Annotated in this window: 105 protein-coding genes and 1 pseudogene (2 of these 106 running past the window's edge); 69 read left to right on the plus strand and 37 right to left on the minus strand. The window is 65.9% G+C overall.

Annotated elements, in window-relative coordinates; all coding sequences use genetic code 11:
* The 3 genes from S58_RS12645 to S58_RS12655 form a co-directional block, all read left to right on the plus strand.
* Window positions 1–1,258: the 3' portion of a sensor histidine kinase gene (locus S58_RS12645; RefSeq protein ID WP_015665708.1), read on the plus strand. It extends 176 nt beyond the left edge of the window; the window shows 1,258 of its 1,434 coding nt (coding positions 177–1,434); its start codon lies beyond the left edge, outside the window; it ends in the stop codon at window positions 1,256–1,258.
* A gap of 110 nt (window positions 1,259–1,368) precedes the next feature.
* Complete coding sequence (locus tag S58_RS12650) at window positions 1,369–1,917, plus strand: cytochrome b (RefSeq protein ID WP_015665709.1); 549 nt, start codon at window positions 1,369–1,371, stop codon at window positions 1,915–1,917.
* Between the two features lie 60 nt (window positions 1,918–1,977).
* Complete coding sequence (locus S58_RS12655; protein ID WP_015665710.1) at window positions 1,978–2,673, plus strand: VIT1/CCC1 transporter family protein; 696 nt, start codon at window positions 1,978–1,980, stop codon at window positions 2,671–2,673.
* 901 nt (window positions 2,674–3,574) lie between these two features.
* On the opposite strand, the gene S58_RS37500 is transcribed toward S58_RS12655, so the two are convergent.
* Both S58_RS37500 and S58_RS37505 read right to left on the minus strand, forming a co-directional pair.
* Complete coding sequence (locus tag S58_RS37500) at window positions 3,575–3,913, minus strand: hypothetical protein (RefSeq protein ID WP_015665711.1); 339 nt, start codon at window positions 3,911–3,913, stop codon at window positions 3,575–3,577.
* Window positions 3,910–4,821 carry a hypothetical protein gene (locus S58_RS37505; RefSeq protein ID WP_144058305.1) on the minus strand — a complete coding sequence of 304 codons (912 nt, stop codon included), beginning with the start codon at window positions 4,819–4,821 and terminating at the stop codon, window positions 3,910–3,912. Before S58_RS37505 ends, S58_RS37500 begins: the two co-directional genes overlap by 4 nt.
* 497 nt (window positions 4,822–5,318) lie before the next feature.
* Between S58_RS37505 and S58_RS12660 the strand changes: the two genes are divergently transcribed.
* The 5 genes from S58_RS12660 to glgX all read left to right on the plus strand — a co-directional run bounded on the left by S58_RS12660 (window position 5,319) and on the right by glgX (window position 9,668).
* Window positions 5,319–5,531 (plus strand): hypothetical protein, encoded by a 213-nt coding sequence (locus tag S58_RS12660; protein WP_015665714.1) that lies wholly within the window; start codon window positions 5,319–5,321, stop codon window positions 5,529–5,531.
* 192 nt (window positions 5,532–5,723) lie between these two features.
* Entirely contained in the window at window positions 5,724–6,083 is a 360-nt protein-coding gene (locus S58_RS37510) for a hypothetical protein (RefSeq protein ID WP_144058306.1), read from the plus strand.
* Between the two features lie 108 nt (window positions 6,084–6,191).
* On the plus strand, window positions 6,192–6,440 hold the full coding sequence (locus S58_RS36380; protein WP_083938804.1) for a DUF3551 domain-containing protein: 249 nt from the start codon (window positions 6,192–6,194) through the stop codon (window positions 6,438–6,440).
* A gap of 656 nt (window positions 6,441–7,096) precedes the next feature.
* Window positions 7,097–7,372 (plus strand): DUF3606 domain-containing protein, encoded by a 276-nt coding sequence (locus S58_RS12665; protein WP_015665715.1) that lies wholly within the window; start codon window positions 7,097–7,099, stop codon window positions 7,370–7,372.
* A 61-nt stretch (window positions 7,373–7,433) separates the two neighbouring features.
* The gene (gene glgX, locus S58_RS12670) at window positions 7,434–9,668 is read left to right on the plus strand and encodes a glycogen debranching protein GlgX (RefSeq protein WP_015665716.1); all 2,235 of its coding nucleotides are present in this window, start codon (window positions 7,434–7,436) and stop codon (window positions 9,666–9,668) included.
* A 20-nt stretch (window positions 9,669–9,688) separates the two neighbouring features.
* On the opposite strand, the gene S58_RS12675 is transcribed toward glgX, so the two are convergent.
* Window positions 9,689–10,606, minus strand: coding sequence for a LysR family transcriptional regulator (locus S58_RS12675; protein WP_015665717.1), 918 nt, complete (start codon window positions 10,604–10,606; stop codon window positions 9,689–9,691).
* Between the two features lie 129 nt (window positions 10,607–10,735).
* Between S58_RS12675 and S58_RS12680 the strand changes: the two genes are divergently transcribed.
* The 5 genes from S58_RS12680 to S58_RS12700 all read left to right on the plus strand — a co-directional run bounded on the left by S58_RS12680 (window position 10,736) and on the right by S58_RS12700 (window position 16,755).
* The gene (locus tag S58_RS12680; RefSeq protein ID WP_015665718.1) at window positions 10,736–12,034 is read left to right on the plus strand and encodes an MFS transporter; all 1,299 of its coding nucleotides are present in this window, start codon (window positions 10,736–10,738) and stop codon (window positions 12,032–12,034) included.
* A gap of 22 nt (window positions 12,035–12,056) precedes the next feature.
* Window positions 12,057–13,130, plus strand: coding sequence for a tartrate dehydrogenase (locus S58_RS12685; RefSeq protein WP_015665719.1), 1,074 nt, complete (start codon window positions 12,057–12,059; stop codon window positions 13,128–13,130).
* Window positions 13,131–13,285: 155 nt separating this feature from the next.
* Window positions 13,286–14,704, plus strand: a complete 1,419-nt coding sequence (gene pyk / locus S58_RS12690; RefSeq protein ID WP_015665720.1) for a pyruvate kinase — start codon at window positions 13,286–13,288, stop codon at window positions 14,702–14,704.
* Between the two features lie 192 nt (window positions 14,705–14,896).
* The gene (locus S58_RS12695; RefSeq protein WP_042339337.1) at window positions 14,897–15,709 is read left to right on the plus strand and encodes a UDP-2,3-diacylglucosamine diphosphatase; all 813 of its coding nucleotides are present in this window, start codon (window positions 14,897–14,899) and stop codon (window positions 15,707–15,709) included.
* A 56-nt stretch (window positions 15,710–15,765) separates the two neighbouring features.
* Window positions 15,766–16,755: a threonine ammonia-lyase gene (locus tag S58_RS12700; protein WP_015665722.1), complete on the plus strand. Its 990-nt coding sequence runs from the start codon at window positions 15,766–15,768 to the stop codon at window positions 16,753–16,755.
* 10 nt (window positions 16,756–16,765) lie between these two features.
* Here the strand turns inward: S58_RS12700 and S58_RS12705 are convergent, their stop codons facing one another.
* Both S58_RS12705 and S58_RS12710 read right to left on the minus strand, forming a co-directional pair.
* Complete coding sequence (locus S58_RS12705; protein WP_015665723.1) at window positions 16,766–18,478, minus strand: caspase family protein; 1,713 nt, start codon at window positions 18,476–18,478, stop codon at window positions 16,766–16,768.
* 154 nt (window positions 18,479–18,632) lie between these two features.
* Window positions 18,633–20,213: a hypothetical protein gene (locus S58_RS12710; protein ID WP_042340716.1), complete on the minus strand. Its 1,581-nt coding sequence runs from the start codon at window positions 20,211–20,213 to the stop codon at window positions 18,633–18,635.
* Between the two features lie 75 nt (window positions 20,214–20,288).
* On the opposite strand from S58_RS12710, the gene S58_RS12715 reads away from it, so the two are divergent.
* A complete protein-coding gene (locus S58_RS12715; RefSeq protein WP_042339341.1) occupies window positions 20,289–21,476 on the plus strand; it encodes an MFS transporter in 1,188 nt (395 codons plus the stop codon).
* On the opposite strand, the gene dgcA is transcribed toward S58_RS12715, so the two are convergent.
* On the minus strand, window positions 21,458–22,453 hold the full coding sequence (dgcA, locus tag S58_RS12720) for an N-acetyl-D-Glu racemase DgcA (protein ID WP_015665726.1): 996 nt from the start codon (window positions 22,451–22,453) through the stop codon (window positions 21,458–21,460). The two genes, S58_RS12715 and dgcA, sit on opposite strands and share 19 nt — an antisense overlap.
* Window positions 22,454–22,611: 158 nt before the next feature.
* Between dgcA and S58_RS12725 the strand changes: the two genes are divergently transcribed.
* From S58_RS12725 to S58_RS12735, 3 genes are all read left to right on the plus strand, one after another.
* Window positions 22,612–23,745 (plus strand): MlaE family ABC transporter permease, encoded by a 1,134-nt coding sequence (locus S58_RS12725; protein WP_042340717.1) that lies wholly within the window; start codon window positions 22,612–22,614, stop codon window positions 23,743–23,745.
* Between the two features lie 6 nt (window positions 23,746–23,751).
* The gene (locus S58_RS12730; RefSeq protein ID WP_015665728.1) at window positions 23,752–24,522 is read left to right on the plus strand and encodes an ABC transporter ATP-binding protein; all 771 of its coding nucleotides are present in this window, start codon (window positions 23,752–23,754) and stop codon (window positions 24,520–24,522) included.
* A gap of 156 nt (window positions 24,523–24,678) precedes the next feature.
* Window positions 24,679–25,551, plus strand: coding sequence for an MlaD family protein (locus S58_RS12735; protein ID WP_015665729.1), 873 nt, complete (start codon window positions 24,679–24,681; stop codon window positions 25,549–25,551).
* Between the two features lie 349 nt (window positions 25,552–25,900).
* Here the strand turns inward: S58_RS12735 and S58_RS12740 are convergent, their stop codons facing one another.
* Window positions 25,901–31,519 carry an apolipoprotein A-IV repeat region-like domain-containing protein gene (locus S58_RS12740; protein ID WP_015665730.1) on the minus strand — a complete coding sequence of 1,873 codons (5,619 nt, stop codon included), beginning with the start codon at window positions 31,517–31,519 and terminating at the stop codon, window positions 25,901–25,903.
* Window positions 31,520–31,905: 386 nt separating this feature from the next.
* Between S58_RS12740 and S58_RS12745 the strand changes: the two genes are divergently transcribed.
* On the plus strand, window positions 31,906–32,280 hold the full coding sequence (locus tag S58_RS12745) for an Hpt domain-containing protein (protein WP_015665731.1): 375 nt from the start codon (window positions 31,906–31,908) through the stop codon (window positions 32,278–32,280).
* A gap of 86 nt (window positions 32,281–32,366) precedes the next feature.
* A complete protein-coding gene (locus S58_RS12750; protein ID WP_015665732.1) occupies window positions 32,367–32,687 on the plus strand; it encodes a 2Fe-2S iron-sulfur cluster-binding protein in 321 nt (106 codons plus the stop codon).
* A 53-nt stretch (window positions 32,688–32,740) separates the two neighbouring features.
* Here S58_RS12750 and S58_RS12755 read toward each other — a convergent pair whose 3' ends face one another.
* Window positions 32,741–33,205, minus strand: a complete 465-nt coding sequence (locus S58_RS12755) for an acyl-CoA thioesterase (RefSeq protein WP_015665733.1) — start codon at window positions 33,203–33,205, stop codon at window positions 32,741–32,743.
* A gap of 172 nt (window positions 33,206–33,377) precedes the next feature.
* On the opposite strand from S58_RS12755, the gene S58_RS12760 reads away from it, so the two are divergent.
* Together S58_RS12760 and S58_RS12765 are read left to right on the plus strand one after the other, a co-directional pair.
* Complete coding sequence (locus S58_RS12760) at window positions 33,378–34,406, plus strand: NAD(P)/FAD-dependent oxidoreductase (RefSeq protein ID WP_015665734.1); 1,029 nt, start codon at window positions 33,378–33,380, stop codon at window positions 34,404–34,406.
* Window positions 34,407–34,577: 171 nt separating this feature from the next.
* On the plus strand, window positions 34,578–35,192 hold the full coding sequence (locus S58_RS12765) for a DUF2147 domain-containing protein (RefSeq protein WP_015665735.1): 615 nt from the start codon (window positions 34,578–34,580) through the stop codon (window positions 35,190–35,192).
* 680 nt (window positions 35,193–35,872) lie between these two features.
* Here the strand turns inward: S58_RS12765 and S58_RS12770 are convergent.
* Window positions 35,873–37,819: an SGNH/GDSL hydrolase family protein gene (locus tag S58_RS12770; protein WP_015665736.1), complete on the minus strand. Its 1,947-nt coding sequence runs from the start codon at window positions 37,817–37,819 to the stop codon at window positions 35,873–35,875.
* A 103-nt stretch (window positions 37,820–37,922) separates the two neighbouring features.
* Window positions 37,923–39,014, minus strand: coding sequence for a lysylphosphatidylglycerol synthase transmembrane domain-containing protein (locus S58_RS12775; protein ID WP_015665737.1), 1,092 nt, complete (start codon window positions 39,012–39,014; stop codon window positions 37,923–37,925).
* Window positions 39,015–39,403: 389 nt separating this feature from the next.
* Between S58_RS12775 and S58_RS12780 the strand changes: the two genes are divergently transcribed.
* Together S58_RS12780 and S58_RS12785 are read left to right on the plus strand one after the other, a co-directional pair.
* Window positions 39,404–39,910 (plus strand): YciE/YciF ferroxidase family protein, encoded by a 507-nt coding sequence (locus S58_RS12780; protein WP_015665738.1) that lies wholly within the window; start codon window positions 39,404–39,406, stop codon window positions 39,908–39,910.
* A 163-nt stretch (window positions 39,911–40,073) separates the two neighbouring features.
* Window positions 40,074–41,489 carry an MFS transporter gene (locus tag S58_RS12785; RefSeq protein WP_042339348.1) on the plus strand — a complete coding sequence of 472 codons (1,416 nt, stop codon included), beginning with the start codon at window positions 40,074–40,076 and terminating at the stop codon, window positions 41,487–41,489.
* 4 nt (window positions 41,490–41,493) lie between these two features.
* Here S58_RS12785 and S58_RS12790 read toward each other — a convergent pair whose 3' ends face one another.
* Entirely contained in the window at window positions 41,494–41,928 is a 435-nt protein-coding gene (locus S58_RS12790; protein ID WP_015665740.1) for a hypothetical protein, read from the minus strand.
* An 81-nt stretch (window positions 41,929–42,009) separates the two neighbouring features.
* Between S58_RS12790 and S58_RS12795 the strand changes: the two genes are divergently transcribed.
* The 3 genes from S58_RS12795 (at window position 42,010) to S58_RS12805 (ending at window position 43,984) form a co-directional block, all read left to right on the plus strand.
* Entirely contained in the window at window positions 42,010–42,567 is a 558-nt protein-coding gene (locus S58_RS12795) for a hypothetical protein (RefSeq protein ID WP_015665741.1), read from the plus strand.
* Between the two features lie 88 nt (window positions 42,568–42,655).
* The gene (locus S58_RS12800) at window positions 42,656–43,243 is read left to right on the plus strand and encodes a YdcF family protein (RefSeq protein ID WP_015665742.1); all 588 of its coding nucleotides are present in this window, start codon (window positions 42,656–42,658) and stop codon (window positions 43,241–43,243) included.
* Window positions 43,244–43,360: 117 nt separating this feature from the next.
* The gene (locus S58_RS12805) at window positions 43,361–43,984 is read left to right on the plus strand and encodes a class I SAM-dependent DNA methyltransferase (protein ID WP_015665743.1); all 624 of its coding nucleotides are present in this window, start codon (window positions 43,361–43,363) and stop codon (window positions 43,982–43,984) included.
* 51 nt (window positions 43,985–44,035) lie between these two features.
* Here the strand turns inward: S58_RS12805 and S58_RS12810 are convergent, their stop codons facing one another.
* Both S58_RS12810 and S58_RS12815 read right to left on the minus strand, forming a co-directional pair.
* Window positions 44,036–44,461 (minus strand): universal stress protein, encoded by a 426-nt coding sequence (locus S58_RS12810; protein ID WP_015665744.1) that lies wholly within the window; start codon window positions 44,459–44,461, stop codon window positions 44,036–44,038.
* A 66-nt stretch (window positions 44,462–44,527) separates the two neighbouring features.
* Window positions 44,528–45,067 (minus strand): SixA phosphatase family protein, encoded by a 540-nt coding sequence (locus S58_RS12815; protein WP_173424424.1) that lies wholly within the window; start codon window positions 45,065–45,067, stop codon window positions 44,528–44,530.
* A gap of 105 nt (window positions 45,068–45,172) precedes the next feature.
* On the opposite strand from S58_RS12815, the gene S58_RS12820 reads away from it, so the two are divergent.
* From S58_RS12820 to S58_RS12865, 10 genes are all read left to right on the plus strand, one after another.
* Window positions 45,173–46,603 carry an NAD(P)/FAD-dependent oxidoreductase gene (locus S58_RS12820; protein WP_015665746.1) on the plus strand — a complete coding sequence of 477 codons (1,431 nt, stop codon included), beginning with the start codon at window positions 45,173–45,175 and terminating at the stop codon, window positions 46,601–46,603.
* 97 nt (window positions 46,604–46,700) lie between these two features.
* On the plus strand, window positions 46,701–47,204 hold the full coding sequence (gene msrB / locus S58_RS12825) for a peptide-methionine (R)-S-oxide reductase MsrB (RefSeq protein ID WP_015665747.1): 504 nt from the start codon (window positions 46,701–46,703) through the stop codon (window positions 47,202–47,204).
* A gap of 294 nt (window positions 47,205–47,498) precedes the next feature.
* Window positions 47,499–49,301: a flagellar hook-basal body complex protein gene (locus S58_RS12830; RefSeq protein ID WP_015665748.1), complete on the plus strand. Its 1,803-nt coding sequence runs from the start codon at window positions 47,499–47,501 to the stop codon at window positions 49,299–49,301.
* A 44-nt stretch (window positions 49,302–49,345) separates the two neighbouring features.
* The gene (gene flgK, locus S58_RS12835; RefSeq protein ID WP_015665749.1) at window positions 49,346–51,208 is read left to right on the plus strand and encodes a flagellar hook-associated protein FlgK; all 1,863 of its coding nucleotides are present in this window, start codon (window positions 49,346–49,348) and stop codon (window positions 51,206–51,208) included.
* Window positions 51,209–51,223: 15 nt separating this feature from the next.
* A complete protein-coding gene (locus tag S58_RS12840) occupies window positions 51,224–53,095 on the plus strand; it encodes a hypothetical protein (protein ID WP_015665750.1) in 1,872 nt (623 codons plus the stop codon).
* 92 nt (window positions 53,096–53,187) lie between these two features.
* Window positions 53,188–53,991 carry a hypothetical protein gene (locus S58_RS12845; protein ID WP_015665751.1) on the plus strand — a complete coding sequence of 268 codons (804 nt, stop codon included), beginning with the start codon at window positions 53,188–53,190 and terminating at the stop codon, window positions 53,989–53,991.
* Between the two features lie 10 nt (window positions 53,992–54,001).
* A complete protein-coding gene (locus tag S58_RS12850) occupies window positions 54,002–55,627 on the plus strand; it encodes a hypothetical protein (RefSeq protein ID WP_042339352.1) in 1,626 nt (541 codons plus the stop codon).
* 52 nt (window positions 55,628–55,679) lie between these two features.
* On the plus strand, window positions 55,680–56,870 hold the full coding sequence (locus S58_RS12855; RefSeq protein ID WP_042340719.1) for an ATP-grasp domain-containing protein: 1,191 nt from the start codon (window positions 55,680–55,682) through the stop codon (window positions 56,868–56,870).
* Window positions 56,867–58,375 (plus strand): pyridoxal phosphate-dependent decarboxylase family protein, encoded by a 1,509-nt coding sequence (locus S58_RS12860; RefSeq protein WP_015665754.1) that lies wholly within the window; start codon window positions 56,867–56,869, stop codon window positions 58,373–58,375. The genes S58_RS12855 and S58_RS12860 overlap by 4 nt, the downstream gene beginning before the upstream one ends.
* Window positions 58,376–58,713: 338 nt before the next feature.
* On the plus strand, window positions 58,714–60,258 hold the full coding sequence (locus S58_RS12865) for a flagellin N-terminal helical domain-containing protein (RefSeq protein ID WP_015665755.1): 1,545 nt from the start codon (window positions 58,714–58,716) through the stop codon (window positions 60,256–60,258).
* 140 nt (window positions 60,259–60,398) lie between these two features.
* Here S58_RS12865 and flbT read toward each other — a convergent pair whose 3' ends face one another.
* A complete protein-coding gene (gene flbT / locus S58_RS12870; protein ID WP_015665756.1) occupies window positions 60,399–60,824 on the minus strand; it encodes a flagellar biosynthesis repressor FlbT in 426 nt (141 codons plus the stop codon).
* A 387-nt stretch (window positions 60,825–61,211) separates the two neighbouring features.
* Here flbT and S58_RS12875 point away from each other — a divergent pair, with 387 nt between their 5' ends.
* The 4 genes from S58_RS12875 (at window position 61,212) to S58_RS12890 (ending at window position 65,717) form a co-directional block, all read left to right on the plus strand.
* Window positions 61,212–62,756: a flagellin N-terminal helical domain-containing protein gene (locus S58_RS12875; protein ID WP_015665757.1), complete on the plus strand. Its 1,545-nt coding sequence runs from the start codon at window positions 61,212–61,214 to the stop codon at window positions 62,754–62,756.
* A 230-nt stretch (window positions 62,757–62,986) separates the two neighbouring features.
* Window positions 62,987–64,558: a flagellin N-terminal helical domain-containing protein gene (locus tag S58_RS12880; protein ID WP_015665758.1), complete on the plus strand. Its 1,572-nt coding sequence runs from the start codon at window positions 62,987–62,989 to the stop codon at window positions 64,556–64,558.
* A gap of 386 nt (window positions 64,559–64,944) precedes the next feature.
* Window positions 64,945–65,310: a flagellar biosynthesis regulator FlaF gene (gene flaF, locus S58_RS12885; protein ID WP_015665759.1), complete on the plus strand. Its 366-nt coding sequence runs from the start codon at window positions 64,945–64,947 to the stop codon at window positions 65,308–65,310.
* A gap of 38 nt (window positions 65,311–65,348) precedes the next feature.
* Window positions 65,349–65,717 (plus strand): hypothetical protein, encoded by a 369-nt coding sequence (locus S58_RS12890; RefSeq protein ID WP_042340720.1) that lies wholly within the window; start codon window positions 65,349–65,351, stop codon window positions 65,715–65,717.
* Window positions 65,718–65,836: 119 nt separating this feature from the next.
* Here the strand turns inward: S58_RS12890 and S58_RS12895 are convergent, their stop codons facing one another.
* The 4 genes from S58_RS12895 to S58_RS12910 form a co-directional block, all read right to left on the minus strand.
* Complete coding sequence (locus S58_RS12895) at window positions 65,837–66,223, minus strand: hypothetical protein (RefSeq protein ID WP_042339357.1); 387 nt, start codon at window positions 66,221–66,223, stop codon at window positions 65,837–65,839.
* Window positions 66,224–66,439: 216 nt separating this feature from the next.
* A complete protein-coding gene (locus tag S58_RS12900; protein ID WP_015665762.1) occupies window positions 66,440–66,925 on the minus strand; it encodes a hypothetical protein in 486 nt (161 codons plus the stop codon).
* 55 nt (window positions 66,926–66,980) lie between these two features.
* Window positions 66,981–67,421 (minus strand): flagellar assembly peptidoglycan hydrolase FlgJ, encoded by a 441-nt coding sequence (gene flgJ / locus S58_RS12905; protein WP_015665763.1) that lies wholly within the window; start codon window positions 67,419–67,421, stop codon window positions 66,981–66,983.
* Window positions 67,421–68,545 (minus strand): flagellar basal body P-ring protein FlgI, encoded by a 1,125-nt coding sequence (locus S58_RS12910; RefSeq protein WP_015665764.1) that lies wholly within the window; start codon window positions 68,543–68,545, stop codon window positions 67,421–67,423. Before S58_RS12910 ends, flgJ begins: the two co-directional genes overlap by 1 nt.
* A gap of 270 nt (window positions 68,546–68,815) precedes the next feature.
* Here S58_RS12910 and S58_RS12915 point away from each other — a divergent pair, with 270 nt between their 5' ends.
* Window positions 68,816–69,229: a flagellar assembly protein FliX gene (locus S58_RS12915; RefSeq protein ID WP_015665765.1), complete on the plus strand. Its 414-nt coding sequence runs from the start codon at window positions 68,816–68,818 to the stop codon at window positions 69,227–69,229.
* 34 nt (window positions 69,230–69,263) lie between these two features.
* Here the strand turns inward: S58_RS12915 and S58_RS12920 are convergent, their stop codons facing one another.
* The gene (locus tag S58_RS12920) at window positions 69,264–69,638 is read right to left on the minus strand and encodes a winged helix-turn-helix transcriptional regulator (RefSeq protein ID WP_015665766.1); all 375 of its coding nucleotides are present in this window, start codon (window positions 69,636–69,638) and stop codon (window positions 69,264–69,266) included.
* A gap of 161 nt (window positions 69,639–69,799) precedes the next feature.
* On the opposite strand from S58_RS12920, the gene S58_RS12925 reads away from it, so the two are divergent.
* From S58_RS12925 to S58_RS12950, 6 genes are all read left to right on the plus strand, one after another.
* A complete protein-coding gene (locus S58_RS12925; protein WP_015665767.1) occupies window positions 69,800–70,411 on the plus strand; it encodes an NAD(P)-dependent oxidoreductase in 612 nt (203 codons plus the stop codon).
* Window positions 70,412–70,631: 220 nt separating this feature from the next.
* Window positions 70,632–70,997 (plus strand): RNA polymerase-binding protein DksA, encoded by a 366-nt coding sequence (gene dksA, locus S58_RS12930; protein ID WP_015665768.1) that lies wholly within the window; start codon window positions 70,632–70,634, stop codon window positions 70,995–70,997.
* A gap of 285 nt (window positions 70,998–71,282) precedes the next feature.
* On the plus strand, window positions 71,283–73,352 hold the full coding sequence (locus S58_RS12935; protein ID WP_244440756.1) for a sensor histidine kinase: 2,070 nt from the start codon (window positions 71,283–71,285) through the stop codon (window positions 73,350–73,352).
* A gap of 106 nt (window positions 73,353–73,458) precedes the next feature.
* Window positions 73,459–74,496: an SDR family oxidoreductase gene (locus S58_RS12940; protein ID WP_015665770.1), complete on the plus strand. Its 1,038-nt coding sequence runs from the start codon at window positions 73,459–73,461 to the stop codon at window positions 74,494–74,496.
* Window positions 74,497–74,637: 141 nt separating this feature from the next.
* Window positions 74,638–75,429: a 2-keto-4-pentenoate hydratase gene (locus S58_RS12945; protein ID WP_015665771.1), complete on the plus strand. Its 792-nt coding sequence runs from the start codon at window positions 74,638–74,640 to the stop codon at window positions 75,427–75,429.
* 166 nt (window positions 75,430–75,595) lie between these two features.
* A complete protein-coding gene (locus S58_RS12950; RefSeq protein WP_015665772.1) occupies window positions 75,596–75,856 on the plus strand; it encodes a hypothetical protein in 261 nt (86 codons plus the stop codon).
* 712 nt (window positions 75,857–76,568) lie between these two features.
* Here the strand turns inward: S58_RS12950 and flgH are convergent.
* The 4 genes from flgH to flgF are packed head-to-tail and all read right to left on the minus strand — an operon-like array spanning window position 76,569 to window position 80,019.
* Complete coding sequence (flgH, locus tag S58_RS12955) at window positions 76,569–77,348, minus strand: flagellar basal body L-ring protein FlgH (protein ID WP_015665774.1); 780 nt, start codon at window positions 77,346–77,348, stop codon at window positions 76,569–76,571.
* Between the two features lie 5 nt (window positions 77,349–77,353).
* Window positions 77,354–78,418: a flagellar basal body P-ring formation chaperone FlgA gene (gene flgA / locus S58_RS12960; protein WP_015665775.1), complete on the minus strand. Its 1,065-nt coding sequence runs from the start codon at window positions 78,416–78,418 to the stop codon at window positions 77,354–77,356.
* A gap of 20 nt (window positions 78,419–78,438) precedes the next feature.
* Entirely contained in the window at window positions 78,439–79,227 is a 789-nt protein-coding gene (gene flgG, locus S58_RS12965) for a flagellar basal-body rod protein FlgG (RefSeq protein WP_015665776.1), read from the minus strand.
* A gap of 27 nt (window positions 79,228–79,254) precedes the next feature.
* Complete coding sequence (flgF, locus tag S58_RS12970) at window positions 79,255–80,019, minus strand: flagellar basal-body rod protein FlgF (RefSeq protein ID WP_015665777.1); 765 nt, start codon at window positions 80,017–80,019, stop codon at window positions 79,255–79,257.
* A gap of 386 nt (window positions 80,020–80,405) precedes the next feature.
* Here flgF and fliL point away from each other — a divergent pair, with 386 nt between their 5' ends.
* The 6 genes from fliL to S58_RS13000 all read left to right on the plus strand — a co-directional run bounded on the left by fliL (window position 80,406) and on the right by S58_RS13000 (window position 87,644).
* Window positions 80,406–80,900 (plus strand): flagellar basal body-associated protein FliL, encoded by a 495-nt coding sequence (gene fliL, locus S58_RS12975; RefSeq protein WP_015665778.1) that lies wholly within the window; start codon window positions 80,406–80,408, stop codon window positions 80,898–80,900.
* A 20-nt stretch (window positions 80,901–80,920) separates the two neighbouring features.
* The gene (gene fliM, locus S58_RS12980; protein WP_015665779.1) at window positions 80,921–82,123 is read left to right on the plus strand and encodes a flagellar motor switch protein FliM; all 1,203 of its coding nucleotides are present in this window, start codon (window positions 80,921–80,923) and stop codon (window positions 82,121–82,123) included.
* On the plus strand, window positions 82,120–82,599 hold the full coding sequence (locus S58_RS12985; RefSeq protein WP_015665780.1) for a DUF6468 domain-containing protein: 480 nt from the start codon (window positions 82,120–82,122) through the stop codon (window positions 82,597–82,599). The genes fliM and S58_RS12985 overlap by 4 nt, the downstream gene beginning before the upstream one ends.
* Window positions 82,596–83,366, plus strand: coding sequence for a MotE family protein (locus S58_RS12990; protein ID WP_015665781.1), 771 nt, complete (start codon window positions 82,596–82,598; stop codon window positions 83,364–83,366). The genes S58_RS12985 and S58_RS12990 overlap by 4 nt, the downstream gene beginning before the upstream one ends.
* Window positions 83,367–83,470: 104 nt before the next feature.
* On the plus strand, window positions 83,471–87,238 hold the full coding sequence (locus S58_RS38125) for a hypothetical protein (RefSeq protein ID WP_015665782.1): 3,768 nt from the start codon (window positions 83,471–83,473) through the stop codon (window positions 87,236–87,238).
* Window positions 87,239–87,407: 169 nt separating this feature from the next.
* A complete protein-coding gene (locus S58_RS13000; protein WP_015665783.1) occupies window positions 87,408–87,644 on the plus strand; it encodes a hypothetical protein in 237 nt (78 codons plus the stop codon).
* 50 nt (window positions 87,645–87,694) lie between these two features.
* Here S58_RS13000 and S58_RS13005 read toward each other — a convergent pair whose 3' ends face one another.
* Window positions 87,695–88,102 carry a MerR family transcriptional regulator gene (locus S58_RS13005; RefSeq protein WP_015665784.1) on the minus strand — a complete coding sequence of 136 codons (408 nt, stop codon included), beginning with the start codon at window positions 88,100–88,102 and terminating at the stop codon, window positions 87,695–87,697.
* Between the two features lie 66 nt (window positions 88,103–88,168).
* On the opposite strand from S58_RS13005, the gene S58_RS13010 reads away from it, so the two are divergent.
* On the plus strand, window positions 88,169–88,831 hold the full coding sequence (locus S58_RS13010) for a cation transporter (RefSeq protein WP_015665785.1): 663 nt from the start codon (window positions 88,169–88,171) through the stop codon (window positions 88,829–88,831).
* Between the two features lie 65 nt (window positions 88,832–88,896).
* Here S58_RS13010 and fliP read toward each other — a convergent pair whose 3' ends face one another.
* Both fliP and S58_RS13020 read right to left on the minus strand, forming a co-directional pair.
* Window positions 88,897–89,649 carry a flagellar type III secretion system pore protein FliP gene (gene fliP / locus S58_RS13015; protein ID WP_015665786.1) on the minus strand — a complete coding sequence of 251 codons (753 nt, stop codon included), beginning with the start codon at window positions 89,647–89,649 and terminating at the stop codon, window positions 88,897–88,899.
* Window positions 89,646–90,710 carry a flagellar biosynthetic protein FliO gene (locus S58_RS13020; RefSeq protein WP_042339368.1) on the minus strand — a complete coding sequence of 355 codons (1,065 nt, stop codon included), beginning with the start codon at window positions 90,708–90,710 and terminating at the stop codon, window positions 89,646–89,648. Before S58_RS13020 ends, fliP begins: the two co-directional genes overlap by 4 nt.
* Window positions 90,711–91,067: 357 nt before the next feature.
* Here S58_RS13020 and flgB point away from each other — a divergent pair, with 357 nt between their 5' ends.
* The 10 genes from flgB to S58_RS13075 all read left to right on the plus strand — a co-directional run bounded on the left by flgB (window position 91,068) and on the right by S58_RS13075 (window position 100,227).
* Window positions 91,068–91,475 carry a flagellar basal body rod protein FlgB gene (flgB, locus tag S58_RS13025; RefSeq protein ID WP_015665788.1) on the plus strand — a complete coding sequence of 136 codons (408 nt, stop codon included), beginning with the start codon at window positions 91,068–91,070 and terminating at the stop codon, window positions 91,473–91,475.
* A gap of 25 nt (window positions 91,476–91,500) precedes the next feature.
* Entirely contained in the window at window positions 91,501–91,926 is a 426-nt protein-coding gene (gene flgC / locus S58_RS13030; RefSeq protein WP_015665789.1) for a flagellar basal body rod protein FlgC, read from the plus strand.
* Window positions 91,927–91,942: 16 nt separating this feature from the next.
* Window positions 91,943–92,299: a flagellar hook-basal body complex protein FliE gene (gene fliE, locus S58_RS13035; protein WP_015665790.1), complete on the plus strand. Its 357-nt coding sequence runs from the start codon at window positions 91,943–91,945 to the stop codon at window positions 92,297–92,299.
* A gap of 134 nt (window positions 92,300–92,433) precedes the next feature.
* Complete coding sequence (gene fliQ, locus S58_RS13040; protein WP_042340722.1) at window positions 92,434–92,697, plus strand: flagellar biosynthesis protein FliQ; 264 nt, start codon at window positions 92,434–92,436, stop codon at window positions 92,695–92,697.
* Window positions 92,698–92,915: 218 nt separating this feature from the next.
* Entirely contained in the window at window positions 92,916–93,683 is a 768-nt protein-coding gene (gene fliR / locus S58_RS13045) for a flagellar biosynthetic protein FliR (RefSeq protein WP_015665792.1), read from the plus strand.
* 12 nt (window positions 93,684–93,695) lie between these two features.
* Complete coding sequence (flhB, locus tag S58_RS13050; protein ID WP_015665793.1) at window positions 93,696–94,775, plus strand: flagellar biosynthesis protein FlhB; 1,080 nt, start codon at window positions 93,696–93,698, stop codon at window positions 94,773–94,775.
* 155 nt (window positions 94,776–94,930) lie between these two features.
* Entirely contained in the window at window positions 94,931–97,495 is a 2,565-nt protein-coding gene (cckA, locus tag S58_RS13055; RefSeq protein ID WP_015665794.1) for a cell cycle histidine kinase CckA, read from the plus strand.
* A gap of 155 nt (window positions 97,496–97,650) precedes the next feature.
* A complete protein-coding gene (locus S58_RS13060; protein WP_042340723.1) occupies window positions 97,651–98,607 on the plus strand; it encodes a Tim44 domain-containing protein in 957 nt (318 codons plus the stop codon).
* 174 nt (window positions 98,608–98,781) lie between these two features.
* The gene (locus tag S58_RS13070) at window positions 98,782–99,465 is read left to right on the plus strand and encodes a hypothetical protein (RefSeq protein WP_015665796.1); all 684 of its coding nucleotides are present in this window, start codon (window positions 98,782–98,784) and stop codon (window positions 99,463–99,465) included.
* A 57-nt stretch (window positions 99,466–99,522) separates the two neighbouring features.
* Window positions 99,523–100,227 (plus strand): glutathione S-transferase, encoded by a 705-nt coding sequence (locus S58_RS13075; RefSeq protein ID WP_015665797.1) that lies wholly within the window; start codon window positions 99,523–99,525, stop codon window positions 100,225–100,227.
* Between the two features lie 368 nt (window positions 100,228–100,595).
* Here the strand turns inward: S58_RS13075 and S58_RS13080 are convergent, their stop codons facing one another.
* The 4 genes from S58_RS13080 to S58_RS13095 form a co-directional block, all read right to left on the minus strand.
* Complete coding sequence (locus S58_RS13080; protein ID WP_015665798.1) at window positions 100,596–100,838, minus strand: hypothetical protein; 243 nt, start codon at window positions 100,836–100,838, stop codon at window positions 100,596–100,598.
* 143 nt (window positions 100,839–100,981) lie between these two features.
* Window positions 100,982–101,461 (minus strand): hypothetical protein, encoded by a 480-nt coding sequence (locus S58_RS13085; RefSeq protein WP_015665799.1) that lies wholly within the window; start codon window positions 101,459–101,461, stop codon window positions 100,982–100,984.
* 138 nt (window positions 101,462–101,599) lie between these two features.
* Entirely contained in the window at window positions 101,600–101,920 is a 321-nt protein-coding gene (locus S58_RS13090; protein WP_015665800.1) for a Kazal-type serine protease inhibitor family protein, read from the minus strand.
* A 99-nt stretch (window positions 101,921–102,019) separates the two neighbouring features.
* Window positions 102,020–102,697 (minus strand): alpha/beta fold hydrolase, encoded by a 678-nt coding sequence (locus tag S58_RS13095; RefSeq protein WP_015665801.1) that lies wholly within the window; start codon window positions 102,695–102,697, stop codon window positions 102,020–102,022.
* 229 nt (window positions 102,698–102,926) lie between these two features.
* On the opposite strand from S58_RS13095, the gene S58_RS13100 reads away from it, so the two are divergent.
* The 3 genes from S58_RS13100 to S58_RS13110 are packed head-to-tail and all read left to right on the plus strand — an operon-like array spanning window position 102,927 to window position 105,771.
* Window positions 102,927–104,582 (plus strand): fumarate hydratase, encoded by a 1,656-nt coding sequence (locus S58_RS13100; protein ID WP_015665802.1) that lies wholly within the window; start codon window positions 102,927–102,929, stop codon window positions 104,580–104,582.
* Between the two features lie 40 nt (window positions 104,583–104,622).
* Entirely contained in the window at window positions 104,623–105,066 is a 444-nt protein-coding gene (locus tag S58_RS13105) for a MaoC family dehydratase (RefSeq protein WP_015665803.1), read from the plus strand.
* A gap of 36 nt (window positions 105,067–105,102) precedes the next feature.
* Window positions 105,103–105,771 carry a DUF429 domain-containing protein gene (locus S58_RS13110; RefSeq protein ID WP_015665804.1) on the plus strand — a complete coding sequence of 223 codons (669 nt, stop codon included), beginning with the start codon at window positions 105,103–105,105 and terminating at the stop codon, window positions 105,769–105,771.
* 885 nt (window positions 105,772–106,656) lie between these two features.
* On the opposite strand, the gene S58_RS13115 is transcribed toward S58_RS13110, so the two are convergent.
* The 4 genes and pseudogenes from S58_RS13115 to S58_RS13130 all read right to left on the minus strand — a co-directional run bounded on the left by S58_RS13115 (window position 106,657) and on the right by S58_RS13130 (window position 109,790).
* Window positions 106,657–106,953 (minus strand): hypothetical protein, encoded by a 297-nt coding sequence (locus S58_RS13115; RefSeq protein WP_015665805.1) that lies wholly within the window; start codon window positions 106,951–106,953, stop codon window positions 106,657–106,659.
* 105 nt (window positions 106,954–107,058) lie between these two features.
* On the minus strand, window positions 107,059–107,610 hold the full coding sequence (locus S58_RS13120; protein ID WP_042340725.1) for a septation protein IspZ: 552 nt from the start codon (window positions 107,608–107,610) through the stop codon (window positions 107,059–107,061).
* A 27-nt stretch (window positions 107,611–107,637) separates the two neighbouring features.
* Window positions 107,638–108,219: pseudogene (locus S58_RS13125) on the minus strand (hypothetical protein); the annotation flags it as partial.
* A gap of 155 nt (window positions 108,220–108,374) precedes the next feature.
* On the minus strand, window positions 108,375–109,790 hold the full coding sequence (locus S58_RS13130) for a carotenoid oxygenase family protein (protein ID WP_015665807.1): 1,416 nt from the start codon (window positions 109,788–109,790) through the stop codon (window positions 108,375–108,377).
* A gap of 109 nt (window positions 109,791–109,899) precedes the next feature.
* Here S58_RS13130 and S58_RS13135 point away from each other — a divergent pair, with 109 nt between their 5' ends.
* Window positions 109,900–110,625: a TetR/AcrR family transcriptional regulator gene (locus S58_RS13135; RefSeq protein WP_015665808.1), complete on the plus strand. Its 726-nt coding sequence runs from the start codon at window positions 109,900–109,902 to the stop codon at window positions 110,623–110,625.
* A 152-nt stretch (window positions 110,626–110,777) separates the two neighbouring features.
* Complete coding sequence (locus S58_RS13140) at window positions 110,778–111,419, plus strand: SET domain-containing protein (RefSeq protein WP_015665809.1); 642 nt, start codon at window positions 110,778–110,780, stop codon at window positions 111,417–111,419.
* A gap of 26 nt (window positions 111,420–111,445) precedes the next feature.
* Here the strand turns inward: S58_RS13140 and S58_RS13145 are convergent, their stop codons facing one another.
* The 3 genes from S58_RS13145 to S58_RS13155 form a co-directional block, all read right to left on the minus strand.
* The gene (locus S58_RS13145) at window positions 111,446–112,063 is read right to left on the minus strand and encodes a class I SAM-dependent methyltransferase (protein ID WP_015665810.1); all 618 of its coding nucleotides are present in this window, start codon (window positions 112,061–112,063) and stop codon (window positions 111,446–111,448) included.
* A 124-nt stretch (window positions 112,064–112,187) separates the two neighbouring features.
* Window positions 112,188–112,586 (minus strand): hypothetical protein, encoded by a 399-nt coding sequence (locus tag S58_RS13150; protein WP_015665811.1) that lies wholly within the window; start codon window positions 112,584–112,586, stop codon window positions 112,188–112,190.
* A gap of 36 nt (window positions 112,587–112,622) precedes the next feature.
* Window positions 112,623–112,831, minus strand: the 3' portion of a protein-coding gene (locus S58_RS13155; RefSeq protein WP_015665812.1) for a hypothetical protein. 16 nt of this gene lie beyond the right edge of the window; the window shows 209 of its 225 coding nt (coding positions 17–225); its start codon lies beyond the right edge, outside the window; the stop codon is at window positions 112,623–112,625.

The following is a 112,831-nucleotide window of genomic DNA, read 5'->3' on the forward strand; positions in this document are numbered from 1 at the left end:
CGCCGAGGGACGCATCGTCGTGTCGCGGCCGCCGGCCGATCCGCGCTTCGTGGTGCCGCTGTCGGGGCTGTACTGGCAGATCTCGGACGATCACGGCCTGCTGCTGCGATCACGCTCGCTGTGGGACACGATCCTGCCGCTGCCGATCGACGAGCCCGGGCCGAGCGACGTGCATCAGCATGAGCTGGCCGGGCCGGACGGCGCGCACGTGCTGGTCGCGGAGCGCGGCATCGTGATGAATCCGGAAAGCCAGATCAAGGTGCGCGCGGCCGTGGCCTACGATCTCGACGGCGCCGCCATCGCGGTGCGCAACTTCGCCAAGGATCTGTCGATCGCGCTCGCTGTGCTCGCCTTCATCCTCGCGGTCGGCACCTCCGTTCAGGTCAGTCTCGGCCTGCGTCCGCTGGCCGTGCTGCGCCGTGGCGTCGCCGAGATCCGCAGCGGCCGGCGCCAGCATCTTCCGGTGGACGTGCCGACCGAGGTGGCGCCGCTGGTCGAGGAGGTCAACGCGCTGCTCGATGCGCAGAGCCGCGAGATCATGCGCTCGCGCAGCCGTGCCGCCGATCTCGCGCACGGCTTCAAGACGCCGCTGGCTGCGCTCACCGCCGACGCCGCGCGGCTGAAGGAGCTCGGCCAGCTCGAGCTGGCGCGCAATGTCGAGGACGTCGCCGAGGCGATGAGCCGGCAGGTCGATCGCGAGCTGGCGCTGGCGCGGCTGCGCGGCAAGGCGCGCGGCGGGCCGGAGGCCGCGACCGAGCTGGCGCCGCTGGTGGATGCGCTGCTTGGAACGCTCGGCCGCACGCCGGCGGCCGCCCATGTCAGTTTCGATGGCGAGGTGCCGTCAGGCCTGCGCGTCGCCATGGATCGCACGGATCTCGCCGAGGTGCTCGGCAATCTCCTGGAGAATGCCGCGCGTCACGCGGCGAGCACCGTTCGCATCGTCGCCAGCGCGGCCCCGCTGATCGTCTCTGTGGAGGATGACGGCCCCGGCATCCCGGAGGCGAAGATCGGCCGCGTGCTCGAGCGCGGCGGCCGCCTCGACGAGCAGGGGCCCGGCAGCGGTCTGGGGCTCGCGATCGTGCAGGACGTGCTCGAGGCCTATGGCTGGCGCCTGCAGATCGGTCGCTCCGAGCTCGGCGGCGCCCGGATCACGATCGCGCCGGCCATCGTCCCGGCGCTTCGCGGGCCGCAGCCCGTGGCCTCCAACGTGACCTCCAAGGCGGCGAGCCCGCTCCCGTCCATTCTGACAGCAGGCTGACATCGCCCGTCAGCGGCGCGACGCCCCCGATCGCGTATTGCCTCCGGCCATGTCACCCCGCGTTCCGGCTTGCCCGCAGCGAGGTGCCCAATGGCCTAAGGAAGCTGATCATGCGTATTCGAAACTCCGCCAAGACGTATGGCTCCGTCGCGATCGCACTGCACTGGATCGTCGCCGTGCTGGTGCCGGCGGCGTGGATTTCAGGTCACCTCGGCGACATGCTGCCGCGCCCCTCTCATGACGTCGGCCTGTTTATGCACGTCTCGCTCGGGCTGTCGATGCTCGGCTTCGCGCTCGCGCGCCTCGCCTGGCGTCTGGCCGATCCGCCGCCGGCCCCTGAAGCGACCAAATTCGGTACGTGGACCGTTCATGCCGGCGAGATCGCGCATCTGCTGATCTACGGCATCATGTTCGCCATCCCGATCCTCGGCATCCTCACCCAGTTCGCCCGCGGCTACGGCTTGCCGGTGTTCGGCCTGTTCGAGATCGCCTCCCCGTGGGTCGGCGACCGCGGCTTCGCCCACGACATGAAGGAGATGCACGAGGCGCTGGCCAACGGCCTGATGATCCTGATCGGCCTGCATGCGGGCGCCGCGCTGCTGCATCATTATTGGCTGCACGATCGCACCTTGCGGCGGATGGTGCCGGGACTGCGGTGATCGCGGCTGTCATCCCGGCCTGCTAAAAGGCCTCCGTCGATCACGCCAACGGAGGCCGCCATGCCGGCAACGCCGCACATCGAAAAGCACTTCACCGCGTCGGAGGTCGTCCGCGACGTCGTCATCGGCATGGCCGACGGCCTCACCGTTCCATTTGCGCTCGCCGCCGGTCTTTCGGCGGCGGTCGCCAAGACCGACGTGATCGTGACGGCCGGTCTCGCCGAGGTCGTCGCCGGCGCGATCGCGATGGGGCTCGGCGGCTATCTCGCCGCCCGCTCCGACGCCGAGCACTATGCCGCCGAGGAGAAGCGGGAGCACGACGAGATCGAGCAGCTGCGCGGCCGCGAGGTCGAGGAGGTCGCGGCGATCTTCCGCGGCTACGGCCTCGAAGGCCAGGCGCTGACGACCGTGGTCGACGCCATCGCGTCGGATCGCAAGCGCTGGGTCGACTTCATGATGCGTTTCGAGCTCGGCCTCGAACGTCCGGATCCCAAGCGCGCGCCGGTCAGCGCCGTGACCATCGGCGGCTCCTACGTGATCGGCGGCCTGATCCCGCTGATCCCCTACATGCTAGCGGCGGATATCTCATCGGCGCTCCGCATCTCGGTGGTCGCAACCGGCATCGCGCTCTTGATCTTCGGCGCCATCAAGGGCCACTTCACCGGCGTCAACAAGATCAAGTCGGCGCTGCAGACCGCCCTCGTCGGCGGCCTCGCCGCCGGCGCCGCCTTCTGGCTGGCGCATCTGTTCGGGTGAGGCGGGACGAGCGCGGCAGAGATGCGCACGATGCGTCGTTCCGTCGCGATATCTCCCCGTCATTCCGGGGCATTTGCGCGCAAAATGGCGAAAGTCATTTTGCGCGCAAATGAGCCCGGAATCCATAGCCACAGGCCGCAATCAGACGCGAGACGCTAGTGGCGTGTACCTCGGACTCACGCTGGCGTCATGGGTATGGATTCCGGGCTCATCGCTTCGCGATGCCCCGGAATGACGACGGGTGAGAGCCGTGGTGCACTGATATCTGCGGCGAAAGCCGAGTCCCGAACGTCGTTAGGTGCCGTAGGGTGGGCAAAGAGGCGCACGCGGCAACGCCGCGTCACATCGTGCCCACCGCGTTTCGGGCGGTGGGGATGGTGGGCACGCGCCGCCTTTGGCGTCGCTTTGCCCACCCTCCGGCAGCGTCGTCTGCGGCGAAGGCTCCAAGCTCGCCGAGTTCGAAACCGTTGGTGCTCTGCGGATCTGGAGACATCCTGCCGATGGCGTTGGGTTGACACCATTTGTCAGCCTTGAACTGGCGTAGCTCAGCTTTAGGCCAGACAGCCGATCGTTATGGTAGGGATGCGGCGGCTTTGGGCCAGGCTGTGTGAAAACGCTCTGTTTAAAGTGACTCGCGCGATAAAACGGGCAGAGACCCTCGACAGGCAGCTCGACCAGATCAGGTCGGACGGCAAATCGTGTCGGGGTGCGCGTCTGTTCCAACTCTGGGCACAAACAATCCCTTTCCCAACATCAGACGTGCCAACCCTGCACAAGCAACAAAGAGTCCCGCAGCTCCTCAGAGCTGGCGAGACGCAGCGCAGCGTCGCTTCTAGCTACAATTTCGCTCAGATCGCGATTCACTGCTCGAGGCCCCTTCAGCGGCGCACGTTGCCGAAGTCTAATCACGACTCAGGGACGGCACCAGAATGTCCAAACTCTTCTGCACGCATTGCGAGTACCCTTCTGGATTGGCTAATGCCGCGATCCCACTCCATTGTTCTTTTTTCAGTTCGGCCTTTGCATCACCGCCCCCTTCAAGCAGACCCTTTATAACTACAATTGTTCCTTTGGCGGTCGCCTCAACAGCTATCTTTGAAGACCTACCTTCAATCGTTCCGCCACGGCACATTTCAATTATCGCGCTCCGCAATTTGAACAACTCAGTCGAAGTCAAAGTAGACGCTTCCGCGGAATTCACAAACCCCACGATCGCAAAAAGACTGATCCATCCCTTCATGGCTTCACTCCTGGCGAGTACACTCTAATATCAATGCTGTGGTCTCCGACACGATAGGATGTTGCGTCAAGTTGCACCTCAATATTTTTCGTTTCCCCCCAAAAGCTCTCCTGATGCTCAAATCGCCACCATAGAATCCCTGAGGGAAGCACATGGTGCCAGGTTCTTGGATATCCCACTTTGTCGCCTATGAGCTTACTCTTGAAACACTCGTCTAACGATTTCGCGATTCGATCGACGATTAGGCCAGTGTCGGCGTCTACAGAAAAGTTCGCCGTAGATACGATCTGTTCAATAAAAACTAAACGCTCTTCATCATGACTATTGATGGTGATTATCCGGGCAGTCTTCGACCTTCCACTTTGAGTCATATTCAGTACCTCAGGATTTGCCATCAAATACGGGCCAATTCTTTGCGAGTGCCGCCACTCATTGAAATAGCGCGGGGCTTGAGAAATCACATGTCCCAATCGTTCGCAAAATTCGGCCGAATCTATATAGGCTAGTCTTGCATTGACATCTCTATCGAAGTCCCGCTTAATTTTAAGTGCAGGAATTAGTAGGTTCAGGGTGTACTGAACGCATTCAGAATATTCGCTCGGCTGAGTAGTCAGTGCTCGTATCCCGTTCCATTCGGTCGAGTTCAAGTGAATGACAACCTGATCACTGCTATCCCGTGAAAGCCCTTTAATGATCACATCATTCGTACGACCTGTCACTTCGACACCGACCGAAGAGCCGGTTAGCGTCCCCCCACGACACATCTCTATTACAGCGGAACGAAGGGACTGAAGATCGCCTTCTGACAATGAAATTTCTGCATTCGACGCAGATCCCGTGAGACACGTCATTGCCGCAGCCGTGCCTAACCCGGCGAGGCAAGCCTTTGTTGTCGAGGCGGTGATCATGATAACCGTGCTCGCTATGGCAGATAGCGTCGAAGAAGTCATAACTAGCTACCCAGAGGGATTCGTATTGATCGAGATCAAGGAGCCTATCGAGAAAATTTAAGGACGCTCGTAATGCCGCCGCGGACAGATCACTTAGCTCATACGGAAATCTCAGCGATAATGCACGCAAGTCGAAGACCTGCTGCATTCACGAGCAAACGGCGGTCAATGGTCGGCTGGTGAATGCCATGGGCCGTCGGCGGCTGGACATGAAAGACGTTCCTGAAAGGACAAGGATGCTGGCCGATGTGGCGGCGGTGGCCGCGGGCGATCCGTTTGGAGCGCTTTGCGTTCTTCTCGTCTTCGGACGATTCTGGAAGGTCGGCTGATCCTGTTGGCCCTGGTCGCGGTCGTGATGATGACGGCGGGATTCCTGACCTTCTGGAAGGCTTCCTGGTCCAAAAGGCAGGTTTGCTGCTATTGCAAGGCAAGCCCTGTTCCCGCGAGATTGTTCTATGGACGCAAAATCAGCCGCACGATTTAAACTGCACGTAGAGCGGGTCATTGAGGAGTTATCCCTGGCGCTCACGCTCGCCAAAGAAGCCTCTCCAGCAGATGAGTTTCTGAGATTGAGGACATCGGTGGGCGATATCATCGCTCGGATAGACACTGTGCTTCAGGACAACGTCTATAAAGATCATCCCGGTCTGGATGGCGTGAAAGACTGACCGTTACGTCGGCTTTGGGTCAAAGCTGCGCTCTAGCGGCCGAGGAAGGCCGGTCGGCTTCACCCGGGACGCAGACGTCGGCGGAGGCCCCGATCAGCTTCGGGCCATCGCCGGACTTATGCACCGGAGCAGGAGGATGGTCATCTGACGACACGGATACCGAAACCCGCCGCGACTGCAGATCAAGCCCGCGTGACCTGCACCGAAGCAGCGAACCGCCAAAGCCTCCGCGCGTCCAACTTGGAAGGGACCTCGCGATGCGTCGGCCGTTCGCGAGTCGAAGGCCTGCTGCATTCACGAGCAAACGGCGGTCAACATTGGCTGGTGAATGCCATGGGTCGTCGGCGGCTGGACATGAGAGACGTTCCTGAAACGAGAAGGCCTCTGGCCGATGTGGCGGCGGTGGCCGCATTTGATCCGGTTGGAGCGCTTTGCGTTCTTCTCGTCGTCGGACGATTCTGGAAGGTCGGCTTGATCCTCTTGGTTCTGATCGCAGCCGTGATGATGACGGCGGGCTTCCTGACCTTCTGGATGAAGCATTGGGACATCTGAGGCCTCGGCAACGACTGCATCAGGTGCCTCTTTGACCGATCTCGCCTGGACATGGCCGCGCCGGCAGGCCCTTTCGGATTGGTCAGCCTCATGCCATGATGCGTCATGATGCGCGCGCTTCTCCTCATGGCTTCGATCACGGTGCTTGCAACCGCTCCAGCCGCAGCTCAACGGTTCGATGGCAATGATCCGGTGTGCCTCCAGACATGGGAGTGGGGCGGTTCCAGCACGATCTCGTGCCAGTACAGGTCGTGGGACGCGTGTCGAGCGGGGGCGGCGGGCCTTTCGGCCATGTGCTCGCCGAATCCCTATGCACAACGCCCGGCTGAGCCGAGCCGCCGTCGGCCTCGTCGATAGGCGTCGATTGCGGTCTGACAAGACCCCAAATCTTCAACGGATCGGGCACGGCGCCCGATGCCTGCTCGGCCTGATGGGGTCGGGTCGCTATTTCTGAGAAAAATAAATCGTTTGCTAGTTTTCGGAAACCGTGCTTGATTGTCTTCACCCCGTGCTCCTCGAGAGGGGCGCTTCGCGATCGTCGCGGAACGTTGGGCGCGGGATGCGGTGGCCGCAGGATGCCGCAGCGTGGGGAGATCCGCGCGGACGAACGGCATGTTGCGGACGTGAAGTCGCGTGGTCCTGGCGCCCCGATGCTGGCGCCAAGTCGTCGGGCGATGATCCCGAGGGCGACGGTGGCTAACAAGCCGGTACACCGAGGAGATCGCGAAGTAAGCGTGAAAACCATCGCGCGGGGAATGCCGGGATGTCTCGGCTGAACCTGTGGTGACTGCCGCCTGCTTTTTTTCTGCAGGCGGGCCATGGGGGCGGCCAGCTCCCGGCATTCCCCGTGCCCTCTGTTTGAGGCGAGGGCGACACGACTGACATCACTCGGGCGGATGACGCCGCGAGATCAGTTACCCATGTCGTAATGGCCCCGCGCGCGGACCGCGTCCGATCGCATAAGGGAACCAAATTCCGTAGCCAAGGTTAGCTGGCATGCAGGAGGGATCCCAATGCGCCGTGCCAAAATCCAGCCGACCCGCAACAAGCTCGACATGACCGACCAGGCCCAGGTCCGCGTCGTGACCAAGCGGTTGAAGATGTCACCCGCCGAATTGGCCGAAATGGTCGGACGCATCGGCAATTCCATCACGGCGATCAACAAGGAAGTCGCACAGCAGCGCGCCGCGAAGCTGGCGGCGCCGGCCGGCGCCGTGATCGCGTCGGTGACCGTGACCGAGACGAAGGCCGAAGTGATCATGCCTGACGACACACCGCCGGCCGGCTGACGATCGAACATCTGACGGTACTACCCGACGCTTTGGGGCTTTTGGATAAACGGGGGCAGTTATGGATCAAATCACCGACAGGGCGGATGCCCTGACGCAGGCGGCGTTCAATCTGCGCAAGGCCAAGATCAGCGAAGGTCGTCCGTTTCCGCTCGGCGCGACCTGGGACGGTCTCGGCGTCAACTTTGCGATCTTTTCTGCGCACGCGACCAAGGTCGAGCTATGCCTGTTCGACGAAACGGGCGAGACCGAGCTCGAGCGCATCGAGCTTCCGGAATACACCGACGAGGTCTGGCACGGCTATCTGCCGACCGCTCGTCCCGGCACCGTCTATGGCTATCGCGTGCACGGGCCCTACGAGCCCGACGTCGGTCACCGGTTCAATCCGAACAAGCTCGTCATCGATCCCTATGCCAAGCAGCTCGTCGGCAATTTGCGCTGGGGTCCGGAGCTGTTCGGCTATCAGCTCGATCACGCCGACAAGGACCTGTCATTCGACGACCGCGACAGTGCGCCCTTGATGCTGAAGTGCCGGGTCATCGATCCCGCCTTCACATGGGGCACCTCGCGCAAGCCGGAAATTCCGTGGGAGCGGACGATCTTTTACGAGATGCACGTCAAGGGATTCACCAAGCTGCATCCGCTGGTGCCCGAGGCCGACCGCGGCACCTTCGCCGGTCTGGCGCATCAGGACATTCCGGCCTATCTGCGCTCCCTCGGCATCACCTCCGCGGAGCTGTTGCCGATCCATGCCTTCATCGACGACAGCTACCTGGTCGAGAAGGGCCTGCGCAACTACTGGGGTTACAATTCGATCGGCTTCTTTGCGCCGGAGCCGCGCTATCTCAAGACGCCGTTAGCGACCGAATTCAAGACCATGGTCAACCAGTTCCATGCGAACGGCATCGAGGTCATCCTCGACGTGGTCTACAACCACACCGCCGAAGGCAACGAGCTCGGGCCGACCTTGTCGTTCAAGGGCATCGACAATTCCAGCTACTACCGGCTGATGCCGGACCAGAAGCGCTATTACATCAACGATACCGGCACCGGCAACACGGTGAACCTGTCGCATCAGCGCGTGCTGCAGCTGGTAGCGGACTCGCTGCGCTACTGGGCGACCGAGATGCGGGTCGACGGCTTCCGCTTCGACCTCGCCACCATCCTGGCGCGCGAGCCCCATGGCTTCGACGAAGGCGGCAGCTTCCTCGACGCCTGCCGGCAGGATCCGGTGCTGTCGAGCGTCAAGCTGATCGCCGAGCCCTGGGACATCGGCCCGGGCGGCTACCAGGTCGGTCAGTTTCCGCCCGGCTGGGCGGAATGGAACGACAAGTTCCGCGACACCGTGCGCGCATTCTGGAAAGGCGATGGCGGCACGCTGGCCGATTTTGCCAAGCGCATCTCGGGCTCGGGCGACCTGTTCAACAAGCGCGGCCGTCGGCCGTGGGCGAGCGTGAACTTCATCACCGCACATGACGGCTTCAACCTCAACGATCTCGTCTCCTACAACGACAAGCACAACGAGGCGAATGGCGAGGACAATCGCGACGGCCACAGCAACAATCATTCCTGGAATTGCGGCGTCGAGGGACCGACGGACGACCCGGAGATCATCGCATTGCGCGAACGGCAGAAGCGCAATCTGCTGGCAACGATGCTGCTGTCGCATGGCACGCCGATGGTGCTGGCCGGTGACGAGTTCGGACACTCGCAGGGCGGCAGCAACAACGCCTACGCCCAGGATAACGAGACCACCTGGCTCGACTGGATGGGGATCTCGCCGCAGGGCAGGGCATTGCGCGAGTTCACGCGCAAGCTGATCGCGATGCGCAAGGCGTTTCCGATCCTGTATCGCAGCCGCTTCCTGATCGGCTCGCACAATGAGGACCTCGGCGTCAAGGATGTGACGTGGCTCGATCCATCGGGCGAGGAGATGGCGACCGAGCAGTGGACCGACGACAACGCGCGCTGCTTCGGCATGCTGCTCGACGGCCGCGCCCAGGAGACAGGCGTCAAGCGCCGCGGCTCCGACGCGACGCTGCTGCTGATCTACAATGCGCATTTCGACGTCGTGAACTTCACGCTGCCCTCGGTTCCGGAGGGGCACAATTGGCTCGCGCTGCTCGACACCAACCAGCCGGACGCCCAGCTCCAGTCGCTGCCGTTCGGCCATGTCTATGAAGTCACGGGCCGCTCGCTGCTGGCGCTCGGCCTGTCCTCGGAGCAGCAGCCGATGCGCAGCCTGCGCCACGGACTGGGCGCGCTGCTCGACATCGCGGAGGCGCCGCTGGGGTAGGATGCTCGGGGATTTTGGTGTCAAGCGCCGCGCGCGTATTTCGCAAGCCTCGCGTCGAGGACGCCGAGCATGGCCTCGCGCGCCGGATCGCGCGAGCCGCGCAGCCAGGATGCCGCCAGCGGCAGGCGACCGGCGGTGCTGCCGCGCGCCAGGCGCAGCGGCACGAAGCGGACGCCGGAGACCGCGAGGCGCGATGTCCAGCGCGGCACGATGGCAATGCCGAGCCGCGCCGCGACGAGATGGACGATGGTCTGCTTCTCGTCGGCAAACTGCGCCACCTCGGGCGACAGCCCGGCCTGCGCGAACAGCTTCATCGTGAGGTCGTGGCTGTGCGGCCGCGACCGGCGGTCCGGCACGATCAGCGGCTGGTCGGCGATGTCGGCGAGCGAGACGGACGCGCGCGAGGCGAGCTTGTGTCGCTGCGGCAGCGCCACCACGGCGCTCTCGCTGAGCAAAGCGCGAAACTCCAGCCGTGGGTCGGTGCGTTCGGGCGGCCTGACGAAGGCGAGGTCGAGCGCGCCGGACAGGATCTTCGGCAGCAGCCGGATCGTCTTCTCCTCAAGCAGATGCACCGCGATGTCGGGATGGGCCCCGCGAAAATCGTGCAGCAGTTGCGGCAGCAATCCTGCGGCGGCACTGTCGATGGCGCCGACGCGCAGCCGTTGTGCCCTTGTGCCCCGGGCACGGCGTCGGAAGCCGGTTTCGACCGCCTCGACCCGCGCCAGGATGGCCCGGGCATCGCGCAGCAGGGTCGTGCCGTGCTCGGTCAGCGATACCGCGCGCGTGGTGCGGGCGAACAGCGGCGTCGCCAAATCTTCTTCCAACAGCTTGATCTGGCGCCCGAGCGCCGAAGGCAGCATCTGCAGCCGCTGCGCCGCCTTGCCGAAATGCAGCTCCTCGGCGGCGGCCACGAAGCAGCGGAGCTGGTGCAATTCCATGGCGAGGTCCTGATGGAGCGATGGCCGAGATTATATCATTTTTTTGTATAATGATGCGAGCATTGAAGCCGGCCCGGTCTGCCGCCTACGCTTGTCGGATCAACGACAAGACGGAACAGGGAGGTGGCGATGGCCGGAGAGCTGGAGACCCGCGTGCTGCGCAAGATCACGTGGCGCATCGTCCCCTTCATCATGCTGCTCTACTTCGTGGCCTTCATCGACCGCGTCAATGTCGGTTTTGCCGCGCTCACCATGAACAAGGACATCGGCCTGTCCGCCTCGGCCTACGGCTTCGGCGCCGGCATCTTCTTCTGGGGCTATTTCCTGTTCGAGGTGCCGTCCAACCTAGCCCTCGACAGATTCGGCGCCCGGATCTGGATCGCCCGGGTGATGATCACCTGGGGCCTGGTATCGGGGGCGATGGCGTTCGTACAGGGCCCGACGAGCTTCTACGTGCTGCGCTTTCTGCTCGGCGCGGCGGAGGCCGGCTTCTTTCCCGGCATCATCCTCTATCTGTCCTATTGGTTCCCGGCGCGGCAGCGCGCCGCCGTCACCGCGCTATTCATGGCCGCCGCGCCGCTGTCGACCGTGCTCGGTTCTCCCGTATCCGGCGCGCTGCTGGAGATGGACGGCCTGCTCGGCTTCAAGGGCTGGCAATGGCTGTTCCTGATCGAGGCGCTGCCGGCGGTGCTGCTCGGCTTCGTCGTGCTCAGCTACATGACGGACCGCCCCGAGCAGGCGCGGTGGCTTGCGGATGAGGAGCGCGACTGGTTGGTGCGCACGATGAAGGAAGAGCTCGCGGGCAAGGCCGCCACCGCAAGCCACAGCGTCTGGAAGGGCCTTGCCGACATCCGCGTCCTTGCGCTGGCGCTGGTCTATTTCGGCACCTCGGCCGGCCTCTATACGCTCGGCGTCTGGGCGCCGCAGATCATCAAGCAGTTCGGCCTGTCGTCGCTCGCCGTGGGCTTCCTCAACGCGGTGCCGCCCACGATTGCCGTCGTCGTCATGATCATGTGGGCGCGGCATTCGGACCGCACGGCCGAGCGCACCTGGCACGTCGTGCTGGCCTGCGTGGTCGCAGCGGTCGGCCTCTGGCTCGCGGGGCTGTCGACCAGCGTCGCCGCCGTGCTCGCGGCGCTCACCTTGGTCAATGTCGGCATCTCCTCGTCGAAGCCGCCGCTGTGGAGCATGCCGACCACGTTCCTGTCCGGCTCGGCTGCCGCAGCGGGCATTGCGACCATCAACTCGATCGGCAATCTCGGCGGCTTCGTCGGTCCCGCCATGATCGGCTGGATCAAGGACCAGACCGGCAGCTTCAACGGCGGTCTCTATTTCGTCGCCGGCCTGCTTGTAATCTCGGCGGTGCTGACCCTGTTGCTCTCTCGATCACAAACTGCCAAGGCCAAACAGCCGGCCACGCAATCCTGACCTCTGACACGGAGCTCCTTTCATGCGTACCCATTCCATCGCCGCCATTCCCGCCGACGGCATCGGCCCCGAGGTCATCTCCGCTGGCGTCCGTGTGCTCGAGGCGCTGGCCAAGCGCTCGGGCGACATCAGCTTCAACGTCAAGACCTTCGACTGGGGCTCGGACTACTACAAGAAGCACGGCGTGATGATGCCGGCCGACGGCCTCGCCGAGCTGAAGACATTCGACGCCATCTATTTCGGCGCGGTTGGCGCACCCGACGTGCCTGATCACATCACGCTGTGGGGCCTGCGCCTGCCGATCTGCCAGGGGTTTGATCAGTACGCCAATGTGCGCCCGACCAAGATCCTGCCCGGCGTGGCCTCGCCGTTGCGCAATGTCGGCGTCGGCGATCTCGACTGGGTGATCGTGCGCGAGAACTCCGAAGGCGAATATGCCGGCATGGGTGGCCGCGCGCATCGGGGCCTGCCGGAAGAGGTCGGAACGGAGGTTGCGGTCTTCACCCGCGTCGGCGTCACCCGCATCATGCGCTACGCGTTCAAGCTCGCGCAATCGCGGCCGCGCAAGTTCCTCACCGTCGTCACCAAGTCGAACGCGCAGCGCCATGGCATGGTGATGTGGGACGAGATCGCCGCGGAAGTCGCGCGCGAATTCCCCGATGTGACCTGGGACAAGATGCTGGTTGATGCGATGACGGTGCGCATGACGTTGCAGCCGAAGAGCCTCGACACCATCGTCGCGACCAACCTGCACGCCGACATCCTGTCCGATCTCGCCGGTGCGCTCGCCGGCAGCCTCGGTGTCGCGCCGACCGGCAACATCGATCCGGAGCGGCGCTTTCCCTCGATGTTCGAGCCGATCCACGGCTCGGCGTTCGACATCACCGGCAAGGGCATCGCCAATCCGGTGGCGACGTTCTGGACCGGCGCGCAGATGCTGGAGCATCTCGGCGAAAAGGACGCTGCCGTCAGGCTCATGGCGGCGGTCGAGAAGGTCTGCGCGGCCGGCATCCTAACCCCCGATGTGGGCGGCAAGGCGACGACCAAGGAGGTGACCGACGCGGTCATCGACGCGATCCACGGCTCCAACGTTTGAGGGGTGCCTTTCTCCCCTACAATCTTGGCGTGCTCCGTATCGCGCTTGCAATGAACGCTGCGGGGCGTATACAGCGCTTCCGCTGCGTCCGCGCATGCCAATCACATGCGTGTCATCAAGACGCGAGACACGGGCTTAAGGAGAAAGGACACATCATGCGTCGTCACCGTCGAGCCAAGATCGTCGCGACTGTCGGTCCCGCGAGCAATTCTCCCGAGATGCTGAAGGCGCTGTTCCTCGCCGGTGTCGACACCTTTCGTCTCAATTTCAGCCATGGCACGCAGGCCGATCACGCCAAGGTGCACGCCGCGATCCGCGCGCTCGAGAAGGAAGTGCAGCGGCCGATCGGCATCCTGATGGATCTGCAGGGGCCCAAGATTCGCGTCGGCACCTTGCGTGAGAAGAAGATCCAGGTCGATGCCGGCGATACCATCCGTTTCGTGCTGAATGGGACAGAGGGCGACAAGTCGGCGATCCCGTTGCCGCATCCCGAGATCTTTGCGGCGGTCGCGCCCGGTCACGATCTTCTGATCGATGACGGCCGCGTCCGTGTCCGCGTCACCGGCCTAGGCGACGACTGGATGGAGGCCAAGGTCATCGTCGCCGGCGCGATCTCCAATCACAAGGGCGTCAATCTGCCCGGCACGATTCTGGAGCTGTCGCCGCTGACGGCCAAGGACCGCTCTGATCTTGCCTTTGGGCTCAACCTCGGCGTCGACTGGGTGGCGCTGTCCTTCGTGCAGAAGCCGTCCGACGTGCTGGAGGCGAGGGGACTGATCAACGGCCGTGCCGGCATCATGTCCAAGATTGAGAAGCCGGCGGCGCTGGAGCGGATCGACGACATCATCCAGCTGTCGGACGCGATCATGGTCGCCCGCGGCGATCTCGGCGTCGAGATTCCGAATGAGGACGTGCCGGGCAAGCAGAAGGAGCTGGTGCGCGCCTGCCGGCTCGCGGTGAAGCCGGTGATCGTCGCGACGCAGATGCTGGATTCGATGGTGGCGACGCCGACGCCGACGCGCGCCGAGGTCTCTGACGTGGCGACTGCGATCTATGATGGCGCTGACGCGGTGATGCTGTCTGCGGAATCGGCCAGCGGCCAATTTCCGCGCGAGGCGGTGGCGATGATGGACAGCATCATCAAGAGCACCGAGAGCCACAAGATGTATCGCTCGATCGTCGAGGCGACGCAGCCGGGCGAGGAGCAGACGGCGCCGCATGCGGTGGCGACCGCCGCGGCCGATCTCGCCTCGGCGATCCACGCCAGGGCGATCGTGGCCTATACGTCGAGCGGCACCTCGGCCTCGCGCGTTGCGCGCAAGCGGCCGAGCCTGCCGATCCTGGCGATCACGCCAAACGAGGACACCTCGCGGCGGATGTGCCTGCTGTGGGGCGCGCACAGCGTTCTGACCCAGGACATCAAGAGCTACGAGGAGATGGTCGAGCGTGCGACGTTCTTCGCAGTCCAGGAGGAGTTTGCGCAGAGTGGCGACCTGCTCGTCGTCGTCGCCGGCATCCCGTTCGCGCAGGCCGGCACCACCAACAATCTGCGCGTCGTGACCGTGCCCAGGTAGGAGGCCGAGTTTCCCTGTTGGCGCCGCCGGCCTGTCGCCTGATTGTCGTACCCCGCTGGTATCGCGGAGCAGTGACGAGGGACATCGCGAGTCGTCGAACGAACGGTGTCCGGTAGCGGTCCGGCAGGATGGGTTCTGCCGGTGCGGCCGTTCGTCATCGCAGTGTCATCAGGGACTGTTAGGTGGGCGCGCATGGGACTTGAGACTGCTGGTGAAGAAAGCCCGGCTCGGCGCTTTCGGACGTTGTTCATCTCCGACGTTCATCTCGGAGCCCGCGGCTCGCAGGCCAATCTCCTCGTCGATTTCCTGCGCCACCATGATGCCGATACGATCTATCTGGTCGGCGACATCATCGACGGCTGGGCGCTCAAATCGAGCTGGCACTGGCCGCAGTCGCATAACGACCTGGTGCAGAAGATGCTGCGCAAGGCGCGCAAGGGCGCCAAGATCGTCTATGTCCCCGGCAATCACGACGAGTTCCTGCGCGGCTATTACGGCACGCATTTCGGCGGCATCGACGTCGTCGAGAACATCGTGCACACCGGCGCCGACGGCAAACGCTATCTGGTCATCCACGGCGACATCTTCGACCTGGTCGTGCAGAACGCGCGCTGGCTCGCCCATCTCGGCGACAAGGCCTATGATTTCGCGATCCAGATGAACCGTCTGGTCAACTTCTTCCGCCGCATGTTCGGCGTACCCTATTGGTCGCTGTCGCAATGGGCCAAACAGAAGGTCAAGAATGCCGTGAACTACATCGGTGCGTTCGAGACCGCGCTGGCCTCCGAGGCGCGCCGGCATGGCGCTGACGGTGTGATCTGCGGCCACATCCATTGCGCCGTCATCCGCGACCAGGACGGCATCCGCTACATGAATTGCGGCGACTGGGTCGAGAGCTGCACGGCCCTGGTCGAGCACGAGGACGGCCGTTTCGAGATCCTCACCTGGACCGATCCGCAGCGCGAGCCCGCGCCGGTTCCGCAGCTGGCGGCCCGCGCCGCCTGAGGCCGTTCAGAGCGGCTCCCTTGCCTCGCGGCGATCCCGCGCGGTAAAATAGGGGCATGACAGCTCATGCTCCGATCCTGCCCGTCACCGTCGCCGACATCGATGCGGCGGCCCGTGTTCTCGCGCCCGTCGCGGTGCGGACACCGCTGCTGCCGGCTCCCGTGCTCAGCGAGCGCCTTGGCGCCAACGTATTCGTGAAGCCTGAAGTGCTGCAGCGGACCGGCTCATTCAAGTTCCGCGGCGCCTACAACAAGCTGGCGTCGATCCCGGAGAGCGCGCGCGCCGCCGGTGTCGTTGCGTTCTCGTCCGGCAATCACGCGCAAGGCGTGGCCCATGCCGCGCAGCTGTTCGGCATGCACGCCACGATCGTGATGCCGTCGGATGCGCCGGTTGCCAAGCGCGAGCGCACCAAGGCGTTCGGCGCGGATGTCGTGCTCTACGATCGCGACCGCGAGGACCGTGAGGCGATCGCGCGCGACATTGCAGGCAAGCGGGGTTCGACCGTGGTGCCGCCCTACGACGATCCCTACGTCATCGCGGGGCAGGGGACGGTCGGCCGTGAGATCGCCGAGGACCTGTCAACGCTCGGTCTCTCGCCCGACCTCGTGATCGTGCCTGCCTCCGGCGGCGGGCTGCTCGCTGGCGTCTCCACCGCGGTGAAGGCGCGTTTTCCGGGCACGCAAATGGTGGTGGCCGAGCCGAAGGGTTTCGATGACCATGCGCGCTCGCTCCGTGCCGGCCACCGCGAGGCCCATGATGCCAAGGGACGCACGATCTGCGACGCGCTGATGGCCGCGATCCCCGGCGAGATCACCTTCGCCATCAACAGCCAGCTGCTGTCGGCTGCGATCGAGGCCTCGGACGAGGAGGTGGGCCGCGCGGTCGGCTTTGCCTTCCGGGAGCTGAAGCTCGTGGTCGAGCCCGGCGGTTCGGTCGGGCTTGCGGCATTGCTGGCAGGCCGGCTGGATGTGGCCGGCAAGACGGTGGTGATCGTGCTCTCCGGCGGCAATGTCGATGCCGATCTATACGCCCAGCTGATCGCCTGAGGTGAAAGCCTCAGCGGAAGCCGAGGCCGCCCCGCCCGGATCCGCCGCCACCGAACCGAGGTCCGGACTGCGCGAGATGCGGCGTGCCGGGACCGCGCATCGGCCCTCGTGCGAGTGACGGGCGGGACGCGTTGAAGTTCGGCTTGAACGCTCCGGAATTGCCAGGCAAAGGACGACGCACTTCGCGGCTGTCGAACGGTCTGCCAGGCGTGCGCTTCAACGGATCGCGCTGGATCTTGGCGGCCGCAGGCGGATCCAGGCGCGGCACGATCTTGTCGCCGATTTTGGTCTGACCCAGCGGCCGTGCGTCGAGGATCTTGTTCGGGGCGGTGGTGTTGGCGGGATTGCCTTTGGTGAGGACCGCCGGCGGGAGCGGCTGGTTGCCGGTCGGCGGCTTCGACAGCGGGCCAGGACGGCCCTGCATCTGATCACCGAGATTGAGCGGACGCACGATCGGCCTCATCTGCGGCGGAATCATCAGCCGGCTCGGCTGCAGCACCGGGATCGGTCGCGGCTGACTCTGCAGCCGGAGCGCAACCGGAGCATAGGGACTGTCGGCATAGGATTCGCTGAAGCTCTTATAGGCGGCTGGCGAGTTCGCCAGAACCGTCTGGTGCCACGCGGCCGCCTGCACCAGGCCCGCGAGCAGCGCACGGATGCGGTCGGCGAGCGGATCGCGCGGGTACATCTCGATGAACTCGCGATAATATTGCGGACGGTTCTCGGACAGCACGTAGTCATAGGCCTGCCGCACCGAGCGGCTCGGCAGGTTGGCCGCCATCTGGATCACCGGCGCATTGTCGGCCGGCCGTGCTGCGGCCACCAGCGTATCGCCGAAGAAGGTGAAATCGCTGGTCAGCGATGAGCTCTCCCACGGCGTCTGCCGTCCATCCGTCGTCTGGTTCACCTGCAGGCGAACGCGCTTGAACAACTGCTCGATCGGCATGTTCGGCTGCCGCGCGAGATTCAGGAACGCCTGCGTATAGGGACTGTGCTCGCCACGGCCGTCGAGCGCCTCCTCGCCGGGCGAGGTCGAATAGCCGACGATCGAGCCGTTCGGCGCGTCGACAATCGCCAGCCCGCGTCCGGCATCGTTGATCGAAGGGAACGGATTGTTGCGGCAGGCGTCGAGCACGACGATCCGCATCCGGCTCGGAATGGCATCGAGCGTGGCCATCAGGTCGACCAGCCGGACCGTGCTGGTCATGAGATCGGAAGGCGCGGAGATGCGGGCATCGATCGGAATCAGGTAGTTCTCGCCCGCGAGCTGCACACCGTGGCCGGCGTAGTACACCATCGCCACGGCGTTCGGCCCGTGTGCCGCGACCCGGCTGGAAAAATCCTGCACCACCTTGAGCATCTCGTTCTGTGTCAGATCGGTCGCCGTGATCACCTCGAAGCCGGCCGAGTTCAGCAGCTTGGCAACGGCATGGGCATCGTTGTCGGGATTCTCCAGCGGCGGCGCATTCTGATAGCTCGCATTGCCGATCACGAGCGCAACGCGCGGCTCCGGCCCCTGCGCTGGAGCAGGTGCGGCTAGGCTGCTGTCTGCTGCGACCGAAGGCGGCGCAGCGAGCGCGCGCGGCGGCGTCTGCAGGCTGTCGAGCTCGCTTCCGGCCGCAAAGGCCGAGCTTGGGCCGACACAGGCCATCAAGCCCAGCAGCGCGGACGTCAGCAGGGATGTCCAGACGGATCTGTGAGCGCGGAATAGCGGAACGGACACGGCGTTCTCCTCGAGCATACGCAAAGCGGATGGCTTGAGGATCAGGCTAGGCGGATCGTCGACAGACGTAAGTGACCCGCGTCACCTCCGCAGGATGCTGATCTGGCTTCAACGACGGAGGCGACGAACTCCGCTCAGTCCCGAGCATTCGCTCTCAGGAGAAGAACGCGATCTTCTCGGGCTGGCTCATGCGCCGGATCGGTGACAGCGGATCGTTGGCCGGCACCTGCGGGCGCTGCAGGAGACCGTTCGACAGCAGGGTCGATCCCAGCGACGGCTCGTAGGCCGGCTTCGGCATCGCATATGCCGTCGTGCTCGGAGGCGTTGCAGCTGTCGTCTGGACCGGCCGGCTCGGCGCGATCTCCGCTTGGGGAGGTGCAGCGGGCGCTTGAGGAGCCATGGCTGCGGCCACGGCCGCCAGAGTTTCGATCGCGATGGACTCAGGAAGTGGCGCCGGCATGGGCACACTGGCGACGGCAGCCGGGGCTGCCGGCGGAGCCAACGCCGGCGGAGCCGCTGGCTTGGCAACCAGCGCTTCTGTCTTGGTCAGCACGGGCTCGGGCTCCGAGGGTGCCGACTCGGGCTCCGCAGGCGCCGGCTCGCTGAAGCTGGCAATGATGTCGTCATCGACCGAGGTCGGCTCCTCGATGTCGAAGCCGAGCGTGCGGGCCCGGCTGAACTCCTCGTCCTCGATCGGATCGGGGGCGCCCATTTCGGCTGCGACCAACTCCAGGATGGCCTCGTCCTGCGCCTCTGCGGCTGCCGCGTCCTCGACGTTCGCGGCGTGCTGCTCGATCGCAACCAGGGCTTCGGCGATCGAGGGCTCGGCCGCAATCGCGGGCAACGCGATCGCATCGGCGGGCTGTGCCACGGTCGCGGCCTGAGTGGCGACCTGGACCTCGACGGTTGCGGTTGCCACCAGCACGGTGGTTGCAGCGGAAGGCGTTGCAATCGTCTCGATCGCGGCTACGGCGGCCATGAGCGGCGTGTTCGCGGCAGGCGCCGGCTGGGCCGCCGCCGCCGGCTCGGGTGCGTGCTGCGGCTCCCGGACAATCTCGCGCTGCGCCGATGCTGGCGCCTCCGTAGCCGGGGACGACGCGATATCTTGATCTTGCGATGGCGGTGCGGCGGCCTCGGCTGCGGCCACCCTCTCATCGGCCGTCGGCAGGACCGTCGCTTGCCCGTCGTCGAGCTCCTTCAGTCGTGTCTTGATGATCTCGAACGCCGCAAGCAGCGCGACCTTGGGGTCGGCGCTCGCAAGCTGGTCGCAGGCGGCCTCGATCGACGTCACCTGCGAATCGATCAGGTCGCAGATCCGGGAATCGGCGCCGATCTCGCGCCAGCGCCAGGAAATCTCCTTGATGATCCGGATGCCTTTGCGCACCGGCGCCAGGTTCTGCTCGAGGGCCATGCTGTCGACCGCAGAGGCCGCGGCCAATGCGGCGTCTTCGACGGTGGCGCGGATCGCGGCCAATGCTTCCGGCAGCGCCTTGCTGTCGGCCTGCTCGAACTCCTGCTGCTGCTGACGCTGCGAGGCCAGCGCATGCTCGATGCGCGCCACGGCGTCGAGCACCATGCTGGTGTCGGCATTGCGGTTGCGCTTGGCGTATTCGCCGAGGAACCAGCGGCCCCGCGACGTCTCCATGAAGGCGTCGCGGATCGCCTCGTAATCGGTCTCGTTCGGCTGAGCCGCACGGGCGGATATCGGCGAGAGGGCGAAGACTTCATCGACCATGGCAAACCTATCGCGCACATTGCTGCGCGTTGGCATAACGATCACCATGATCTCGGCCGAATCGCAATTGAATTGATGCCACTGTCCCGACAAATCTCCACCACATCGCCGGTATTGTCGCGCCGATTCGCGGGTCGGCTGGGGCTGTTTTATGGCGCGGTGTTCGCGCTGTCGGGTACGCATCTGCCGTTTTTTCCCGTGTGGCTACGGGCGATCGGGTTGGACGCGTCCTGGATCGGCGTCATCATCGCGGTTCCCGCCGTGACACGCTTCACCGTCCTGCCGATGATCACTGCGCTGGCCGAGCACCGGCAGGCGCTCCGGTCCGTGATGCGGCTGACTACCTTCGCGACAGCCACGGGCTTTGCGGTGCTCGGCTTTCAGCACCAACCCTGGCTGGTATTTTCAGTGTATGTCGCGATCTGCAGCCTGTGGACGCCGGTCGTGCCGCTGACCGATGCCTACGCGCTGCGCGGTGTCCTGAGCTACGGCTTGAACTACGGCCGCCTGCGGCTCTGGGGATCTGCGGCATTCATCGTCGGCACGCTGCTGTGCGGCGGATTGGCCGACGTCGTCCCGGCAACTGAGCTGATCTGGATCATCGTCTCGGTGGCGCTATGCGGTGCGGCAAGCAGCCTTCTGCTCCAGCCGCTGCCGCCGTTGCCGCGCAGCACGGGTCCAGTTCCGAACGGGCGGAGCCTGCTCGGCAGCGGGCGCTTCCTCTGCATCATCGCATCCTCGGCGCTGATCCAGGGCAGCCATGCCGCCTACTACACGTTCTCTGCGATCGAATGGACGACGCAGGGGCTCAGCGGGCTGACCATCGCCTGGCTCTGGACCATGGGCGTGCTGGCGGAAATCCTGGTGTTTGCACTCTCGCCGCGGTTCACGATGGCGCCGGCCAGCCTGGTCGCGATCGGCGCGGTGGCCGCCGTGCTGCGCTGGATCCTCACGGCCCAGGAGCCGCACGCGCTCGGCCTCGCCGCGGTCCAGATCAGCCACGGCTTCACCTTTGGGCTCACACTGGTCGGCACGATGGGGCTTCTGGTCCGGCAGGTGCCGCCCAACCTCACGGCACGGGGGCAGGGCTATTACGCCGCCGCCAGCGGTGTCGTCGGCTCGGCGGCATCGGTCCTGTCGGGTCCGGTCTATGCGGCCTATGGGCCGGGGGTCTACTACGTGATGGCCGGCATGGCCGGCGCTGGCGGCGTGCTGATGTGGCTCGCGCGTCAGAGCCTGGCGCGTCAGCCCCACAACGCCTGATCGGGCGGATAGACCAGGCTGTCCTCGTAGTGCAGGCCGTGCGCGCAATCCTCGGCCAGCAGCAGCGGACCGTCCAGGTCGACATAGCGGGCAAGTGACGTCAGCAGCATGGCTGGCGCCATCGAGAGCGACGTCCCCACCATGCAGCCAACCATGATGTCGAAGCCCATCGCGAGCGCGGCATCGGCAATGGCGAGCGCCTCCGTCAGGCCGCCGGTCTTGTCGAGTTTGATGTTGACGGCGTCATAGCGTCCGCGCAGCGCATCGAGCGAATTGCGGTCGTGCACGCTCTCGTCGGCACACACCGCGAGCGGGCGCGCGATGCTTGCAAGCACCTCGTCCTTTCCGGCCGGAAGCGGCTGCTCGACCAGGGTGACACCGGCGGCGGCGCATGCCGCGAGATTGGCCTCGAGATTGGCCTCGGTCCAGGATTCATTGGCATCGACGATGAATTGCGACTGGGGCGCTGCCGCACGCACGGCTGCGAGCCGCGCCGGATCGCCGTCGCCGCCGAGCTTGATCTTGAGCAGGGGCCGGTGCGCGGCCTTGGCGGCCGCCTTGGCCATGATGTCCGGCGAACTGAGCGAGATCGTGTAGGCCGTCACGCACGGCTCCGGTGCGCGGCGCCCGAGCAGGTCCCAGATACGGCGGCCGCTGCGCTTGGCCTCCAGGTCGAGCAGGGCGCAATCCAGCGCATTGCGCGCCGCGCCGGGCGGCATCGCCGTCTGCAGGGCGTCGCGATCGAGGCCGGTGGCGATGGCATCGCGCATGGCGAGCAGGGCGTTCAACGCTGCCTCGGGCGTTTCGCCATAGCGCGGATACGGCACGCATTCGCCGCGGCCGACGATCGTCCCGTATCGCAGCTCCGCGATCACCGTGACGGCTTCGGTCTTGGCGCCGCGGCTGATCGTGAAGCTGCCGGCGATCGGCCAGTGGCCGATATGGGCGTCCAGTATTGGAAAACCGTTGGAAGTCATTTGAAAGTCTGGCGATTTGTGAACTGGAATGAGACGCTGGGGACTTGCGCGAGGTGACCGACTATGGCTGTTGATGGGGGTCTCCGGCAAGGTGGTGGCGACGCGGTGGGATTTTTCTCGTCAAGGAGCGGATATCCGCAGCTCCGCGGATGGTCGTCGTGAAGGGCGGCCCCGATCTGCAGCGCAGCGGTGAGGGCAACGTGCTGTCGCTGCGTGCGACCGGTGCCTGGACCGCGCCGTTTGCGCCGTCGCTCGAGCGGCTGGTCGCCGACGCCGAGAAGCTCGCCGGCAAGAAGGTCGATGTCTCCATCGACGTGTCGCAGGTGTCCAAACTCGATACGTTCGGCGCCTGGCTGATCGAGCGGCTGCGCCGCAGCTTCACGACGGGAACCGCGGAGGCGAGGATCGACGGCCTGTCGGCGAACTACGCCAGCCTGGTCGACGAAGTTCGCCGGGTCAGTGTCGCGGCCGATGGCGATGCGACGAGCGTGACCATCACCGGCATGCTGAGCCAGATCGGCCGCAGCGTCGCCGGCATCTTCGGAACGGTCGCCGCGTTGATCGACATGCTTGGCGCGGTCATCGTCGCCAGTGGCCGCGTGCTCATCCATCCCCGCAGCTTCCGCCTGACCTCGACCATCCATCATCTCGAGCAGGTGTGCTGGCGCGCGGTACCGATCATCGTGCTGATCACCTTCCTGATCGGCTGCATCATCGCCCAGCAGGGCATCTTTCATTTCCGAAGGTTCGGCGCCGACATCTTCGTCGTCGACATGCTGGGCGTGCTGGTGCTGCGCGAGATCGGCGTACTGCTGGTCGCGATCATGATCGCCGGCCGATCGGGCAGCGCCTACACGGCCGAGCTCGGCTCGATGAAGATGCGCGAGGAGATCGATGCGCTGCGCACCATGGGCTTCGATCCGATCGAGGTTCTGATCCTGCCGCGGATGCTGGCGCTGGTCATTGCGCTGCCGATCCTGGCCTTTCTCGGCGACATCGCCGCACTCTACGGCGGCGGCCTGGTGGCGTGGTTCTACGGCGGTGTCGATCCCGAAGCGTTCCTGCTGCGCTTGCGCGATGCGATCTCGATCGATCATTTCACGGTCGGCCTGCTCAAGGCGCCGGTGATGGCGGCCGTGATCGGGATCGTCGCCTGCGTCGAGGGCCTGGCCGTGCTGGGCAGTGCGGAATCGCTCGGGCGCCACACCACCTCGTCGGTCGTGAAGGGGATCTTCTTCGTCATCGTCATGGACGGCGTGTTTGCGATCTTCTTCGCAGCGGTCGGGATGTGAGATGAGATGACGCAGGCGGTGTCCGATCCGATCATCCGCGTCCGCGACGTCACCGTGCAGTTCGGCAAGACGCGCGTGCTCGACGGGCTGGACCTCGACGTCAAGCGCGGCGAGATCCTCGGCTTCGTCGGACCGTCCGGTGCCGGCAAGTCGGTGCTGACGCGCACCATCATCGGTCTCGTGCCGAAGCTGTCGGGCAATATCGAAGTGTTCGGCGTCGATCTCGATGCCGCCGATCGTACGGGCCGCCGCGCTGTCGAGCGGCGCTGGGGCGTGCTGTTCCAGCAGGGCGCGTTGTTCTCCTCGCTCACGGTGCGGCAGAACATCCAGTTTCCGGTGCGGGAGTATCTCAAGGTCTCGCAGCGGCTGCTCGACGAGATCATGGTCGCCAAGCTGGTGATGGTCGGATTGCGGCCCGATGTTGCGGATCGTTTCCCGAGCGAGCTGTCCGGCGGCATGATCAAGCGCGTCGCGCTGGCGCGCGCGCTCGCGCTCGACCCGGAACTGGTGTTCCTCGACGAGCCGACCTCCGGCCTCGACCCGATCGGCGCCGGCGATTTCGACGAGTTGGTCCGCACCCTGCAGCGCACTTTGGGACTGACGGTTTTCATGGTAACCCATGATCTCGACAGCCTGTACACGGCGTGCGACCGCATCGCCGTGCTTGGCAACGGCAAGATTATTGCCGCGGGATCGATGGCCGACATGCAGGCTTCGGAGCATCCGTGGCTCCGGCAGTATTTCCACGGCAAACGTGCCCGCGCCGTGATGGGGTAGAATGAAGCGCCCTCCGGGGCGACTATTTTTGTGAGCGGGAGTGGGGACTCCTGCGACAAAGCTGATGGGGTGGGTGCCGCGGTCCGGCGCCAACCGAGAGCGCACGGAAGCGGGGGCTGGGATCTCCGCCGCGACGTGCCGGTACCGGAGTTGGTAATGGAAACGCGGGCGAATTACGTCCTGATCGGATCGTTCACGCTGGCGGTGCTCGCCGCGGCGGTGGGATTCGTCCTCTGGTTCCAGAGCCTGCACACGACCAAGCAGCGCAGCCCGTTGCGGGTCGTGTTCGAGGGGCCGGCCGCGGGTCTGCGCAACGGCGGCAGCGTCAATTTCAATGGTATCCGGGTCGGCGAGGTCATCTCGGTCAAGCTCGACAATCCGCGCCGCGTCGTGGCACTGGCGATGGTCGAGAACAATGCGCCGATCCGCAAGGACACCCTGGTCGGGCTCGAATTCCAGGGCCTCACCGGCGTCGCCGCGATCTCGCTGAAGGGCGGCGAGGAGGCCGCGCCGCCGCCGCCGCTCGACGAGGACGGTGTCCCGCTGCTGCGCGCCGATCCGACCCGCCTGCAGGACGTCACCGAGGCGATCCGCGCCACCCTGCAGAACATCAACAAGGTGGTGGCCGACAATCAGGACGCGGTGAAGAACTCGATCAAGAACCTCGAGGTCTTCACCCAGTCGCTGGCGCGCAACTCCGAGCGGATCGATGGCGTGATGTCCCGCGTCGACGGCATCATGGGCAAGGCCGACACCTTGATGCTCGGCCTCAACTCGCTGGCCGGCGGCAAGGACGGGGGCGAGCTGTTTCTGACCGTGAAGTCGATCCGCGAGCTCGCCGAGGATTTCGACAAGCGCTCGGGGGCGCTGATGGCCGACGGGCGGCGAACCCTCTCGGACATCAGCCGCGCCGTGAACAATTTCGACCGCAATCCGACCCGCGTCCTGTTCGGCGCCAGCAACGCCAGCCCGAGCAACGCGCAGGCCTCGCAGCCGGCACCCCCGCCAGCCGCCACCGGACGGCGGTGAGGCTCTGGCGAATAGCGAGTTGGGAGTAGCGAAGAGGGGCGCTTGAACTTGGCCGCCGCAGCGCGCCGATGGCTGCTCATATCCTGCCGCGACACCGTCAAGTCCTTTCTGCTGTCGAGGGCCGCACGCGCCGCCGGCGACGTCGAACGCAGGATGCGGTGACGATTTCCAGCTGGTGGTGGCCGGGCGCGCGGATGCAAGGCCGAAACGAGCAAAGCCGAAAAGACATAGCCCACAAAAGCAAAACGGAGGCCTCGCGGCCTCCGTTCGTCTGAGTTGCTCTGACTTCGTAGTAGGTGGCGGGCTCGTCACACCATCGGCTCCCCATCGCTATTCGCCTTCTCTCCCATCACGCCAGCCTTCCGGCGGCGTGGGCGAGCAGGGTGTAGACCAGGCCCGTTTCCGAGGTCAGCTGGGCGCGCAGCGCCTGCGGGTTGCGGTCGTCGCGGGCGACCTCGTCGAGCAGCCGCTCGAACTCGGTGATGTAGCGGTCGACCGTCTGCTTGAAGGTGCGGTCGGCGCGATATTTGCGGGCGACCTCGTCGAACGCCTTCTGGCCGGCGGGGGTGTAGAGGCGCTTGGAGAACGCCTTGGTCTCGCCACGCTGATAACGGTCCCACATCTCGGCCGCGAGCGTGCGGTCCATCAGGCGGGCGATGTCGAGCGACAGCGACTCCAGCGGATTGCCCGGCTGCGCCGCCGCTCCGCGGCCACGCGGGGCCTGAGCCTGCGGCTGTCCGGCGGTGCTGTTGTCGGCGCGGTTGAGCAGGTCGGACAGCCAGTTGTCGCTGCGTTGATCGGCGACCGGGCCCATCGGCGGCGCTTCGACCCGGCGCGGCTGCGGCGGCGGGGCCGGCGGCTGCATGCCGAGATCCGGCGGCGGCAGGTTGGTGACGCTGGTCGCCACGGGCTCGCGCAGGCGCATGTCGGGCCGGCCGCCGACGGCGGCTGCCACGGCCGGCTCTTCCTGGCGGATCACGGCTGCGGGGGCGGCGACGACGGCCGGACGCGACGTGCTGACCACGTCGAGGCCGCGGCCGTGATGGGCGACGATGCGGTTGAGCTCCGCCAGCGCCTCGATCTGGTCGACGATGACCTTGCGCATCTGCGCCGTGCTCTCGGCGGCCTCCTGCGGCATTTCCAGCACGCCGCGGCGCAGCTCGTTGCGGGTCGCTTCGAGCTCGCGATGCATCTCGGCCGTCATCTGCTTCATGCTCGACACCAGCGTGGCGAACTTCTCGGCCGACTGCTTGAACATCGCATCGGCTTCCTGCGTGCTCTGCTGGTAGATGTCCTGCATCTGCGACGTGGTGAGGCGGCGCTCCTCTTCCGCATTGGCACGGATGGCTTCGAACTGACGGCTGAGCGCCGTGGAGCCGGCACCGGCCGTTTCCGCCACGACCCGTGCGATGTCACGGGCCCGCTCCTCGGCGGCCGCCAGCGACTCGTCGAGCAGGGTGGTGAAGCGGGTCAGCCGCTGGTCGAGATCTGCGGTGCGCAGGTCGATGGTCGTGACCAGCGACTCCAGCGTCGTCTTGCGCTCGGAGATCGAGACGGTCGCATCGCGGTTGCTCTGCTCGACCACGGCTGCAGCCTCGATCAGGGCCTTGCCATGGGCGTCGAACTGGCCGGACAGCGAATTGAGATCCTCCAGCGCCCGCGAGGTCTTGACGTTGAAGACGCTGAGCTGCTCCTCGAGGTTCTGCGTCGCGGTGCCGTTGCGCGAGGTGACGTCGTTCATGGCCGTGACGAAGTCGGCGACGCGCGTCACCAGCGCCCGCTCCAGCGAGTTGAGGTTGTCGTGGGCGCCGGTGAGCACCTCCTGCAGCAGGATGTTGCCCTCGCGCAGACGCTCGAACAGCGCCACGGTATCGGTGCGCAGGATCTTGCTGGTTTCCTGCATTTCCGTGACCGCCGCCACCGAGACCTGGCGCGACTGCTCGATCGCCGCCCGCGAGGCTTGCTCCAGCTCCTTCAGCGACTTGGTGATCGCAGTGGTCGCGAGCTCGCCGGCCGAGGTGATGGTGCGGGCGACGTCGGAGCCGTTGCCGTTGACGGTCTGGGCGAAGGCCTGGCCGCGGACCTCGATCGCCTTCAGCGCGTCGGTGGTGACGCGATCGATCTCGATCGTGAGCTGGTTGGTCTTCGAGTTCAGCGTCTCGACCAGCGTGCCGCGCTTGCCGTCGAGGATCTGCGACAGCCGCTCGCTCTGCTGCTGCACGTAGGTGACGATCTCGTCGGTCTTGCCGGTCATGGCCGAGCCGAACGAATTGCCGGCGGCGAGCACCGAGCGCTCGATCTCGGTCGAGGTGGATTTGACCCGCGTCGAGACCTCGTTGGACGCCGCGACGAGCGCGCTCTGCGCATTGAGCGCGCTGCTCTGGATCGCATCGGTCGTGTTCGCCGCGACTGCATTGATCGCGCGTTCGATCTCGGACGAGATTGTCTTGAGCTGGCCGGCCGTATCGGTGGAGGTCGCTGTCAGCACGCTCTGCGCCTCGCGTGCGCCGCCGACGATCACGGCAACCGTTTCGGTCGTGGTCGTGGTCAGCACCGCCTGGGCTTCGCGCGCGCTGCCGAGCAGGGTGGCCGCGGCATCCGCCGAGGTCGCCGTCAGCGACATCTGCGCCTGGCGTGCGCTGTTGAGGATCGACGTCGCGGTATCGGCGCCCACGGATGACAGCGTCCGCTCGACGTCGACGGCCAGCGACTTGACGTGCTCGGCAGCCTCGGTCGAGGCCGTGACGAGCTTCGACTGGACGTCGCGGGCGCTGTCGACGATCGCGGCGGCCGTGCTGGTTCCGACGGCGGCGAGCGTGCGCTCCACGTCGGACGCCAACGACTTGACGTGATTGGCCGCTTCCGACGAGGCGCTGATCAGGGTCGTCTGCGCTTCGCGGGCGCCGCCGGTGATGGTTTCCGCGGTGGTCGTCCCTGCGATCGAGAGCGAGCGCTGGACGTCGACGGTGAGCGCCTTGACCTGCTCGGCCGCTTCGCTCGATGCCGCGAGCAGGGCGCGCTGGGCATCGCGGGCGCCCCCGGTGATGGCTTCGGCGGTTTCCGTCCCCGCATTGGTCAGCGAATGCTGCACGTCGGCTGCGAGCGACTTGACGTGCTCGGCTGCATTGGAGGAGGCCGACACCAGCGTGTTCTGGACCTCGCGCGCGCCGGCGAGGATCGAGGCCGCGGTCGCCGAGCCTGCGGCCGTCAGCGCCTGCTCGACGTCGACCGCGAGCGTCTTCACATGGGTGGCGGCGTCGGAGGAGGCCGTCACCAGCGTGTTCTGGGCTTCGCGCGCACCGGCGAGGACCGAGGCTGCGGTGGTCGAGCCCGCCGCCGTGAGCGTGCGCTCGACATCGGCAGACAGCGCCTTGATCTGGTCGGCCGTTTCGCCGGACGCCGCGACCAGCGTGGCCTGGGCCTCGCGTGCGCTCGTCAGGACGGCGTTGGCCGCGCCGCTGCCGGCCTCGGTGAGGGCGCGCTCGACCTCGGCGGACGTGGTCTTCAGCTGCGAGCCGACGTCGGTGGAGACGTTGAGCAGCGCCTGCTGTGCCGTGCGCGCACCGGTCTGGATCGTCTCGCTGGTGTTGACCACGAGGTTGGTCAGCGCGCGCTCTGCGTCCTCGACATGCGACCTGATGCTGGCCGACAGCAATTCGGCGCGGGTCATCAGCTCGTCGCTGGCCTGGCGGCCGCTGCTCTCGATGCGGCCGGCCACGGCCTCGACGCGCGAGCCGAGCAGGTCCTCGAACTGCGAGACGCGATGGTCGATGTCGCTGGCGATCGAGCCGACCCGGGTTTCGATGCCCTGGTGGATGTCCTGGAAGCGGGCGGTGACGGCCTCGGTCAGCTCGAAGCTGCGGCCGTCGATGATGTTGGACAGGCTGTGGATGCGCTGATCGATCGCTTCGAGCGCCTTTTCGGTGCCGTCGGTCAGCGACGAGGTCAGGATGTTGAGGCGGGAATCGATCGACTGGATCGCCTGGGCCGAGCCGTCGGTCAGCGAGGAGGTCAGGACCGTCAGTCGCGAGTCGATGGCCTGCAGCACCTGGGCGGCACCGTCGGTCAGCGAGTTGGAGAGCGTGCCGAGCCGGCCCTCGATGGTCGAGGTCACCGAGGTCGCACGGCTGTCGAAGTTCTCCTCGAGCGACTTCAGGCGGCCCTCGACGCTGTCGTCGAACACCTTGATCTTCGAATCGAGCGAGGAATCCAGCGTGGTGATGCGCGCCTGCAGATTGGTCTCGAACTGGTTCAGCCGCTGGTCCAGCGTCGCGGTGATCTCGCCGCTGTTGGACGACAGGCGGGTATCGAAGGTGTCGACATAGGTCTTGAGGTTGTCGGAGATCTCCTGGGTCCGCTGGCCCATGCGCTCGACGATGTCGCCGCCATAGGTCTTCACGGTGCGGTCGAATTCGGTGATGTGCCGGGTGATCAGCGCGCCCAGCGTCGAGCTGTCGCGCGCGAAGCGCTCGGCGAGCTCGGTGCCCTGGTTCTTGACCAGCTCGTCGAAGGCGCTGATCTGAATCGACAGCGTGTCGTGCGTGCTCTCGGTCTGGCTGACCACCTTGGCGACGAGCGAGCTGACGGTCGCATCGAGCGACTCGCTCGCCTTCTCGCCTGACGTGACGATGTGGCCGGACATGCGCTGGCTCGCCTCGTCGATCTTGGTGACGAGATCGCCGCTGCGCAGCTCGAGCTCCAGCAGCAACGACTCGCCGGAGGCCTTGAGCTGGTCGTGGACCTGCTCGGTGCGCACCGAAATGCCGTCGACGATCGCGGCCGTGCGCTGTTCGAACTCGCTGGTGATGCGGTCGATGCGCTCGTTGAGCATCTCGTGGACGCGATCGGACAGGTCGGCGAACTCGTCGTGGACGTGGCCGGTCTTGAAATTCAGGCTGGTCGTCAGGCGTTCGGAGGCATCGAGCACCGCGCGGGTGGTCTCGGCGCTCGCCTCTTCGAGGCGGTCCAGGAGGTCGCCGCCACGCTCGCCGAGCGCGAGGATCATGTTGTCGCCGGCATTGCCGAGCGCGGCCGTGATGTGGGCGCCGCGCTCCTCGAGCGCGCCGGTGATGCTCTTGGCGACCTCGTCGACACGCGAGGCGATCGCGTCCGAGATCAGTGCGATGTCGTGGCGCAGGTCGATCTGGACGCCGGAGATGGCGCTGCGGACCTGCTCGGCCTGGCCGACCAGGTTGTCGCGCTGATGCGCGATGTCCTGGAGCAGGGCACGGATGCGGACCTCGTTGTCGCTATAGGCGCGCTCGAGCGCCGCGACCTCGTTGGCGACCAGCATCTCGAGCTCGCCCGCGCGCGCGATCGCGCGCTCGACGCCGTCGCCCATGGCCGCAACCTCGCGGCGGATGGCCTGGCCGACGGTCACGATCGAATCGCTGACGGCACCTTCCGGCTCGGAGAAGCGGATGGCGACCTGCGCCATCGACTGCGCGATCATGCGCAGCTCCTGGCCGCGCCAGGCGAGACTCGCGAGGAAATAGAACAGCAGCACCGGCGCAAAGAACACCGCGGCGAGGCCGGAGAGCACCAGCACGCCGCCGCTCTGGCCGATCAGCGCCTGCAGCGCGGGAAGAAAACCGATGGTCAGCAGAACGCAGCCGGCAATCCAGATTCCTGCAAACGCAGTTGCCATCGTGTAGACGCCGCGCGACGGGCGTCCCTTCTGGATCGCCTGTAGCAGCTGGCCGATGGTCTCGCGGTCGTCATTGGCGGGACGGCGGACGGCGAGCGGCGGCGGTTCGATCTCGTCCAGGCTGCGGCGATCGACGCCCGGACGGTTGTCGAACGAATCGAAGCTCGACGTGCCGGTCGGCATGACCGGCGGAGCCCCGTCAGCGTGGACCGGGCCCTGCGAGTCCTGGGGCGCGGACGTGTCGCTGATGTTCAAAGCCTCCTGAATGGCAGACAGCGCAACTTCAGTCGGGTCTTTGACCTTTTTGGGGGTGTTCGCCATGTTGAGTCCGAGCCCTCGTCTTATTTTCGATCCGGCGAGCCGCGTACGAGTACCCCCTCGAAGCGCTCGAACCAGACGTCATCCTCCGCAGGCACCAGGGGTGGCAAATTCCGCCAGGTGGCCCACTCCATCCGGGGCTCATCCTATTGGCTGCGCCTGTTGAAAGAAATGGCCGTGGTTAAGAGATTCTTAATCATCGTTAACAGCCGCCGCCGTTAACACTCTACAAGTTCTGCGAATTCCCGTTTCTGCCGCGATTGGGGCGGAGCCGGGCCGAAATCGCGGCAAACCCGCGGCAATTGGGGCGGTAACAATGCATTAACCATTGTCGTGCTTGGCTGACCACAGGGGCGCTTCGAAGGCGCCCGCCGGACCGGATTGCCGCCATGATTCCCGACCTTTCACGGATCGAATGGATGCCCTCGCCCCCGCTGGTTCCCGATGACGGGCCGATCAGCCTCGACCTCCTGCGGCGGATGACGCTGGGCGACAGCGAGCTCGAGCGCGAGGTGCTCGCGATGTTCTCCAGCCAGGCCGTCCGTCTGCTGGAACGGCTGCAGGTGCTCCCCGAGGACGCCGCCTCCGTCGCCCATACCCTGAAGGGTTCTGCCCGCGCGGTCGGCGCGCTCGACGTCGCCGACGCGGCGGAAGGCCTCGAAATGGCGCTGCGCGCGGGCGACCCGTCGGACGCTCTCGCCTGGCTCGGCACCGCGGTGGCGCAGGCCCGCGCGGCAATTTCGGACATGCTCGGCGCGGCCTGATCGGCCCCTGCCGGCGCCACTAGCGCAGAGCGGAGCGGTCCGTTATAGGACAGCCCGACCTCATTCCCTGCGCAGCACGAGCACACATGGCCAAGATCACCTTTGTCGACCATACCGGCGAATCCCGAACCGTTGACGTCGAGAACGGCGCGACCGTGATGGAAGCGGCGATCCGCAACGCCATTCCGGGCATCGAAGCCGAATGTGGCGGTGCCTGCGCCTGCGCAACCTGCCATGTCTATGTCGACGAAGCCTGGCGCGAGAAGGTCGGCCCGCCGACCCCGATGGAAGAGGACATGCTCGATTTCGGCTACGACGTCAGGCCGAATTCCCGGCTGTCGTGCCAGATCAAGGTCTCCGACGAACTCAACGGGCTCGTCGTCTCCACCCCTGAGCGTCAGGCCTGATCGTTCGCCTTTCGCACACATCCCGCTGCTCCTCCAATTGATCGCCGCCCGGCCTATGCCGGCGGCGTGAGCGTCACGCCGCGGCGCGCCCAGCGCTGCAGCCCGGCAATGAGCCGAGCCGTCAGCGGCGCCGGCCTGCGTGTCACCTCGTCGATCAGCACCATGACCGCGGTGGCCGAGGCCACGCAGCGCCCATCCGAGAACACGACCTGCTCTGATGTCACCGACGTGCGCCCCAGCCTGACCACCCCCAAACCGAGCTCGATCGTGCCCGGCCAGCGCAATTCGGCGCGGAAATGCATGTCGAGCCGCACCATGATCCAGGCCAGCCCGTCCTGGGTGAGGCCATGGCGCGGATCCTTCATCAAGGTCACCCGGCCGGTCTCGAAATAGGTCGCATAGACCGCGTTGTTGACGTGCTGGTTGGGATCGAGATCGCCGAAGCGGACATTGTCCGCGAGGCGGTAGGGGAAGTCCTCCAGGCGTGGCACGTGATCGCGGCGGGCCGTCTCTGTCACCGATTGATCTCCATCATTCATGCCCCCTTCAAACCCCGCTAAGCCCGCGGCTGCAAGCGCGCGAGCGAGGGGGCGGCTTTTGTGCCTTCCCTGAGACCGCCCCGTTGGCTACAAATTCGGAACCGCCATCTGCCGCCATCCGTCGAGCGGCGACTCCAACGAGAAGAGCGACATGAGCGAAGCGATCAAGACCGATGTGCTGATCATTGGCGCGGGCCCTTGCGGACTGTTTGCCGTATTCGAATTGGGGCTCCTCGACATCAAGGCGCATCTGATCGACATCCTCGACAAGGTCGGCGGCCAGTGCGCCGAGCTCTATCCGGAGAAGCCGATCTACGACATTCCCGGCGTGCCGATGGTGACGGGGCATGGCCTCACCGAACAGCTGATGGAGCAGATCAAGCCGTTCAGCCCGACCTTCCATCTCGGCGAGATGGTCGAGAAGGTCGAGAAGATCGGCGATCCCGGTTTCCGCGTCACCACCGATGCCGGCAAGGTGTTCGAGTGCAAGGTCGTGGTGATCGCGGCCGGCGGCGGCTCCTTCCAGCCGAAGCGTCCGCCGGTGCCGGGCATCGAGGCCTATGAAGGCACCTCGGTGTTCTACGCGGTGCGCAAGATGGAGCAGTTCCGCGACAAGCATGTCGTCATCGTCGGCGGCGGCGATTCCGCGCTGGACTGGACGCTCAATCTGCATCCCCTGGCCAAGCGCATCACGCTCGTGCATCGCCGCGATGACTTCCGCGCGGCGCCTCACAGCGTCGAGCAGATGCGCGCGCTGGTAGCTTCCGGCAAGATGGATCTGCGCATCGGCCAGGTGACGGCGCTCGAAGGCAGCAACGGCCAGCTGTCGGCAGCGACCATCAAGGGCAACGACAATGCGGTCGAGACCGTGCCCTGCGAGATGATGCTGCCGTTCTTCGGGTTGACGATGAAGCTCGGTCCCGTGGCGGAGTGGGGGATCGCGCTCGAGCACAATCTCGTTCCGGTCGAAACCTCGGCGTTCGAAACCAGTGTTCCCGGCATCTTCGCGATCGGCGACATCAACACCTATCCCGGCAAGATCAAGCTGATCCTGTGCGGATTCCACGAGGGCGCGCTGATGGCGCAGAAGGCGCACCGCTACGTCTATCCAGAGAAGCGGCTGGTGTTCCAGTACACGACATCGTCGTCGAGCCTGCAGAAGAAGCTCGGCGTCAACTAATTGCGCGGCGGCGTGGAACCAAACACCGTCCAGCCAACTCAAATGTGAAGAAATGTTTCCTGCGCGCGCCGGTTTGACCGGCGCGCCAGACCTGTTATGGGCTGGATCGGTCACCGAAACGGCCGTACTGTGCGGCCATTCGGTTTGTGAATTGGTCAAGGTGAGATGATGATGCGCAATGCGTTTCCCCGACTTCGGCTGGCGCCTGGTGTCACCAAGCTCGCGATCGGCGCGCTTGTCGTTACCGGTGCGCTGCTGACGCGGCCTGCGCTCGCGGCGGAGCCGACCGCGGCCGGCCTGTGGCAGAAGATCGAGGACGGCAGGCCGGTCGGCTGGTTTCTCTTCATCGACCATGACGGCGTGTTCGAAGGCGTGATCGCCAAGACGTTTCCGCGTCCCGGCGACAATCCGAACGAGGTCTGCGCCAAGTGCACCGACGACCGCAAGAATGCGCCGGTGCTCGGCATCTCCTTCGTTCGCGACATGAAGCGCGAGGGCCTGAAATACGAAGGCGGCAACGTGCTCAATCCGCGCGACGGCAACATCTGGAAGGCCAACATGCGTGTCACTCCGGACGGGCAGTCGCTGATCCTGCACGGCTATCTCGGCATCTCGCTGTTCGGCAAGGACGAGACCTGGACGCGTCTGCCGGACACCAACATGGCGCAGATCGACCCTGCGATCATCGCCAAATATCTGCCGGCACAGGCGACCACTGCGACCGCGCCAGCTCCGGCGCCGAAGCAGGCGCCGCCGATGATGAAGAAGCCGGCGCCGACGAAGTAGTTCTTCTACGCGCTGGCGATGCATCGTCATTCGGGATAGACATGTTGTCGCGATCTCGCGGCGCATGGCGTCCGAGCTCTGGCAGGATCTGATACCCTCTGAAGCGAGAGGGCGCAGGGAATGCCGGGTGAGGGCCTCACCCATGGCCCGCCTGCGAAAAAAATGCAGGCGGCAGGAACCACAGGTGGTGCCGATCAACCGGCATTCCCTGCGCGATGGCCTTACGGCTTATACGTACTCTCCCCGGGGACCGGGCTGTCTTGCCCCCGTCACGGGCGGATCATCGTCACCGCCCGCTTCGCACCAGCGTCGGGATGCCAGGACCATACGACTTCGCCGTGCCCGCCGATCGTTCGTCCGCATGACATGATCACGCTGCGACCGGGCGAGCCCACCGCATCCCGCACTCTACGTTCATGACGACCGCGAAGCGTCCCTCTCATGAGCACGGGATGCGCCAACAGAGCACGGTTTCTGTAAAAGCGAAATAGAAAACTTTTGTCCGGAGGGACTGGACAGGGGTGATCGCCCTGTGGCGGCAGGTGAATTTAGTTTTTTGGCGCAGGCTGTTTTGGCGTGATCGGAGCGCGCGGCGGCCTGTCAGCCCAATCCCATGTCACAAATCCCGCCCGACGGGCGACTCGGTGCCAAGCGCGGTGAGACGATCGTTCGACCGCGCGCTACTGTCGCACGACGCCCGTGGGCGGCAGCGGCTCGCTATTGATGCTGGGCTCGGCCGCATCGAGGTTGAGCACTTGCGCTGCGGCCGGAAACGCTGCGTCGGCCATCGCGGCATGTCCTTCCGCGGTCGGATGCACTGCGCCGCCATAGACCGCCGACAGCACGCCCCAGCTCGCATCGTGAATGTCGGAAGGCTGCATCGCCGCCGGAAGCCCTTGCGGATAGGTCATCGCCGAGAAGTAGCTGTCATTGGCGTCGCGGATCCAGCGCGCGCGCGGCAGATAGGGCCGATACTCGCTGGCGCCACGGCCGCACAGCAGCGGCTCGTTGGCGGCGTTGACGATGTTCGGATCGAAGCTGTCGCCCGCGGCCGAGAAGCATTCGCGGTCGAACGGCGGATCCTGCGTCGAGCGGGCGCAGAAGCCGTGATCGGCAAACGCCGCCTGATGGGCATCGACGAAGGTCATGCGATCGCCTTGCGGATCGCGGCACAGGATTCCCGCGGTGCATTGCGCAAGTCCGCGCAGCGCGGGGAGGAACTCGTTCTCGACGAATCCCGCGACATTGGCGAGCCGCTGCGGATTGGCATTGAAGGAGGGGTGAACCTCGAACCCGGCGGGGCCGCCGGGGCAGGGCGTGCCAGCACGGCTCAGCGCCGGATTGCCATAGGAGGTGTAGATGACGCGCGAGAGGTCGCCGACCAGCGGCCTGAGCGCCTCGCGCAGCTTGGCGAAGCCCTGCGGCAGGTCGCGTGCGAGCTCGCTACGGGATTCCTCGACCGAGCCGATCACGCCCGAGCGCTTGAACAGGGTGCGCTCGGTCGGCGTGTCGACGATGACGTCGGCGACGAGGCCGGAGAAGTTGATGTCGTTGGCGCCGATCGACAGCAGCACCAGGTCGAGCCGGCGGTCCGGCTGGCGGCGCTTGGCCGCGGTCAGCGCCTCGCGCAACTCGCCGAGCTGGCCGTTGACGCCGCCGGCGCAGGTCGCGACCGAGCGGCCTGGCGTGCATTCACGGGCGCGCTGGCTGCCGAACAGGCCGTCGGCGATGGTGGCGCCGGTGCAGGCGAGCGGCAGATAGGTCACCGCGACGTGCGGATAGCGCACCGCGAGCGCCAGCGCAGTGCGGGTCTGGTAGCTGTACAGCGAGCGATGGCAGGCGGCATTGAACCAGACGGCGCTGTGCTTCTGCCAGTTCTGCAGCGTGTCCGGGGCCTCGCAGGCACGGCCGCCTTTGAAGCCGGCGCGGCTCGGCCGATAATATTGCGCGGCCGGGCCGCCGAGATAGGAGCGGAAGCAGAAGCCGTCGTCGGCGAGCGCGATCGGGCGATCGGGATTGCCTTCGCCGGACGCGATGCTGTCGCCGAGGCCGGCGATCAGGACGTCGCGGACCTGGATGCCGGTCGACGCCCGCTGGGTGCCTTCGGCGCTGGTGACGTCGACGGTGGCGACCGTCTGGCGGCCATAGCGGACCCGCAGGTTCACAGGCTCGGCGCAGTCGAAGGTCGAGGTCTGCGGCCCGTCGCCATCGTCGAACGACCAGGCGCAGGTGGCGCCGACCGGGACCGGACCGTTCAGGCGCACCGTGACCGGATGGTCGATCGGCGTGAGATAGCTCTCCTTGACGTTGTCGCGCGTGCACGGCTCGTTGACGCGGCCGGCGAGGTCGATGCAGAGGCGGTTGACGACGTTGCGTGCCCAGCCGCGGCCGTCGCTCTGTACCCCCATGCCCTGCTCGGCGGAGAGGATGGAGCGGTCGCGCGTGCTCTCGGTGTGGAGCAGGAAATCGCGCTCTTCGCGGAACAGGCGGAAGCGGTTGCGCACCTCCCAGTTGATCTGCAGCGGCGCTGCTCCGAACTGCGCGGCGGCCTCGGTGACGGCGAGAGGAGCGAGCAGGCCGGCCAGGACGCAGGCGGCGAGCATCGGACGAAGGGGCATCTGGGTCATACGCAAGGATTCACGTCAGCCATGGGGCGGAAATAAGAGGACGGCGCGCGAGTTCAACCGGCCGAGGTCGAACTCACGCGTCACGTCCCGAGAGAATTGCTGCTCAGCGCTGGGAGTGGCGCTTGATGCGCTGGGGAACGGAGGCGGGTGCCGTCGCCGCAGCCCGCTTGGCGGCGACCTCGTCCTCGTAGCCGGCATTCAGCCGGCGACGCTCCTGCCACGGCTTGACGACGTTGAGCCAGAGTTCCCGGATGCCCATGATGGAGATCGCGGTCGCGAACGGGATCACGAAATAGAGCACGCGGAAGACCAGCAGGGTGGCGAGCAGCTGCTCGCGGCCGAACTGCGGCAGCGCCACCAGCATCGCGGCATCGAACACGCCGAGACTGCCCGGGGCGTGGCTCGCGAAGCCGAGCAGGGTGGCGAGGATGAACACCACCGACAGCGACAGGAAGTCGATCTGCGGGGTGGCGGGGACGAGGAGATACATCGCCAGCGCGCAGAAGCCGAGATCGACGACGCCGATCAGGATCTGCACCAGCGTCAGCTGTGCCGACGGCAGCACGACCTTCCAGCCGTTCTGGCCGAGCTGGCGGCGGTTCTTGCCGCCGGCGAGCCAGCCCAGATAGGCGAAGATCGCAGCCAGGATGCCGATGGCGATCAGCTGGTTCACGGCGGCGGGCAACTGATCCATCGACGAGGCGGCGGCCGGATGCAGGGTCATGCCGATGCCGAGCACGAACAGGTTGCCGAGCCAGAAGGTCAGCCCCGACAGGAAGCAGATCTTGGCGACGTCGATCGCGGACAGGCCGTAATCGGAATAGATCCGGAAGCGGATGGCGCCGCCGGTGAACACGGTGGCCCCGATGTTGTGGCCGATCGAATAGCTGGTGAAGGCGCTCATCGCGGCGATGCGATAGGGCACGTGTTTCTTGCCAATCGTTCGCAGCGCAAAATAGTCATAGAAGGTCAACGTGCAGAACGCGCCGACCACACACAAGGCCGCGAGCGCGATGTGACCGGGCGGGATCTCGGTCAGCGCGGTCAGGATGACGCCGCCGTCGACGCCCTTGAGGGTGCGCACGAGCGTCGTGATCGCGAAGGCGATGATCGCAAGGCTCGCTGCAATCCCCAGCCGCTTCCAGCCGATCCATTTCTTGAAGCCACGCGAGAGCGTGGTCAGCAGGCGCTGCATTCATCCTCCCGGCGGGGCGGCACTAGATCTTGGAAAAGAGGCGAAACCATTGATCGATGAGGCGGGCAATCCGTGACAGCCTGTTCCTTATGCTAAAATGCGCGCTTTGTGCAGTCCTTGACACAGCGCAGCTCCGACTTCGTCGCGCGTGGCTGTCACACTCCGGTCACATAGCTCTGAGGGCGTCCGCCTCAGTTCGGACGCATTCAGGGCCGGCCAAACAACGCTCCGCTGCCCGACCGTTGTTCCGGGGCCGACCCCGGGGGGGACCTCCTCCTTCATCAGGAACAACCGGCCCCCCCTCCTGTTAGCCCAGATCACCACAGTGAACATGGCACGATCGGTCGGGGAGGGACCTCCATGTTCCGAACCAGGAGGACGTTAGGCAAATGGGACTCTTCACCAAAGACATCAAGACGATGAACGACCTGTTCGTGCATCAGCTGCAGGACATCTATTACGCCGAGCACCAGCTCATCAAGGCGCTGCCGCAGATGGCCGAGAAGGCCACCAACCAGCAGCTCAAGAAGGGCTTTCTGACCCATCTCGACGAGACCAAGACGCATGCGACGCGTCTCGAGCAGGTGTTCAAGATGCTCGGCATCGCGCCCAAGGCGGTCGACTGTCCGGCCATCGACGGCATCATCGAGGAAGCCGAGGAAGTTGCTGGCGAGGTCGATGACAAGGCCGTGCTGGATGCGGCGCTGATCAATGCCGCCCAGGCCGCCGAGCACTACGAGATCACGCGCTATGGCAGCCTGGTCGCCTGGTCCAAGCAACTCGGCCGCACCGACTGCGCCGCCATGCTGCAGAAGACGCTCGACGAGGAGAAGGCGACCGACCAGAAGCTGACCAAGCTCGCCGAGACCACCGTCAATCTCCGCGCCGCGAGCTGATCGCGTCACGAGACTTGATGAGACAAAACGCCGCGCCTCGCGCGGCGTTTTTGCGCGGGGGGATGCTCGGCCGTCGCCTATCATTCATCCTTCGATCGATATCGAAGCATCTGTGCAGCGCGACAGGTTAGAGTCCGGCCGTCTTCACGAGTGGAAGTCCGGCATGCAGCGATCGTCATCGGCGGCAATCCGCGCAGCGGTCCCGGAAGCGCGTTCGGGATCACCCTCGAGGCTGGTCGGCGCGCTCACGCTCGCGGCGATGAGCCTGGGATTCGGCGTCGTCCAGCTCGACATCACGATCGTCAACACGGCGCTGGAGAGCATCCGCACGGCGTTGGGCGGCCACGTCGCGGCGCTGCAATGGGTGGTGAATGCCTACACGATCACGTTTGCCGCCTTCATCCTGACCGCGGGCGCGCTCGGCGACCGGTTCGGCGCGAAGCGCATCTTCATGGCGGGATTCGCGCTGTTCACGGCCGCGTCGGTCGGTTGCGGGCTGGCGCCTGATGCCGTCAGCCTGATTGCGCTTCGTGGCCTCCAGGGATTGGCGGCCGCCATGCTGGTGCCGAATTCGCTCGCGCTGCTCAACCACGCCTATCCGGATGCCAAGGCGCGCGGCCGCGCGGTGGGGGTCTGGGCGGCCGGCGCCAGCCTGGCGCTGACGGCAGGTCCGTTCGTCGGCGGTACGCTGATTGCGCTGGTCGGGTGGCGCGCGATCTTCTTCGTCAATCTCCCGATCGGGTTGGCCGGGCTCCGGCTCGCCAAGATCTACGCGCGGGAGACGCCCGTTCATGCCGCGCGCGCGCTCGACCTGCCGGGGCAGGCCGCCGCCGTGCTCTCCCTCGGAGCGCTCTCGGCGGCGGTGATCGAAGCCGGCGTCCGCGGCTGGACCGAGGGTGCCGTGATCCTCGGCCTGGTGATCGCGGCCTTGGCCGGAGCTGTGTTCGTGTGGCGGGAGGCGAGGGCGCGTCAGCCGATGCTGCCGCTGGTGCTGTTCGGCAACCGGCTGTTTGCGTTGTGCGCGCTGGTCGGCCTGCTCGCCAACATCGCGACCTACGGCCTGATCTTCGTGTTCAGCCTGTACTTCCAGGAGATCAACCACCTGTCGGCCTTCACGACCGGGCTGGCGTTCCTGCCGATGTTCGGCGTCGTGTTTCCGGTCAATCTGCTGGCGCCGCGCATGGCCGAGCGGATCGGCCCGCGCGCGACCATCGCGCTCGGTGCGTCCCTGTCGGCGGCTGCTTGCCTCGCTTTGCTGCCGATCGCGCCGGGCACGTCGTATGGGATGATCGCGCTGCAGCTGATCGGCCTGAGCTGCGGGCTCGGGCTCGTGGTGCCGCCGTTGACCGCGACCTTGCTCGGCAGTGTCGAGAAATCGCGCTCGGGCGTCGCGGCGGGCGTGCTGAACGCGACGCGGCAGACCGGCAGCGTTCTCGGTGTGGCGCTGTTCGGATCGCTGATCGCGCAATCCGGGGCCTTCATTCACGGCCTGCGGCTGTCGCTCGCCATCTCCGCCGCGCTGATGCTCGCGGCCGCGGGCGTGATCCGCTGGGGCGCATCCGCCGCGAGCGGGCGATGAGATGTCAGGTCTTGCGCAACGCGAAGTTGGCGCCGCAGAACGCCATCAGGGCGCCGAGGCAGAGCGCGGCGAGGCCGGCCAGCACGCCGGATGCCGACGGCACCGGGCTCGGCCCCGAGATCGCCTGGCCGATGCCGGCCAGCATCAGCACGCCGACCACCACCAGGAAGTTGCGCATGCGCTGCGGGATCTCGCCCGACACCGCGCTGTGCATGATGTTGGCGATGAAATAGCCCGAGGAGAAGCCGACGGTGGCGATCAGCCACCAGGCGATCGCCGAGCCCGCCGGCATGAAGGCGCCGCTGTCGGCCTGCCACAGGCCGCCGAGATCGAGCCCGTAGCGGGCGCCGAGCATGTGCACGGCCAGCGCCAGCAGCACGCCGGCCGCCATCGCGCCGGCGAGGATCAGGTGCCGCGGAAAATGGATCGTTTCGCTCATGCTCCGTTTGTAGGATAAGGCGCGTGACCTTCGCAACAGGACCGTGTCATTCAGGACGGTACGACCACAGCCGGCGACGACGTGACCCGCTACGCCTACAAGGCGTCGCTGATCGGCGCCGCGCAGCAGTTCGAGCTCACCGGGCCGGGCCTGGCGTGGCGGTTTGCCGGCCGCACCGGCCTGTGGCCCTATTCCGAGATCGCCGCGATCCGGCTGTCCTACCGCCCGGTGTCGATGCAGGCGAAGCGCTTCCGCGCCGATATCGTCAACCGCGATGGCCGCGGCCTCAGGATCATCTCGACGTCCTGGCAGACAGCCACGCTGATGGCGCCGCAGAGCGAAGCCTATCGCGCCTTCATCATCGCCCTGCATGAGCGGCTCGCCGCCGACGGCAGCACGGCGCGGCTGACCGCCGGCCTCGGCCGCTTCACCTATGGCGCTGCGCTTGCCGCGATCGCGCTGTTTGCCCTCGCGATGGCCGGCCTGCTGGTGCGTGCGCTGGTCATCGCCGAGTGGTCGGGGGCGCTGTTTCTGATCGGCTTCGCCGCGCTGTTCGCGTGGTATGTCGGCGGCTTCATCACCCGCAACAAGCCGCGCAGCTATACGTTCACGGATATTCCGGCCGTCCTGCTGCCGTGATCACGCGATCTCCTCGCCGGTCACCGAATGTGATCGTGGAGATCTCGCGCCTCATGCCAGACTGAGACGGGTCCACCGGAGCAGGACGATGCAAGATCGCGCACTGCGCATGCCCGATGCTGCCGAGATCGCCGCGATCGACGCGCAGCATTTCGCCGATACGCCGCTGCGGCCCGCAGATCTCTTGTTCGTGTTCGGCACCCGCGTCGACGAGGAGCTGCGGGCCGAGACCGCAGCCAGGCTGTGGCAGCAGGGCTATTTTCGCCACGCGATCGTCAGCGGCGGGATCACGCCCGGGGCTGATGTCTCCGAATGCACGCTGATCAAGGCCGCCATGGTGCAGCAGGGCGTTCCGGCCGGCCGTATCCTCGAAGAGCATCGGGCGATGAACACCGGGGACAACGTGATCTACGCGCTGCCGGTGATCGACGCCGCGCTCGGCCTCGCCAATGTCGGGAGCGTGATCTGTCTCGGCAACAGCTGGACCGCGCGGCGCTACGCGATGACCCTGCAGCGGCACTGGCCCGAGGTGGAGAAGATGCTGCTGACCGTCGACGGCTTCGGCGTGCCGCGCCATCTCTGGCACACCCATCCCGACTTTCGCCGCCGCGTGCTCAGCGAATGGGACAAGATCGAGCCGTACAAGGCGAAGGGCTTTATCGCGGAGTGGCCGTGATCTGGGCCGCGCGGGGAGAGGCTCGGGCTTCGACGATAACGCCGCCCTCTGGGGCCTTACGACAGATACTTGCGATAATTCGCAACGGCGGCATCGGTCCATTATGACGGAGTTTTCATGAGCCAACATGCAAGCCGAATTGTCGCCCATTACGAGCACCACGCGCTGTCGTGGGATGCCGACCGCCGCGCGGCCGCCTGGACTGACAAGCCTCCCATCGAACGCTTCCTTGCGCTCCTCCGACCGGGCGCGACCGTGCTCGATCTCGGCTGCGGGGGTGGTGTGCCGGTCGCAACGCACATCTCAGCGCAGGGATTTTCCGTCACCGGGGTGGACAGCTCGCCGACGATGATCACGCTGTGTCGAACCCGAATGCCGGATCAACAATGGGTCGTGGCCGACATGCGGTCGTGGACCTCCGGGCGGCGATTTGACGGAGTGCTGGCCTGGGATAGCTTCTTCCATCTCGGACACGATGACCAGCGGCGAATGTTTCCAATCTTTGCGGCCTGCACGGCTTCGGGCGGCATTCTGATGTTCAATGCGGGCCCCGCACATGGCGAAGCGATCGGCTCGTATCGAGGCGATCCGCTCTATCATGCGAGTCTCGATCCGTCCGAATACGCGGCGGTGCTGCGCCACAATGGCTTCGAACTGATCGCACATTCCGCTGGCGAGCCGGCAAACGGCGAGCGCAGCTTCTGGCTTGCCCGCGCAGGTCGGGCTGATCCGATGGTCTGACTCAAGGCTTGGTCAAGGCGGTCTAACATGCACGGATGCGAGATCCGCGGCTTACGGCCTCACCACCAGCACCGAGCATTTCGCGTAGCGCACGACGTGTCCGGCGTTGGAGCCTAAGAAGTAGGTGCGCATGGCCGGGCGGTGCGAGGTCATGACGATCAGGTCGGCCTTCGTCTTGGCCGCTTCCTCGAGGATCTCGTGATAGATGCCGCCCTGGCGCACCGTGAAGCTGATGCGCTCGGCCGGAATGCCGGATTCGCGGGCGACGATCGACAGCGCTTCCTCGGCGGTCTCACGCTGCTGCGCGTCGAAATCGGCCGGGACGTATTCGGCCAGCATCACTGGCGTCATCGGCATCACGTTCAGGAGATGCACCGTGCCCTGCCACGTCTCCGCCAGCGTGGCCGCGGTCGCGATCGCGGGCTTGGCGAGGTCGGTGTCGGCCAGATCGATCGGAACCAGAATCGACTTGAACATCGCAAGGCCTCCTCACTGTCCGCCGATATTACGCGCGCGGTGATGCCGGCCTGTCAATCGGAGCTGTCAATCAGAGCCCTGCTTCAGGAGCTTCGGGGTGATGAACATCACGAGATTGCCGCGCGTGAAGCTGACATCGCCCCAATCGTCGGTCTCGAAATCGAACACGGCGAGCCCCGACGTCGGCATGTTGCGCGACAGCTCCTGGCGGGCGTCGGAATCGCCCTGGCCGGTCAGGGCCAGCGCCAGCTCATGCAGGCCGGGATTGTGGCCGACGACCAGGAGTTGCTGGGGATCGAGCACCGCGGCGAGCCGGATCTGATGCAGGATCTGCATCGGCTCGGCGCCGTACAGTTCCGGCACCAACTCGACCTGCGGCGCGGCGACGCGGTCCTGCATGGCCGCACGAGCGAACTCCCAGGTTTGCTGCGCCCGCACCGCGGTGGAGACCAGCACGAGCTGCGGGGCCGGCGGATGGCTGGCGAGGAAGTCTCCGATCATGGCGGCATCCTGATGCCCACGCTCGTCGAGACGGCGGTCCTGGTCACGGCCGGTCGGTGCGTCCGTCTCGGTCTTGGCGTGGCGCAGCAGCATCAATCGGCGCATGGATATCGGTCTCGAATCGTTCAGACTGTCTCAGGCTGTACCACGTCTCTTTATCGCCATTAAAAGCGTCATGACGTCCGGCGCAGGGTTCGCTAAGAAAACGCCATGAGCGAGACTTCCACAAGCTTGAACGACGACGCCGATGCCGCAGCTGCGGCGGACCGGATCCGGCTGAATTTCGATCTCGACGTCGATGTCTGCATCGTCGGGGCGGGATTGGCGGGGCTCACCGTGGCGCTGTGCGCGGCCCGGGAGGGGGCGAGCGTGGCGGTGCTGGAAGGCCGCCATGTCGGATGGAACGCATCCGGCCACATGATCGGCACCGTCATGCCGGGTTTCGATCTGCCGCTGCCTGATCTGATCGAGCGCATCGGGCTGGAACATGCCCGGGCGCTGTGGGCGCTGTCGTGGAGCGGCGCCGAGTTCATCCGCGCCCAGGCCACCGAGGCGGCGATGCCGGGCATCGGGCTCAGCGAAGGCGCGCTCGAAGTCTCCAACGTCGATGCCGGCGATGCGCTGATCCGCCGCCTGCAGATGCTGCACGAGGATTTCGACACCGAGGTCGAGGGCTGGCAGGTCGAGCGCGTACGGACCGAGCTCAAGACCAGCCGCTATTTTCACGGCGTCTATTACCCCAAGGCGTTCCAGCTCGACGGCCGCAAATATGTCCACGCGCTGGCCCGGCTGGCGCGCAAGGCGGGCGCACGGATTTTCGAGGACACGCCGGTGGTCAGCATCGACGCGTCGGGCGTGCGCAAGCGGATCGTGACGCCGTCGGCGCGGATGCGGGCGTCGCACATCGTGCTGGCCGGCAACATCCATCTCGGCGCGCCGCTGCAGAAGTTGTCGGACACGCTGCTGCCGGTGTGGCGCTATGGCGGCGTGACCGCGCCGCTCGGCGAGCGCCTGGGCGAGGCGATCGCCTTCAAGGGATCGGTCGGCGACACCGACGGCATCGACCACTTCCGCGTCGTCGACGGTGACCGCCTGATGTGGGCGAGCCCCGAGACCACCTGGGATGCGCGCGCGAGCGGATTTGCCTCGGCGCTGCAGCGCCGCATCCGCACCGTGTTTCCGCAACTCGGCCATGTCGAGATCGCCGAGACCTTCGGCGGCGCCACTGGGCAGACCGTGCACGGCATGCCGCAGATCGGGCAGCTGCGCAAAGGCCTGTGGGTCGCGAGCGGTTTCGGCCGGCAGGGGCTCAACACTTCGGCCATGGCCGGACAGTTGATCGCGCAGGCGATGTTCGCCGGAGACGATCGCTGGAAGCTGTTCTCGCCGTTCGAACTGGTCTGGGCCGGCGGCGTCAGCGGCCGGGTCGCCGGCCACGTCGTCAATCTCTGGGTCCGGGGCCGCGCTGCGGCCGCCGGTACACTGGCACGGCATCGCGAGCGCGTGCGGGCGCAGGAACGCGTCCGCGAGATCAGGATCGCCGAGGCCCGCCGCCAGGCGGCGCAGCGTCCCGGCTCGCGCCTGCCGCTGCGGCCGCAGCCGTCCGACCTGACCCGCCATCCCGATGCCGGGGAGGGCTGAAACCTCGCAAGAAAGTGAGGCGTTGAACCCACGCCTGACGTAACTTCGCGCAATCCCATCCGTAGATCCGGTAACCCATCGCCGTACGGAGACAGCCATGATCGACCGCCGCCTGATGTTCACGACCGCCGCCGGACTGTTCGGCTTCGCTGCTTTGCGCTGGCTCGGCGGTTCGGAACCGGCCCGTGCCGCGGAGAAGTTCGAGATCGAGAAGACCGAGGCCGAGTGGCGCGCCCAGTTGACGCCTGAGCAGTACGAGATCCTGCGCCAGGAGGGCACCGAGCGGCCCTGGACCAGCCCGCTGCTCAAGGAGCACCGCAAGGGCACCTTCGCCTGCGCCGGCTGCGACCTGCCGCTGTTTTCTTCCGACACCAAGTTCGACAGCGGCACCGGCTGGCCGAGCTTCTTCAAGCCGCTCGACAACGCGGTCGCCACCCGCCAGGACAAGACCTACGGCATGGTCCGCACCGAGGCGCATTGCCGCCGCTGCGGCGGCCATCTCGGCCACGTCTTCGACGACGGCCCGAAGCCGACCGGCCTGCGCTACTGCATGGACGGCCTGTCGCTGGCGTTCCATCCGGCCAATCCGTCGTCGACGTGAAGAAACTGCGCCCGGATTGTCCGGCGCGTCCGTTGAAGCCTCAGATGTGGGTCTGACGACGCGCCGGCAGCTGTGAAACGCAGCCGAGCCGGGGCGCGGTTTGGCGCGTCCCGCCCGGCAAGAACTGCCGGCTCGGCAATTGTTCACCAGTTTTGACGCGGCTTTTTTTATGTTGTTATTTCCCAACTCTCTGATTTCACGGCATTTTCGTATCTGGCACGGCGATTGCGACACTCTCCACGAAGACGCGGTCCGGCGCGAACCGGCCGCCAGTGTCAATGTGGAGAGAATGGTATGGGTATCTTCGACGCGATGAACACGTCCGTGAGCGGGCTCTCGGCTCAGTCGTTCGCGCTGCAGAACATTTCGGGTAACATCGCGAATGCATCGACCACCGGCTACAAGGGCATCGGCACCAGCTTCGAAGACCTGATCCCCAACGCGACCAACCCGACCCGCCAGAATGCCGGCGGCGTCACCGCCTTCGCCAAGGCCACCATCACCACCCAGGGCACCGTCTCGACGTCATCGGTCGCCACCAACATGGCGATCAACGGCGACGGCTTCTTCAACGTGCAGAAGGCCTCCTCGGTGGTCGACAACGTGCCGGTGTTCACCGGCGTCACCGACTACACCCGCCGCGGCGACTTCCAGCTCAATGCCAACGGCAACCTGATCAACGGTGCCGGCTATTACCTGATGGGCGTCGCCGTCGACGCCAAGACCGGCAACGCCACCGGCAACGTGCCGACGGTGCTGCAGTTCGCCAACAACTTCGTGCCGGCGCAGGCGACCACCGCGATCCAGTACGCCGCCAACCTGCCGACGCAGCCGAAGACCGCCGCGAGCGGCAACGCGGCGACCGGCTCGCTGGTCGCGGCCGGCGGCCTCAACTCGGCCGACCTCTCCAACGTGCCGCTGCCGGTGGGCACCAATTTCTACTCCGACAAAACCGTGACCGGCACCACGGCTCAGAACAAGGTCCCGGCGCAGATCACGACCTCGACATTGTTGAGCGGAGCCAGCGGCGACTCGATCTCGAGCAATTTCACGGCCGGCGACACCATCACTCTGACCGGCAGCGCCGGCGACGTCGTCACCTTCAGCTTCGTCGCCTCCGGTGCGTCGGGCACCCAGATCAACGTCGGCGACTCCGTCGGCACGCTGCTCGCCAAGATCGGCGCCGTGACCGGCGTGCAGCCGACCATCACGGCCGGCCAGATCACGCTGCATTCCGGCAGCGGCGAGGACTGGACCCTGAGCAGTGCGTCCTCGGGCTTCACCGCGCTCGGCCTCACCTCGCCGGTGGCGCTGACCCGCAACTCCGCGGCGGGCACGGGGATCGTGATCGGCAACGACCTGACCAATTTCAACAACGAGACCATCTCCGGCGGCGCGGTCACCACCTACAACGCGGCGGGCACGCCCGTGAACGTGCAGCTGCGCTGGGGCAAGACCGACAGCGCGACGCTCGGCACCGGCCACAAGGACACCTGGAACCTGTTCTACCAGACCAACTCGACCGCCACCGGCTCGACGGTGGCGTGGCAGAACGTCGGCACCAATTTCGTGTTCGCCTCGGACGGCTCGCTGGTCTCGCCGACCTCCTCCAACATCTCCATTCCCAGCGTGGTCGTCGACGGCACCTCGCTGGGAACGGTCAGCCTCAACATCTCCTCGGGCGCGCTGACGCAATTTGCGAGCACGATCGGGTCGGCCACGATCAACCAGATCTCGCAGAACGGCTTCGCCGCCGGTCAGCTGCAGTCGGTCGCCGTCAACAACAGCGGCATCGTCACCGGCACCTTCTCGAACGGCCAGACCATCAATCTGGCCCAGGTCACGCTGTCGCACTTCAACGGCACCAACTACCTGAAGGCGCTGGACGGCGGCGCCTATGAGGCGACCGACCAGTCCGGCCAGGCCATCATCGGTGCGACCGGCAAGATCTCGGGCGGCTCGCTGGAAGGCTCGAACACGGACATCGCCGACGAGTTCACCAAGCTGATCGTGACCCAGCAGGCCTATTCGGCCAACACCAAGGTGATCACGACGGCCAATTCGATGGTGCAGGATCTTCTGAACGTGCTGCGCTGATCGCGCGGATACGTGGCAGTTGAATTGACATAAGGCTACCGAACATGGGTTTGAGTTCAGCCCTCGCCACCGCGATGTCCGGCCTGCGTTCGACGCAGGCCGCGCTCTCGATCATCTCGTCGAACGTCGCCAACGCGAACACGCCCGGCTACGTCGCACAGAACCCGAACCAGATCGAGATCGCCAGCGGCGGCTTCGGCGCGACGGTGACGACGACCGGCGTCAACCGTCAGCTCGATTTGTTCGTCCAGAACCAGCTCCGCACCGAGACCTCGGGCGGGACCTACGCCAATCAGATGGCCAACATCCTGAGCCAGCTGCAGACCGTGTACGGCACGCCCGGCGGCAGCGGCACGCTCGAGACGGCGCTCAACAATTTCACGACTGCGCTGCAGTCGCTGTCGAACAATCCGAGCAACCAGTCGGCGCAGTCGGTGGCATTGTCGGCGGCGCAGGGCGTGGCGCTGCAGCTCAATGCGACCACCAAGGGCATCCAGACCCTGCGCAGCAATGTCGAGCAGGACATCGGCAACTCGGTCACGCAGGCCAACGCGGCGATCCAGCAGATCGCCACCCTCAATACGCAGCTGCAGGGCCTCAACAGCTCGGACCCGCTGGCGGCGACCCTGCAGGACCAGCGCGACAACGCGATCAACACGCTCGCCAAATATGTCGACATCCGCGTCGTGTCGGACCCGACCAACGGCACGAGCGTGTTCACCAATTCGGGCGTCCAGCTGGTCGGCGCGGGGCTCAGCTCCGAGTTCACCTTCTCGTCGCCCGGGACGCTCGACGCCACCTCGCAATACAACAGCAATCCCACTAAGAACGGCGTCGGGCAGCTCAACATCAAGCTGTCCAACGGCGTGTCGCTCGACGTCGTCGCCAACAATCTGCTGAACTCGGGCCAGATCGCGGCCGACCTCAAGCTGCGCGACCAGACGCTGGTGCAGGCGCAGACCCAGGTCGACCAGCTCGCGGCGACGATGGCCTCGGCGCTGTCCGACAAGACCACGGCGGGCACCGCGGTGACGGGTCCGCCGGCGGGCTTCGACGTCTCGACATCAGGGCTTCTGGCGGGCAACACCATCAATCTGACCTACACGGATTCGAGCAACGTCCAGCGCCAGGTCAAGATCGTCAACGTCAACGATCCCGCGGCGCTGCCGCTGCAGAACGCGACCGGTGCCAACCCGTCCTATGTCGGTGTCGACTTCTCGCTCGGCATGGCCTCGGTGGTGTCGCAGCTCAACAGCGCGCTCGGGTCAGCGCATCTGCAGTTTGCCAATCCGTCCGGCACGACGCTGCGCATCACCGATGACGGCACCAGCCAGGCGACCGTCAAGGCCGCCTCGGCCACCACCACGGTGCAGACGCTCGCCAGCGGCAATGCGCAACTGCCCGTGTTCACCGACGGCGGCGCGATCTACACCGGCGCGATCACCTCGACCGGCTCGCAGATGACCGGGCTCGCCGGGCGGCTCAACGTCAATCCGGCGCTGCTGAACGACGCGACCAAGCTGTCGACCTATTCGACCTCGCCGCAGACCGCGGCCGGCGACTCCACACGGCCGGACTTCCTGTTCGCGCAGCTGACTTCGGCGACCTTCAGCTACTCGCCGACCACCGGCCTCGGCTCGGCGGCGCAGCCGTTCCAGGGTACCGTGTCCGGCTATCTGCAGCAGTTCGTCAGCCAGCAGGGCAGTGCGTCGACGCTCGCGACCCAGCTCAGCCAGGGGCAGGCCGTCGTGGTCAGCACGCTGAAGGAAAAGTTCCAGGGCACGGCGGGGGTCAACATGGACAGCGAGATGTCCAACCTGATCCAGGTCCAGAACACCTATGCGGCCAACGCCCATATCATGTCGGTCGTGCAAAGCATGATGCAGAGCCTGCTCCAGGCGTTTTAGTGAGGCGCGTGTAAGATGACGATCAGCAGTGTCAATTACGGAAGTTCTCTGCTCGGCCTGTCCGTGCGAAACATCACGAGCCAGCTCGCGGACCTTTCCACGCAGCTGTCGAGCGGCGTCAAGGCGAACAACTACGCCGGCATGGGGCCCGACGAGGGCTTCGCGATCGCGGCGCGCGCGCAGCTGTCGACCATCTCGGCCTTCACGACGACGATGACCCACGTCAACACCGTCATCGGGGCGGTCAACACGTCGTTGCAGTCGCTGTCCAAGATTCACGATCAGGTCCAGAGCGGTGCCTCGGCGACGCCGCAGAACCTGACCAGCACCGGCCAGACCACGGGTCAGCTGACGGCGCTGTCCAACCTTTCGGCGATCACCGGCATCCTCAACACCCAGGTCGGCGACCGCTACATCTTCTCCGGCAGCGCCACCGACCGGCCGGCGATCGCGTCGGCCGACGACATCCTGAACGGCACCACGACGCAGGCCGGGCTGAAGCAGGTCATCGCCGAGCGGCAGCAGGCCGATCTCGGGCTCAATGGCCTCGGGCGTCTCAACCTTTCGGCGTCGGCGACGGTGCCGATCACGCTGGCGGAGGACGTCGCCGGCTCGCCGTTCGGCTTCAAGCTGAGCGGGGTCACCTCGTCGCTGACCAACGCGACGGTGACGGGACCGTCCGGCTCGCCCGCGGGCATCTCGGTCGATCTCACCGCCGGCAATCCGAATGCCGGCGACCAGATCAGCTTCACCTTCAAGCTGCCCGACGGCACCTCGGAATCGATCAAGCTGACGGCGTCGACCACGACGCCGGCGCCGACCAGCACGTTCGCGATCGGCGCGACGCCCGCGGCCACCTCCGCCAATCTCAACGCGGCGCTCAACACGGCGCTGTCGACGCTGGCGAATACCTCGCTGACCGCCGCCTCGGCGGTCGTCGCCGGTGACAACTTCTTCAACACGGCGAGCTCCGTGTCGGGAACCGTGGTCAACAACAAGCTCGCGACGCCGGCGCCGATCACGGGAGCGACGCTGCTGTCGGGCGGGGCGGGCTCCGACTCGATCGCGACCAGCTTTGCAACCGGCGACACCATCACCGTCAACGGCCAGACGCTCACCTTCGTCGCCTCGGGCGCCAACGGCAACACCCAGATCAATGTCGGCGACAGCGTGCAGACATTGCTCTCGAAGATCGATGCGCTCAGCGGCACGTCGAAGGCCTCCACGGTCAGCGGCGGCGCGATCACCTTGCGCACCGACGACGCCGCGAGCTTCTCCGTCACCAGCTCGAACGCCGGCGCGTTGTCTGCGCTCGGCTTCTCCGGGACGGTCACCGCTCCGACGCCGCCGTTGCGGGTGTCCGGCACGCCGTTGGGATCGGCGACCAGCCTCGTCAACGGCTCGGCCAACACCGTCGACTGGTACACCGGCAACAGCGGTCCGGGGTCGGCGCGGTCGAGCGCGACCATCCGCATCGACACCGCGCAGAGCATTCAGTTCGGCGCCCAAGGCAACGAGGCTGCGATCCGCAACCTCGTGCAGCAGACCGCGGTCTATGCCGCCGTCAACACGCCGCCGGCGGGAGCGAACGCGCCGCAGCAGATCGGCGCGCTCAGCCAGCGCATCGCCGCCAACCTGACGCCGCAGCTCGGCCAGCAGTCAATCTCGGACATCCAGACCGATTTCGCCAACGCCCAGACCACGATGAAGGACGCCACGGCGCGCCAGACCCAGGCCAAGGCCGCGATGCAAAGCATGGTCGACCAGACCGAGGGCATCTCGCAGCAGGATGTGGCGAGCCAGATCCTGCAGCTGCAGACCAACCTCCAGGCGTCCTACCAGACGACGGCGATGCTGGCCCAGCTGACGCTGGTAAAATATCTGTAGCGCCCCGGGGGCGGCGGTTAGGTTTTCGTTAACCACGTCTCTTTAGCTTTTGTTCAGATGTGGGGCGAGAGCCTCTTTTCCTGGAGGCGGACGTGAGTGACGGAACCGACGAGCGGATTCACCTGGTGATCGCGACACCATGTTTCGGCGGTCAGGTGTCGAGCATCTATGCGAGCTCGATCTTCGCCCTGCAGCGCGAGCTGCGGATCACGTCCAACGTCGATCTGACGGTGCACATGCGCGACGGCGACGCGCTGATCACCCGGGCCAGGGCCAACCTGGTGACGTTGTTCCTCAACGATCCCACGGCAACCCATCTGCTGTTCGTCGATGCCGATATCGGCTTCACCCCCAGGCAGGTCTTCCGGCTGATCGAGACGGGCGGCGACATGGTCGCCGGCGTCTATCCGGTCAAGAAGGTCAACTGGAACAAGGCGCGTCGGGCCGTTGCCGCCAACCGCATGGACGTGCCTGCGGCGTCGCTGGACTACGTGCTCGAGATCGACAATCCCGATCAGGTCGTGGTGGTCAACGGCTTCACGCGGGTGCGCTATGCCGGCACCGGCTTCCTGATGATCCGCCGCCGCGTCATCGAGGCGATGATCGCGCATCCGGCTTACGCGCCGCTGCAGTTCTTCCGCGAGCATTCGCAGGATGCGCTGGCCGGCAGTCCGAACCGCTTCGCGCTGTTCGAATGCATGATCGATCCCGAGACCGGCACCTATCTCAGCGAGGATTTTGCGTTCTGCAGGCGCTGGACCGATCTCGGCGGCGAGATCTGGGCCGATCTCGACAGCCGGCTCGATCACGTCGGCCCTTCCGTGTTCCATGGCAATGTCGCCTCGCAATTTGCGTCGGCCGTGGCGGTTCCAACCGCCGCAGCAGACGCCGCCTGACGATCGTCCCATGACCTCGCCTGCGACCCGGCCTGAGATATCGACCTCGTCAGGCAGCGTTCGGCGCGCGCACGGCGCTGCGACCGGACTGCGCGATCTGTTTGCCTTGCTCGGCGATCTCCTGATCGACGGCGGCGATTCCCGGCTGGCGCTCGACCGGCCCTGGGGCCGCAACGCCTATGGCTGCGGTCCGTCGCCTGCGCCCGACCTGCTGTGCTTCGCATCGAGCACGGCCTCGCCGATTTCCGAGCGTGCCTATGCGCGCGCCGAGCTGGCACGCGAGCAGTTGATGCACGCCGCGATCTCGCTCGGCCTCGACGAGGCGCTCGACCGGCGCACCGAGGAGATGCGCTGCGAGCTGCGGCAGCATCTCGGCCTCACCGAGGCGGTCGACATCGTCTTTTCGCCATCGGGCACCGACTCGCAGCTCCACGCCCTGGCGCTGGTGCGCGCGCTGCTCGGCGAGAGCGTCACGAGCGTCGTGGTCGGCAGCGATCAGACCGGCAGCGGCACCCCCGCGACCGCGCGCGGCCGTCATTTCAGCGCGCGGACAGCAGGCGGCCGCGCCGTCAACCGGGATGCGCCGATCGAAGGTCTTTCGGGCGACGCCGTCCTGCTGCCGTTGTTCGACGGCGCATCGATGGGGGGGCGCGGCGATATGGATGCGGCGGTGCTCGAGGCCGTCGGGGCACTCGTCCGCGACGGCCGCAACGTGCTGCTGCAGATCATGGACGCGTCCAAGCTCGGCTGGCGCGCGCCGGACATGGCCTGCCTGGACGAGGTGGCGCGGCGCTGGCCGGGCCGCGTCCAGGTCGTCGTCGATGCCTGCCAGATGCGGCTCGGCCCAGAGCGGCTGCGCGGCCATCTCGATCGCGGCCATCTGGTCGTCATCACCGGCTCGAAGTTCTACGGCGGACCCGCCTTCAGCGGCGCGGTGCTCGTTCCCGCTACGGCGTCGCCGGCCTTGCGCAAGGGCGGCCCGATGGCAGCCGGACTGTTCGACTACGTCAATCGCAGCGACTGGCCGATGGCCTGGACGGATCTGCGGGCGCGCGCGCTGCCCCGCGCGAACATCGGACAATGGCTGCGCTGGGAAGCCGCGCTGGAGGAGATTGCGGCCTATCACGCGGTGCCCGAGGCGTTCCGCCGGATGGCCATCCGACAGCTCGGGGAGGCGATCGAAAGCCTGCTGGCGCTGTCGCCGGTGCTGCGTCCGATCGCGACCCATGCAGCCGCAGACGCCGATGATGGCAAGTTCGGCTTTGCCACGATCTTCCCGTTCGTGCTCCGGCGTGACGGGCGCCTGCTCGATCTCGGCGAGACGCAGGCCGTCAATCGCGCGCTTCAGCACGATCTCGGCAGCCGCTTCAGCGGGCGCACGGCCGCCGTTGCGGCTCGCCAATGCCTGATCGGCCAGCCGGTGCGGATCGAGCGCGGCGACGCGGCGCCCGCCGGCGCACTGCGGCTGTGCATCGGCGCGCGCCAGGTGACGGAGGCATGGTCCGACGACATCACCACCGCGCGCGTCAATCTCGAATCCGAAATCGACCGCATTGCCGACGTGGTCGCCAAAACAGAGCTGCTCGTGTCGGATCTGAGCAGCCAGGATCTCAGGGACATCTGCAATGCCAACTGATCTGCTCGCGCTGGCCGAAGCCGCCTGCGCTGGATGTGCCGACCGGATCGGCATGGCCAAGATCGCGAAAGCCGCCTTCGACGGCCAGGATCTGAAACCGATATGGGCCGCCTTGCTCGGCAAGCTGCTCGACGGCACCGCCGCGCCGGGCGAGGGGCTCGATCTCGCGCTGGTCGGCCAGCTGATCGGCGAAAAGTCGTCCGCGCTCGCGATCCAGCACGACGTGCTGCAGGCGCAGCAGCTCTACCGCGTCGCCGGCAACAGTCCGGCGCCGCGGCTGCGCGTGCTCGCGCTCGCGGCCTCCACCGACATGGGCAGCAATACCCCGATCGAGTTCCTGCTCGAAGAGACCGACATCGCGCTGATGCTGCTCTATGTCGTCCCGGGCGCGGAGCTGCCGTCGCCGCTGCCGGCACACGACGTCGCCATCGTCATCGCCTCCGACTCCGAGGATTGTCAGCACGCGCTGCGTGAGATCGACGCCGTCGCCGCCCGCTGGCCGCGTCCGCTGCTCAACCCGCCGGAGCGGATCTGGCATCTCGATCGCGACAAGCTGCACGCGCTGCTGGCCGGCATCGAGGGGCTGTGCATTCCGGCGACGGTCCCTGTCGATCGCGACCGCCTGATCGAGGTGGCGGACGAGCGCGAACTGATCACCGACGTCCACGCCGAGCTCGGCTTTCCCGTCATCGTCCGGCCGCGCGGCTCGCATGCCGGCGTCGGACTCGAGAAGATCGAGGAGCCGATCGAGCTCTCGCTCTATCTCGATGAACGCGACGAGCAGGAGTACTTCGTCGCGCGCTTCGTCGATTACGCCAGCGAGGATGGCCAGTTCCGCAAATACCGCATCGTGTTCGTCGATGGCGTCGCCTATGCGTGCCACATGGCGATCGCGCGGCGTTGGGACATCTGGTACCTCAACGCCGGCATGGCGGGTAGTGAGAGCAAGCGTCTCGAAGAGGCGACTTTCATGCAGACGTTCGATATCGGCTTCGGGCGCCGTCATCGCAGCGTGCTCGATGCGATCGCCGCGCGCATCGGCCTCGATTACTTCATCATCGATTGCGCGGAGACCAAGGACGGAGCGCTGCTGGTCTTCGAAGCCGACAACACGGCGGTGGTGCACAACATGGATCCGCCGGACGTCTTCCCCTACAAGCCGCCGCAGATGCAGAAGATCTTCGCGGCGTTCGCGGCCATGATCGCCAAGCATGCGGCATTGGCGGCGGAGCGTGCGGCGTGACCGTGACGACGCGGACCGACGGTACTCAGCTCGCGGGCGAGACGCTCGATCCGCAGGATTGGGACGAGGTCCGCGCGCTCGGTCATCGCATGCTCGATGACATGATCGACTATGTCGCCGACATCCGCGACCGGCCGGTATGGCAGCCGATGTCGCAGGCGACGCGGCGGCGCTTTCGCAGCGAGCTGCCGCGCGCGCCGACCGATCTCGCCGAGGTGTACCGCGATTTCAACGAGCTCGTCGTCCCCCATGCCACCGGCAACGTGCATCCGGGCTTCATGGGCTGGGTGCATGGTGGCGGCACCGTGGTCGGCATGCTTGCGGAGATGCTGGCGGCCGGATTGAACGCCAATCTCGGTGGCCGCGACCATGCGCCGATCGAGATCGAGCGGCAGGTGGTCGACTGGACGCGGCAGCTGTTCGGCTTTCCGCAGGGCGCCAGCGGCATCTTCGTCACGGGAACGTCGATGGCCAATCTGATGGCCGTGATTGTGGCGCGCCGTGCGGCGCTCGGCCATTCCGTGCGTAGTGAAGGCATTGGCGAATCCGGCCGACGATTGCGTGCCTACACCTCCAAGGCCGCACATGGCTGTATCGCCAAGGCGATGGATGTCTGCGGGCTGGGCAGTGACGCGCTTCGCTGCGTCGCCGTCGATGCCGCGCACCGCATCGACGTGACCGAGCTCCGCGCCGCGATCGCGCGCGATCGCGAAGCGGGGCTGCATCCCTTCCTCGTCGTCGCCTCCGCAGGGACGGTCGATATCGGCGCCATCGACGATCTCGCTGCTGTCGCCGACCTCTGCCGCAGAGAGGGTCTGTGGTTTCACGTCGACGGCGCTTTCGGCGCGCTGGCGATGCTATCGCCGGAGCTGGCACCGAAGCTTGCCGGGATCGAGCGGGCGGACTCGATCGCGCTCGATTTTCACAAATGGGGGCAGGTGCCCTACGACGCGGGATTTCTGCTGGTGCGCGACGGCGAGCGGCATCGCGACGCCTTTGCGTCGCCGGCCGCCTATCTGCGCCGCGAGACGCGCGGCTTGGCGGCAGGCACGCAGTGGCCGTGCGATCTCGGGCCGGATCTGTCGCGCGGCTTCCGCGCGCTGAAGACCTGGTTCACGCTGCGGACGTTCGGCGGTGACGCGCTCGGGGCGGTCATTGCGCATACCTGCGAGCTCGCGCGCGATCTCGAAGCCCGCGTGTTGGCCGAACCCGAGCTGGAGCTGCTCGCGCCGGTCAATCTCAACATCGTCTGCTTCCGCTATCGCGCCGACGATGCCGACGCGATCAATGCCGAGATCGTCGCCGACATCCACGAATCAGGCATCGCCGCGCCGTCGACCACGGTGCTGGACGGGCGGCTCGCGATCCGCGCCGCGATCGTGAACCACCGTACGCAGGACACCGATATTGCGAGGTTGATCGCCGCCGTGCTGAGCTTCGGACGGCAGCGCGCGGCCGGCCTCACGCCGCTGATCGAGATCGAGGCGCCGCCACTCGCGCTGTGAGCGCGACGAGCTCTTGCGGCCCAAAGCATCGCTCGGCACGCAAACGGCGGCTGTCGCTCCAACCCCTCTTCGAAGGTGGTTTACAGGCGGTGAACAACGCCCGGGTTTGGTAAATCCGTGAACGTTTTCAACGCGCGGTTTTGGCCCGCGGGCTGATCCATGGCCTCGCCAAGCACCTGTCTGATCAATTGAAACGGGCGCGGGCCGCAACCACTTCAGCGTTTGTTAGCCACTCTTGTTCACCGTGACGCCCGTCGTCAGGTGAGAAAAATTCCACCTGGCGGCCAGCCGATCTCGAAGGGATCAGGCTGTTTGTTTCACACCAGAAAGGTATGAAAATGTCAGGTATCGTTCTCTCGGCGTCGGTGCGCCAGAACCTGCTGTCGCTCCAGTCGACGGCTCAGCTTCTCGCCACCACCCAGAACAACCTCTCCACGGGCAAGAAGGTCAACTCGGCGCTCGACAATCCGACCAACTTCTTCACCGCCCAGGGTCTCGACAACCGCGCTTCCGACATCTCCAATCTGCTCGACGGCATCGGCAACGGCGTGCAGGTGCTGCAGGCCGCCAACACCGGCATCACCTCGCTGCAGAAGCTCGTCGACAGCGCCAAGTCGATCGCCAACCAGGTCCTGCAGAGCGCGGTGGGCTACTCCACCAAGTCGAGCGTGACCTCGACCGCTCTCACCGGCGCGACCGCCACCAGCCTGATCGGTGCGAGCTCGTCGGCGGCCACCGGTACGGCCCTGGTGAACGACAACACCTCGAGCGCGGTCGCGATCACCGGTTCGACCAAGCTGTCGGGCACGCCCGGCACCGCGTCGAACGACCTGGCCTCCGCCATCACCTCCGGCGACACGCTGGTCGTGAACGGGACCACGTTCAGCTTCGTCACCGGCACGTCCTCGACCGGCACCAGCATCGGCATCGGTGATACCGTCAGCAACCTGCTGTCGGCGATCCAGACCGCGACCGGCGTGACCTCGTCGATCACGGCGGGTGCGATCACCTTCACGCCTCCGGCTGCAGGCCTGACGTTGTCCGGCGCTGCGGCGGCCAAGCTCGGCTTTGCCTCGAACATCGGCAACTCGTTGTCCGGCGAAACGCTGACGATCGCCGCCACAGGAGGTGGCACGGCGACCAGCATCACGTTTGGCCTAGGGACAGGGCAGGTCAACTCGCTGAACGACCTCAACGCCAAGCTCTCGGCGAACAACCTGCAGGCCTCGGTCGACTCCACCGGCAAGATCACGCTCACCACCACGAACGACGCGGCGTCGGCCACGATCGGCACGATCGGTGGCACGGCGGCGGCAGCGAGCCAGTCGTTCAACGGCCTGACCGCGGCGGCTCCGACGGCCGACGTGACGGCGCAGTCGCAGCGCTCGAGCCTGGTGGCGCAGTACAACAACGTGCTGGCGCAGATCAACACGACGGCGGCGGATGCGTCGTTCAACGGCGTCAACCTGCTCAACGGCGACACGCTGAAGCTGACCTTCAACGAGAACGGCAAGTCGACGCTGTCGATCACCGGCGTGACCTTCAATACCGGCGGCCTGGGTCTTTCGACCCTGACCTCGGGCACCGACTTCCTCGACAACAACTCGGCGAACAAGGTGATCAGCGTGCTGAACAGTGCGAGCTCCACGCTGCGGAACGAAGCGTCGACCCTTGGTTCGAACCTGTCGGTGGTGCAGATCCGCCAGGACTTCAACAAGAACCTGATCAACGTGCTGCAGACCGGTTCGTCGAACCTGACCTTGGCCGACACCAACGAGGAAGCGGCCAACAGCCAGGCGCTGTCGACCCGCCAGTCGATCGCCGTGTCCGCGCTGTCGCTTGCCAACCAGTCACAGGCGAGCGTGCTGCAGCTGCTGCGCTAAGGCGCAGCCGCACTCCTCAAACATCGAAAGCGGCGGGGGAAACCCCGCCGCTTTTTCGTGGCCGTCAGGCGACAGATGACGAAGGCCCGGCACCGCCAGTGGCGAGCCGGGCCTTTGTTGCCGGAATTGAAGGCGGAAGTTCAGGCGGCCGAACTGACCGGCTTGTCCTGCTGCTCGGCTTCGGCCTGTTCGAGCAGCTTCTTCTCGAAGGCGACGAGCTTCTTGGCTTCCTTCAGCGCCTGATAGAGATCGCCGTTGAGGATGTGGCCGTTGATGGCTTCGATGATCGGCCAGGCGCTCGGCACGGTGGTGATGATGTCGCGCAGCAGGTTGAAATAGGTGCCGTGATCGGCGTCGGCGCCGGGCGAGATGTACATCAGCTGGACGGCCAGATAGACGAGCTTGGCCGGCGTGTCGGCCGTCTCGGGCGTCAGAATGTCCTTCTCGCGCAGGATCGGGATGTTGTCGCCGTCGATCAGCAGCCGCGCGCGCTGGTCGGTATTGGTGATCACGCACGAGCCGATGATGATGCGCTCATGCGGCTTCAGTTCGACTTTGAGGGCCATTCTCGTTCTCCGTTGCCGCGATCGATGCGGCGCCGAACCTGCTCCGTCGAGGCCGGCGACCAATCTGGCGACCAGTGCAAGATGTGCGTGGAGCGTGCGGCGCGATCAGCCGGCGCGCAGCAATCCTTTCTGAACATGGTTAACGATCGGTAAACGGGCCCGTAGGTGCCGAAATTCGCGTGGTTTTTGGAGAAATCGACCGTGGAGATCCGTTCGCAGCCGGGCGCGCGGCCGTCCGCTGCCCGGACCGTCAGGGACGCCGTTTCACCCTTCGTTAGGCACTCCTGTTTACCTTGACCGACGTCGCCCAGTCGAGCAGTCGACCTCGGGCCTCGCCTTGATCTTGAAGGGATCGGGCTGTTTGTTTCACACCAGAAGGGTATGAATATGTCAGGTATTGTTCTCTCGGCGTCGGTGCGCCAGAATCTGCTCTCGCTCCAGTCGACGGCTCAGCTCCTCGCCACCACCCAGAACAACCTCTCCACGGGCAAGAAGGTCAACTCGGCGCTCGACAATCCGACCAACTTCTTCACCGCCCAGGGTCTCGACAACCGCGCTTCCGACATCTCCAATCTGCTCGATGGCATCGGCAACGGCGTGCAGGTTCTGCAGGCCGCCAACACCGGCATCACTTCGCTGCAGAAGCTCGTCGACAGCGCCAAGTCGATCGCCAACCAGGTCCTGCAGAGCTCTGTGGGCTACTCCACCAAGTCGAACGTGACCTCTGCCGCTCTCACCGGCGCGACGGCCACCAGCCTGATCGGTGCGAGCTCGTCGGCGGCCACCGGCACGGCCCTGGTGAACGACAACACCTCGAGCGCGGTCGCGATCACCGGTTCGACCAAGCTGTCGGGCACGCCCGGCACCGCGTCGAACGACCTGGCCTCCGCCATCACCTCCGGCGACACGCTGGTCGTGAACGGGACCACGTTCAGCTTCGTCACCGGCACGTCCTCGACCGGCACCAGCATCGGCATCGGTGATACCGTCAGCAACCTGCTGTCGGCGATCCAGACCGCGACCGGCGTGACCGCGTCGATCACGGCGGGTGCGATCACGTTCACGCCTCCCGCTGCAGGCCTGACGTTGTCCGGCGCCGCGGCTGCCAAGCTCGGCTTTGCCACGAGCATCGGCAACTCGCTGTCCGGCGAAACGCTGACGATCGGCGCCACAGGAGGTGGCACGGCGACCAGCATCACGTTCGGTCTAGGGACAGGGCAGGTCAACTCGCTGAACGACCTCAACGCCAAGCTCGCGGCGAACAACCTGCAGGCCTCGATCGACACGACCGGCAAGATCACGCTCACCACCACGAACGATGCGGCGTCGGCCACGATCGGCACGATCGGTGGTTCGGCGGCGGCAGCGAGCCAGTCCTTCAACGGCCTGACGGCAGCGGCTCCGGTCACCGATTCGACGGCGCAGTCGCAGCGGGCCAGCCTGGTCGCGCAGTACAACAACGTGCTGGCGCAGATCAACACGACGGCGGCGGATGCGTCGTTCAACGGCGTCAACCTGCTCAACGGCGACACTCTGAAGCTGACCTTCAACGAGACCGGCAAGTCGTCGCTGTCGATCACCGGCGTGACCTTCAACACCAGCGGCCTGGGTCTTTCGACCCTGACCTCGGGCACCGACTTCCTCGACAACAACTCGGCGAACAAGGTGATCAGCGTGCTGAACAGTGCGAGCTCCACGTTGCGGTCGGAGGCCTCGACGCTCGGTTCGAACCTGTCGGTGGTGCAGATCCGCCAGGACTTCAACAAGAACCTGATCAACGTGCTGCAGACCGGTTCGTCGAACCTGACCTTGGCCGACACCAACGAGGAAGCGGCCAACAGCCAGGCGCTGTCGACCCGCCAGTCGATCGCCGTGTCCGCGCTGTCGCTCGCCAACCAGTCGCAGGCGAGCGTGCTGCAGCTGCTGCGCTAAGGCGCAGCCGCACTCCTCAAACATCGAAAGCGGCGGGGGAAATCCCGCCGCTTTTTTTGCGCCTGGTTTGCCGCCGCAGCCCGTATCAATACCGGGTTCGAGCAAGCGGGGCGGGAGAGCAGGGCGGCCGTAACCGGTCGTTAAGCAAGAAATTTAAAGCGCCATTAACCATGTTTTAAAGCTGCGTGGACTAGAACCTCCTGGTGAATAACTAGGAAGGTTTCACACACATGTCCGGTATCGTTCTCTCGGCTTCGGTTCGCCAAAACCTGCTGGCGTTGCAAAATACGGCATCGCTGCTGGCCACGACTCAAAACAACCTGGCCACCGGCAACAAGGTCAACACGGCGCTCGATAACCCCACCGAATTCTTCACCGCGCAAGCGCTCAACAGCCGGGCGAGCGACATCTCGAACCTGCTCGACAGCATCGGCAATGGTGTCCAGGTGCTGCAGGCGGCGAATACCGGTCTGACCTCGCTGCAGAAGCTGGTCGACAGCGCAAAGTCGATCGCCAGCCAGGTCCTTCAGGCCCCCACGGGCTACACCACCAAGTCGAGCATCACATCGGCGGTCATTCCCGGCGCCACGGCGAATAACCTGCTCGGCAGCTCATCGAACAATTTCGTGACCGGCAGCGCCGTCAACAACGACAATCTCAGCTCGGCGGTCGCGATCACCGGCTCTACCAGGCTGTCGGGCACCCCGACCTCCACGTCGAACGACCTCGCGAGCAGCATCACGACCGGCGACACGCTTACGGTCAACGGCGTGGTGTTCACCTTCGTGGCCGGCTCGGTCTCGGCAGGCACCAATATCGGCGTCGGCGACACCGTCAGCAATCTTTTGGCTGCCATCGATTCGGTGACCGGCGCAACCGCCACGCCGTCGACGGTGAGCGGCGGCAAGATCGCCCTCGCGACAGGCACGGCGCAGGATCTGACCGTATCGGGTTCGGCCCTGGCGAAACTAGGATTGACGCCCGCCACGACGACACGCAACCCGCCTGCATTGAGCGGTGAGACATTGACAATAGCCTCGACAGGAGGCGGCGTCGCAACCAACATCACCTTCGGCACGGGCGCCTCGCAGATATCGACGCTGACGCAGCTCAACACTGCGCTCGCTGCGAACAACCTGCAGGCCAGCCTGAGCACGACAGGCCAGCTGACGATCCTCACCACCAACGAATCCGCCTCGTCCACCATCGGCGCGGTCGCAGGCTCCTCGACGGCGGCAAGCCAGGCCTTCAACGGTGTGACTGCATCTACGCCGGTGGCCGACACCAATTCGCAGACCACGCGGGCCGGATTGATCGCGCAGTACAACAACGTGCTGGCTCAGATCAACACCACGGCGCAGGACGCGTCGTTCAACGGCATCAACCTGCTGAACGGCGACACGCTGAAGCTGACCTTCAATGAGACCGGCCGGTCGACCCTGAACATCACGGGCGTGACGTTCAACAGCACCGGTCTTGGCCTGTCCTCCCTGGTCGTCGGAACCGACTTCCTCGACAGCAACTCGGCGAACAAGGTGCTCACGACCTTGAACAGCGCATCGACCTCGCTCCGCTCCGAGGCGTCGTCTCTCGGTTCGAACCTGTCGATCGTGCAGATCCGTCAGGACTTCAACAAGAACCTGATCAACGTGCTGCAGACCGGCTCGTCGAACCTGACGCTGGCCGACACCAACGAGGAAGCGGCCAACAGCCAGGCGCTGTCGACCCGCCAGTCCATCGCGGTGTCCGCGCTGGCGCTGGCAAACCAGTCGCAGGCGAGCGTGCTGCAGCTGCTGCGCTGAGCACGACGGCTCCGAATCCGACTTTGGCGAAGCGGCGGGCATGGCCCGCCGCTTCTGCTTTTGCGTCCGGCGTCTGCGTCCCGGCTCCGACCTTCTTCGCTGGCGATGGAGCCGTGGCCTGTTGGCGTCTTGCGCACAGGGCGCAGGGAGCGGGCTGCTGGTTCTCCGTTGCGGTTTCCGGCGATTGCGCCTCGAAGTTTTTTGCCGGCAATTTGAATCGTCGCGTTCGTACGAAATTAAGACGTTCAGGAAGCACGGTTGTTATCGGTGTCTGGGGATATCGCGAGGCGAAATGCGCTAACAGCTGCTAACCATATTTTAAAGGCACGCAACGTACAAAACCTGAGCAGTTTTGTTGGTGTCCCAGCGTCAGTCCGGAGTACTTGATGTCATATGCCGCCCAAGCCTATGCACGCACGTCGCACACGACGGCATCGCCACGGGAGATCGAAGCTCAAGCATTGTTGAAAGCAGCGCGGCAGCTGCAGGAAGTCCAAGCCAATTGGAATGGCCCCGATCGCAGCATGTACAAGGCGCTGCTCTTCAATCGTCGTCTGTGGACGATCTTCATGAGCGCGATGGAAATGGACGACAATCCGAACTCGCTCGATGTCCGGCAGAACATCGCGAATATCGGCGTGTTCGTCATGAAGCAGACCATCGAGATGCAGATGGATCCCGATCCGGCGAAGTTGAAGTCGCTGATCGACATCAACTGCAACATCGCTGCGGGTCTCTCCGGGCGCAGCTGAGTGGTTCTGGGCCGGCCGGGCCAGGGAGAGGCATGATCATGGCGGACATTACCAATATCCTCTCGGCCGCCTACAAATCCAACGTGCTGAATACGGCGCGCAGCACCGGCAAGTACGTGGCGGTCGATCCGAGCCTTTATCAGGGCAGCTGGAGCGGCACATACGCCAACAACAAGTCCTTCAACGTGACGGTCTCGGACGTCAGCGGCTTCCGCGCCAAGGTCCACTACCAGAGCGAAGGCGTGAGCAAGTATCAGGATGTTCTGATCAAGGACAATTCGTTCAGGGTCGGCGATACGAAGTTCACGCTGACGGCTCAGGGCAAGGCCCAGATCAAGAACGTCGTGACCGATCCTGCGTCCGGTCAAACCTATCTCGACACGGCCTACGCCACCCAGAGCAGCTGATCCGCCGCGACCGATTCGTCGCCGATGGTCCATTTGCCGTCGAAGCAGCGGACACGACAACGCCGCCCGGGCAGGGCGGCTGCAGGCGGCAATGACCGATCAAGCCGGTCTGCAGGCTCTCAGGCGGTGCGGTCGGTCGCCATCACGCGCGGCGCATCTTCCTTCTGCAGATCCTTCTGCAGGTCGAGCGTGTTGAAGTAGGCGCGGCGGCGCAGCACCGCTTCATCCGGATATTGGGTGACGACCTGGTCGGTCTTGCGGTTGACGACCTGGAACACCAACGCGGCGGCAGCGCGATCGTAATAGGCCTGGTGCGATACCGACAGGTCGTTCGCGACTTTGGCCTGGACGTCGCTGCGCACGGGGATGCCGGCCTCGGCTGCCGTCACGGTCTGGCTCGGAGGAAGGTCCGTTGGAACAGCGTTCGCCACCGCCGGACTCGACGGTTGAATGAACGGAATGGGCGCTGGCGCCCCTACCGGTCTCACGCTGAAATCGGAACTCATGGCAGCCTCCTCATGGCCATCGAGTCAATTCCCAACCCATCCCACTTGCAACTATGCCGATCACCAATCAACGTTATGTTAGGAAATAGGATGAACGGCGCGTTGTGATTCGCGCCGGCGTTTTAAGCTTATCCGAGCGTTAAACGGCGGAAGCCGCGCGGCCCTTTTCGGGCGGCGCGGCTCGCGGACGATCGGGGAGGGCCCCGGGCGCTTGGTTTAGAGCGTCCGGCTGACGGCGAGCGGGGTCAGATGGCGGGCGCCCGGAGCGGCACGACGGCCGCCGGCCGTATAGGTGCTGGGGATGTTCTTGCGCTGAACCTCGGCGTTGACGCCGCGGACGACCTTTTCGGAGATCGCATGCGCGGTCGCCAGAACGGTGAGGTTGACCTGCAGCATCGCTCGGAACGTGTCGTGGTGGCGGTGCAGGGTGGCGAGCAGCTCCGGCGCGGCCTGCTTCATGAAAGTCTGGCTTGCCTTGAGGCGGCCGACGGTCGTGACGTAGTGGCGCGAGAGTTCGGTCTTTGTCGGGCCAAGCGCCATGCCTTCGCGCAGCTTGCCGGCGCGGACCAGTTCGGTCTCCTGCTCGATCACCGTGATCAGCTCGCTCATGACACTGACCATCTCGTCGGCGAGCGCGCGTGCCTCCGCGGCGCTGGCCGCGGCTGTATAGGTCGTCTTCTTCGCCTGGCCCTGTGCGGTCATCTCATCACTCCTTTCGGCGAGCAGGCACGTGCCTACGCGCTCGTCACGCGAACGTTTACGCTTTGCCGTTGCCGGCGCCGGAATTGCTGCCGGAATTGCTGCCGGAATTGCTGCCGGAATTGCTGCTGGAATTGCTGCTTTTGGCCTGCTGCATGATCAGCGTGCGGAAGACGTCGTCGGAGATGCCGACGCCGCCGGCCTTGGCGAAATTCTTCGAATATTGCTCGGTCAGCATCGAGCGCCAGACGCCGGTGCCCGGCGTGTCGCCGAACGGGCCTTCGCCCTTCACGCCGCTCATCATCTGCGAGAACATCGAGTTGAGGAACATGGCTTCGAAGTCGGTCGCCGTGGCCTTGGCCTTGGCCTGGGCCTTGGGCGAGACCTTGGTCAGGGCCTCGGCGAGATCGAGATCGGTGCGCGGCGCGGTCACTGCCGCCGCGCGCGGCATGCTGAGCGGAACGCGGCCGCTATAGGCGTCGATGAAGGACGAGGCCATTACATCACCTCGATGTCGGCTTCGATCGCGCCCGCGGCCTTGATCGCCTGCAGGATGCTGATCAGGTCGCGCGGCCCGATGCCGAGGCCGTTGAGGCCGTCGACCAGCTGCTGCAGCGACACGCCATCCTTGACCACGGCGAACTTCTTGCCGTCCTCCTGGACTCCCACGCTGGTGCGCGGCGTGACCACGGTGCGGCCGCGGGACAGCGGATTGGGCTGGCTGACCTGCGGGCTCTCGGAGATCGTCACGGTGAGGTTGCCCTGCGCCACGGCGACGGTGGCAACGCGAACGTCGCGGCCCATCACGATGATGCCGGAGCGTTCGTCGATGACGATCTTCGCGGCCAGATCAGGATCGACCTGCAACTGCTCGATCTCGGTCAGGAAGGCGACGACATTGCCCTTGAACTCCGGCGGGATGCTGAGCTGCACCGTCGACGGATCGATCGGCTCGGCGGTCTTGACGCCGAGGAAATCGTTGATGGCGGCGGCGATGCGCTTCGCCGTGGTGAAGTCGGCGTTACGCAGCGCCAGCCGCACGTTCGGCAGCCGGTTCAGCGCGAACTCGATCTCGCGCTCGATGATGGCGCCGTTGGCGATGCGGCCGACCGTCGGCACGCCGCGCACGATCTTGGCGGCCTCGCCCTCCGCCTGGAAGCCGGAGATCGCAAGCGAGCCCTGCGCCACCGCATAGACGTTGCCGTCGGCGCCGAGCAGCGGCGTGACCAGCAATGTGCCGCCCTGCAGATTCTTGGCGTCGCCAAGCGCGGACACGGTCACGTCCATGCGCGTGCCCTGGGTCGCGAATGGCGGCAGGTTGCCGGTGACCATCACGGCGGCGACGTTGCCGGTGCGGATGGTCGCGCCGCGGATGTTGACGCCCATGCGCTCGAGCATCGCCTGCAGCGACTGCTTGGTGAACGGGATGTTGTTGAGCGTGTCGCCGGTGCCGTTGAGGCCGACCACGAGGCCGTAGCCGATCAGCTGGTTCTGGCGGACGCCTTCGATATTGGCGAGATCCTTGATCCGCGAGGTCGCATTCGCAGACATGGCAGTCGATGCCAGCGCCAGCATGGCGGCGCAGGCGACCTGAAACAGGCGCGTTGAACGGACGCGTCGCATCGTATGCTCCCCTCGAACTCTTCAAGAGATCACTTGGCCACTCCCATGACCGCATGATCGACACTAACTATGCGAGGGCCGTGCCACGCCGATGCTTCGAGCTAACTCATTGAAAGAGTGTGAAATCAATCGGAGGCTTTGGCGCGATCCGGTGGTACTCCGGGGGAACGAAGCTGCCGGCCCGGCAGATTTTGCCGGGCCGTTTACGCACCGTTAACCACGACGCGGCCAATCTCCGGGCCAACACGCGAAAGCCTGCGGGAGCTACCGATGCGCATCTACGGACCGAACGGCACGACGCTGAACTCGTCCACGAGCTCCACGCGGAAGACCTCGTCCGGCGGCTTCAAGCTGCCTGACGTCGGCACCACGCAGGACACGCGCGCCACGCTCGCGCCGAAGCAGACGGCGAACATCGATGCGCTGCTGGCTTTGCAGGGCATCGAGGAGGAGCCTGCCGAGCGGCGCAAGCGCTCGGTCCAGCGCGGCAAGCGTGCGCTCGACGTGCTCGACGATCTCAAGCTCTCGCTGCTGTCCGGCAAGCTCGATACGACGATGGCGTTGCGGCTGCGCGACGCCGCGGCCGACCTGAAGCAGACCTCCGGCGATTCTCGGCTGGATGCGATCCTCTCCGAGATCGAGCTGCGCGTGGAGGTCGAGCTCGCCAAGGCCGGGCAGGGCTGAGACGGATCAGGAGCTGAGACGGATCGGGCGCGCTTCACGCCGCCTTCGACTGCTGCTGCGCGTCGTAGCGGCGCTGCGCCGCAGTGACTTCCTTCAGATGCTGCTCCGCCCAATCGCGCAGCGGGTCGACCGCGGCCGCCAAGGTCAGCCCGAGCGGCGTGATCGAATATTCGACCGTCACCGGAACGGTGGCGATCGCGCGGCGCCGCACCAGACCGTCGCGCTCGAGACTCTTCAACACTTGCGACAGCATCTTCTGCGAGATGCCTTCAATGGCGCGGCGCAACTGATTGAAGCGCAACGGATCGTTGCGCAGCAGGATCAGGATCAGCACGGCCCATTTGTCGCCGACGCGATCGAGGATCTGACGCGTGGGGCAGTCGGCGGCATAGACGTTGGCGGCTCTCATCGGTTACTCCGGCGTGACCAGGTGATCTCGAAGTGCGCTCTTAACACCAGCATTCGTTCAGCTATCTAGTCACTATCGGATACCAAGAGGAGCCCGTCCAGGGCTGTTCGTCCGACCGAACGATCTCGAACGAACTATCTCGAACCCCATGGAGTTGCAGCATGAAGATCGCAGTCGCCGGCGCGTCCGGCCGGGCCGGATCCCGCATTACCGCCGAGCTGGCCAGTCGCGGCCATCAGGTCACCGGGATCGCCCGTAATCCGGACAAGATCGAGAAGCACGCCAACGTCACCGCGGTGAAGGGCGATGCCAACGACCGCGCCGCGCTGGCCCGGCTCTGGGCCGGCCATGACGTTGCGATCAGCTCGATCCATTTCTCGGCCAGCGATGCCGAGACCCTGATCGGCGCCGCCAAGGATTCGGGCGTATCGCGTTACCTCGTGGTGGGCGGCGCCGGGTCGCTGGAGGTCGCGCCGGGCGTTCCGTTGGTGACGACTCCGGGCTTTCCGGCCGCCTACAAGGCCGAAGCGGAGAAGGGCGCGGCATTCCTCGCCCGTCTGCGCCAGGACAAGGAGCTCGACTGGACCTTCCTGTCGCCCTCGGCGATGATCGATTTCGGCGCCCGAACCGCCAAGTTCCGGCTCGGAACGGACCAGCTGCTGGTCGATCCCGACGGCAAGAGCTTCATCACGTTCGAGGACTTCGCGGTGGCGATGGCCGACGAAATCGAGCGTCCGGCGCACCGGCGGGCCCGTTTCACGGTCGGTTACTGAGGCGGCCCCGAGGCTCCCCGCCGGACCGGGCCAAATTTGCCTGTGCAACGGCGGGGCGCCCGTGTCGATGGAAATATTGTCTGTCACAAGAGGCCGCTATATAACGCGGCCGCGAACGGGCGTATTCCGTCCGCCGGTGCCGAAACCGGCGCCAGCACGTACAGATGGGCTGACCTTGGAAAAGTTGAAGAACTACAAACCTTCCGAAAAAGAGCCTTTCATGAACGAACGCCAGCGCGAGTACTTTCGCGCCAAGCTGCTGGCATGGAAGGAGGAGATTCTGCGCGAATCGAAGCTCACCCTGCAGGCTCTGCAGGAGGAGAACGTGAACCATCCCGACCTCGCCGATCGCGCGTCGTCGGAAACCGACCGCGCGATCGAGCTTCGCGCCCGTGACCGCCAGCGCAAGCTGATCTCCAAGATCGACGCGGCGCTCCAGCGCATCGAGGACAATAGCTACGGCTATTGCGAGGAGACCGGCGAGCCGATTTCGCTGAAGCGCCTCGAAGCCCGTCCGATCGCCACGCTGTCGGTGGAGGCGCAGGAACGGCACGAGAAGCGTGAAAAGGTCTATCGCGACGAATAGGTCGCGACGCGGACCCGACTGAGCGAGGATTGCGGCCGCCTGCCGGATGCGGCCGCAGGATCTCATCACGACTGCCAGCCGAGACGGCGCAGCTGCCCGTCTTCGGCGAGAGCGTGGCAACGGCGTCGCCAGCGCCCGGCGGATCCCGACCGGAGTCTGCGCGTACCGGCGTTCGCGCGTTTGTCTTCGAACCTCGGGAACTTTTTCCCGCCTGCGGAATTGATTGGGGTTCCATCTCGGAACACGCCGCGGGGGATCATGCGCGAGCCGGAAATACCAAGGGGCGTGTTCGCCACCTTGCAACGCTCCTATGGCGTTCTCAGCATCAAGGGACGGCTGTTGCTGCTGGCGGGCATTCTGTTCCTGCCCTGTGTCGGGCTGATCGCCTACGTGATTGCCTCGATGGCGCAGTCGGCCGACGACTCGATCCGCCGGGGGCTGTCCTATGCAGCGCAGACGATCTCCGGCGCCGTCGATGCCGAGTTGCGGCGCTACATCGTGCTGGCCGAGGTGTTGGCGAAGTCGCCTGATCTCAGCGCGGCGGATCTCACCGCCTTCGAGGCGGAAGCGCATCGCGTCGGCGTCGTCAGCGGCGAAGGCTGGATCATCGTGTCCGATGCCGACGGCCGCCTGCTGCTGAATACCGTGGCCACGCCGGGCAAGCCGCTCGGTGAGCGCACCCCGGAAGGCCGGCGCTCGCAGGAGCTTGCGTTCCAGTCGGGACGGCCTTCGATCTCAGACATCTTCACCGGTCCCAGCTCTGGCGAGTGGGTGGCGACCGTGGACGTTCCCATCTTCAAGGACGGCAAGCCGTTCCGCTGCCTGTCGATTGCCATGCCCGCCGCCAACTACACGCGGCTCCTGGCGCAGCAGCAGCTGCCGGCCGACTGGCTGGTCGGCATCATCGACGGCCAGGGCCGATATATCTCGCGCATCCCGAAAAACGCGACCACCACGGGGCAACCGGCATCGGCGGGCTGGCGGGCAAACGCCAAGGTGGCGGGCGTCTCGGAGTTTCCGTCGATCGAAGGCGATCGGGTCATCAACGCCAATGCGCATCCCCAGCTGAGCGCCTGGACGGTCGGCGTCGGCATCAAGCAGGCGGCCTTTGCCCAGGCGATCTCCTCGACCGTCAAGACCGCCACCATCGCGGCGACGACGATCTGCGGACTAGCTCTGCTGCTCGCGGCCGCGATCGGCACCAGCATTGCACGGCCGCTCGGCCGCATCGCGGTCAGGAGCTCCATTCCCGGCGAGGCCGAGCCATCCGATCCGCCGGAGGTGCGGGCGCTGAACGCGCGGCTTGCGGCGGCTGCTGAGGCCCAGGCGGAGAGCGCGCGTATCCTTCAGGACAATTTCAGGCTTCTCGCCAAGGCGCGGGACGACGCCTCGCGCAGCGCCGAGCAGCTCAAGCTCGCGGCCAAATACGGCCGGCTCGGGACCTTCATCTGGGACGGCAAGTCCGGCGCCAGCCATTGGTCCGACGAGATCGAGGAGCTGTACGGTCTCGAGCCCGGCAGCTTCCCCGGCCGGTATCAGGATTGGCTGGCGCTCGTTCATCCCGAGGACCAGGCGCATGCCGACAGGGACAACAAGCAGGCGCTGGTCACGGGCGAACTGAAGTCGGAATGGCGGGTGCCGCTGCCGGATGGCAGCATCCGCTGGATCGAGGCGCGCGCCCGCATGTTGCATGACGAGGGCGGCAGCGACCTGCAGATGATCGGCGTCAACATCGATGTCACCGCGGCGAAGGAGGCTGACCGCAAGCGGGAGCTGCTGGTTCACGAACTCGCCCATCGCGTCAAGAACAGCCTCGCCGTGGTACAGTCACTCGCCCATCAGCTGCTGCCGCGGCACGACGCGAAGGTCCGCGACTTCATATCTCGGCTGCATGCGCTGGCCACGGTGCACACGAGCCTTGCGGAGAACGACTGGCAGGGCGCCGACCTCGCTGCGCTCATCGCCAGCCAGGTGGCGCCATTCGCCAGCGCGCCGGATCAGCTCGCGGTCAGCGGTCCCACCATCCTGGTCCCCGTCGAGCTGACCACGCAGCTTGCGCTGGTGATCCACGAGATGGCCTGCAACGCCAGCAAATATGGCGCGCTCACCACCCCGAGCGGCCATATCGACGTCAGCTGGTCGCGCGGCCCGGACGTTCTGCTCGTTCGTTGGCAGGAGAGCGGTGGGCCGCCGGCACGCGAGCCGCCGGTGGTCGGCTTCGGCAGCCGCCTGCTGACCCGCACGGTCAGGCATCTGCAGCGCAGCTTCGACGAGCGTGGACTGACCTGCCAGTTCGAGCTGCCCTGGCTCGAGGTGTCGAGCGAGACCAGCGTCGTCGCGGTCGACGCCACTTGATCGGCTCTGCCGTCTGCGGGCGCCGATCGGTCCAGGCCGACATCGCTCCGCCATGGCGCGCTGTCAAAGGTTGGCGGGTGGGGCGAGAGCAGGGAAGGCAGCCGCGATGAGCAACGTTCTGGTCACCGGCGGCTCCGGCTTCATCGGGACACATGCGATCCTGCAACTGCTGGCCGCGGGGCACCGCGTCCGCGCGACCTTGCGCAGCCTCGAGCGGCAAAGCGAGGTGCTGGCGATGCTGGCACGCGGCGGCGCGACCGACACCGGGCCGTTGTCGTTCCATGCCGCCGACCTGACCCGGGATGACGGCTGGGCGGAGGCCGCAGCCGGCTGCGACCATGTTCTCCACATCGCCTCGCCGGTGCCGGCTCACGAGCCGAAGGACGAGGACGAGCTGATCGTGCCGGCGCGCGAAGGCACGCTGCGGGTGCTGCGGGCGGCGCGCGACGCCGGCGCCAGCCGTGTGGTGGTCACCTCGTCCTTTGCCGCGATCGGCTATGGCCATGGGGGACGCCGCCGGCCATTCGACGAGACCGACTGGAGCCATCTCGATGCCCCGGGTGTGCATCCCTATACGAAGTCCAAGACCCTGGCCGAGCGTGCTGCCTGGGACTTCATCGCCCGTGAGGGGGGCGCGCTGGAGCTTGCGACCGTCAACCCCGTCGCCGTGCTCGGCCCGGTCTTGGGGCCGGACTTCTCGACTTCGATCGCCATGGTCCAGGCGCTGCTGTCCGGGCGGGCTCCGGCCGTGCCGCGGATCAACTTCGGCCTGGTCGACGTGCGCGACGTTGCCGACCTGCATCTGCGGGCGATGACGGCCCCGGCCGCCAAGGGCGAGCGCTTCCTGGCCATGGCAGGCCCGAGTGTCTCGCTTTTTGAGATCGCGCGGGTCCTGCGCGCGCGGATGGGCGTTGCCGGACGGCGCGTGCCACGGCATGAGCTGCCTGATTGGCTGGCACGCGTGCTCGGCCTGGCGGTGCCGCAGCTGCGCGCCGTGCGGCCGCTGCTTGGGCGCTATTGCGAGGCGAGCGCCGACAAGGCGCGGCGTCTGCTCGGCTGGACTCCGCGCTCCAACGAGGACGCAATCGTCGCCACTGCGGAAAGCCTGCTCGAACTCGGTCTCGTGAAGCGTGAGGTCGGTTGAGGCGCCGCTTGCGCCGCGGCCGCACAGTCTCAAATTATCGATGAAGCTGAGATGGGAGCCCAAATCTCGTTTATAAACAAATCGTTCACCATAAATCCTGCGACGCCGGTTCGGGCCGCGGGCCAGAGGAGTTCAAGGGACATGGGAGCAGACGACATCTTCGCCGCTGCGCAACTGATTGTGCAGGCCCGCAAGCAACGGGCGCCATTGGGTGCCCTGCCGCCTCAGCTTCAGCCGAAGGATGAAGCTGCCGGCTACGAGATCCAGCGTGAAGTGCGTTGGCTGCTCGCCGAACAGGCGGGTGACTTCGCCGGCTACAAGATCGGTTGCACCAGCAAGGTGATGCAGGACTATCTTGGCATTCCGCATCCCTGTTCCGGCGGAGTGTTCACGTCCGGCATTCACGAATCGGGTGTCACACTGCGCACCGCCGACTTCGTCCGCGTGGGCGTCGAATGCGAGATCGCCGTGCGGCTCAAGCACGACCTGCAGCCGCTGGATGCGCCGTTCACCATGGAACGCGTCGTCGAGGCGATCGGCGATTGTCATGCGGCGATCGAGATCGTCGACGACCGCTATGTGCAATGGGAGACGCTGGGGGCGCCGACGCTCGTCGCCGACGATTTCTTTGCTGCCGGCTGCGTGCTCGGCCCGGCACTCCCACGCGCGGACGTCGCGGATTTGGCCGCGGTGCGGGGCCGCGCCATCGTCAACGGCGCCTTGGTCGGCGAGGGCACGGGTGCGGATGTGCTGGGACATCCGGTCCATGCGCTGGCCTGGCTCGCCAACCATCTTGCCGCCGGTGGTGACGGGCTCGAGGCCGGGCAGCTCGTCCTGACCGGCAGCCTGGTCAAGACGATATGGCTTGGCGCGGGCGACCGGGTGCGGATGGAGCTGGATGGCCTCGGGGTGGTCGAGGCGGCGTTCGTGTGATGCTGCTGGTTCCCCGCAAGTCCGACCACTATCCAGCCGCTGTACCGGCCTGCCGCTTGAGATCATCTGGTGGACGGCTGAACGAAATAGGAACAAACCCGCCCGCCACGAGCATGTCTCACGTATCCGTTCACGCCGGCTTATATTGAGGCCAAGGAGACGGCTCATGAGCGATCTGGAAAGCATCTGCCTCGAACGGTCCGTCGTCGTCGCTGTGGCACGCCGGGCGGAGCGGGAGGGTCTTTCAGTCGAAGACTACGTCATGCGCGTCCTGCTGCGTGAGATGGAGCTCGATCTCGGCGACAAGACCTTTCTGTCCTACGATGCGGTGGGGGCGGGTTCCGCTTTCGTGCTTGACCGCGAAGAGGGAGAGAGCGACGAGACTTACGAGGCGCGGAGAGCCACGCTCGGAATGCTATTCTCCTGAGAGATGAGGGCAGGTGATTAGGTCCGATGTAATTTCCCGTTCAGGGAGATGCGAGGGCCCGGGCCGTTCGCTCATATCGCGTTGGTTCTCGGTATCGGTAGGGCAAGAGGCCGGGCTTTTGCCATCGTAGCCTACACCAGCACGCATTTGCTGATCGATGAGGCGCGCGCCCTCGCGCTGGGCAGAAAAAGCCCTTCATTGTGGATGTCAGTCGCATCGCGCGGTTGCCAATGACAGCCGATTATTTCCCGGACCTGCACAATGGAGCTGTTTCGAATTTCGGTCAGGACCCTGCCATGGCCGCGAAAGTCACGCTGAGGATTCGTGAGCTGATCGCGAATGGATTCGAGGTCATGCCTGTCGACCTCACGTCGAAAGAGTAGCTGTTTCGGGCTGAGGGGTATCGCGCAAACGAACACGGCCTCCGGCAGGGGAGCTACCGGAGGCCGCGTATACATCACCCGCTGCGCCTAGGTTCGCATTGGGCAATGTGGGAGCTCGTTTTCAGGAGAAGGGTGGCGGCTGCGAGGGTCATGGCGCCATGACCCGTATCGCGCTCTGCCATCCTTGCCCGACCCTCTCCGCGCGGGGAGGGATTTTGTCGTGGTCTCTTCCGTCCTCGTTCCAGAATGCCGGCCAGCGACGCGGTCGACGGCGGCGGTTGCATGTGCGACCGGGCGTGATTGGGTCCGCCCGGTCCGCGGTGCTGGCCTCAGAATGGCAGCAGGATGTCCATCACCTGCTGGCCGTAGCGCGGCTGCTGGATGTCCGTGATCTGGCCGCGGCCGCCATAGGAGATGCGGGCCTGGGCGATCTTGGTGGAGTCGATGGTGTTGTCGCTCTGGATGTCCTCGGGCCGGACGATGCCGGCCACGATCAGCTCGCGGATCTCGTAATTGACCCGGATCTCCTGCTTGCCCTCGACCACGAGATTGCCGTTTGGCAGCACCTGGGTCACGACCGCGGCGACGCTGGTGGTCAGCGTTTCCGAGCGCTGGATCGAGCCCTTGCCGTCGGAGGACGAGGTGCCGTCGGCGGTCAGGATACGGCCGGGCAGAATATTCTTGCCGGTGGCGCCCAGCGTCTTCGAGCCGACGAAGTCGGTGATGCCCGAATCCTCTTTGTTGGTGCGGCTGCGCTGGGTCTCGTTGGCGATGTTGGCCTTGTCGGAGATGCTGACCGTGACGGTCAGGAGGTCGCCGACCTGATGCGCGCGCTGGTCCTTGAAGAACGCGCGCGAGCCGTTGCGCCACAGCGAGTTCGGCGCGTAGGACACCGCTTCCGGCTTCGGCATCGGCATCTGCACCGGCTTGTAGCCCGGCTGCGTGGTCGGGTTGTCGATCTCCGTCAGCTTCGGCTTCTCGCCGATCTGGCTGAGACGGTCGATCGAGGAGCAGCCGCCTGCGAAGCTCAGCACGGCGAAGGACACCGAGACCAGCGCGACCCGCCGCAGGCCGGAAGAGTTGTGCGCATCATACTTGAACATCGACATGAAACTTACTCGGCTTTCGTGGTGGCGGAGGCGGGCAGGCGGCTGGCGACGGCGACGGGGGCTGCGATCTCCGCCTCCGAGCTCTGCTGAGGCTTGGCGACGGTGATGTCGACCGAGACCTGGCCACGTCCGGTGACGCGGCCGGTGATCGTGCGCTTGGACTGCAGGTTGAGCACGCTGACGACGTCGCCGTCGGTGCCGGCTTCCAGCGCCTTGCCGCGCGTGGTCAGATAGATGCCGGCGGTCTGGTAGATCAGCGTGACGGTCTGGTCGCGCTGCACGAGGTCCGGCTTGGCGAGGTCGGTGGCTTTCAGGGCCTGGCCGGCGCGGATCGGGCGGCGCATCTGCATGCCCACCGCGAACTCCCGCGAGGCGGGCTCGGCGCCGCCGAGCTCGGCGCGGGCGCGGCGCTCGATCTGCAGGTCGGCGGCGCGGATCATCTCGTTGCGATCGATGTTGCGGGTCAGGACCAGGGCCTCGACCATCTCGATTGCGGTGCCGGTGTAGCGCAGCTTGGTCGGGCTCGCCCCATTGGCATGGCCGAGCTCGAAAGTGACGTCGAAGCGGCCGCTGCGCGGATCGAGGCGAACGCTGGTCGGCGCCAGCGTGCCGCTGGTCGACGCGTCGAACTTCAGGTCCTGGACGGGCTGGTCGAAGCTGACGCTGAGATTGGCGGCATCGCCGAGCCCGTTGCGGTGCTCGAGCGCCTGGGCCACGGCGGTGCCGACCTCCTTGGCGTCGATGGCGCGGGCGAGCCGGGTCACCGCGACCTCCTTGATGTCGCGGACGTCGACGCCGATGACCTGGTGGCTGCGCAAGGTTGCGATCACCTGCGCGGCCGGCAGCACGCCGGTGGTGCCGAGATCGGGCGCACGGTAGACGGCGACGCTCGCCGCGACGCCGGCATTCTCGATCAGGTCGCCGACGCGGACGATGTCGCCGCTGACGTTGACGGATGCGCGCAGCACGGGAGCCTTGATCTGGTCGTCGGCCTCGCCGGCGAGCGCCGACAGCGCGGTCGAAGCGAGCAGGGCGGCAGCGAGAAGGAAGGGACGGGTGCGGGTCATCATGGTGATCTCCAGCTCGAACCTCAGCGGAACAGCGCGGTGGTCGATTGCAGCATCTGATCGGCGGCGGAGATGACCTTGGCGTTCATCTCATAGGCACGCTGGGCTGCGATCAGCTCGCTCATCTCGCTGACGACGTCGACATTGGCCTGCTCCAGGCTGCCCTGGGTGATGCTGCCGAGACCGTCCTGGTTGGCGACGCCGTCCTGCGGCGGTCCGGAGGAGGGCGTGTCGGTGAACTGGTTGTTGCCGACCGGCTGCAGTCCGGCCTTGTTGATGAAACGGGTGACCTGGAGCTGGCCGATGATGTTCGAGGTGGTCGAGCCCGGCAGCGTCACCGAGACCTGGCCCTGGGCGTTGACGGTGATGCCCGAGGCGTTCTGCGGGATCGTGATGGTCGGCTGCACCGGGTTGCCCTGCGCGGTGACGATGCGGCCCTGATTGTCCATCTGGAAGGTGCCGTCGCGGGTGTACTGGAAGGTGCCGTCGGGCATCAGCACCTTGAAGAAGCCTTCGCCCGTGATCGAGAGATCGAGGTCGTTGCCGGTCTGCGACAGCGTGCCCTGCGTCATCGAGCGCGGCGTGCCGACGGTCTTGACGCCGCCGCCGATGTCGATGCCGACGGGCAGGATCGTGCCCTGGTCCGAGGACTGTGCGCCGACCCGGCGCTGGTGATCGTAGATCAGGTCCTGGAACGCCACCGTCTGCTTCTTGAAGCCGGTGGTGCGGAGGTTGGCGATGTTGTTGGAGATCACCTGAACGTTGAGTTCCTGTGCCGCCATTCCGGTCGCAGCGGTGTGAAGCGCCTGCATGTCACGTCTCCTTCAAGTCTGTCGCGGTCAGGCCGGAACGTCGGCGAGCTTCTCGATCGCGTTCTTGCGCAGGTCGCTCTGGACCTGCAGCATGTTGGCGACCTGGGTGTAGGCACGCATCACTTCGACCATCTTGCTCATCTCGCCGACCGCGCTGACGTTCGACTTCTCGATGTAGCCCTGCTGCACGGTCGACTTGGTGTCCTGCTGCGGCGTGGCGCCGCCGACGGCGGCGAAGAGGTTGTTGCCCTGCTTCTGTGCGGCTTGCGGATCGGCGAAGTTGACGATGCGCAGCTTGCCGCGGATCGAGTCGGTGCGGTTGATGCCCTCGACCACGGTGACGGTGCCGTCGGGCGAGATGTTGATGTCGTGGTCGGTCGGCTGAAACACGATCGGACCGCCGGTGCCGAGCACCGGATCGCCGGCGGCGGTGACGAGCTGGCCGATGTTGTTCATGTGCAGGTTGCCGTCGCGGGTGTAGCGCTCGCCGCCGGCGGTCTGCACCGCCAGGAAGCCGTCGCCGGCGATGCTGACGTCCAGCGCGTTGCCGGTGTGCTGCATCGAGCCCTGCGAGAAGTCGCGATAGGTGCCGCGGTCCTGCACGTAGGAGACCTGGCGGCCGGCTGCCGGAAAATTGTCCTCATGCGCGCCGGAGGAGAGATACTCCTCGAACAGCTGCTGATCGGCCTTGAAGCCGTTGGTGTTGACGTTGGCGACGTTGTTGGCAACGACGTCGAGTTGCCGCTCCAGCACCATCTGCCGCGACAATCCGATGAGAAGCGCATTCTCCACCGGTCGATCTCCCCTTTTAACGAATCCCGTTCGCGGCACCTCTCCCAAGGCGGTCTCGATCGGGTCTTCCAAGAACCGTTCAGCTCTCCCAAGCCGGCGGGTTCACAAGGGGTACAGCGAAAGCCGTGCCAACTCGAAATTGCTTGTGGGATCAATGATCTGGGTTTGAGGCGCGGGTTGAAAGGCCCGGCAATAACGTCTCGTCAACCATAATTGCCCGGCAAGTTTTTCCCACCGCCCCGGCAAAAGAAAGCTTCCGTTAACCATTGTTACCGTAGCGTTCACTCTACGAAGCGCAGATGCGCTGGGAGCGTTGGTTTCGCGTCATTGAGCTTTCTGGCGGCATCGGTTGAAGACCCGCGATTTTCCTTTGGGGACCGAAGGCCATGGCTGAGAATGAAGGCGGAGCAGGCGAAGGCGAGGAGCAAGCAGGCTCGCCGAAGAGCAAGCTCAAGCTGATCATCATGATCGTCGGTGCGCTGGCGCTGCTCGGCGTCGGGGGCGCGGCCTATTTCTTCTTCTTCAGCCACAAGAACGACGAGCATCACGCCGAGGCGGCGCCGGCACCGAAGCCGCCGGCCTTCGTCGAGGTGCCGGACCTCCTGGTCAACCTGGTCGGCAATCCCGGTGACCGCGTCCAGTATCTCAAGATCAAGATCGTGCTCGAAGTGAAGGAGGAGAAGCAGGTCGAGACGATCAAGCCGACACTTCCGCGCGTCACCGACATCTTCCAGACGTATCTGCGCGAGCTCCGGCCGAGCGACCTCAACGGCTCTGCGGGCCTGTTCCGGTTGAAGGAGGAGCTCACCAAGCGGGTCAACGTCGCGCTGGCGCCCAACCAGGTCAACGCGGTGTTGTTCAAGGAAATCGTGGTCCAGTAAGGTTACGGAAGTCAGAGATCATGGCGGGCAACGATCAAGTCGACCAAGATGCGATAGCCGCGCAATGGGAAGCCTCGCTCGATTCGGAGGATCCCACGGAGGCCGCGGAAGCCGCAGCAGCAAATGAGCTCACCGAATCGATGGCCCTGCAATGGGCCGCGATGGTCGAGGACGGCAGCCGCGATTTCGGCGCCACCAAGAACGGCGGCGAGCGGGTGCTGTCGCAGGAGGAGATCGACAATCTCCTCGGCTTCACCGCGGGCGAGGTCAATCTCGACGACCATTCCGGCATCCGGGCGATCATCGATTCGGCGATGGTCTCCTACGAGCGTCTGCCGATGCTCGAAATCGTCTTCGACCGCCTGGTGCGGCTGATGACGACGAGCCTGCGCAACTTCACCTCCGACAACGTCGAGGTCACGCTCGACCGCATCACGTCGGTGCGGTTCGGCGACTACATGAATTCCATTCCGCTGCCGGCGGTGCTCTCGGTCTTCAAGGCCGAGGAGTGGGAGAATTTCGGCCTCGCCACCGTCGATTCCACCCTGATCTATTCGATCATCGACGTGCTGCTGGGCGGCCGGCGCGGCACCAGCCAGATGCGCGTCGAGGGCCGGCCCTACACGACGATCGAGACCAACCTGGTGAAGCGGCTGATCGAGGTCGTGCTGGCTGATGCCGAGCAGGCGTTCCGGCCGCTGTCCCCGGTCACCTTCACCATCGACCGGCTCGAGACCAATCCGCGTTTCGCCGCGATCAGCCGCCCGGCCAATGCGGCGATCCTGGTGAAGCTGCGCATCGACATGGAAGATCGCGGCGGCAATGTCGAATTGCTGCTGCCCTATGCGACGATCGAGCCGATCCGCCCGGTCCTGTTGCAGATGTTCATGGGTGAGAAGTTCGGCCGCGATCCCGTCTGGGAAGGCCACTTCGCCACCGAGATCGCGCAGGCCGAGATCGCCGTCGACGCCGTGCTCTACGAGGCCGACGTTCCGTTGAAGCAGCTGATGAAGCTGAAGGTCGGCGACACCCTGCCGCTCGACATCCGTCCCGATGCGCTGATCGCGGTCCGCTGCGGCAGCACCATGCTGACGGAAGGGCGGATGGGCCGCGTCGGCGACCGCGTCGCGATCCGTGTCACCAAGAATTTGCGCAAGCCGAATACGACGCTTGCGATGTTCGAAGGCGCCGAAGGCCAGAACAAGTTGATGGAGGCCCAATGAACCACTCACTCGGATTGATCATCGAAAGCCTGGTGGCGGTCCTGCTGGTGCTGACCATCGGCTATTGCATGCTGCTCAACGCGAGGCTGAAGCGGCTGAAGGCGGACGAGCATTCGCTGAAGGCGGTGATCGCGGAGCTGATCACCGCGACCGAGATCGCCGAGCGTGCGATCGGCGGCCTCAAGCTGGCGGTGCGCGACGTCAACGACAATCTCGGCAATCAGCTCGCGGCTGCGACGCAGATGTCGGATCAGCTGCGGAAGCAGCTCGCCGAGAGCGACGGCGTGGTGCGCCGGCTGTCGCGGATCGCCAGCGCCGCGCGTCCCATCACCTCTCCTGAAGCCGCGCCCGAGCCGGCGGCTGCGCCGGTGCCGGCGATCACGGCCGAGCCGGTCCGCGTCTCCGGCGCCAAGGCGGTTGCCGCCGCGGCCCAGGCATTTTCTGAACGTCGAAGGACTGGTGGCCTTGCTGCATGAATGCGTTCCGTAACATCCGCGTTATTCCCGTCGTCCTGATCGCGGTGGCCTGCCTCGCGGTCCTGAAGGTGGCTGGCCTCGTGATCGATGGCGGCTACGTGTTCGACTACGACCCGCAAGCCCCCAAGCGGTCCTGGGCCCAGGAGAACCTTGGCTATCCCGGCCGCGAGGACAATGACATCGTCACCGGCTCCACCCACGGCGCGCCGAAGGAGAAGAAGGAAGAGGCGCCCAAGCCCGCCGCTCCGGACACCAAGCCCGATGGCGTCGTGATCAAGCCGGAGGAGAACCAGCAGCAGGTGTCGCCGGCGGAGAAGGCGATCCTGGAGCGGCTGCAGTCGCGCCGCCAGGAGCTCGACGCGCGCGCCCGCGAGATCGACATCCGCGAGAGTCTGCTGCGCGCCGCCGAGCAGCGCATCCAGTCCAAGACCGAAGAGATGAAGGCGATCGAGGGCCGTATCTCCGGCGCGCAGGCCGCCAAGACCGAGGCCGACAACGCCCGCTTCAAGAGCATCGTCACGATGTACGAAGGCATGAAGCCGAAGGACGCCGCCAAGGTGTTCGACCGGCTCGACATGTCGGTGCTGCTCGAGATCGCCTCGCAGATCGCCCCGCGCAAGATGTCGGACATTCTCGGCCTGATGACGCCGGAGGCCGCCGAGCGGCTCACGGTCGAGCTCGCGCGCCGGGCCGGCGCCGACAGGCCGGAGGCGAGCGCCGAACTGCCGAAGATCGAAGGCAAGATCGTGCCTGTGAAAAGCAATTGAACCGCATGTTTAATGCGCCCTTAAACGCCGACTCCTAGACTTCCGGCGTGGCGGGGCAGGCGTATCCGTCAAGTCAACGGATATCGAACTGGAAGCTTGTGACCATGTCGCGCACGACTCCCACGAGATTGCGGTCGCAGGCCCGCGCGCGCATCCGCGCCGGCCTTGCGCTGGTGTCGGCGATCCTGATCGGACTGATGCTGTCGACGGTCGCGGCCGGCGCCGCGCCGGTGCCGGGCGAGGCCAGCCTTTCCGCCGCAAACGGCTATGCAAGGCTGGTGCTGAAGTTCTCCGAGGATGTCGGAGCCGACGTCGTCACCGCCGGCTCGATCCTGCTGATCAGGTTCGACCGTCCCGCCAACGTGCTGATCGATCGCTGGGTCGATGCCGCGCCCGACTACATCTCCTCGGCGCGCGGCGATCCCGACGGCTCGGCGCTGCGGCTGTCGCTGTCGCGCAAGGTCCGCGTCAACACCATGACCGCCGGCGAGCGCGTGTTCATCGACCTGTTGCCGGACAGCTGGACCGGTCCGCCGCCGCCGCTGCCGGCCGAGGTCGTGCGCGAGCTCGCCGAGCGCGCTCGGGTCGCCGAGCGGGCGCTGCGGCTGCAGCGCGCCGAGGCGGAATCGAAGAAGCGGCCGCCGATCCGCGTGCGCGCCCTGGTGCAGCCGACCTTCGTGCGCTTCGTTTTCGAGATTCCCGACGGCGTCGGCATTTCCTCGGTGCTCAACGACCAGAAGCTGTCGCTGTTCTTCACCGCGCCGCTGTCGTTCGATCTCGCCGACGCCAAGATCGTGGCGCCGCCCAACGTGGCCGCGATCAACCAGCGCATCGACGGCAGCAAGACCGTGGTCGAGATCGGCATGATCGGGGAGGTCGATGTCCACGCCTTCCGCGAGGAGAAGAACTACAACATCGACGTCGCCTATGCGCAGCCGGACAAGAAGGTGGCCGCGGTCAGCTCGGACACGCTGCCGGGCGCCAAGGCGGCGGCTGCCGAGAAAGCCAACGGCGACAAGTCCAATGGCGAGAAACCGAAGCCTGCGGCGCAGCCCGAGATCGTGCAGCCGACCTCCGAGACCATCGCCAAGGAGATGAAGGCGGAGGCCAAGCCCGCGCCGGCGATTGCAGCGCCAGCGACGGAGCCGGCGCAGCCTGCTGCGGCAGCCACGCCGGCGCCCGCAGTGAAGGCCGAAACTGCTAAGGAAGCTCCGAAGGAAGCTGCCAAGGAAGCCGTCAAGTCCGAGGCGCCGCAGACCGAGGCTGCAAAGCCCGAAGCGCCGAAGATGGAAGCGGTCCAGGCGGAGATGACCAAGCCCGAGGCTGTGAAACCGGAGGCTGCGAAATCTGAACCTGCCAAACCTGAACCCGCCAAGGCTGCGGAGAAATCGGCCGAGAAGCCTGCCGATGCTGCCACGCTGGAGGCACTGCGCGACAGCGAGGGCCTGCGGCTGACCTTCGGCTTCGGCCAGGTCACGCCGGCGGCGCTGTTCCGCCGCGGCGACACGGTGTGGATGGTGTTCGATTCGACGAAGCCCGTCGATGTCGAGCCGATCCGCGCCAAGGGCGGGGCCATCATCGGCGAGGTCAACAGGATGCCGCTCGACAAGGGCCAGGCGATCCGCCTCCGCCTCAACCGGCCGCAGATGCATTCGCTCGGCAGCGACGATGGCGGCCGCAGCTGGACGCTGTCATTCGCGGACAAGGGGCAGACGAACCAGCAGCCGCTGATGGTGATGCGCAACGTCACCGATCCCGCGCTCGCCAATGTCGTGGTGCCGCTCGCCAATCCCGGTGCCGGTTTGCTGCACCGGCTGACCGATCCCGATGCCGGCGATACGCTGCTGGTGGTGACGGCGCCGCCGCCGATCCGCGGCTTCATCAAGCGTCAGGATTTCGTCGACCTGTCGCTGCTCGATTCCATCCACGGCATCGCGGTGCGTCCGAACTCCGAGGATATCGCCGTCGAGATCGCGCCCGACAAGGTGATCCTGGGGCGGCCGGGCGGGCTGACCCTGTCCTCGATCGGCTTCTCGCCGGAGCGGGCGCCGGCCGCCGTGCGGCCGATGTTCGACGTCGACGAGTGGCAGCAGAACCAGACGCTGCCCTTCGTGCCGCGCGAGGACATGCTGATCAAGGCGGCGGCGAGCGCCGAGCCCGAGCGGCGGGCCCAGGCACGCCTGGCGCTGGCGCGGTTCTACATGGCGCGCGCGATGTATCCGGAAGCGCGCGGCGTCACCAATCTGATGATCTCCGACAGCGATCCGCGCACCGACGAGACCGCGATGCTGATGATCCACGCGGTCGCCAGCATCCTGATGGGCCGACCGGATCAGGGCCTGAAGGATCTCGGCAACGCCTCGATCGGCAACAATTTCGACTCGCAGATGTGGAAGGGCCTGGCCTATGCGCGCCAGGGCAAGTTTGCCGATGCGCGCGAGAAGCTGAAGAACGTCGAGTTCGCGATCGCCTCGCTGCCGCTCGACCTGCAGCGCGTCGTCATCGCCGACGCGATGAAGTCGGCGCTCGAGATCAAGGATTTTGCCGGCGCCGCCAAGCGCCGCGCCGAGCTCGACGTGATCGGCGTGCCACCCGACATGAAGCCCGACGTGGCCGTGCTGCGCGGCCGGCTGGGTGAAGCGATGGCGCAGGAAAAGGATGCGCTCGACGAGTATCGCCTCGCCATCAATTCCGACGACCGCCCGGCCGCAGCCGAAGCCAAGCTGTTCGAGATCAAGCTGTTGCAGAAGCGCGGCGAGATCAAGCCGGCCGATGCGCTGAAGGACCTGGAGACGCTGCAGGCGATCTGGCGCGGTGACGCCGTCGAGGTCCAGACCCTGCAGATGATGTCGCAGCTCTACGAGGAGGCCGGGCGCTACGCGGATTCGCTGGAAGCCGCGCGCCTGGCGACCCGCCTGATGCCCAACTCCGACATGGCCCGCCAGGCCCAGGATGCCGCCTCGCGCCTGTTCTCGCAGCTGTTCCTGAACGGCAAAGCCGACGAGCTGCCGCCGGTCGATGCGCTCAGCATCTTCTACGGCTTTCGCGAGCTGACCCCGATCGGCCGCCGCGGCGACGAGATGATCCGCAAGCTCGCCGATCGCCTGGTCGGCATCGATCTGCTCGACCAGGCCGCCGAGCTCCTGCAGTACCAGGTCGACCACCGCCTCGAAGGCGCGGCGCGCGCCCAGGTCGCCGCGCGCCTCGCCATGGTCTATCTCACCAACCGCAAGCCGGACCGTGCCATCGAGGCACTGCGCACCACCCGCATCGCCGATCTCTCGGGCGAGCTGCGTCAGCAGCGGCTGCTGCTGGAGGCGCGTGCCAACAGCGACATCGGGCGCTATGACCTCGGGCTCGACATCATCTCCAATATCGGCGGCCGCGAGGCGATCCGGCTGCGCTCCGACATCTACTGGGCGTCGCGGCGCTGGCGCGAGGCGTCCGAACAGATCGAGCTGTACTACGGCGACCGCTGGCGCGATTTCCGCCCGCTCAATCCGGCCGAGCGCGGCGACATCCTGCGTGCCGTCGTCGGCTACGCGCTGGCGGACGACGCGATCGGTCTCTCCCGGTTCCGCGAAAAATATGCGCCGCTGATGACCGGGGAGGCCGACAAGATCGCGTTCGACGTCGCGAGCAAGCCGGCCAGCGGCTCCAGCGCCGAATTCGCCCAGATCGCCAAGATGGCAGCCAGCGTCGACACGCTCGACGGCTTCCTGCGCGACATGCGCGCGCGCTTCCCCGATGCCACCGGCAAGGGACCGGACGCCGGCAAGGACGCGGCCAAGGATGCTGGCAAGGCCCCGTCGGAGGCGACCGGCACCTTGCCCCGCATCCAGGGCGTCAAGCAGGCGATCGCGGGCCGCTGATCACCGCCGCGGCGCGTGTCACGCGCGCGCATGCTGCGGCCAATGCTCGCGATACTCTCGACAGCTGCAGCTGAACGCGGCACCTTGCGCGGAATCAAGGCGCGCGGCCGCCGAACCGGCTTGATCCCTGGTGCACGAACCAGCGCGCAGAGCCGCAGGACGCGATTCCATGACCAAGCCGACCAAGACAGAGGCCGAACTCATCGCGATGGCCAAGGCCGAGCTGAAGGCACATGCCGACTGTCCTGACGGGATGGCGATCTCGGTGCTGCGCTGGGGCACCAAATGGGAGTTCCGCGCCAAGGCCGATCCCGGCACGGCAACACGCCCCGGCTATCCCGAATGCGTCGCCCTGCTGGTGCAGATCGGCGACCATCTGAGCAAGCAGTACGACGTCGCGGGGTGAGCTGTTCGGACTCCGTCCGAAGCGCGTAGATCAGCAATTGCCTTGTTCCTTCAGTCAGGGCTGTGCGGCGCAAGCGCTTCGATGATGCGGCAGTCGGCAACGGTGCCGTGCTTGCAGCGCCCTATGACATCGGCAAGCTCGTCACGCAGCGCCACGAGGTCTGCGATCTTGCGTTCGATCTCTGCCAGGTGTTGGCCCGCGATGACGTCAACCGCTTCGCACGAGCGGTCGCGCTGATCGGCGAGGTCCAGCAGGTCGCGGACCTGGTCGATGGAGAAGCCCAAATCGCGGGCACGCCGAATGAAGCTCAGTCGCCCGAGTTGGTCGTTGTCATAGGCGCGGTAGTTGCCCTCGGTTCTCGGCGGAATCGGTAGCAGACCGATCCGCTCATAGTACCGGACCGTCTCCACCTTGGTGCCGGTCCGCTTCGCGAGGTCTCCGATGGTCAGTCGTGACATGGCTTGACCCTGTAGTGGCTACAGGGTCCATATAGGACGTCGCATCATCTTGTAAGAGGCGACGATATGGCCGGTTGCCATGACGACTGCTGCTCCTCTTCCACTCCAAGGGAGCTGGACAGCCCCCGCTGGCGTCGCGCGCTCTGGATTGCGTTGGCCATCAACGGGGCGATGTTTTTGGCCGAGATCGCAGCAGGCGTGGCGGCCGGATCGGCCTCGCTGCAGGCGGACGCAATCGACTTCCTCGGTGATACGGCCAACTATGCGATCAGCCTCGGAGTGGCGGGACTCGCGCTGACCTGGCGAGCGCGCGCCGCCCTTCTGAAGGGCTGGTCGCTCGTCCTGCTCGGCGTCCTCGTCCTTGCCTCCGCTGTCTGGCACGCAATTGCGGGCACCCTTCCGGAGGCGAAGACGATGGGGATCGTCGGCATGCTCGCTCTTGTCGCCAATGCAGGCGTGGCCCTCATGCTCTATCGATTCCGCGTCGGCGAGGCGAATATGCGGTCGGTCTGGATCTGCTCCCGGAACGATGCGATCGGCAACCTCGCCGTACTCGCGGCCGCAGCCGGTGTGTTCGGCACCGGCACGGCCTGGCCGGATCTCATTGTCGCGGCGATCATGGCCGCGCTTGGTTTGAGCGGCGGCTGGCACATCATACAGCGAGCTCGCATGGAGTTACGCGGCTCCTCCGCATCGCGTCCCATCGCAAGCCCAATCCGGGCGAACTGATCGAGGGCAGGTGTCAATGGGAGGTCGCGAACCGACCGCCTCTCGCTCATCATGAGAGGTGAAACCTACCCGCCGTAGCTCTGCACCAGGCTGCCGGCCACCAGCGACCAGCCGTCGACCAGCACGAAGAAGATCAGCTTGAACGGCAGCGACACCACCACGGGCGGCAGCATCATCATGCCCATCGACATCAAGACCGAGGCGACCACGAGGTCGATGATCAGGAACGGCAGGAACAACAGGAAGCCGATCTCGAAGGCGCGCTTGAGCTCGGAGATCATGAAGGCCGGCACCAGGATACGCAGCGACAGTTCGTCGGGCGTTGCCGGGGGCGCCTCGCCGGACAGGTCCATGAACAGCTTCAGGTCCTTCTCGCGCACGTTCTTCTGCATGAAGCCGCGCAGCGGCACCGAGGCGCGCTGCAGCGCGTCCTCGACGCCGATCTGGTTCTCGATCAGTGGCCGGACGCCGTCGTCATAGGATTTCTGCAGCACCGGACCCATCACGAAGGCGGTCAGGAACATCGCCAGCGCGATGATGACGGAGTTGGGCGGCGCGGTCGCCGTGCCCATCGCGGTGCGCAGCAGCGACAGCACGACCACGATCCGCGTGAACGACGTCATCATGATCAGGATCGACGGCGCGATCGACAGCACCGTGAGCAGCGCGATCAGCTGGACCGCGCGCTCGGTGACGCCGCCATTGCTCGGCCCGAGATTGATGCTGATGTCCTGCGCAGCCGCGCTCCCCGCCAGTGAACCGGCGGCAATCAGGACAGCGATGAAGACAACTCTACGCGGAAAGAACTGCGATCTCACTGCGAGGACTTCGGACGTCCGAGCAGCGAGGCCATCTCGTCCTCCAGATTCTCGAAGCTCGTCTTCGCTGGCGTGGCTTGCGACGGTATCGGCTCGCCGCGGGCAGGGCGCAGGGCTGCGGGGCCACCCGCAGGCGCAGCAGCCGGATCGGCCGACGGGCGCCGCAGCGCCGCCTCGAGCCGTTGCGCCATCTCCGCCAGATTGGCTTCGGCGCTCTGATCCGCCGGCTGTGGCGGCGGCGCCGGGGGCGGCGGAGGCATCTGGGCAACCGGCGGCAGCGGCGGCGCGGCCACGCGTTCGGCGCGCTCGACACGTTCCGCCCGTTCCGCGGCGCGCACTGGCGGCAGCCGAGGGCCTTCCGGCGGGCGCGGCGCTTCGGCCTGGCGCTGCGGCTCGGCCGGCCGCAGCGGGCGCGGCATCGCCGGCTCGCCCCGCGCCACCCGCTCGGGACGTGGCTCCAGGCGCGACTCGTCGCCGCTACGCGATTCGCCCCGCAGGTCGCCACGCGCATCCTGGCGCGGGTCGGCGCGGCGCGGCGGAAGCGGCGGTTCGGGCGGGAAGGCGGGCGGCGGCTCGCGCCGCTCGGCTGCAGCCGGCGCGGTCCGCCGGACCTCGTCGATGAATGACGGGCGCAGCGGGCGGGACGGCAGTTCCGGAATCTGCGGTTCGGAATGTTCGGCCGCGTCGCTCTTCGACTCGTTCTCGCTCCAGGACGGCGTCTCGGGCAGCGGCGCGATGCGGGCTGCCGGCGGTTCGGCATTGATCCCCGGCCGCTGCGGCAACTGCTCGCGCGCCGGCATCGCGCGCACGATGTTCGATTCGACCACGATGTCGGTCGGGCCGCCGATCATCAGGAGATGCTCGATGTTGTCACGACGCACCAGCACGAGACGGCGGCGGCCGTCGACGGCCGCGGCATCGATCACGGCGAGCCGGGGCATGCGGCCGCGATTCGGATTGGTGCCGAGGCGATTGCCGGCGAACCGGCGAACCAGCCATGCGGCAAGGCCCATCAGTGCCAGTACGGCAAGAAAAGCAAAGAAGAACGTCAGCGCCTGCATCTCTGTCCCCGGCAAATACCGCGTCCTTTCGAAGTCTCTCCTCTGTCCGACGCGACAGCGTCAGTGAACGAGGCCCTCAGAACCGGAACCAACCCGTTAACGCAAAACGGCAGGAACTGCCGTTCGGTATCTTAATAACCCATGAATCGGCCGGGCCAAAACGACTTCTTGGCGAGCCGGTCCGTCCCGATTTGAAGCACGGATCGGTGCAGTGGCCGGCAATTTCCTAAGAAAGTGTCAAAACCCCGGGATATTCCCGGGGTCTACCGCACCGCTTCTTAACCCCCTGTTAACCATATGCACGGCAATTTCTACCTACCGAAACCGTCCGGTAGTCGGACAGAACTGAGCAGCGCCATGTCCATCAACGATCTGCCCGTGTTGTCGGCATTGCGTACCAAGATGCAGTGGCACCAGGAGCGGCAGCGCGTGCTGGCGGAGAACGTATCCAATTCGGATACGCCCAACTTCAAGCCACGGGACCTGGTTGAGCCGAAGTTCAATTCAACCGGCCAGGCGGTGGGTGGCTTTGCGCCCCTGTCGCTGACGCGCACCAGCGCCGCGCACATCGTGCCGTCGTCGGGCGAGAGCGCGAGCTTCGACCAGAACCGCAAGGTCGGATTTCAGACGCGGCCGGCCGGCAACGCGGTCAGCCTCGAAGAGGAAATGCTGAAGGTCTCCGCCAACCAGATGGACTATGCCGCCGCGACCTCGCTGTACGGCAAGAGCCTGCATCTGTTGAAGACGGCGATCGGCAAGGGCTGAGCCCGATTAGGGGAGACCGACAAGCATGGCAAACGACTCCAGCGATTTCCTGCGCTCGATGAGCATCGCAACCTCCGGCCTGCGTGCGCAGGCGGGGCGTATGCGCGTTATTTCCGAAAACGTCGCCAATGCCGATTCGACCGCGGCCAAAGCCGGTGGCGATCCGTATCGGCGCAAGGTCCCGACATTCACCTCGGCGCTCGACCGTACGCTCGACGCCAAGGTGGTGGCCCTGGGCAGGGTCGTGCCTGATCAATCTTCGTTCCGCGTCAAATACGATCCGAGTAACCCGGCCGCGGACGCGACCGGCAATGTCAAGTACCCCAACGTCAATCCGCTCATCGAAATGACCGACATGCGTGATGCACAGCGGTCCTACGAGGCGAATTTGAACATCATCGGCGCGACGCGCCGCATGATCCAACGCACACTCGACATTCTGAAGACCTAGGACAGGAACGAAAGTCATGGCCTCCCCAATCTCCGCAGCGAATGCCTATGCGAATTCCGCCCGCGTGCTCGACACCAGCGGTTCGGGCAACGCCTTCGGCGGACTTGCGCGCGTGCGCGACGTCCTCGGCAATGGTGCCGGCGCCGACAAGGGTGGTCCGTCGTTCAGCGCGGTGCTGAAGGACGCGATCGGCAGCGTCATGGAGGCTGGACGCAAATCCGACAGTCAGTCGGTCGCGATGGCCTCGGGCAAGGCGAACGTGATGGATGTCGTCACCGCAGTCGCCGAAACCGACGTCGCGGTGTCGACGCTGGTCTCGGTGCGCGACCGCGTGATCCAGGCCTATGAAGACGTGATGAAGATGACGATCTGAGCTCGCTTCGAGCGCATCGGGCGTGACGCGTGGGGACGCGTCACGCCACATGACCTGCGGGGCCGGATGTGCCGGAGCTGCGTGCAATGAAAGGCGCCGACCAGGCGCTGACGGACGATGAGGGGCGACAGGACATGACCGGAGCTGAAACGCTCGACGTGGCGCGCGATGCGATATGGACCATCGTGATCGTCTCGTCGCCATTGATGGTGGTCGGGCTCGTCGTCGGCGTGATCGTGTCGCTGTTCCAGGCGCTCACGCAGATTCAGGAGCAGACCCTGGTGTTCGTGCCGAAGATCATCGCGATCTTCGTGACGCTGCTGCTGGCGCTGCCGTTCATGGCCGACGCGCTGCATTCGCACATGATGCGGATCTCGTCGCGAATCATCGGCGGATGAGGCAATGTCCGGCGCGGCAGAGCTGTCCCTTGCAAGGGCGCTGCGACCGGTCGTGAGGAGCGGTGCGGGGGGCGCTGCTGCTTTCGATCGGGCGCGAGCGGCCTTTCGGCTTTGCGCGTTGAAGGCCGGCTCTTGCCGGGCCAGCTCCCGCCGGGTCATTTCTTTGCAGACCGCCGTGCCGCACCAGCTTGCGGCCGCCGGGGCCGGGACCGCGGACGATGCGCATCGACATCTCGTTCCTTCCGACGCTCGCGGCGGTGTTCATGCTGGCCTTCGCGCGCATCGGCGCGATGGTGATGCTGCTGCCGGGGCTCGGCGAGGTCAACATTCCCGTCCGCATCAAGCTCTCCATCGCGCTGCTGCTGACGATGATCGTGCTGCCGCTCAACCGTCAGGCCTATCAGGTCGACCTGCAGTCGCTGGCGCCGTTGCTGGTGATGATGGTGCACGAAATCGTGATCGGCATCGTGCTCGGCGCGACCGCGCGGGTCACGCTGTCGGCGCTGCAGGTCGCGGGCTCGGTGATCGCGCAGCAGATGGGGCTGGGGTTCGTCACCGCGGTCGATCCGACGCAGGGACAGCAGGGCGTCCTGATCGGCAACTTCCTCACCATGCTCGGGGTGACGTTGCTGTTCTCGACCGACAGCCACCACCTGGTCATTGCGGCGCTCAGCGACAGCTACAAGATTTTTGCGCCGGGCGAGCTCGTTCCGAGCGGCGACGTCGCCTCGCTGGCGACCAAGGCGTTTGCCGCCGCCTTCAAGATCGGCCTGCAATTGTCGGCGCCGTTCCTGGTGTTCGGCCTGGTCTTCAACATCGGGCTCGGCGTGCTGGCGCGGCTGATGCCGCAGATGCAGGTCTATTTCGTCGGCGCGCCGCTCTCGATCCTGATCGGATTCGTGGTCTTCGCGGCGGTGTTGACCGCGATGATGGGAACGTTTCTCGGCTATTTCGAAGGCGTCATGCACGAGATGATGCCGCGGTGAGGGGCCTGACCGATGGCCGATGAAGGCGATTCCGAAGACAAAACAGAAGACCCGACGCAAAAACGGCTCGACCAGGCGCTCGAGCGTGGCGATGTCGTCAAGAGCCAGGAGCTCAACACCTGGTTCGTGATCGCCGCCGCGACCTTGGTGATGTCGACCTTCTCGGGCTCGATCGGCAGCGCCGTGCTGGTGCCGCTGCGCAACCTTGTCGCCAACTCCTGGATGATTCACACCGACGGTGCGGCCCTGCTCGCGCTGGCGCGCAGCCTGTCGTTCGTCGTGATCGCCGCGATCGGCGTTCCGATCCTGATGGTGATGCTGGCGGCGATCGCCGGCAACATGATGCAGCACCGCCTGGTCTGGTCCGGCGAGCCGCTGAAGCCGACCTTCAGCAAGATCTCGCCGCTGGCCGGGGCCAAGCGGCTGTTCGGCAAGCAGGCTGCGGTCAACTTCGCGAAGGGCATCTTCAAGCTGGTGCTGCTCGGCACCGTCATGGTGATGATCCTGTGGCCGGAGCGGCTGCGCCTGGAATCGCTGCTGCATCTCGACGTCAGCGAATTGCTCGGCGTGACGATGTCGCTGACCAAGCATCTGATGGGCTCGGTGGTCGCGCTGCTCGCGCTGGTCGCGATCGGCGATTATCTGTTCCAGTACCGGCAATGGTACGAGCGCCAGAAGATGTCGCTGCAGGAGATGAAGGAAGAATTCAAGCAGTCGGAAGGCGACCCGCACGTCAAGGGCCGCATCCGGCAGATCCGCCAGCAGCGCATGAAGAAGCGCATGATGGCCGCGGTTCCCAAGGCCTCCGTGATCATCACCAACCCGACCCACTACTCGGTCGCACTGTCCTACGAGCGCGGCATGTCGGCGCCGGTCTGCGTCGCCAAGGGCGTCGACAACATCGCCTTCAAGATCCGGGAGATCGCTCGGGCGCACGACATCCCGATCGTCGAGAACGTGCCGCTGGCGCGCGCGCTCTACGCCACGGTCGAGATCGACGAGGAGATCCCGGTGGAACATTATCACGCGGTCGCGGAGATCATCGGCTACGTGATGGGGCTGCGGCGCAGCCTCTCGGGACGCCCGCAATGACAACCGATTCGGTCCGGGATCGGGCCGCAAAATACGGATAAATCATGGAATATCGGCTTGACGGGCTTGCGCTTGACCCGTCGATTCAGGCAGGTGGAAGCGGAGGCCGCGCGAACGGGCTGCGGCTCTCAGCCGACAGGTCGCGTCCCCTCGCCATGAGCGCCGAATCAGACAACGATGCACCGGACCAGGTGAACCTGCCGGAGCGGCCGCGCCGCAGCGGCAGCATTCTGCTGATTCTGCTGGTGGCGTTCGGCCTCGTCGCGGTCGCGATCGCGCTGATGACGATCGGTCGCGCCCAGGCCCAGCCCTATATTCTCGGTCTGCTGTCGCTGCTCGCCACTGTCGGCCTGTTCAATCTGTTTGCGTTTGCCGCCGGCATCGTCCGTTTCGCCGACAAGGCGACCGATGATCCGGTCATGGGCGCCATCGCCGATCACGCCTTCGACGGGCTCGCGGTGACCGATCCGCGCGGCCATGTCGTGTATGCCAACGCCGCCTATCTCACCATGACGGGAGCGGCGAGCCCGCAGGAGGCGCGTCCCGTCGAGCGCGTCTTCATCGGCAATCCCGACGTCTCCGAAGCCGTGTTCCGCCTGCTCAAGGCGGCCCGCGAGGGCAAGCGGCAGCAGGAAGAGGTCCGCATCACCGCCTCCGAGGGCGGCCAGGGCCGCTGGCTGCGCATGCGCGTCCGTCCGCTTGGCCAGACCAAGCGCCATGCCCGCTATGCGGTGTGGTCGATCGCCGACATCACGCGGGATCGCGAGCGCCAGGAGGACGTGTTCCAGGAGCTGCAGCATGCGATCGAATATCTCGACCATGCGCCGTGCGGCTTCTTCTCGGTCAACCCCGAGGGCAGCCTGGTCTACGTCAATGCGACGCTCGCCAACTGGCTCGACTACGATCTCGCCGAGATCGGCTCGGGCGGGCTGAAGCTCGCCGATGTCGTCTCTGGCGACGGCGCCTCGCTGCTGAGCTCGATCGTCGCGGTGCCCGGCGAGGTCCGGACCGAAGTGTTCGACATCGACCTGAAGATGCGCGGCGGCAAGACCATGCCGGCGCGGCTCTATCACAAGCTCGCCTTCGGCGCCGACGGCAAGCCGGGCGCCTCGCGCACCCTGGTCATCAGCCGTGCCCGCGACGAGCGCTCCGATCCGGAGCGCGCCGCCGAGGTGCGCTTCATGCGCTTCTTCGACCATACGCCGATGGCGATCGCGACCGTCGACCGCGGCGGCGCCGTGGTGCGCGCCAATGCGCGCTTTGCCAAGCTGGCGCAGAGCGTCAGCGGCGATGCCGCCGCGGCGAAGTCGATCTTCCGCGCCGTCAGCCAGCGCGACCGGCATCTCCTCATCGCCGCGATCAACCAGGCCAGCGAAGGGCAGGCGGACATTCCGCCGGTCGAGGTGATGCTGGACGGGCCGAAAGAGCGCTTCGGCCAGTTCTTCGTCACCGCCGTCGATGTCGACGAGCGCGAGACCGAGGCCGCGATCGTCTACATGCTCGAGACCACCGAGCGTCGCGCGCTGGAGAACCAGATCAACCAGTCGCAGAAGATGGAGATGGTCGGCCAGCTCGCCGGCGGCATCGCCCACGACTTCAACAACGTGCTCTCGGCCATCATGATGGCCAACGACTTCCTGCTGAACGCGCACAAGCCGACCGATCCGTCGTTCCAGGACATCATGCAGATCAAGCAGAACGCGACGCGCGCCGCGACGCTGGTGCGGCAGCTGCTCGCCTTCTCGCGCCGGCAGACCTTGCGGCCGCAGGTGCTCGATCTCGGCGATGCGCTGTCGGACCTGACGATGCTCTTGCGCCGGCTGATCGGCGAGAAGGTCAAGCTCGATCTCGCCCATGGCCGCGACCTCTGGCCGGTCAAGGTCGACGTCTCGCAGTTCGAGCAGGTGGTGGTGAATCTCGCGGTCAATGCCCGCGACGCGATGCCGGACGGCGGCAAGCTCTCGGTGCGCACCGCCAACGTCTCGGCCGAGGAGGTCGCGCAGGCGGCCTACAAGGGCATGCCGATCGCCGACTACGTCCGGATCGAGATCAGCGACACCGGCACCGGCATCCCGGCCGAAATCCGCGAGAAGATCTTCGAGCCGTTCTTCTCGACCAAGGAGGTCGGCAAGGGCACCGGGCTCGGGCTCTCGACCGTCTACGGCATCATCAAGCAGACCGGCGGCTTCATCTATGTCGACAGCGAGGTCGGCAAGGGCACCTCGTTCCAGATCTTCCTGCCGCGCCATCACGTCGTGCCGGAGGTTCAGGCCGAGCCGCAGGCCGTCAATGGCGCCGCCAGGGAGCCGGCCGCTGCCGAGGCGCCGAAGCCGCGCGCGGACCTGACAGGGCAGGGCACCATCCTGCTGGTCGAGGACGAGGAGGGCCTGCGGGCGCTGAATGCGCGCGGCCTGCGCTCGCGCGGCTACAGCGTGATCGAGGCCTCGAACGGCATCGAGGCCATGGAGGCGCTGGAGGAGTGCAATGGCGTGCTCGATCTCGTGGTCTCGGACGTGGTGATGCCGGAGATGGACGGGCCGACGCTGCTGAAGGTGATGCGGGAGAAGAATCCGGAGATCAAGATCATCTTCGTCTCGGGCTATGCCGAGGATGCGTTCGAGAAGAGCCTGCCCGAGAACCAGCAGTTCGCGTTCCTGCCAAAGCCCTTCACGCTCAGCCAGCTGGTGGCGGCGGTCAAGGAAACCATGGCACTGCAATAGGTTACCGGAGGACCCTGGCAAGGCGGCCGAGCGGGTTCATCCCGCGACCCAGCGCCGCAGCCGCGCGGCCTCGTGCCGCCTTCCTTTTTCCGCCAACGTGCCCATCTTACGGGCATCCCCATTCCGGGGATTGATGGGAAACCAAGATGAGCTTCATGCAGCGCAAAAGCGGCCTCCTCAAGGCGATGGCCGTGGCCCTTTCACTGGCGCTGCCGACGGTGCTCGCCGTCTCGGCGGCCGACGCCCGGATCGGCGGCGGCTCCAGCTCGGGCTCCCGCGGCACGCGCACCTTCTCGGCGCCGCCTTCGACCTCCACGGCGCCCGGATCGGCGTCCCAGTTCAACCGCACCATCACCCAGCCGGGCCAGCCTGGCGGCTTCAACACCGCCCAGCCGTCGCGCGGCGGGCTGTTCGGTGGCCGCGCCGGCGGCCTTCTGGGCGGCCTCGCAGCCGGGTTCCTCGGCGCCGGCCTGTTCGGCATGCTGTTCGGCGGCGGCCTGTTCTCCGGCCTCGGCGGCTTCGCCTCGATCCTCGGCCTGATCCTGCAGGTGGTGCTGGTGGTGTTCCTTGTGCGCATGGCGATGGCCTGGTGGCAGCGCCGCAACCAGCCGGCCTATGCCTCCGGCCCGTCGCCGGCCGACGGCCAGCAGGGCTTCCGCTCCGGCCTCGGCGGCTTCGGAGGCTTCGGCGGCAGCAGCAACGCGCCGCCGCTGCAGATCCAGCCGGCCGACTATGAGGCGTTCGAGCGGCTGCTCGGCGAGATCCAGCAGGCCTGGTCGAACGAGGACGTCGGCCGCCTGCGGCTGTCGTCGACGCCCGAGATGGCGTCCTATTTCGAGCGCGATCTCGAGGAGAACCAGGCCCGCGGCGTGGTCAACAAGGTCTCCGGTGTGAAGCTGCTGCAGGGCGACCTCTCCGAAGCCTGGCGCGAGAACGGCGCCGACTACGCCACGGTGGCGCTGCGCTTCACCCTGACCGACAAGACGGTCGAGCGCGCCTCGGGCCGCGTGGTCGAAGGCTCCGACCAGCCGCAGGAGGTCACGGAGATCTGGACCTTCCTGCGTCACCCCGGCGCCGACTGGCAGCTGTCGGCGATCCAGCAGGTCAGCTGAGCCAGGTCAGCTGAGCCAAGGCTTTGAGATGATCATCAGGCGCCGCGGAGCCATCCGCGGCGCCTTTGCTTTGCCCGTTCCGCACGGAATAATCCGACGCGTAACGGGTTCCACAGGCACCCACGACATCGCGCGCAAGCGATGCGCCAACGACATCCACGAGGGAGGACAGCCATGACATCGATCCGCACCATCATGCGCGCGAGCGCGCTGCTCGCCGCAGTTTCCGCTGCGCCCGGCCTGATCGCGCCCGCGGCCGCGCAGAGCGCCGGCATGAGCTTCTTTCTGACCAGCAGCGGCCCCGGCAATGGCGGCGATCTCGGCGGCCTCGCCGGCGCCGACAAACACTGCCAGACCCTGGCGCAGGCGGCCGGCGCCGGTGCCAAGACCTGGCGCGCTTATCTGTCGACCCAGGCCGCCGACGGCCAGCCGGCCGTCAATGCGCGCGACCGCATCGGCAAGGGCCCGTGGCAGAACGCCAAGGGCGTGGTCGTCGCCAAGGACGTCACCGAGCTGCATGGCGCCAACAACCTCAGCAAGCAGACCGCGCTGAGCGAAAAGGGCGAGGTGATCAATGGCCGCGGGGATACGCCGAACCGTCACGACGTGCTGACCGGCTCGCAGGCCGACGGGACGGCGTTCGCCGCCGGCGAGGACCGCACCTGCCGCAACTGGACCAGCGCGACGCACGGCGCGGCCATGGTCGGCCATTCCGACCGCATCGGCCTGCGCGACGACGAGCCGTCGAAGTCGTGGAACAATTCCCATCCCTCGCGCGGACCCGACGGCGGCTGCTCGCAGTCCGATCTCAAGAGCACCGGCGGCGACGGGCTGCTATACTGCTTCGCGGCGAACTGACACCGCGTCCCTATCCCTCGCAGTCTGCGTATGGGCGCATCACATCGAGGATGGCCCATGCGCTACGAGCTCTACTACTGGCCCATGATCCAGGGCCGCGGCGAATATGTGCGGCTCGCGCTGGAGGAGGCGGGAGCCGGCTATCGCGACGTCGCGCGCGAGGACGGCATCGGTGCGATGACGGCGATGATGGAGGCTGAAAGCGCCACCCCACCGTTCGCGCCGCCGTTCCTGAAGGCGGGCCGCCGCGTCATCGGCCAGACCGCCAACATCCTGCTGTTCCTGGGCCCCCGCCACGGCCTCGCGCCGAAGACCGAGGCGGGGCAGTCCTGGCTGCATCAATTGCAGCTCACCTTGACCGACTTCGTCGTCGAGATCCACGACACCCATCATCCCCTGGGGCCGACGCTGTACTACGAGGATCAGCGCGCGCCGGCCAAGAGGCGCACTGCCGAGTTCTGGAGCGAGCGGGTGCCGAAATTCCTCGGCTATTTCGAACAGCTCGTGGCGAACAGCGGCGGCGCCTATGTCACCGGGCGCCGGCTGACCTATGTCGACCTGTCGCTGTTCCAGATCGTCGCCGGTCTCCGTTATGCCTTCCCGAACCGGATGGCCGCGTTCGAGCGCCGCATCCCACGCCTCGTCGCGCTGCACGACCGCGTCGCCGCCAGGCCGAACATCTCAGCCTATCTCACAAGCCCCCGCCGTATCCCCTTCAACGAGGACGGCATCTTCCGCCACTACAAGGCGCTGGATGAGTGAGGTGGGACAGCGTGCAGTCGTGCGAGCTTCGAGTTCGTATCTTGGAGAGGCAAGCTCGTGCGTCATCGGCGCTGCGCTCCCTCTCCCCGTTCTTCACGGGGAGAGGGCGGGGGTGAGGGGCAGACGCATGGGAAGTGCGTGTGGATAGACCTGTACCCCCTCACCCGGATTGCATCTGACGATGCAATCCGACCTCTCCCCGCCCTAGCGAAGCTTCGCTTCGCCCTGGCGGGGCGAGGTACACCGGCAAGCCGCCCGAGATGCACAGACGACCGGGATTGGTCAGCATTTGGAGGAGCAACTCACACGTATAGCGGCGGACGCTTTCGCGCGCCGCCGCCATACGAAGTTGGCCTGAGGTGGGATGATCAGGCGAGAATGTCGACGCGCGTGCCCTGTCCGGGCGGCAGCGGCGGACGTGACGACTGCTTCTCAGCGGCCGCTTCGTCGCCGGTCTTGTCGGACTTGAAGGTCTGCGTCTGCTGGCTCTGCGTCTGTTGAGCCTGACTCTGTTGCGTCTGATTGTCTTGAATCTGTGGCTTGTTCGTCTCGGTCGAGACCGGCGGCGGGGCAGGCGGCGGTGAGGACGTCGAGACGCTCGAAACGGACATGGTCCAGCTCCTCGCTTGGTGTTGCGAACAGCGTGGCCATGTCCAACGAATGTTTCGTCAACCGGATCGTTCGAATTGTCTGCAACTGTGGGTGGCGGCTGCGATAGTGAACGGGGCGCTCATCGCCGTGCAGAAACGCGGGCCTATTGGTCCTTGCTGCGGCTGATGGTGATCGAGGACTCGGTCTTGGTGCGGGCGCAGCGCATGTCGAGCCGGCGGTAGCGGCTGGCGACGTCGTCGCCGCGGAAGATCCCGAGCCGACGGTAACAGCGTGTGACGCCGCGTTGCATGTCGTCTTTCGGCAGGGTGAACACGATCGCGGCCGCGCTGGCCATCAGGTCGATGAAGGCCGGCGTCGGCTTGCGCTCGGACTTTCCGAACAGCTGGTTGCTGACATTCTTCGATGAGCAGCCGAGCGTGATCTCGCGCGCCCGGGGATGGGCGAGATAGACGGTGCCGGCGGCGGTCTGGCCGATCTTGATGCCGTCGATGCCGTTCTTCAGCTCTTTGGCGAGATCGTCGCAACGATCGGCCCGCGCCGGCTGCGAGGCCAGCACCGCGCTCAGCGCAACGACGATGGCAAACACGGCCGTGCGGCCAAATGAGCAATGATATGAATGCATTCCAAATACCCCCGCGCCATTGAACCCGGCGCGAGGAGATCACGCAAGCGCCGATGCGCCGCTCCAGCACAAGATCATCGCTCCTGTGACACTCATCGAGAGACGCAGTCACATGTCGGAAGAAGCGGCGCGATCGGTCTATTGGAACCAGCAGCGCCCCTGATGCAGCAGCGAGACGCCGGCGGCCTGGCGTTCGCAGTCGTTGCCGAAGGTGTGGTCATTGCAGCCGCAGACCGGCATGTAGATGCGCCTGCAGATCGTCGGCTTGCGTCGGCAGACGCCCGTCATGTCGAACCGGCCACACTGGCCGGCCGGGAAGTCGCAGTAGAGGCCGGCATTGCAGGTGATACCGGCAATGCCGCCGCACGTACGACCTGGGCCGACCGCACCGGCGCTGCCGGGGAGCATGGTGGCGAGGCCGAGGGCGAATGTGATTGCAACGAACAGACCCTTTCTCATGGTGCCTCCAGTCGTAAATGGATGGATCAACAATCTTAGGTTTTATCTGGTGCCGTCCTGGTTCAATTCGTCCCGCCGTTTGGTCGCGACGGCGTGGCGTCACGCCGAGGGGAGCTTGCGGGCCGTCTCGATCAGCACCTCGAGCGTCTCATCGGGCGCCTGATTGACCACGTCATGGGCGCTGGCGAGCGTGCGCACGGTCCAGGTGGGATCAGCGCGCAGGCGGTCGTATTGCGCCGCGAACGGCGTCGCGCTCCAGCCGGTGGCATAGACGAAGACGCGCGGCAGTTCGGGGCGAGGGCGCGTCAGACGAAGCCGCTGCACGAAGCTGCCGAGCGGATGCGGCCGGCAGCGCGGATCGACGCCGTCGCGCGGCAGCACGGTCAGCCCGTCATGGCCGGCCTGCGCGATCACCAGCTGACGATAGGCGTCACCGGCAAGGTCCCACCACGCTTGGCCATCGTCCGGCGCGAACGCATCGAGATAGATCAGTGCTGCCAGCCGCTCTGGCGCGCGGTCGGCGACTCCCGACGCCACCATGCCGCCATAGCTGTGCGCGCACAGGATGACCTCGGAGAGGTCCTCGACCGACAACAGCTCCAGCACATCGGCGATATGTGTCTCCAGATTGATGCCGGCGGTGGGAGCGGGCGTCTCCTCCAGTCCGCTCAGGCTTAGCGCGTAGGCCGCATGCCCCGCCTGCCTGAGCCGCGCTGCCAGCGGCGCATACCACCAGCCGCCGCGCCAGCCGCCGGGAATGAGGACGAAAGTGGCCATGTGATCCTCCGCGATGCCATGTCGAAGCGTGTTTCGATCAGATCTCGCGTCGCAGGCTAACAGAGCTGTCAAGTCCCCCGGGGCCGGCCGGACGTCGCCGGTTGCGGGCTGGTCGCATGGGCCCCTCGGCGGCCCGGTAGCTTTCTTTTCCGCAAAAAGGGCTTAGAACGGCGCTACCGCCGGGTGCCTCGGACAGGCGTCTTCCGGCCCTTCAACCGACGAGTTTTCCATGAACGCGCCCACCGCTTTTCCCGACCAGTCCAAGCCCGTCCCGCCCTACAAGCACACGCCGCTGTTTCCGTTGGGTCCGGACACCACGCCCTACAAGAAGGTCACGGCTGACGGCGTGCGGGTCGAGAAGGTCCTGGGCCGCGACATGCTGGTGGTGTCGCGCGAGGCGTTGCGCGTGCTGTCGGAAGCCGCCTTCGGCGAGATCAATCACTATCTGCGCCCCGGCCATCTGAAGCAGCTGCGCAGCATCCTGGAGGATCCGGAGGCCAGTCCGAACGACAAGTTTGTCGCGCTCGACTTCCTGAAGAATGCCAACATCGCCGCCGGCGGCGTGCTGCCGATGTGCCAGGATACCGGCACCGCGATCATCATGGGCAAGAAGGGCTGCAACGTCATCACCGACGGTGACGACGAGGCCGCGCTGTCGCAAGGCGCCCGCGACGCCTATCTGCGCCGCAATCTGCGCTACTCGCAGGTCGCGCCGCTTTCGATGTACGAGGAGAAGAACACCGCCAACAACATGCCGGCGCAGACCGAGATCTACGCGGAAGGCGAAGACGCCTACAAGTTCATGTTCATGGCCAAGGGCGGCGGCTCGGCCAACAAGAGCTTTCTGTTCCAGGCGACGCCCTCGGTGCTCACGAAAGACCGGCTGCTGGCGTTCCTGAAGGAGAAGATCCTGACGCTCGGCACCGCCGCGTGCCCGCCCTATCATCTCGCCATCGTCATCGGCGGCACCTCGGCCGAGCTGTGCATGAAGACGGTCAAGCTCGCATCCGCGCGCTATCTCGACGCGCTGCCGACGCAGGGCTCCCCGGACGGCAACGCCTTCCGCGACCTGGAGATGGAGCAGGAAATCCACAAGATGACGCAGTCGCTCGGCGTGGGCGCCCAGTTCGGCGGCAAGTATTTCTGCCACGACGTCCGCGTCATCCGCATGCCGCGCCATGGCGCGTCCTTGCCGATCGGTCTCGGCGTGTCCTGCTCGGCCGACCGCCAGGTGCTCGGCAAGATCACCAAGGACGGAATCTATCTCGAGGAGCTCGAGCATCACCCGGCGCAGTATCTGCCGGAGGTCGAGCAGGCGCTCGATGGCGAGGTCGTGAAGATCGACCTCAACCAGCCGATGAAGGACATCCTTGCCACCTTGTCGAAGAATCCGATCAAGACCCGGCTGTCGCTGACCGGCACCATGATCGTCGCGCGCGACTCCGCGCATGCCAAGCTGCGTGAGCGCCTCGATCGCGGCGAGCCGCTGCCGGACTACTTCAAGAACCATCCGGTGTACTACGCCGGTCCCGCCAAGACGCCGGAAGGCTATGCCTCCGGCGCATTCGGCCCGACCACCGCAGGGCGCATGGACTCCTTCGTCGACCAGTTCCAGGCCGCCGGCGGCTCCATGGTGATGGTCGCCAAGGGCAACCGCGCGCCAGCCGTGCGGGAAGCCTGCAAGAAGCATGGCGGTTTCTATCTCGGCTCGATCGGCGGTGCCGCCGCGAACCTCGCCGAGCACTGCATCAAGAAGGTCGAGATCGTCGAATATCCCGAGCTCGGCATGGAAGCGATCTGGCGCATCGAGGTGGTGGATTTCCCTGCCTTCATCATCATCGACGACAAGGGCAACGACTTCTTCAAGGAGCTCAACCTCGGTTGAGCTTCACCGACTTGGATCGCGCACGGATGCGAGGGCCTGCATGGTCGAATGGTTCGACGACCTCCAGATCGGGATGAAGTTCAAGAGCGGCGAGACGACGGTGTCCCGCGAGGACATCAAGCGCTTCGCCGCCGAGTTCGATCCGCAGCCGTTTCACCTCGACGAGGCGGCAGCGGAGAAGACGATCTTCAAGGGCCTTGCCGCCTCCGGATGGCACACCGCCGCGATCGCGATGCGGCTCGCGGCGGAAACGCGTCCGTTCGGACCACATCCGCTGCTGGGTGCAGGGGTCGACGAGCTGCGCTGGATGAAGCCGGTGCGGCCGGGCGACACGCTGCATCTCGAGGGCGAGGTGGTCGACCTCGTGCCCTCGCAGAGCAAGCCGCAAGGCGTCGCGCGCATCAAATGGACCGCCTTCAATCAGCACGGCGAAGCAGTCTATACCTTCAACCCCATCGCCATCGTGCCGCGCCGGCCGACCTGACCGGCGCGTGGCGACAGCGTTCGCTGCGTCAGAGCAATGTTCCTCGGACTGGATGGCTTCCGCAACGGCTGGGTCGTGGTGTCGATCGGTGGCGATCAGCGCGCAATCAGCTTTGCCGCTGACATTGTCAGCGCGCTCGCGGCGCCTTTCGTGCGTGCCGCCATCGACATCCCCATCGGCATGACCGACGATGGCGAGCGTGCCTGCGACACGCTCGCGCGCGAAAAACTCGCACCACACCGCTCCCGCGTTTTCACCGGCGCGCGGCGCTGGCTGTGGGAGGAGTTTGCCGATCCCGACCGGGCCAACGCTGCCGCATCGGCGCGCGGGCAGAAGCGGGCCTCGCGCCAGCTCTGGCACCTCGGCAGGAAGATCATGGAGGTCGATACGTTCGTGCGCGCGCACCACGATCTCGACATCCGCGAGGTGCATCCGGAGCTGGTGTTCCTGCGTCTCAACGGCGCGCCGCTGCCGTCGAAGAAGACGGAGCAGGGCGTCAGGCTGCGCCGTGACCTGCTGATCACGGCCGGCTTTGTCGAGATCGATACATGGCTCCGCCGTTCGCGGATGAAGACCGGCGCCAAGCCCGACGACGTCCTCGACGCCTGCGCCGTCGCGCTTGCCGCCCGCGACTGCGCCGGCAGCGTTCCGGACGGCGAACCGCCGCGCGATGCGCATGGCGTGGCGATGCAGATCTGGTTTTAATCGCGCGAGCACTCTTGCGGCCACGAGCTCCGCTGTCATTCCGGGGCGACGCGCGAAGCGCGGCGAGCCCGGAATCCATCAGGCGGCGCAAAATGCCGCTCGATGGATTCCGGGCTCGTGCTTCGCACGCCCCGGAATGACGGCGGAGAGAGTTCGCGTCCCTTTAAAAGATTCCATAGGGTGCCGACGCCACGCGGTTTAATTCTGAAAAAAATAAATCACTTGCTATTTTTCGGAAATCGTGATTTCTTCTCGCCATCCCGCCTCAAGCTGAGGGGCGTTGCGCGCGATCGTCACGACACGCGGGGCGGGGAGGCGATGGCCGCTGAGGTGCCGCAGCGCAGGGAGACCTGCGCGGACGAACGGCATCTTGCGGACGTGAAGTCGTGTGGTCCTGACCTCCCGGTGCCGAGGTCAAGTTGACGCCAGCGCTTGCGCATTGCGTCGATGACGGGGGCAATCAAGCCGGTCCCCGGGGAGAGCACGAAGTAAGCGTGAAGACCGTCGCGCAGGGAAGGCCGGGCGTTCTCGGCTGCACCTGTGGTACCTGCCGCTGCATTTTGTTAGCAGGCGGGCCGCAGGCGTCAGCCGACGCCTGGCCTTCCCTGCGCCCTCTGCACCTGAAGAGGGGCATGTCGATGCATCACTCGGGCGTTGTCAGCCGCGAGATTGCGCACGCTTGTCCATGCTGTTTGAGACGTGAAGCGGAACGAGCCGGACAGGCGCTGCCGTAGGGTGGGCAAAGCGGCCGCCCGCAGGGCGGTGGCGTGCCCACCGTCTGTCGGCGCACTGCGGAGGAAATGGTGGGCACGGCGCGCGTGAGGCCGCCATGAAGCGGCGACGGCGCGGCGCGCCTTTGCCCACCCTACATTTGATCGTGAGGCCTCAGGCCCGGGTGCCGGTGAACGGGAAGCTGCCCATGAAGCCGATGCCCATCTCGCCGGAGATGGCGTCGCCTGCGACCGTGCCCTTGAAGTCGAGCGTCAGCGGCATCGGGCTGGTGATGGAGACCTTCCAGGCGACGTCGTTGCCGTTGACGGTGCCGTCGAAGATCTCGGCGGAATCGCCCTCCGCGGCCTGGGTCCCCGTCAGCGTCGCGCCCGCGCTGGTCACGCTCAGGGTCGCGCTGCGCTCGCCCATCGGCGTATTCAAGGTCAGATTCCAGTTGCCGTCCACAGCCATCGATCGTTCTCCCGGTGTTGCTGTTTGCGCAACCTCGAGGCAACGACCTCGAGCATGCGTTCGGCGCCCTATAGCGCATCTTTGCTCATAAGCCCAATACGGCGATCAGGCCCGCGCGGCCCTGAGGCGGTTTGCCACCACGAAGCGGAAGGCGATGAACTGCAGCGCGAAGGCCGCGACCTTGGCGCCTCCTGCAACCACGGTGATGTAGAGCACCCACAGCTTGATGTCGCCGTTCATGGCCATGGCAACCGTGCCGAGGCCGAGGGTGAACATCAAAGCCGCCCAGGCGTAGCCGGCGGCCGTGACGTATTCCGGAATGGTCTCCGAGACGATCGGCGGCACGTAGCGCAGCATCCAGCCGCGCTTGAGCATGATCAGGCCGATGGCGAAATGGCCGATCGCGGGCTTGGCGAACATGAAGCGGGGATCGTTGGTCAGGAGCGTGACGCCGCCGAGCACGATGACGAGTCCGACGCTGGCATAGGCCATGAAGCTGAGGTGCACGCCCTTGATGCGCGCCCAGATCACCTGCACCACGGCGACGCCGACCGCAGCTCCGGTGGCCAGCACGACATCGTCGGTCGCGATGTACAGAATGAAGAACACTGCGGCAGACAGGAAGTCGGCAGCCAGTTTAGCAAACACGTCTTTCACGCACGTCTCCTGGGGCAGTACCGGCCACGAATCCTGGCCGGACATTGCGGCGGCACTCTGTGCGGCCATGTCCTTGCTCTTACGATACTCAGGATACCAGCGCGTGAAATAAAGTGCACTGTTGCGGGCGCCAAAAGCGATCGCGAGACCGGTCCAATAGGGCAGGCCGGGGACGTAGAGCGTCATCAGGTTGCCGACGATCATCAGCAGCGCCGACAGCGTCCAGGCACCGGTGATCACGTAATTGGCACGCAGGAAGCCCGGAATTGCCGCTGTTTCCGGCGGAACGTCCTCGATCGCATATTGCAGGGTGAAGGGCGCGCGCAGCAGCATCGAGCCGAGCGACAGCGCGAAAATGCCGCAGTCCACCGCGAGCCGCACCGCGGAGGCGCTCATGGTCGGGTCGACGAAGCTGAGGTAGCCGGCGACCATTGTGAACACGACGGCGGAGCCGAGTCCCAGAATCTTGATCGATCGGCCCTTGGCGATGTCGAGCGCGACCACCGCCAGGCACAGCGCAGCCGCCACCGTCAGGCTGAGCGTTGCCGAGACGACCATCATCAGCGCCGCATAGACGCCGTAGGGCGCAAGAATGAGGAAGATGGTCATCGATGGCTCCTCCCGAGCCGATCTTTACGGTGGAAAGATGAGTACGGGGCGCGCGGCTCCCGGTCAAGTCAAATCTTGACAGTGTCAAAATATCGTGAGGAGGATGACTTATATCGTTGGATCAGATGCTTACGGATGAGATCGGCGGCGGCGCACTAGGCCGCCTCGACCCAGTTGCCGTGAAAGCCGTCGGGAACGCGATGGCCGAGGTGGACCAGCGCGACCGGACCGCTGCCCACATCGGTCGCGTTGAACACCGCGAGGTCATTGGTGTTGGAGTCGGCGCGCCAGACCACGGTCAGCAGCCAGCCATCGCCCTCGGCGGCCTCACAGCTGCGCGGCACGAACACCGGCTCCGAGAGGCTGTCGCCGTCTGGCAGCAGATAGGTCCCGCGGCGTGCGCCGGCGCCGTCGACATGGGCGAGGCCGGAGAGCGCGCCGAACAGCGGGCCGTCCGGATTGGCGCACGCGTACCAGCCGTGGCGGCTGGCGAGCCCGGCGCGGCGGTCGTCGATGCGCGGGAATTCGCCGGTGAGGTCGTCGAGGTAGGTTTGCGTGAAACGGTCGCTGCTGCCGGCGAGATCGAAGGTCCAGCGGCACAGCCGGGCGCGGGACTTGGTCGGGTCGGTCGGACGGCCGTCGGGATGCGGAAACAGCGGCGGCTCGTCGAACTGCATGACGTCGGCGATGATGCGGCTGCCGTCCTCCCACGCGTTCATGATGTGGAAGACGTAGCAGGCGTCACCGCGAAACCAGACGATGTCCTTGATGTCGCCGCTGCGCTTCATCACACCGACATGGGCGCCCTTGTCGGGCTCCCAGGCGTAAGGCGGCTTGCCGGACATCGCGCGCTCGATGCTGCCGGTGAGCGGCAGGATCGGAAACAGCACGTGGTTGGCCGTGACGATGAAGTCGTGCACCATGCTGGCATAGGGCGCTTCGAAGCGGTCGAAGCGCGCAAGCTTTCCACCCGCGTCGACCGTGCCGTAGGACAGCACCGGTGTCAGCGGGCCGGCGGCGTTGTAGCCGAAGAACAGCAGCTCGCCGGTCACCGGATCGGTCTTCGGATGCGCAGTGAAGGCGCCGCGCAGCCGGCCGCCGAAATCGTGATAGCCCGTTGTCGCCAGAGTGCCGGGCTCGATCTCGGTCGGCAGATGCGCCTCCTCGAGCGCGAGCAGCCGTCCGGCATGGGCGATGATGTTGGTGTTGGCGACGCCGCCGTCGGTGACATCAACAGGCGCATCGGGGAGCTTGCGGCCGAAGCCGCCGAACAGCGCGCGCCCGGCACGGCGCTCGGCCTCGAATTTCGGCGTCCGGATCCAGCGGTTGCGATAGGACGCGCGGCCGTTTTCGAGGTGGAAGGCGTGCAGCATGCCGTCGCCGACGAACCAGTGCGCGCCGGGTGCGTCGAATTGTGGATTGGGACCGTTGCGATAGAGCGTGCCGTTGAGCTCCCGCGGCAGTTCGCCGGTGATCTTCAGAAACGGCGCGTCGCATTCGAACGGAATCGGCGCGAGATTGCTGCGCTCGCGCCGCGCTTGCGGGGCGGGGTCGCGCGATTGTCCATTCATGGCCGTTCCTCCACTTTATCTTTACGTTGTAAAGATAAAGCTAGCCTTGCGGGCCACGCCGGTCAAGACGAATCTTTACGCTGTCAAAATTGCTTGTATAAGGAGGCTCATGACCAGCAAGACGGAACAGGTTCGGGCGCGGCCCCGACGCATGGCAAGGCCAGCGACGCGACCGGGACGGCGACGCGCCGCCGGTGGCACAGCCGAGGCGGCGACGCCCTATCATCACGGCGCGCTGCGCGCCGCGCTGCTCGAGGCCGCCGAGCGCGTGCTGGAGCGCGACGGTCTCGCCGGGCTCACCCTGCGGGCGGTGGCGCGCGAGGCCGGCGTGTCGCACGCGGCGCCGACGCATCATTTCAAGGATCTCACCGGCCTCGTCAGCGAGCTCGCCGCGATCGGCTTCACCCGGTTCAATGTGGCGATGAAGGCGGCGGGCGAGCAGCCGGGCACGCTGATCGAGCGCGCGATGGCGCGGGCGCATGCCTATGTCGCCTATGCGCAGGCCAATCCCGGGATGTACGGGCTGATGTTCCGCACCGAGCGTCTCGATTATTCGCGGCCCTCGCTGCACGATGCGGCCGAGGCCTCCTTCGCCGGCCTTGCCGGATCGGTCGCTCCCGGCAGCGCGGGACAGCCGGCGGGCGAGCCGCAATTGTCGCTGGATCAGGCGGCGGCGATCGCCCGCGCCTGGTCGCTGGTGCATGGCTACACGATGCTGCTGCTGGATGGCCGCCTCGCCGACATCCTGCGCCGCTCGCCGCCGGGCACCGACGCCGAATCGCTGCTGGAGGCGATGCTGCGCGCGACCGTGCCGAGGCTGCCGCCGGGTGCGTAGGAGGGCCGATGCGGACCATGATCGGAACGAAGAATCATGGCAGGGGGCTGCAAACTGGGGACGGTTCGCGCCGATGGCGCGAAACACCTGACAGCCTCGCGAATTTAATTTAGAACGACGGCCTTGCGACGTCCACTTATCAGCTTTCGGTCATGTCTCCCATTCCCCCGACCAAACCCTACCGCATCGGCCGCTCCAAGACGGGGCTCGGCCTGTTCGCCACCAAGCCGATCAAGAAGGGGACCAAGATCGTCCGCTATTTCGGTCCGCTGCTGGATTCGAAGAAGGCGGAGGACGACGCGATCGAGAACAAATATCTGTTCGAGCTCGACAAGCGCTGGACCATCGACGGTTCCGTCCGCGAGAACGTCGCCCGCTACATCAATCATTCCTGCAAGCCGAACGCCGAATCCGACGTCAAGCCGCGCAAGAAGAAGATCATCATCCGCGCCATCAAGAACATCGAGCCGGGCGAAGAGATCAACTACGATTACGGCACCGACTACTTCAAGGCCTACCTGAAGCCGATCGGCTGCAAGTGCGAGGCCTGCGAGAAGAAGCGGGTGAAGAAGAAGGCCGAAGCGCGCGCCGAGCGGGTGCAAGCGAAGGCAAAGGTAGAGCGCAAGGCCAAGAAGAAGGGCGAGAAGCCCGTCAAGGACAGCGCCAAGCCAAAGGCCAAGTCGGGCAAAGTCAGCGCGCGCGGCAAGGCCGAGAGCCGCCGGCCAGTGGCCAGCAAGCGGGTCAAGACCAAGTCCACCGCAAAGACGCTGACCAGCCGCGCCAAGGCGGCCTGATTTCGTCAGCCCAAGTCCGAGGCCTCCTAAGGCCGTTTGGCGAAGGCCAGCGTCGTCCAGGTCACGCCCGCAGCCCGGTTCTCCGCGCCGAGGGACTCGCCATGCCGGTTGAGCTCGAGCGCCAGCCCGAGCTGCCGCGCCGGCTCGACGATGCTCTCGGCATCGATCTCGAACATCCGGCGGCCCGGTGGTACCGGTCCGTGTCGCAACGCCATGATCAGCATGCCGCCGGGAGCGACCCGTGCAGCGATGTTGGGCAGCGCCCGCCGCCGTTGCCCGTCGTCGAGATGCATCAGGACGGCGGTCAGCATCACGAGATCGAACTGCTCCCCGCGAGCCGCCAGTGTGGCGAGCTCTGGAAGGCAGTCATCGACCCAGATGATCGCAGGCGAGGCATGCAGCTGTATGGCGCGGATGCGCAGCGCATCGGTCGGCTCGACGGCCACCACCTGATGTCCAAGGCCTGCAAACCACGCGGCGTCGCGCCCCGTGCCCGCTCCGATGTCGAGCACCCGCGCGGGCGCTTTCGGCAGCAGATGAAGCACGGCCGCATGGGCCTGTTCCGACGGGATGCTTTCGTATCGCACGAACAGACTGTCGGCCTCGGCGGCGTAACCTTCCGTTCCGCTCACATGCGGCTGCATCGCTGCGATCTCCTGCGGCCTCCGATCATGCCGCAGATATCTTCGCCGCGCATGGGAAAAACCAGTGAGGCGCGAGCGCCGTGCCGCTCGATCGCAGCGGCCGGCGCTCATCACCCCAGCTGTGTCACGCCGTGACCGCCTCTGAACTCCGGCGCAAGCCCATGTATTGCAGCTCGGCAAATACGCCGGTCGCCACGGCCTGGGCCGCGACGAAGATCTCACCCAGCACGTTGGGGGCGATGAGGCCTGAGAACAGCAGTGCAATGCTGCCGACCGTCCAGGCCGCATTGCCGGCGATGACGAGCTGGATCAGCGGCTTTGGCGCGACCGCGCGCGAGGCGAGCCAGCCCACGAGCATCGTATAGGCGACCAGGAACAGACCCGTCTCACGCAGCAGCGCCTCGGGCAGTTGCAGCAGCGGCGCAAGCGGGCTGGCGGCCGCGGTGAGCACGAGCGCTGCTACGCCGCTGAACAAGGCGTCGGCGAGCAGGGCACGGCGGAGCAGGGAGGACGAAGTGATCATGACGGGTCTCCTTCGGTTGCGGGATAAGAGATCGGTTCAACGGAACCAGGCGAGGAGCTGACGGCGCAGGCGCATCGGGCGCAGCGAGCGTACCGCCCGCGTCTCGATCGCCTGGACCTGCGCGAAGACGACGCTGCCCGTGACGTGCAACAGCGGCTCCGGCAGGTTGAGCGAGCGCGCAACGATCCTTACGGCCAAGGCCGCGAGCCACTGGCCGGCTGCGACGAAGGGATGATCGTTCTGAT

Source organism: Bradyrhizobium oligotrophicum S58 (assembly GCF_000344805.1).
GTDB lineage: Bacteria > Pseudomonadota > Alphaproteobacteria > Rhizobiales > Xanthobacteraceae > Bradyrhizobium > Bradyrhizobium oligotrophicum.

Excerpts from the sequence above, each read along its gene's own strand:
- S58_RS12650 (WP_015665709.1), top strand. The coding sequence starts at position 1,369 with ATGCGTATTCGAAACTCCGCCAAGACGTATGGCTCCGTCGCGATCGCA.
- S58_RS12655 (WP_015665710.1), top strand. The coding sequence starts at position 1,978 with ATGCCGGCAACGCCGCACATCGAAAAGCACTTCACCGCGTCGGAGGTC.
- S58_RS37500 (WP_015665711.1), bottom strand. The coding sequence starts at position 3,913 with ATGAAGGGATGGATCAGTCTTTTTGCGATCGTGGGGTTTGTGAATTCC.
- S58_RS37505 (WP_144058305.1), bottom strand. The coding sequence starts at position 4,821 with ATGATCACCGCCTCGACAACAAAGGCTTGCCTCGCCGGGTTAGGCACG.
- S58_RS12660 (WP_015665714.1), top strand. The coding sequence starts at position 5,319 with ATGGACGCAAAATCAGCCGCACGATTTAAACTGCACGTAGAGCGGGTC.
- S58_RS36380 (WP_083938804.1), top strand. The coding sequence starts at position 6,192 with ATGCGCGCGCTTCTCCTCATGGCTTCGATCACGGTGCTTGCAACCGCT.
- S58_RS12665 (WP_015665715.1), top strand. The coding sequence starts at position 7,097 with ATGCGCCGTGCCAAAATCCAGCCGACCCGCAACAAGCTCGACATGACC.
- glgX (WP_015665716.1), top strand. The coding sequence starts at position 7,434 with ATGGATCAAATCACCGACAGGGCGGATGCCCTGACGCAGGCGGCGTTC.
- S58_RS12675 (WP_015665717.1), bottom strand. The coding sequence starts at position 10,606 with ATGGAATTGCACCAGCTCCGCTGCTTCGTGGCCGCCGCCGAGGAGCTG.
- S58_RS12680 (WP_015665718.1), top strand. The coding sequence starts at position 10,736 with ATGGCCGGAGAGCTGGAGACCCGCGTGCTGCGCAAGATCACGTGGCGC.
- S58_RS12685 (WP_015665719.1), top strand. The coding sequence starts at position 12,057 with ATGCGTACCCATTCCATCGCCGCCATTCCCGCCGACGGCATCGGCCCC.
- pyk (WP_015665720.1), top strand. The coding sequence starts at position 13,286 with ATGCGTCGTCACCGTCGAGCCAAGATCGTCGCGACTGTCGGTCCCGCG.
- S58_RS12695 (WP_042339337.1), top strand. The coding sequence starts at position 14,897 with ATGGGACTTGAGACTGCTGGTGAAGAAAGCCCGGCTCGGCGCTTTCGG.
- S58_RS12700 (WP_015665722.1), top strand. The coding sequence starts at position 15,766 with ATGACAGCTCATGCTCCGATCCTGCCCGTCACCGTCGCCGACATCGAT.
- S58_RS12710 (WP_042340716.1), bottom strand. The coding sequence starts at position 20,213 with ATGGTCGATGAAGTCTTCGCCCTCTCGCCGATATCCGCCCGTGCGGCT.
- S58_RS12715 (WP_042339341.1), top strand. The coding sequence starts at position 20,289 with ATGCCACTGTCCCGACAAATCTCCACCACATCGCCGGTATTGTCGCGC.
- dgcA (WP_015665726.1), bottom strand. The coding sequence starts at position 22,453 with ATGACTTCCAACGGTTTTCCAATACTGGACGCCCATATCGGCCACTGG.
- S58_RS12730 (WP_015665728.1), top strand. The coding sequence starts at position 23,752 with ATGACGCAGGCGGTGTCCGATCCGATCATCCGCGTCCGCGACGTCACC.
- S58_RS12735 (WP_015665729.1), top strand. The coding sequence starts at position 24,679 with ATGGAAACGCGGGCGAATTACGTCCTGATCGGATCGTTCACGCTGGCG.
- S58_RS12740 (WP_015665730.1), bottom strand. The coding sequence starts at position 31,519 with ATGGCGAACACCCCCAAAAAGGTCAAAGACCCGACTGAAGTTGCGCTG.
- S58_RS12745 (WP_015665731.1), top strand. The coding sequence starts at position 31,906 with ATGATTCCCGACCTTTCACGGATCGAATGGATGCCCTCGCCCCCGCTG.
- S58_RS12750 (WP_015665732.1), top strand. The coding sequence starts at position 32,367 with ATGGCCAAGATCACCTTTGTCGACCATACCGGCGAATCCCGAACCGTT.
- S58_RS12760 (WP_015665734.1), top strand. The coding sequence starts at position 33,378 with ATGAGCGAAGCGATCAAGACCGATGTGCTGATCATTGGCGCGGGCCCT.
- S58_RS12765 (WP_015665735.1), top strand. The coding sequence starts at position 34,578 with ATGCGCAATGCGTTTCCCCGACTTCGGCTGGCGCCTGGTGTCACCAAG.
- S58_RS12770 (WP_015665736.1), bottom strand. The coding sequence starts at position 37,819 with ATGACCCAGATGCCCCTTCGTCCGATGCTCGCCGCCTGCGTCCTGGCC.
- S58_RS12775 (WP_015665737.1), bottom strand. The coding sequence starts at position 39,014 with ATGCAGCGCCTGCTGACCACGCTCTCGCGTGGCTTCAAGAAATGGATC.
- S58_RS12780 (WP_015665738.1), top strand. The coding sequence starts at position 39,404 with ATGGGACTCTTCACCAAAGACATCAAGACGATGAACGACCTGTTCGTG.
- S58_RS12785 (WP_042339348.1), top strand. The coding sequence starts at position 40,074 with ATGCAGCGATCGTCATCGGCGGCAATCCGCGCAGCGGTCCCGGAAGCG.
- S58_RS12790 (WP_015665740.1), bottom strand. The coding sequence starts at position 41,928 with ATGAGCGAAACGATCCATTTTCCGCGGCACCTGATCCTCGCCGGCGCG.
- S58_RS12800 (WP_015665742.1), top strand. The coding sequence starts at position 42,656 with ATGCAAGATCGCGCACTGCGCATGCCCGATGCTGCCGAGATCGCCGCG.
- S58_RS12805 (WP_015665743.1), top strand. The coding sequence starts at position 43,361 with ATGAGCCAACATGCAAGCCGAATTGTCGCCCATTACGAGCACCACGCG.
- S58_RS12810 (WP_015665744.1), bottom strand. The coding sequence starts at position 44,461 with ATGTTCAAGTCGATTCTGGTTCCGATCGATCTGGCCGACACCGACCTC.
- S58_RS12815 (WP_173424424.1), bottom strand. The coding sequence starts at position 45,067 with ATGCGCCGATTGATGCTGCTGCGCCACGCCAAGACCGAGACGGACGCA.
- S58_RS12820 (WP_015665746.1), top strand. The coding sequence starts at position 45,173 with ATGAGCGAGACTTCCACAAGCTTGAACGACGACGCCGATGCCGCAGCT.
- msrB (WP_015665747.1), top strand. The coding sequence starts at position 46,701 with ATGATCGACCGCCGCCTGATGTTCACGACCGCCGCCGGACTGTTCGGC.
- S58_RS12830 (WP_015665748.1), top strand. The coding sequence starts at position 47,499 with ATGGGTATCTTCGACGCGATGAACACGTCCGTGAGCGGGCTCTCGGCT.
- flgK (WP_015665749.1), top strand. The coding sequence starts at position 49,346 with ATGGGTTTGAGTTCAGCCCTCGCCACCGCGATGTCCGGCCTGCGTTCG.
- S58_RS12840 (WP_015665750.1), top strand. The coding sequence starts at position 51,224 with ATGACGATCAGCAGTGTCAATTACGGAAGTTCTCTGCTCGGCCTGTCC.
- S58_RS12850 (WP_042339352.1), top strand. The coding sequence starts at position 54,002 with ATGACCTCGCCTGCGACCCGGCCTGAGATATCGACCTCGTCAGGCAGC.
- S58_RS12855 (WP_042340719.1), top strand. The coding sequence starts at position 55,680 with ATGGCCAAGATCGCGAAAGCCGCCTTCGACGGCCAGGATCTGAAACCG.
- S58_RS12865 (WP_015665755.1), top strand. The coding sequence starts at position 58,714 with ATGTCAGGTATCGTTCTCTCGGCGTCGGTGCGCCAGAACCTGCTGTCG.
- flbT (WP_015665756.1), bottom strand. The coding sequence starts at position 60,824 with ATGGCCCTCAAAGTCGAACTGAAGCCGCATGAGCGCATCATCATCGGC.
- S58_RS12875 (WP_015665757.1), top strand. The coding sequence starts at position 61,212 with ATGTCAGGTATTGTTCTCTCGGCGTCGGTGCGCCAGAATCTGCTCTCG.
- S58_RS12880 (WP_015665758.1), top strand. The coding sequence starts at position 62,987 with ATGTCCGGTATCGTTCTCTCGGCTTCGGTTCGCCAAAACCTGCTGGCG.
- flaF (WP_015665759.1), top strand. The coding sequence starts at position 64,945 with ATGTCATATGCCGCCCAAGCCTATGCACGCACGTCGCACACGACGGCA.
- S58_RS12890 (WP_042340720.1), top strand. The coding sequence starts at position 65,349 with ATGGCGGACATTACCAATATCCTCTCGGCCGCCTACAAATCCAACGTG.
- S58_RS12895 (WP_042339357.1), bottom strand. The coding sequence starts at position 66,223 with ATGAGTTCCGATTTCAGCGTGAGACCGGTAGGGGCGCCAGCGCCCATT.
- S58_RS12900 (WP_015665762.1), bottom strand. The coding sequence starts at position 66,925 with ATGACCGCACAGGGCCAGGCGAAGAAGACGACCTATACAGCCGCGGCC.
- flgJ (WP_015665763.1), bottom strand. The coding sequence starts at position 67,421 with ATGGCCTCGTCCTTCATCGACGCCTATAGCGGCCGCGTTCCGCTCAGC.
- S58_RS12910 (WP_015665764.1), bottom strand. The coding sequence starts at position 68,545 with ATGCGACGCGTCCGTTCAACGCGCCTGTTTCAGGTCGCCTGCGCCGCC.
- S58_RS12915 (WP_015665765.1), top strand. The coding sequence starts at position 68,816 with ATGCGCATCTACGGACCGAACGGCACGACGCTGAACTCGTCCACGAGC.
- S58_RS12920 (WP_015665766.1), bottom strand. The coding sequence starts at position 69,638 with ATGAGAGCCGCCAACGTCTATGCCGCCGACTGCCCCACGCGTCAGATC.
- S58_RS12925 (WP_015665767.1), top strand. The coding sequence starts at position 69,800 with ATGAAGATCGCAGTCGCCGGCGCGTCCGGCCGGGCCGGATCCCGCATT.
- dksA (WP_015665768.1), top strand. The coding sequence starts at position 70,632 with ATGAACGAACGCCAGCGCGAGTACTTTCGCGCCAAGCTGCTGGCATGG.
- S58_RS12940 (WP_015665770.1), top strand. The coding sequence starts at position 73,459 with ATGAGCAACGTTCTGGTCACCGGCGGCTCCGGCTTCATCGGGACACAT.
- S58_RS12945 (WP_015665771.1), top strand. The coding sequence starts at position 74,638 with ATGGGAGCAGACGACATCTTCGCCGCTGCGCAACTGATTGTGCAGGCC.
- S58_RS12950 (WP_015665772.1), top strand. The coding sequence starts at position 75,596 with ATGAGCGATCTGGAAAGCATCTGCCTCGAACGGTCCGTCGTCGTCGCT.
- flgH (WP_015665774.1), bottom strand. The coding sequence starts at position 77,348 with ATGTCGATGTTCAAGTATGATGCGCACAACTCTTCCGGCCTGCGGCGG.
- flgA (WP_015665775.1), bottom strand. The coding sequence starts at position 78,418 with ATGATGACCCGCACCCGTCCCTTCCTTCTCGCTGCCGCCCTGCTCGCT.
- flgG (WP_015665776.1), bottom strand. The coding sequence starts at position 79,227 with ATGCAGGCGCTTCACACCGCTGCGACCGGAATGGCGGCACAGGAACTC.
- fliL (WP_015665778.1), top strand. The coding sequence starts at position 80,406 with ATGGCTGAGAATGAAGGCGGAGCAGGCGAAGGCGAGGAGCAAGCAGGC.
- fliM (WP_015665779.1), top strand. The coding sequence starts at position 80,921 with ATGGCGGGCAACGATCAAGTCGACCAAGATGCGATAGCCGCGCAATGG.
- S58_RS12985 (WP_015665780.1), top strand. The coding sequence starts at position 82,120 with ATGAACCACTCACTCGGATTGATCATCGAAAGCCTGGTGGCGGTCCTG.
- S58_RS12990 (WP_015665781.1), top strand. The coding sequence starts at position 82,596 with ATGAATGCGTTCCGTAACATCCGCGTTATTCCCGTCGTCCTGATCGCG.
- S58_RS38125 (WP_015665782.1), top strand. The coding sequence starts at position 83,471 with ATGTCGCGCACGACTCCCACGAGATTGCGGTCGCAGGCCCGCGCGCGC.
- S58_RS13000 (WP_015665783.1), top strand. The coding sequence starts at position 87,408 with ATGACCAAGCCGACCAAGACAGAGGCCGAACTCATCGCGATGGCCAAG.
- S58_RS13005 (WP_015665784.1), bottom strand. The coding sequence starts at position 88,102 with ATGTCACGACTGACCATCGGAGACCTCGCGAAGCGGACCGGCACCAAG.
- S58_RS13010 (WP_015665785.1), top strand. The coding sequence starts at position 88,169 with ATGGCCGGTTGCCATGACGACTGCTGCTCCTCTTCCACTCCAAGGGAG.
- S58_RS13020 (WP_042339368.1), bottom strand. The coding sequence starts at position 90,710 with ATGCAGGCGCTGACGTTCTTCTTTGCTTTTCTTGCCGTACTGGCACTG.
- flgB (WP_015665788.1), top strand. The coding sequence starts at position 91,068 with ATGTCCATCAACGATCTGCCCGTGTTGTCGGCATTGCGTACCAAGATG.
- flgC (WP_015665789.1), top strand. The coding sequence starts at position 91,501 with ATGGCAAACGACTCCAGCGATTTCCTGCGCTCGATGAGCATCGCAACC.
- fliE (WP_015665790.1), top strand. The coding sequence starts at position 91,943 with ATGGCCTCCCCAATCTCCGCAGCGAATGCCTATGCGAATTCCGCCCGC.
- fliQ (WP_042340722.1), top strand. The coding sequence starts at position 92,434 with ATGACCGGAGCTGAAACGCTCGACGTGGCGCGCGATGCGATATGGACC.
- fliR (WP_015665792.1), top strand. The coding sequence starts at position 92,916 with ATGCGCATCGACATCTCGTTCCTTCCGACGCTCGCGGCGGTGTTCATG.
- flhB (WP_015665793.1), top strand. The coding sequence starts at position 93,696 with ATGGCCGATGAAGGCGATTCCGAAGACAAAACAGAAGACCCGACGCAA.
- cckA (WP_015665794.1), top strand. The coding sequence starts at position 94,931 with ATGAGCGCCGAATCAGACAACGATGCACCGGACCAGGTGAACCTGCCG.
- S58_RS13060 (WP_042340723.1), top strand. The coding sequence starts at position 97,651 with ATGCAGCGCAAAAGCGGCCTCCTCAAGGCGATGGCCGTGGCCCTTTCA.
- S58_RS13070 (WP_015665796.1), top strand. The coding sequence starts at position 98,782 with ATGACATCGATCCGCACCATCATGCGCGCGAGCGCGCTGCTCGCCGCA.
- S58_RS13075 (WP_015665797.1), top strand. The coding sequence starts at position 99,523 with ATGCGCTACGAGCTCTACTACTGGCCCATGATCCAGGGCCGCGGCGAA.
- S58_RS13080 (WP_015665798.1), bottom strand. The coding sequence starts at position 100,838 with ATGTCCGTTTCGAGCGTCTCGACGTCCTCACCGCCGCCTGCCCCGCCG.
- S58_RS13085 (WP_015665799.1), bottom strand. The coding sequence starts at position 101,461 with ATGCATTCATATCATTGCTCATTTGGCCGCACGGCCGTGTTTGCCATC.
- S58_RS13090 (WP_015665800.1), bottom strand. The coding sequence starts at position 101,920 with ATGAGAAAGGGTCTGTTCGTTGCAATCACATTCGCCCTCGGCCTCGCC.
- S58_RS13095 (WP_015665801.1), bottom strand. The coding sequence starts at position 102,697 with ATGGCCACTTTCGTCCTCATTCCCGGCGGCTGGCGCGGCGGCTGGTGG.
- S58_RS13100 (WP_015665802.1), top strand. The coding sequence starts at position 102,927 with ATGAACGCGCCCACCGCTTTTCCCGACCAGTCCAAGCCCGTCCCGCCC.
- S58_RS13105 (WP_015665803.1), top strand. The coding sequence starts at position 104,623 with ATGGTCGAATGGTTCGACGACCTCCAGATCGGGATGAAGTTCAAGAGC.
- S58_RS13110 (WP_015665804.1), top strand. The coding sequence starts at position 105,103 with ATGTTCCTCGGACTGGATGGCTTCCGCAACGGCTGGGTCGTGGTGTCG.
- S58_RS13115 (WP_015665805.1), bottom strand. The coding sequence starts at position 106,953 with ATGGCTGTGGACGGCAACTGGAATCTGACCTTGAATACGCCGATGGGC.
- S58_RS13130 (WP_015665807.1), bottom strand. The coding sequence starts at position 109,790 with ATGAATGGACAATCGCGCGACCCCGCCCCGCAAGCGCGGCGCGAGCGC.
- S58_RS13135 (WP_015665808.1), top strand. The coding sequence starts at position 109,900 with ATGACCAGCAAGACGGAACAGGTTCGGGCGCGGCCCCGACGCATGGCA.
- S58_RS13140 (WP_015665809.1), top strand. The coding sequence starts at position 110,778 with ATGTCTCCCATTCCCCCGACCAAACCCTACCGCATCGGCCGCTCCAAG.
- S58_RS13145 (WP_015665810.1), bottom strand. The coding sequence starts at position 112,063 with ATGCAGCCGCATGTGAGCGGAACGGAAGGTTACGCCGCCGAGGCCGAC.
- S58_RS13150 (WP_015665811.1), bottom strand. The coding sequence starts at position 112,586 with ATGATCACTTCGTCCTCCCTGCTCCGCCGTGCCCTGCTCGCCGACGCC.